Annotated in this window: 99 protein-coding genes and 4 pseudogenes (1 of these 103 running past the window's edge); 61 read left to right on the top strand and 42 right to left on the bottom strand. The window is 72.4% G+C overall.

Annotated elements, in window-relative coordinates; genetic code table 11:
* The 3 genes from AB0J04_RS04480 to AB0J04_RS04470 form a co-directional block, all read left to right on the top strand.
* Window positions 1-536: the 3' portion of an NADH:flavin oxidoreductase gene (locus tag AB0J04_RS04480; RefSeq protein ID WP_363166879.1), read on the top strand. Its footprint begins 604 nt before the window's first position; only the last 536 of its 1,140 coding nucleotides appear in the window; the start codon falls outside the window, past its left edge; it ends in the stop codon at window positions 534-536.
* A 28-nt stretch (window positions 537-564) separates the two neighbouring features.
* Window positions 565-1,419, top strand: a complete 855-nt coding sequence (locus AB0J04_RS04475) for a metallophosphoesterase (protein ID WP_363166878.1) — start codon at window positions 565-567, stop codon at window positions 1,417-1,419.
* A gap of 146 nt (window positions 1,420-1,565) precedes the next feature.
* The gene (locus AB0J04_RS04470; protein ID WP_363166877.1) at window positions 1,566-3,041 is read left to right on the top strand and encodes an MFS transporter; all 1,476 of its coding nucleotides are present in this window, start codon (window positions 1,566-1,568) and stop codon (window positions 3,039-3,041) included.
* Window positions 3,042-3,143: 102 nt separating this feature from the next.
* Here AB0J04_RS04470 and AB0J04_RS04465 read toward each other — a convergent pair whose 3' ends face one another.
* The 4 genes from AB0J04_RS04465 to AB0J04_RS04450 all read right to left on the bottom strand — a co-directional run bounded on the left by AB0J04_RS04465 (window position 3,144) and on the right by AB0J04_RS04450 (window position 7,091).
* Entirely contained in the window at window positions 3,144-3,719 is a 576-nt protein-coding gene (locus AB0J04_RS04465; protein ID WP_363166876.1) for a hypothetical protein, read from the bottom strand.
* Window positions 3,720-3,810: 91 nt separating this feature from the next.
* On the bottom strand, window positions 3,811-5,205 hold the full coding sequence (locus AB0J04_RS04460) for a PTS transporter subunit EIIC (RefSeq protein WP_363166875.1): 1,395 nt from the start codon (window positions 5,203-5,205) through the stop codon (window positions 3,811-3,813).
* A 16-nt stretch (window positions 5,206-5,221) separates the two neighbouring features.
* Window positions 5,222-6,145 carry an N-acetylmuramic acid 6-phosphate etherase gene (murQ, locus tag AB0J04_RS04455; protein WP_363166874.1) on the bottom strand — a complete coding sequence of 308 codons (924 nt, stop codon included), beginning with the start codon at window positions 6,143-6,145 and terminating at the stop codon, window positions 5,222-5,224.
* A 40-nt stretch (window positions 6,146-6,185) separates the two neighbouring features.
* A complete protein-coding gene (locus AB0J04_RS04450; RefSeq protein WP_363166873.1) occupies window positions 6,186-7,091 on the bottom strand; it encodes a MurR/RpiR family transcriptional regulator in 906 nt (301 codons plus the stop codon).
* Between the two features lie 55 nt (window positions 7,092-7,146).
* Here AB0J04_RS04450 and AB0J04_RS04445 point away from each other — a divergent pair, with 55 nt between their 5' ends.
* Both AB0J04_RS04445 and AB0J04_RS04440 read left to right on the top strand, forming a co-directional pair.
* Window positions 7,147-7,530: a hypothetical protein gene (locus tag AB0J04_RS04445; RefSeq protein ID WP_363166872.1), complete on the top strand. Its 384-nt coding sequence runs from the start codon at window positions 7,147-7,149 to the stop codon at window positions 7,528-7,530.
* Window positions 7,527-7,832: a DUF4031 domain-containing protein gene (locus AB0J04_RS04440; RefSeq protein ID WP_363166871.1), complete on the top strand. Its 306-nt coding sequence runs from the start codon at window positions 7,527-7,529 to the stop codon at window positions 7,830-7,832. The genes AB0J04_RS04445 and AB0J04_RS04440 overlap by 4 nt, the downstream gene beginning before the upstream one ends.
* On the opposite strand, the pseudogene AB0J04_RS04435 reads toward AB0J04_RS04440, so the two are convergent.
* Together AB0J04_RS04435 and AB0J04_RS04430 are read right to left on the bottom strand one after the other, a co-directional pair.
* Window positions 7,825-8,340, bottom strand: a pseudogene (locus AB0J04_RS04435) (GNAT family N-acetyltransferase); the annotation flags it as partial. The gene AB0J04_RS04440 and the pseudogene AB0J04_RS04435 sit on opposite strands and share 8 nt — an antisense overlap.
* A gap of 17 nt (window positions 8,341-8,357) precedes the next feature.
* On the bottom strand, window positions 8,358-9,002 hold the full coding sequence (locus AB0J04_RS04430; protein ID WP_363166870.1) for a hypothetical protein: 645 nt from the start codon (window positions 9,000-9,002) through the stop codon (window positions 8,358-8,360).
* 100 nt (window positions 9,003-9,102) lie between these two features.
* Here AB0J04_RS04430 and AB0J04_RS04425 point away from each other — a divergent pair, with 100 nt between their 5' ends.
* A complete protein-coding gene (locus AB0J04_RS04425) occupies window positions 9,103-9,819 on the top strand; it encodes a copper homeostasis protein CutC (RefSeq protein WP_363166869.1) in 717 nt (238 codons plus the stop codon).
* Between the two features lie 18 nt (window positions 9,820-9,837).
* On the opposite strand, the gene AB0J04_RS04420 is transcribed toward AB0J04_RS04425, so the two are convergent.
* Window positions 9,838-11,898, bottom strand: a complete 2,061-nt coding sequence (locus AB0J04_RS04420; protein WP_363166868.1) for a UvrD-helicase domain-containing protein — start codon at window positions 11,896-11,898, stop codon at window positions 9,838-9,840.
* 256 nt (window positions 11,899-12,154) lie between these two features.
* Between AB0J04_RS04420 and AB0J04_RS04415 the strand changes: the two genes are divergently transcribed.
* Complete coding sequence (locus AB0J04_RS04415) at window positions 12,155-12,343, top strand: hypothetical protein (RefSeq protein WP_363166867.1); 189 nt, start codon at window positions 12,155-12,157, stop codon at window positions 12,341-12,343.
* 11 nt (window positions 12,344-12,354) lie between these two features.
* Here AB0J04_RS04415 and AB0J04_RS04410 read toward each other — a convergent pair whose 3' ends face one another.
* The gene (locus AB0J04_RS04410; RefSeq protein ID WP_363166866.1) at window positions 12,355-14,001 is read right to left on the bottom strand and encodes a DNA repair helicase XPB; all 1,647 of its coding nucleotides are present in this window, start codon (window positions 13,999-14,001) and stop codon (window positions 12,355-12,357) included.
* Window positions 14,002-14,176: 175 nt separating this feature from the next.
* Between AB0J04_RS04410 and AB0J04_RS04405 the strand changes: the two genes are divergently transcribed.
* Window positions 14,177-14,731 (top strand): hypothetical protein, encoded by a 555-nt coding sequence (locus tag AB0J04_RS04405; RefSeq protein ID WP_363166865.1) that lies wholly within the window; start codon window positions 14,177-14,179, stop codon window positions 14,729-14,731.
* A gap of 83 nt (window positions 14,732-14,814) precedes the next feature.
* Here the strand turns inward: AB0J04_RS04405 and AB0J04_RS04400 are convergent, their stop codons facing one another.
* On the bottom strand, window positions 14,815-17,397 hold the full coding sequence (locus AB0J04_RS04400) for a helicase C-terminal domain-containing protein (protein WP_363166864.1): 2,583 nt from the start codon (window positions 17,395-17,397) through the stop codon (window positions 14,815-14,817).
* A 185-nt stretch (window positions 17,398-17,582) separates the two neighbouring features.
* Between AB0J04_RS04400 and AB0J04_RS04395 the strand changes: the two genes are divergently transcribed.
* Both AB0J04_RS04395 and AB0J04_RS04390 read left to right on the top strand, forming a co-directional pair.
* Complete coding sequence (locus AB0J04_RS04395; protein ID WP_363166863.1) at window positions 17,583-18,602, top strand: hypothetical protein; 1,020 nt, start codon at window positions 17,583-17,585, stop codon at window positions 18,600-18,602.
* Between the two features lie 71 nt (window positions 18,603-18,673).
* Window positions 18,674-19,324: a haloacid dehalogenase-like hydrolase gene (locus AB0J04_RS04390; RefSeq protein WP_363166862.1), complete on the top strand. Its 651-nt coding sequence runs from the start codon at window positions 18,674-18,676 to the stop codon at window positions 19,322-19,324.
* Here AB0J04_RS04390 and AB0J04_RS04385 read toward each other — a convergent pair.
* Entirely contained in the window at window positions 19,300-19,551 is a 252-nt protein-coding gene (locus AB0J04_RS04385; RefSeq protein ID WP_057579097.1) for a hypothetical protein, read from the bottom strand. The genes AB0J04_RS04390 and AB0J04_RS04385 overlap by 25 nt on opposite strands.
* Window positions 19,552-19,920: 369 nt before the next feature.
* Here AB0J04_RS04385 and AB0J04_RS04380 point away from each other — a divergent pair, with 369 nt between their 5' ends.
* On the top strand, window positions 19,921-20,304 hold the full coding sequence (locus AB0J04_RS04380) for a cold-shock protein (protein ID WP_363166861.1): 384 nt from the start codon (window positions 19,921-19,923) through the stop codon (window positions 20,302-20,304).
* A gap of 55 nt (window positions 20,305-20,359) precedes the next feature.
* Here AB0J04_RS04380 and AB0J04_RS04375 read toward each other — a convergent pair whose 3' ends face one another.
* From AB0J04_RS04375 to AB0J04_RS04360, 4 genes are all read right to left on the bottom strand, one after another.
* A complete protein-coding gene (locus tag AB0J04_RS04375) occupies window positions 20,360-21,208 on the bottom strand; it encodes a 1,4-dihydroxy-6-naphthoate synthase (RefSeq protein ID WP_363166860.1) in 849 nt (282 codons plus the stop codon).
* Window positions 21,198-21,905, bottom strand: a complete 708-nt coding sequence (locus AB0J04_RS04370; RefSeq protein ID WP_363166859.1) for a futalosine hydrolase — start codon at window positions 21,903-21,905, stop codon at window positions 21,198-21,200. The genes AB0J04_RS04375 and AB0J04_RS04370 overlap by 11 nt, the downstream gene beginning before the upstream one ends.
* 32 nt (window positions 21,906-21,937) lie before the next feature.
* A complete protein-coding gene (locus AB0J04_RS04365; RefSeq protein WP_351904539.1) occupies window positions 21,938-22,453 on the bottom strand; it encodes a DUF2771 domain-containing protein in 516 nt (171 codons plus the stop codon).
* Between the two features lie 86 nt (window positions 22,454-22,539).
* Window positions 22,540-23,973, bottom strand: a complete 1,434-nt coding sequence (locus AB0J04_RS04360) for an MFS transporter (protein WP_363166858.1) — start codon at window positions 23,971-23,973, stop codon at window positions 22,540-22,542.
* Window positions 23,974-24,385: 412 nt separating this feature from the next.
* Here AB0J04_RS04360 and AB0J04_RS04355 point away from each other — a divergent pair, with 412 nt between their 5' ends.
* The 4 genes from AB0J04_RS04355 to AB0J04_RS04340 all read left to right on the top strand — a co-directional run bounded on the left by AB0J04_RS04355 (window position 24,386) and on the right by AB0J04_RS04340 (window position 30,649).
* Window positions 24,386-25,312 (top strand): DUF3027 domain-containing protein, encoded by a 927-nt coding sequence (locus AB0J04_RS04355; RefSeq protein ID WP_363166857.1) that lies wholly within the window; start codon window positions 24,386-24,388, stop codon window positions 25,310-25,312.
* A gap of 146 nt (window positions 25,313-25,458) precedes the next feature.
* Window positions 25,459-28,608, top strand: coding sequence for a molecular chaperone Hsp90 (locus tag AB0J04_RS04350; RefSeq protein ID WP_363166856.1), 3,150 nt, complete (start codon window positions 25,459-25,461; stop codon window positions 28,606-28,608).
* 175 nt (window positions 28,609-28,783) lie between these two features.
* Window positions 28,784-29,701, top strand: coding sequence for a hypothetical protein (locus AB0J04_RS04345; protein WP_363166855.1), 918 nt, complete (start codon window positions 28,784-28,786; stop codon window positions 29,699-29,701).
* A gap of 135 nt (window positions 29,702-29,836) precedes the next feature.
* Window positions 29,837-30,649: a hypothetical protein gene (locus AB0J04_RS04340; RefSeq protein ID WP_363166854.1), complete on the top strand. Its 813-nt coding sequence runs from the start codon at window positions 29,837-29,839 to the stop codon at window positions 30,647-30,649.
* Window positions 30,650-30,710: 61 nt separating this feature from the next.
* Here the strand turns inward: AB0J04_RS04340 and AB0J04_RS04335 are convergent, their stop codons facing one another.
* Together AB0J04_RS04335 and AB0J04_RS04330 are read right to left on the bottom strand one after the other, a co-directional pair.
* The gene (locus AB0J04_RS04335) at window positions 30,711-33,077 is read right to left on the bottom strand and encodes an HAD-IC family P-type ATPase (RefSeq protein WP_363166853.1); all 2,367 of its coding nucleotides are present in this window, start codon (window positions 33,075-33,077) and stop codon (window positions 30,711-30,713) included.
* A 94-nt stretch (window positions 33,078-33,171) separates the two neighbouring features.
* Window positions 33,172-33,453, bottom strand: coding sequence for a DUF2530 domain-containing protein (locus tag AB0J04_RS04330; protein WP_363166852.1), 282 nt, complete (start codon window positions 33,451-33,453; stop codon window positions 33,172-33,174).
* A gap of 156 nt (window positions 33,454-33,609) precedes the next feature.
* Here AB0J04_RS04330 and AB0J04_RS04325 point away from each other — a divergent pair, with 156 nt between their 5' ends.
* Window positions 33,610-34,995: an NCS2 family permease gene (locus AB0J04_RS04325; protein WP_363166851.1), complete on the top strand. Its 1,386-nt coding sequence runs from the start codon at window positions 33,610-33,612 to the stop codon at window positions 34,993-34,995.
* Between the two features lie 22 nt (window positions 34,996-35,017).
* Here the strand turns inward: AB0J04_RS04325 and AB0J04_RS04320 are convergent, their stop codons facing one another.
* Window positions 35,018-35,200: a ribbon-helix-helix protein, CopG family gene (locus AB0J04_RS04320; protein ID WP_057600791.1), complete on the bottom strand. Its 183-nt coding sequence runs from the start codon at window positions 35,198-35,200 to the stop codon at window positions 35,018-35,020.
* A gap of 151 nt (window positions 35,201-35,351) precedes the next feature.
* Between AB0J04_RS04320 and AB0J04_RS04315 the strand changes: the two genes are divergently transcribed.
* The 3 genes from AB0J04_RS04315 to AB0J04_RS04305 all read left to right on the top strand — a co-directional run bounded on the left by AB0J04_RS04315 (window position 35,352) and on the right by AB0J04_RS04305 (window position 37,584).
* On the top strand, window positions 35,352-35,789 hold the full coding sequence (locus AB0J04_RS04315) for a MarR family transcriptional regulator (RefSeq protein WP_363166850.1): 438 nt from the start codon (window positions 35,352-35,354) through the stop codon (window positions 35,787-35,789).
* A gap of 103 nt (window positions 35,790-35,892) precedes the next feature.
* Window positions 35,893-37,164 (top strand): MFS transporter, encoded by a 1,272-nt coding sequence (locus AB0J04_RS04310; RefSeq protein ID WP_363166849.1) that lies wholly within the window; start codon window positions 35,893-35,895, stop codon window positions 37,162-37,164.
* Between the two features lie 138 nt (window positions 37,165-37,302).
* Complete coding sequence (locus AB0J04_RS04305) at window positions 37,303-37,584, top strand: hypothetical protein (RefSeq protein ID WP_363166848.1); 282 nt, start codon at window positions 37,303-37,305, stop codon at window positions 37,582-37,584.
* An 82-nt stretch (window positions 37,585-37,666) separates the two neighbouring features.
* On the opposite strand, the gene AB0J04_RS04300 is transcribed toward AB0J04_RS04305, so the two are convergent.
* The gene (locus AB0J04_RS04300) at window positions 37,667-38,188 is read right to left on the bottom strand and encodes a GNAT family N-acetyltransferase (RefSeq protein WP_363166847.1); all 522 of its coding nucleotides are present in this window, start codon (window positions 38,186-38,188) and stop codon (window positions 37,667-37,669) included.
* Window positions 38,189-38,238: 50 nt separating this feature from the next.
* Here AB0J04_RS04300 and thpR point away from each other — a divergent pair, with 50 nt between their 5' ends.
* Entirely contained in the window at window positions 38,239-38,811 is a 573-nt protein-coding gene (thpR, locus tag AB0J04_RS04295) for an RNA 2',3'-cyclic phosphodiesterase (protein ID WP_363166846.1), read from the top strand.
* 177 nt (window positions 38,812-38,988) lie between these two features.
* Here the strand turns inward: thpR and AB0J04_RS04290 are convergent, their stop codons facing one another.
* From AB0J04_RS04290 to AB0J04_RS04280, 3 genes are all read right to left on the bottom strand, one after another.
* On the bottom strand, window positions 38,989-39,981 hold the full coding sequence (locus AB0J04_RS04290; RefSeq protein WP_363166845.1) for an aldo/keto reductase: 993 nt from the start codon (window positions 39,979-39,981) through the stop codon (window positions 38,989-38,991).
* Between the two features lie 48 nt (window positions 39,982-40,029).
* On the bottom strand, window positions 40,030-40,617 hold the full coding sequence (locus AB0J04_RS04285; protein ID WP_363166844.1) for a Uma2 family endonuclease: 588 nt from the start codon (window positions 40,615-40,617) through the stop codon (window positions 40,030-40,032).
* Window positions 40,618-40,700: 83 nt separating this feature from the next.
* Window positions 40,701-41,381 carry an SGNH/GDSL hydrolase family protein gene (locus AB0J04_RS04280; protein WP_363166843.1) on the bottom strand — a complete coding sequence of 227 codons (681 nt, stop codon included), beginning with the start codon at window positions 41,379-41,381 and terminating at the stop codon, window positions 40,701-40,703.
* Window positions 41,382-41,479: 98 nt separating this feature from the next.
* Here AB0J04_RS04280 and AB0J04_RS04275 point away from each other — a divergent pair, with 98 nt between their 5' ends.
* Complete coding sequence (locus AB0J04_RS04275; RefSeq protein ID WP_363166842.1) at window positions 41,480-42,469, top strand: WD40 repeat domain-containing protein; 990 nt, start codon at window positions 41,480-41,482, stop codon at window positions 42,467-42,469.
* A 49-nt stretch (window positions 42,470-42,518) separates the two neighbouring features.
* Here the strand turns inward: AB0J04_RS04275 and AB0J04_RS04270 are convergent, their stop codons facing one another.
* Entirely contained in the window at window positions 42,519-43,274 is a 756-nt protein-coding gene (locus AB0J04_RS04270; RefSeq protein WP_363166841.1) for a TetR/AcrR family transcriptional regulator, read from the bottom strand.
* A gap of 119 nt (window positions 43,275-43,393) precedes the next feature.
* On the opposite strand from AB0J04_RS04270, the pseudogene AB0J04_RS04265 reads away from it, so the two are divergent.
* Both AB0J04_RS04265 and AB0J04_RS04260 read left to right on the top strand, forming a co-directional pair.
* Window positions 43,394-43,666: pseudogene (locus AB0J04_RS04265) on the top strand (ATP-binding cassette domain-containing protein); the annotation flags it as partial.
* A gap of 1 nt (window position 43,667) precedes the next feature.
* Window positions 43,668-44,768 (top strand): annotated as a pseudogene (locus AB0J04_RS04260) (cellulase family glycosylhydrolase); the annotation flags it as partial.
* Window positions 44,769-44,866: 98 nt separating this feature from the next.
* Here the strand turns inward: AB0J04_RS04260 and serC are convergent.
* Entirely contained in the window at window positions 44,867-45,985 is a 1,119-nt protein-coding gene (gene serC / locus AB0J04_RS04255; RefSeq protein ID WP_363166840.1) for a phosphoserine transaminase, read from the bottom strand.
* 81 nt (window positions 45,986-46,066) lie between these two features.
* On the opposite strand from serC, the gene AB0J04_RS04250 reads away from it, so the two are divergent.
* The 12 genes from AB0J04_RS04250 (at window position 46,067) to AB0J04_RS04195 (ending at window position 62,543) form a co-directional block, all read left to right on the top strand.
* Window positions 46,067-49,078, top strand: a complete 3,012-nt coding sequence (locus AB0J04_RS04250; protein ID WP_363166839.1) for an FAD-binding and (Fe-S)-binding domain-containing protein — start codon at window positions 46,067-46,069, stop codon at window positions 49,076-49,078.
* A 303-nt stretch (window positions 49,079-49,381) separates the two neighbouring features.
* Window positions 49,382-50,521 (top strand): peptidoglycan bridge formation glycyltransferase FemA/FemB family protein, encoded by a 1,140-nt coding sequence (locus tag AB0J04_RS04245; protein WP_363166838.1) that lies wholly within the window; start codon window positions 49,382-49,384, stop codon window positions 50,519-50,521.
* Between the two features lie 168 nt (window positions 50,522-50,689).
* Window positions 50,690-51,691, top strand: coding sequence for an EamA family transporter (locus AB0J04_RS04240; protein ID WP_363166837.1), 1,002 nt, complete (start codon window positions 50,690-50,692; stop codon window positions 51,689-51,691).
* A 162-nt stretch (window positions 51,692-51,853) separates the two neighbouring features.
* Window positions 51,854-52,648: a TIGR03084 family metal-binding protein gene (locus AB0J04_RS04235; protein WP_363166836.1), complete on the top strand. Its 795-nt coding sequence runs from the start codon at window positions 51,854-51,856 to the stop codon at window positions 52,646-52,648.
* Entirely contained in the window at window positions 52,645-54,354 is a 1,710-nt protein-coding gene (locus tag AB0J04_RS04230; protein ID WP_363166835.1) for an acyclic terpene utilization AtuA family protein, read from the top strand. The genes AB0J04_RS04235 and AB0J04_RS04230 overlap by 4 nt, the downstream gene beginning before the upstream one ends.
* Window positions 54,351-55,949 (top strand): carboxyl transferase domain-containing protein, encoded by a 1,599-nt coding sequence (locus tag AB0J04_RS04225; protein ID WP_363166834.1) that lies wholly within the window; start codon window positions 54,351-54,353, stop codon window positions 55,947-55,949. Before AB0J04_RS04230 ends, AB0J04_RS04225 begins: the two co-directional genes overlap by 4 nt.
* Before the next feature lie 5 nt (window positions 55,950-55,954).
* Window positions 55,955-57,856, top strand: a complete 1,902-nt coding sequence (locus AB0J04_RS04220) for a biotin carboxylase N-terminal domain-containing protein (protein ID WP_363166833.1) — start codon at window positions 55,955-55,957, stop codon at window positions 57,854-57,856.
* 42 nt (window positions 57,857-57,898) lie between these two features.
* Complete coding sequence (locus tag AB0J04_RS04215) at window positions 57,899-59,029, top strand: acyl-CoA dehydrogenase family protein (RefSeq protein WP_363166832.1); 1,131 nt, start codon at window positions 57,899-57,901, stop codon at window positions 59,027-59,029.
* A 17-nt stretch (window positions 59,030-59,046) separates the two neighbouring features.
* Window positions 59,047-60,615: a 4-coumarate--CoA ligase family protein gene (locus tag AB0J04_RS04210; RefSeq protein WP_363166831.1), complete on the top strand. Its 1,569-nt coding sequence runs from the start codon at window positions 59,047-59,049 to the stop codon at window positions 60,613-60,615.
* Window positions 60,612-61,352, top strand: a complete 741-nt coding sequence (locus tag AB0J04_RS04205; RefSeq protein ID WP_363166830.1) for an enoyl-CoA hydratase family protein — start codon at window positions 60,612-60,614, stop codon at window positions 61,350-61,352. Before AB0J04_RS04210 ends, AB0J04_RS04205 begins: the two co-directional genes overlap by 4 nt.
* Window positions 61,340-61,960, top strand: coding sequence for a TetR/AcrR family transcriptional regulator (locus tag AB0J04_RS04200; RefSeq protein WP_363166829.1), 621 nt, complete (start codon window positions 61,340-61,342; stop codon window positions 61,958-61,960). The genes AB0J04_RS04205 and AB0J04_RS04200 overlap by 13 nt, the downstream gene beginning before the upstream one ends.
* A gap of 34 nt (window positions 61,961-61,994) precedes the next feature.
* Window positions 61,995-62,543, top strand: a complete 549-nt coding sequence (locus AB0J04_RS04195) for a hypothetical protein (protein ID WP_363166828.1) — start codon at window positions 61,995-61,997, stop codon at window positions 62,541-62,543.
* 24 nt (window positions 62,544-62,567) lie between these two features.
* Here the strand turns inward: AB0J04_RS04195 and pdxH are convergent, their stop codons facing one another.
* Window positions 62,568-63,266, bottom strand: coding sequence for a pyridoxamine 5'-phosphate oxidase (gene pdxH / locus AB0J04_RS04190; protein WP_363166827.1), 699 nt, complete (start codon window positions 63,264-63,266; stop codon window positions 62,568-62,570).
* 227 nt (window positions 63,267-63,493) lie between these two features.
* Here pdxH and AB0J04_RS04185 point away from each other — a divergent pair, with 227 nt between their 5' ends.
* The gene (locus AB0J04_RS04185; RefSeq protein WP_363166826.1) at window positions 63,494-64,594 is read left to right on the top strand and encodes a citrate synthase 2; all 1,101 of its coding nucleotides are present in this window, start codon (window positions 63,494-63,496) and stop codon (window positions 64,592-64,594) included.
* Between the two features lie 34 nt (window positions 64,595-64,628).
* Here AB0J04_RS04185 and AB0J04_RS04180 read toward each other — a convergent pair whose 3' ends face one another.
* On the bottom strand, window positions 64,629-65,678 hold the full coding sequence (locus tag AB0J04_RS04180; RefSeq protein WP_363166825.1) for a 2-oxoglutarate and iron-dependent oxygenase domain-containing protein: 1,050 nt from the start codon (window positions 65,676-65,678) through the stop codon (window positions 64,629-64,631).
* Between the two features lie 590 nt (window positions 65,679-66,268).
* Here AB0J04_RS04180 and AB0J04_RS04175 point away from each other — a divergent pair.
* Both AB0J04_RS04175 and AB0J04_RS04170 read left to right on the top strand, forming a co-directional pair.
* Window positions 66,269-66,721, top strand: a complete 453-nt coding sequence (locus AB0J04_RS04175) for a GNAT family N-acetyltransferase (RefSeq protein WP_363166824.1) — start codon at window positions 66,269-66,271, stop codon at window positions 66,719-66,721.
* Between the two features lie 103 nt (window positions 66,722-66,824).
* A complete protein-coding gene (locus AB0J04_RS04170; RefSeq protein ID WP_363166823.1) occupies window positions 66,825-68,267 on the top strand; it encodes a PAS domain-containing protein in 1,443 nt (480 codons plus the stop codon).
* 33 nt (window positions 68,268-68,300) lie between these two features.
* Here the strand turns inward: AB0J04_RS04170 and AB0J04_RS04165 are convergent, their stop codons facing one another.
* Window positions 68,301-69,056, bottom strand: a complete 756-nt coding sequence (locus tag AB0J04_RS04165) for an SIS domain-containing protein (RefSeq protein WP_363166822.1) — start codon at window positions 69,054-69,056, stop codon at window positions 68,301-68,303.
* A gap of 300 nt (window positions 69,057-69,356) precedes the next feature.
* Here AB0J04_RS04165 and AB0J04_RS04160 point away from each other — a divergent pair, with 300 nt between their 5' ends.
* Both AB0J04_RS04160 and AB0J04_RS04155 read left to right on the top strand, forming a co-directional pair.
* A complete protein-coding gene (locus AB0J04_RS04160; RefSeq protein ID WP_020130217.1) occupies window positions 69,357-70,049 on the top strand; it encodes a metal-dependent transcriptional regulator in 693 nt (230 codons plus the stop codon).
* Between the two features lie 541 nt (window positions 70,050-70,590).
* Window positions 70,591-71,562, top strand: a complete 972-nt coding sequence (locus AB0J04_RS04155; protein WP_363166821.1) for an alpha/beta hydrolase — start codon at window positions 70,591-70,593, stop codon at window positions 71,560-71,562.
* 9 nt (window positions 71,563-71,571) lie between these two features.
* Here AB0J04_RS04155 and AB0J04_RS04150 read toward each other — a convergent pair whose 3' ends face one another.
* The 3 genes from AB0J04_RS04150 to AB0J04_RS04140 all read right to left on the bottom strand — a co-directional run bounded on the left by AB0J04_RS04150 (window position 71,572) and on the right by AB0J04_RS04140 (window position 74,780).
* A complete protein-coding gene (locus AB0J04_RS04150; RefSeq protein ID WP_363166820.1) occupies window positions 71,572-73,200 on the bottom strand; it encodes a transporter in 1,629 nt (542 codons plus the stop codon).
* Window positions 73,197-73,973 (bottom strand): ABC transporter ATP-binding protein, encoded by a 777-nt coding sequence (locus AB0J04_RS04145; protein WP_363166819.1) that lies wholly within the window; start codon window positions 73,971-73,973, stop codon window positions 73,197-73,199. Before AB0J04_RS04145 ends, AB0J04_RS04150 begins: the two co-directional genes overlap by 4 nt.
* 144 nt (window positions 73,974-74,117) lie before the next feature.
* Complete coding sequence (locus tag AB0J04_RS04140) at window positions 74,118-74,780, bottom strand: bifunctional DNA primase/polymerase (protein WP_363166818.1); 663 nt, start codon at window positions 74,778-74,780, stop codon at window positions 74,118-74,120.
* A gap of 373 nt (window positions 74,781-75,153) precedes the next feature.
* On the opposite strand from AB0J04_RS04140, the gene AB0J04_RS04135 reads away from it, so the two are divergent.
* Both AB0J04_RS04135 and AB0J04_RS04130 read left to right on the top strand, forming a co-directional pair.
* Window positions 75,154-76,539 carry a transcriptional regulator gene (locus tag AB0J04_RS04135; protein ID WP_363166817.1) on the top strand — a complete coding sequence of 462 codons (1,386 nt, stop codon included), beginning with the start codon at window positions 75,154-75,156 and terminating at the stop codon, window positions 76,537-76,539.
* 186 nt (window positions 76,540-76,725) lie between these two features.
* Entirely contained in the window at window positions 76,726-78,495 is a 1,770-nt protein-coding gene (locus AB0J04_RS04130) for a hypothetical protein (protein ID WP_363166816.1), read from the top strand.
* 29 nt (window positions 78,496-78,524) lie between these two features.
* Here AB0J04_RS04130 and AB0J04_RS04125 read toward each other — a convergent pair whose 3' ends face one another.
* Window positions 78,525-79,868, bottom strand: a complete 1,344-nt coding sequence (locus AB0J04_RS04125) for an ABC transporter substrate-binding protein (RefSeq protein ID WP_363166815.1) — start codon at window positions 79,866-79,868, stop codon at window positions 78,525-78,527.
* A 118-nt stretch (window positions 79,869-79,986) separates the two neighbouring features.
* Here AB0J04_RS04125 and AB0J04_RS04120 point away from each other — a divergent pair, with 118 nt between their 5' ends.
* Together AB0J04_RS04120 and purU are read left to right on the top strand one after the other, a co-directional pair.
* Window positions 79,987-80,487: a hypothetical protein gene (locus AB0J04_RS04120; RefSeq protein ID WP_363166814.1), complete on the top strand. Its 501-nt coding sequence runs from the start codon at window positions 79,987-79,989 to the stop codon at window positions 80,485-80,487.
* A gap of 105 nt (window positions 80,488-80,592) precedes the next feature.
* Window positions 80,593-81,477: a formyltetrahydrofolate deformylase gene (gene purU / locus AB0J04_RS04115; protein ID WP_363166813.1), complete on the top strand. Its 885-nt coding sequence runs from the start codon at window positions 80,593-80,595 to the stop codon at window positions 81,475-81,477.
* Window positions 81,478-81,626: 149 nt separating this feature from the next.
* Here the strand turns inward: purU and AB0J04_RS04110 are convergent, their stop codons facing one another.
* Both AB0J04_RS04110 and AB0J04_RS04105 read right to left on the bottom strand, forming a co-directional pair.
* The gene (locus tag AB0J04_RS04110; protein ID WP_363166904.1) at window positions 81,627-82,916 is read right to left on the bottom strand and encodes a maleylpyruvate isomerase N-terminal domain-containing protein; all 1,290 of its coding nucleotides are present in this window, start codon (window positions 82,914-82,916) and stop codon (window positions 81,627-81,629) included.
* Between the two features lie 5 nt (window positions 82,917-82,921).
* Window positions 82,922-83,512, bottom strand: coding sequence for a sigma-70 family RNA polymerase sigma factor (locus AB0J04_RS04105; RefSeq protein WP_363166812.1), 591 nt, complete (start codon window positions 83,510-83,512; stop codon window positions 82,922-82,924).
* Between the two features lie 345 nt (window positions 83,513-83,857).
* On the opposite strand from AB0J04_RS04105, the gene AB0J04_RS04100 reads away from it, so the two are divergent.
* A complete protein-coding gene (locus tag AB0J04_RS04100; protein WP_363166811.1) occupies window positions 83,858-84,238 on the top strand; it encodes an STAS domain-containing protein in 381 nt (126 codons plus the stop codon).
* A 160-nt stretch (window positions 84,239-84,398) separates the two neighbouring features.
* On the top strand, window positions 84,399-84,911 hold the full coding sequence (locus tag AB0J04_RS04095; RefSeq protein WP_363166810.1) for an EF-hand domain-containing protein: 513 nt from the start codon (window positions 84,399-84,401) through the stop codon (window positions 84,909-84,911).
* A gap of 16 nt (window positions 84,912-84,927) precedes the next feature.
* Here AB0J04_RS04095 and AB0J04_RS04090 read toward each other — a convergent pair whose 3' ends face one another.
* Window positions 84,928-86,436 carry an AMP-binding protein gene (locus AB0J04_RS04090; RefSeq protein ID WP_363166809.1) on the bottom strand — a complete coding sequence of 503 codons (1,509 nt, stop codon included), beginning with the start codon at window positions 86,434-86,436 and terminating at the stop codon, window positions 84,928-84,930.
* Window positions 86,437-86,606: 170 nt separating this feature from the next.
* Here AB0J04_RS04090 and AB0J04_RS04085 point away from each other — a divergent pair, with 170 nt between their 5' ends.
* The 4 genes from AB0J04_RS04085 (at window position 86,607) to AB0J04_RS04070 (ending at window position 90,924) form a co-directional block, all read left to right on the top strand.
* Window positions 86,607-87,803: an amidohydrolase family protein gene (locus AB0J04_RS04085; RefSeq protein WP_363166808.1), complete on the top strand. Its 1,197-nt coding sequence runs from the start codon at window positions 86,607-86,609 to the stop codon at window positions 87,801-87,803.
* A gap of 8 nt (window positions 87,804-87,811) precedes the next feature.
* On the top strand, window positions 87,812-88,945 hold the full coding sequence (locus AB0J04_RS04080; RefSeq protein WP_363166807.1) for an acyl-CoA dehydrogenase family protein: 1,134 nt from the start codon (window positions 87,812-87,814) through the stop codon (window positions 88,943-88,945).
* Window positions 88,946-88,955: 10 nt separating this feature from the next.
* On the top strand, window positions 88,956-89,849 hold the full coding sequence (locus tag AB0J04_RS04075) for an acyl-CoA dehydrogenase family protein (protein WP_363166806.1): 894 nt from the start codon (window positions 88,956-88,958) through the stop codon (window positions 89,847-89,849).
* A gap of 562 nt (window positions 89,850-90,411) precedes the next feature.
* A complete protein-coding gene (locus AB0J04_RS04070; RefSeq protein WP_363166903.1) occupies window positions 90,412-90,924 on the top strand; it encodes an ATP-binding protein in 513 nt (170 codons plus the stop codon).
* 405 nt (window positions 90,925-91,329) lie between these two features.
* Here the strand turns inward: AB0J04_RS04070 and AB0J04_RS04065 are convergent, their stop codons facing one another.
* Window positions 91,330-92,256, bottom strand: a complete 927-nt coding sequence (locus AB0J04_RS04065) for a cyclase family protein (RefSeq protein ID WP_363166805.1) — start codon at window positions 92,254-92,256, stop codon at window positions 91,330-91,332.
* Between the two features lie 86 nt (window positions 92,257-92,342).
* On the opposite strand from AB0J04_RS04065, the gene AB0J04_RS04060 reads away from it, so the two are divergent.
* From AB0J04_RS04060 to AB0J04_RS04045, 4 genes and pseudogenes are all read left to right on the top strand, one after another.
* Window positions 92,343-93,248 (top strand): SDR family NAD(P)-dependent oxidoreductase, encoded by a 906-nt coding sequence (locus AB0J04_RS04060; protein WP_363166804.1) that lies wholly within the window; start codon window positions 92,343-92,345, stop codon window positions 93,246-93,248.
* Between the two features lie 109 nt (window positions 93,249-93,357).
* Window positions 93,358-94,509 (top strand): acyl-CoA dehydrogenase family protein, encoded by a 1,152-nt coding sequence (locus AB0J04_RS04055; protein WP_363166803.1) that lies wholly within the window; start codon window positions 93,358-93,360, stop codon window positions 94,507-94,509.
* On the top strand, window positions 94,509-95,558 hold the full coding sequence (locus AB0J04_RS04050; protein WP_363166802.1) for a Zn-dependent alcohol dehydrogenase: 1,050 nt from the start codon (window positions 94,509-94,511) through the stop codon (window positions 95,556-95,558). Before AB0J04_RS04055 ends, AB0J04_RS04050 begins: the two co-directional genes overlap by 1 nt.
* 345 nt (window positions 95,559-95,903) lie before the next feature.
* Window positions 95,904-97,073, top strand: a pseudogene (locus tag AB0J04_RS04045) (MFS transporter); the annotation flags it as partial.
* On the opposite strand, the gene AB0J04_RS04040 reads toward AB0J04_RS04045, so the two are convergent.
* Window positions 97,074-98,165 (bottom strand): helix-turn-helix domain-containing protein, encoded by a 1,092-nt coding sequence (locus tag AB0J04_RS04040; RefSeq protein WP_363166801.1) that lies wholly within the window; start codon window positions 98,163-98,165, stop codon window positions 97,074-97,076.
* A gap of 71 nt (window positions 98,166-98,236) precedes the next feature.
* Between AB0J04_RS04040 and AB0J04_RS04035 the strand changes: the two genes are divergently transcribed.
* From AB0J04_RS04035 to AB0J04_RS04025, 3 genes are all read left to right on the top strand, one after another.
* On the top strand, window positions 98,237-99,550 hold the full coding sequence (locus AB0J04_RS04035) for an MFS transporter (RefSeq protein WP_363166800.1): 1,314 nt from the start codon (window positions 98,237-98,239) through the stop codon (window positions 99,548-99,550).
* Window positions 99,551-99,916: 366 nt separating this feature from the next.
* Window positions 99,917-100,375 (top strand): multicopper oxidase domain-containing protein, encoded by a 459-nt coding sequence (locus AB0J04_RS04030; RefSeq protein WP_363166799.1) that lies wholly within the window; start codon window positions 99,917-99,919, stop codon window positions 100,373-100,375.
* Window positions 100,372-101,214: a multicopper oxidase domain-containing protein gene (locus tag AB0J04_RS04025; protein WP_363166902.1), complete on the top strand. Its 843-nt coding sequence runs from the start codon at window positions 100,372-100,374 to the stop codon at window positions 101,212-101,214. The genes AB0J04_RS04030 and AB0J04_RS04025 overlap by 4 nt, the downstream gene beginning before the upstream one ends.
* Window positions 101,215-101,240: 26 nt before the next feature.
* On the opposite strand, the gene AB0J04_RS04020 is transcribed toward AB0J04_RS04025, so the two are convergent.
* The gene (locus AB0J04_RS04020) at window positions 101,241-101,837 is read right to left on the bottom strand and encodes a flavin reductase family protein (RefSeq protein WP_363166901.1); all 597 of its coding nucleotides are present in this window, start codon (window positions 101,835-101,837) and stop codon (window positions 101,241-101,243) included.
* 94 nt (window positions 101,838-101,931) lie between these two features.
* Between AB0J04_RS04020 and AB0J04_RS04015 the strand changes: the two genes are divergently transcribed.
* Window positions 101,932-102,864, top strand: coding sequence for a hypothetical protein (locus tag AB0J04_RS04015; protein ID WP_363166798.1), 933 nt, complete (start codon window positions 101,932-101,934; stop codon window positions 102,862-102,864).
* Window positions 102,865-102,867: 3 nt separating this feature from the next.
* Here AB0J04_RS04015 and AB0J04_RS04010 read toward each other — a convergent pair whose 3' ends face one another.
* The 4 genes from AB0J04_RS04010 to AB0J04_RS03995 all read right to left on the bottom strand — a co-directional run bounded on the left by AB0J04_RS04010 (window position 102,868) and on the right by AB0J04_RS03995 (window position 108,913).
* Complete coding sequence (locus AB0J04_RS04010; RefSeq protein ID WP_363166797.1) at window positions 102,868-103,668, bottom strand: enoyl-CoA hydratase-related protein; 801 nt, start codon at window positions 103,666-103,668, stop codon at window positions 102,868-102,870.
* A 26-nt stretch (window positions 103,669-103,694) separates the two neighbouring features.
* Window positions 103,695-105,920, bottom strand: a complete 2,226-nt coding sequence (locus AB0J04_RS04005) for an acetate--CoA ligase family protein (protein ID WP_363166796.1) — start codon at window positions 105,918-105,920, stop codon at window positions 103,695-103,697.
* Window positions 105,921-106,071: 151 nt separating this feature from the next.
* Window positions 106,072-107,565, bottom strand: coding sequence for an FAD-dependent oxidoreductase (locus AB0J04_RS04000; RefSeq protein WP_363166795.1), 1,494 nt, complete (start codon window positions 107,563-107,565; stop codon window positions 106,072-106,074).
* Between the two features lie 145 nt (window positions 107,566-107,710).
* Window positions 107,711-108,913: an NAD(P)/FAD-dependent oxidoreductase gene (locus AB0J04_RS03995; RefSeq protein ID WP_363166794.1), complete on the bottom strand. Its 1,203-nt coding sequence runs from the start codon at window positions 108,911-108,913 to the stop codon at window positions 107,711-107,713.
* A 442-nt stretch (window positions 108,914-109,355) separates the two neighbouring features.
* On the opposite strand from AB0J04_RS03995, the gene AB0J04_RS03990 reads away from it, so the two are divergent.
* The 3 genes from AB0J04_RS03990 to AB0J04_RS03980 all read left to right on the top strand — a co-directional run bounded on the left by AB0J04_RS03990 (window position 109,356) and on the right by AB0J04_RS03980 (window position 111,575).
* Window positions 109,356-109,775, top strand: coding sequence for an OB-fold domain-containing protein (locus AB0J04_RS03990; protein WP_363166793.1), 420 nt, complete (start codon window positions 109,356-109,358; stop codon window positions 109,773-109,775).
* 225 nt (window positions 109,776-110,000) lie between these two features.
* Complete coding sequence (locus AB0J04_RS03985) at window positions 110,001-110,621, top strand: GNAT family protein (RefSeq protein ID WP_363166792.1); 621 nt, start codon at window positions 110,001-110,003, stop codon at window positions 110,619-110,621.
* Between the two features lie 42 nt (window positions 110,622-110,663).
* On the top strand, window positions 110,664-111,575 hold the full coding sequence (locus tag AB0J04_RS03980) for a GNAT family N-acetyltransferase (RefSeq protein WP_363166791.1): 912 nt from the start codon (window positions 110,664-110,666) through the stop codon (window positions 111,573-111,575).
* Window position 111,576: 1 nt separating this feature from the next.
* On the opposite strand, the gene AB0J04_RS03975 is transcribed toward AB0J04_RS03980, so the two are convergent.
* Window positions 111,577-112,269, bottom strand: a complete 693-nt coding sequence (locus tag AB0J04_RS03975; RefSeq protein WP_363166790.1) for a pyridoxal 5'-phosphate synthase — start codon at window positions 112,267-112,269, stop codon at window positions 111,577-111,579.
* A 24-nt stretch (window positions 112,270-112,293) separates the two neighbouring features.
* Window positions 112,294-113,106 carry an expansin EXLX1 family cellulose-binding protein gene (locus tag AB0J04_RS03970; protein WP_363166789.1) on the bottom strand — a complete coding sequence of 271 codons (813 nt, stop codon included), beginning with the start codon at window positions 113,104-113,106 and terminating at the stop codon, window positions 112,294-112,296.
* Between the last annotated feature and the right edge of the window lie 55 nt (window positions 113,107-113,161).

Raw genomic sequence — 113,161 nt, 5'->3', positions numbered from 1 at the left:
CCGACGCCTACGGCGGCGACCACGTGGACCGTACGAAGTTCGCCGCCGAGATCGTCGCCGCCGTGCGCGAGACCGTCTCGGCCGAGTTCCCGATCATCTTCCGCTACTCGCAGTGGAAGTCGGAGGCCTACGACGCGCGGCTCGCCGAGACCCCCGAGGAGCTGGAGGCCGTCCTCGCCCCGCTTGCCGCGGCCGGCGTCGACGCCTTCCACGCCTCCACCCGTCGCTACTGGCTTCCGGAGTTCGACGACTCCGACCTCAACCTCGCGGGCTGGACGAAGAAGCTCACCGGCCGCCCGGCCATCACCGTGGGCTCGGTCGGCCTCGACGGCGACTTCATCAAGGGCTTCGCGGGCGAGGGGTCCCCGGTCAAGGGCATCGACGACCTCCTCGACCGGTTGGAGCGCGACGAGTTCGACATGGTGGCCGTCGGGCGTGCGCTGCTCCAGGACCCGGAGTGGGCGGCCAAGGTCCTCGGCGGCCGGGTCGACGAGCTGAAGCCGTATGACGCGGCCGCGCTGAAGACCCTCAGCTGACCGCCAACTCCCGGGTATGGTCCGGGAGATGAGGATCATCCATCTCTCGGACACCCATATCGGACGGCTCGACGGCCCCGACGGCCGACGCGTCGACGCCACCGACTCCCTGCGGCTCGTCCTCGACGAACTCCGCCACCAGCGGGACGTGGACGCGGTCGTCGTCACCGGCGACCTGGCCGACGCCGGCGCGGTGGAGGAGTACGGAATCGTGCGCGAGCTCGTCGGCGGGTTCGCGCGCTCGCTGGACGCGCCCGTCCTCTACACCACCGGCAACCACGACGAGCGGTCCGCCTTCACGAAGGTGCTGGGCAACGGGCACGCGGACGCCGTGCTGGAGTACCCCGGCGCCGAGCGGGCCGCCGTCAGCACCGTCGACGGCTGGCGGCTGGTCACCCTCGACTCGCTGGTGCCGGGGAAGATGTACGGCCGGCTCGGCGCGGGCCAACTGGACTGGCTGCGGGACGTGCTGAGCACGCCGGCCGAGCACGGCACCGTCCTCGCCTTCCACCATCCGCCGATCGGCCTCGGCGTCTCGGCCACCCAGCAGGTCTTCGGGCTCAGGGACCCGGAGGAACTGGCGGAGGCGATCCGGGGGAGTGACGTACGGGCCGTCCTGACCGGGCACTTCCACCTTCAGCTGTGCGGCTTCCTGGCGGCTGTGCCGGTGTGGGTGACGCCCGGGGTCGTCAACCGCATCGATCTGACCACCGCGCCCGGCACCGAGCGGGCGGTGCGGGGCGCGTCCGCTTCCCTGGTGGAGCTGGGCGGGGCGACGGGTCCGGTCTTCCACACCCTCCACGCGCGGGATCCGCGGGCTCACGAGACCGTCTACGAACTGGACGAGGAGCGGACTCGGGAGATCGTCGCGCGTCATGGCTGAACGCGGCTGAGCGCGGCCGAGTCCTTCGTGTGGCAGCGGTGCGGCAGCGGTGTGGGAGATTTAGCTTGCTTAACTCAATCAATCTGCATAAGCTTGCTTGAGTCAAGCAGTTCAACCCCTCTCGCGCATCCGACGGAGGCCCTGTCATGTCCGACGCCCTTGCCCGACCCGCTGCGGCGGGAGCATCCGCCCCGCCGAGGTCGAACGCCGTGGTGGCGGTGCTGGCCCTGGCCGGGATCGTCGTCTCGCTGATGCAGACGCTGGTCATCCCGATCGTCCCCGAGCTGCCCAAGCTGTTGGACGCGCCCGCTTCCGACACCGCCTGGGCGGTCACCGCCACCCTGCTCGCCGCCGCTGTGGCCACCCCGGTCGTGGGACGCCTCGGCGACATGGTCGGCAAGCGGCGGATGCTGCTGGTCAGCATCGTGCTGCTGGTGACCGGCTCGGTGGTCTGCGCCCTCGCCGACTCGCTCGTCCCGATGATCGTCGGCCGCGCGCTGCAGGGCCTGTCGGCCGCCGTGGTGCCCCTGGGCATCAGCATCCTGCGGGACACGGTCTCCGCCGAGAAGCTCGCCGGTTCGACGGCCGTGATGAGCGCCTCCCTCGGAGTCGGCGGCGCGCTCGGACTGCCTACCGCCGCGTTCATCGCGGACCGCTGGGACTGGCACATCCTCTTCTGGACCTCCGCCGCCCTCGGCGTCGTCGCCCTCCTGCTCGTCCTGATGTTCGTCCCGGAGTCGAAGAACCGGGTCGGCGGACGCTTCGACCTCGTCGGCTCGCTCGGCCTCTCGGCCGGTCTGGTCACGCTGCTGCTGGCCGTGTCCAAGGGCGCCGACTGGGGCTGGACCTCCGGTACGACGCTGGGCCTGGGCACCGCCGCCGTCGTGATCCTGGGAGCCTGGGGCGTCTGGGAGCTGAAGTCCGAGCAGCCGCTGGTCGACCTGCGCACCACCGCCAAGACCCAGGTCCTGTTCACCAACCTCGCCTCGATCGCCCTCGGCTTCTCGATGTTCGCGATGTCCCTGGTCCTGCCGCAGCTGCTCCAGCTGCCCGAGCAGACCGGCTACGGCCTCGGCAGGTCGATGATGACCGTCGGTCTGGTGCTCGCCCCGCAGGGCTTCGTGATGATGGTGATGTCCGCGGTCTCCGCCAAGATCACCAAGGCCAAGGGGCCGAAGGTGACCCTGATGATCGGCGCGCTGATCGTCGCCGCCGGCTACGCCCTGAACATCGCCTTGATGAGCGAGGTCTGGCACCTGGTCCTGGTGTCCTGCATCATCGGCGCCGGCGTCGGCTTCACCTACGGTGCGATGCCCGCCCTGATCATGGGCGCCGTCGACCCCTCCCAGACCGGTGCGGCCAACAGCCTCAACACCCTGATGCGGTCCCTGGGCACGTCGTTCGCCAGCGCCATCGCCGGCGTCGTCCTCGCCCAGATGACCACCGACTTCGGCGGGTACGCGCTGCCCTCCGAGAACGGCTTCAAGGTCGTCATGGCCATCGGCGCGGGAGCGGCCCTGCTGGCCTTCCTGCTCGCCACGTTCATCCCGAAGCGGAAGGCCGTCCCGGCCGAGCCCGCGGCGGCGGACGAGGCCGAGGAGGCCACGCCGGTACGGGCGTGACCGACCGGCCTGCCGGCGGCGGCCGTCACCCACACGAGGGGTGGCGGCCGCTTCCGGCACTCTCGCCGGCCGCGGCCCGTTCCACGAGCAGCCGCCCGTTTCTCAGAGGTTGCCGAGCGGCTCGATGTCGACCTTCACCGGGGTGCCCCAGATCCGCAGCACCTCGTAGTCGGTGAACTCGTGCACGAGCCGGTAGGCCATCGCGGGGCGGGAGCCGCGGCGCAGGGCGTTGATGTACTGCTCGGCCTCGCGCCGGTCCCTCCTGGGCGTCCCGCACAGGTGCCACTCCTGGCCGTTCCACAGCTCCGGGAGCCAGCGCTGCTGGGGCTGCGGGCGGTCGGCGCGGGTGCCGTAACGGGAGACGGAGGGGGTGGGGGCGGTGTACGGCGCCTGCGGGGCGGGGCCGTTGAACTCGGCGCGGCGGGCCGACCGGCGGCGCGTCTCGCACAGCAGGCACAGATCGGGGGCCGCCTCGTCGACCGGACCGTAGGGATGCTCGGCGCAGCGGGTGGTGGGCGCGGCGCCGACGACGCTCTCGTCCAGCAGCTCCAGCGCCCGCCGCAGATCGGCCTTGACCTCGTGCAGCTTGGCGTCCGGGGTGTCGCCGGTGAGCGCGTCGCCGTGCTCGCCGAGAACACGGAGGGCACGGCCGAGCGCGGTGAGCTGGGCGTGGTTCATGGCATCCAGGGTAGGGCGGCGCGGCGGTGCCCTGTTCCGGGTGGGCTGAGCCCGAGTTCTGGGGTGGGTCACCCGTACCGGCATCCACCGCTCAGGAGCTGTGGGCGGTCGCGGCCGCCGCCCTCACCCCGCCGAAGGCGTACGTGGCGGCGAAGCCGACCGCGTAGCCCGTCAGCAGGCCGCCCGCGTAGATCGCCGCCGTCGTGCCCAGTCCCCGGTTCCCGGCCAGCAGCGGGAACAGGGCCCAGCCGGACGGGCCGATCGCCGTCGCGCCCACCTTGTCGCCGAGCATCGCGAAGAAGCCGACGAAGGCCCCGCCCGCCGCTCCGCCCGCGCAGGCCGTGAGGAAGGGCCGGCCCAGCGGGAGCGACACCCCGTAGATCAGGGGTTCGCCGACGCCCAGGAGCCCGGCGGGGAGCGCCGACCTGATCGTCGTCCGGATGGAGGCTCCCAGCCCGCTGTGGCGCAGCCGGACGTACACCGCGACCGCCGCGCCGACCTGGCCCGCGCCGGCCATCGCCAGGATCGGCAGCAGAGCCGTGTGGCCCTGCTGCTCGATGAGGGTGGTGTGGATGGGGATGAGGGCCTGGTGGAGGCCGAGCATCACCAGCGGCAGGAAGAGGCCGCCGAGCACGAGGCCCGCGAACGGGCCCGTCGTCGCGAGCAGCCAGTTCGCCGCCGTGCCGATGGCCGAGGAGACCGCGCCGGCCGCGTACATCAGGCCGTAGAGCGTGCCGAGGCCGGCGACGAGGACGGTCACGGTGGGGGTGAGGAGGACGTCCAGGGTCGCCGGGACCCGGCCGCGGCACCACCGTTCCACGCACGTCGCCAGCAGGGCGGCCGCCAGCGCGCCGAGGACCCCGCCCTGGCCGGGGGCGAGCGTCACCCCGAACGCCGTCACCTTCGCGACGCCCGGATGGACGACGATCGCCGCGACCGCGCCGCCCAGGATCGGGGTGCCGCCGAACTCCTTCGCCGTGTTGTAGCCGACGAAGACGGCGATCAGCGCCATGAAGGCGGAGGCGACGGCGGCCAGGGCGGGGGTGAGCCCCGGCAGCCAACCGGCGTTGAGGAGAAGCCCGCCCAGGCCGGCGAGGATCCCGCAGCCGATCAGCGCCGGGATGAGCGGCACGAAGACGGCGGCGAGACGGCGCAGGGCGCGCTTCAGCGGGGTCGCGTCGCTCCGGCGCCGCGCCGCCTTCGGCTCGGCGCCGCGGGAGGGCGGTTCATCGACGGTCGTCAGCTTCTCGAACTCGGCGGTCACCCGCGTCACCACGCCCGGTCCGAGGACGACCTGGTAGCTGTCGCCGTCCACGACGACCCCCAGCACCCCGGGCACCGCCCGCAGCGCCGCCTCGTCCGCCCGGGACGGATCGGCGAGGCCCAGCCGCAGGCGGGTCATGCAGTGGGCGACGGACGTGACGTTCGCGGGGCCGCCGACCAGGGGCAGGATCGCGGCGGCTGTGGAGGAGGAGTCGATACGCACCCCCCGAGCGTGCGGCTCAGCCGCTCGTCGCGGCGAGCGCGGCGCGCAGATGTCCCCCGGACTCCTCCAGAAGGCGGGCGGCCGTCGGCCCGTCCACCCCGGCCAGCAGGACGAGGATCGCGTGCTTCACCTCGCCGTCGGCGGCCGCGAGGGCGGCCTCGATCTCGTCGTCCGCCGCGCCCGTGGCCAGCGCGACGATCCGCCGCGAACGCGCGCGCAGCTTCTCGTTCGAGGCCCGGACGTCGACCATCAGGTTCCCGTAGGTCTTGCCCAGCCGGATCATCGTGATCGTCGAGACCATGTTCAGCACCAGTTTCTGCGCCGTGCCGGCCTTCAGCCGGGTGGAGCCGGTGAGCAGCTCGGGCCCCACGACCACCTCGATCCCGTGCTCGGCGGCCGCGGCCAGCGCGCTGCCCGGGTTGCAGGCCAGCCCGACGGTCAGCGCACCCCGCGAGCGGGCGTACTCCACCGCTCCGACGGCGTACGGGGTGCGGCCGGAGGCGGACACCCCGATCACGGTGTCGGCGGAGGTGAGGGAGAGGGCGGCGAGGTCCCTCTCGGCCAGCTCCCGGGAGTCCTCGGCGCCCTCGACGGACGTGATCACGGCCTCCGGCCCGCCCGCGATCAGCCCGACGACCTGCTCGGGCGCGGTGTTGAAGGTCGGCGGACACTCGGAGGCGTCGAGCACGCCGAGCCGCCCGGCGGTACCGGCCCCGGCATAGACCAGCCGCCCCCCGCGAGCCATCCGCTCGGCCACGGCGTCGATGACGACGGCGATGAGCGGCAGCTGCGCGGCCACGGCGGCAGGGACCCCGGCGTCCTCCCCGTTCATCAGCCGGGCGATGTCGAGGGTGGGCAGCCGGTCGATCTCGGCGAGCTCGGCCCGAAACGCTTCGGTGGGCAGGGAGTCCAGCTGGTCACGGAGGTCAGGGGAGTTCATCGGGGGTGCTCTTTCCAACGAGGGTCCGGTGCGACTACCTCTACCGGCGCCGGTGGGCCAGCGCCTCATAACTCGCCGCCAACGCGGGCGCGGCCGTCGGATACGTCCGCTGGGCCACCCCCACGAACAGACAGTCGACCACCAGCAACTGACTCGTCCGGGAGGACATCGCCGCAGGCCGCAGCTCACTCTCCCGGGCGGTGGACGTGGTCAGCACATGATCCGCGTACTGCGTGACCGCGCTCTGCGGCCGCCCGGTGATGGCGACGGTCGTCGCCCCCCGCTCGAAGGCCACCCGCAGCGGCTCGACGACGTCCCGAGTCGACCCCGAGTGCGTGATGGCGACCGCGACATCGCCGGCGGCGAGCTGCACCGCGTTCGTCACCGCGAGGTGGGTGTCGCTGTGCGCGTGGGCGATGCGCCCTATCCGCAGCAGCTTCTGGACGAGGTCCTGGGCGACCAGCCCGGACGCCCCGACCCCGTACACGTCGATGCGCCGCGCGCCCGCCGCCGCGCTGACCGCCGCTTCGAGCTGGCCGGTGTCGAGGGCGGCGGCGGTGTCGGCGAGGGTCTGCTGCTCGTCGTGGGCGAGCTTGGCGACGACGTCCGCCAGGGTGTCGTCGACCGCGATGTCGGTGGTGAGGGCGGGCGACCGGCCGGACTGCAGCTGGGCCGCGAGCCCGGCGAGGGCGAGGCGCAGGTCGCGGTAGCCGGCGTAACCGAGGAGGCGGGCGGTGCGCACGACGGTCGCCTCGCTGGTGCCGGTGCGTTCGGCGAGGTCGGTGACGGTCAGGACGGCACAGCCCGCGGGGTCGCCCGCGACGGCTTCGGCGACGCGCAGCATGGAGCGGGTCATGGTGGGCGCGAGCGTGCGGACCTTGGCGGCGAGGGCGGCCGGAGTGGCATGAGTGGGGAGGCTGAAAGTTTCCTTCGCGTCCTGGGGCACGCAACGAAAGATATTTTTGGCCAAGACGGCGGTCAAGAGTGCGCACAATGGGTGCATGGAACCCGTGAGCCCCCTGGAGCAGGCGTTGCACGCCGCGCGCGCCCTCGTGCTCGCCGATCTGGCCGCCGGCCAGGTCGCCGCGGCGGACGTGGTGTCCATGGTGGAGGACTCCGTCGCGCAGCGGCGCTGGTGGGTCGAGCAGTGGCCGGAAGGCGCGGCGTACGTGGCGGGGCTGGTGGCGCAGGACGTGCAGGACGCGCTGCTGGAGCGGTACGGGCGCTGGCCGTTGTGCCCGGTCTGCGGCTCCGGCGACCCGCACGCCCTGGAGGTCGAGCCCGAGCTGGGACCCGATCCGCACTGGGTGTGCCACCAGGCGGGCGTGAAGGTCGCGGCGGTGGGGACGCTGGGCTCGGCGACCGGGGGAGCGGCCTCGTCGTGACGGTCTACATCGACCCGCCGAACTGGCCGGGGCACGGCCGGATGTGGTCGCACCTCGTCAGCGACGTGTCGTACGCAGAGCTGCACGCCTTCGCCGACCGGCTGGGCGTCCCGCGCCGCGCGTTCGAGCGCGATCACTACGACATCCCGTCGCATCGCTACGCCGAGATGGTGGCGGGCGGCGCGGTCGAGGTGGGCAGCCGCGAGGTGGTGCGGCTGCTGACGGAGTCCGGCCTGCGCAGACGCAAGGGCGGCCAGGCCGACCAGGTCGGCAGGAGCGGCCAGGTCGGCGAGGTCAGCTGAGGCAGGGGGCTCGCAGCTCGTACGCGTACTCCCCGTCCTCCTCGCCCTCCGCCTCCCCGTCCCTCTCGCTGACCCTGATGAATCCGGCCCGTTCGAGCACGGCCTGTGAGGGCGCGTTGGCGTGTGCGACGACCGCGAACAGGCGCTGTACGTCGTCCCGGGCCAGCGCCCAGTCGGCCAGTGCGCGCAGTGCCTCGGTGGCGTAGCCGTGGCCGCGGGCGTCCTCGACGAGGTCGTAGCCGATCTCCGTGCGGCCGTCCTCGTCCGGAGCCGAGTGGAAGCCCATGCTGCCGACGGCCCGGCCGTCCGCCCGGCGGACGAGGACGTAGAGGCCGAACTCGGGCCGGAGCACGCCGGCCACGTACGCCTTCGCCACCATCCCGGCGGCGTCCCGCGTCCCCTCGAACGGCCCGCCGCCGAGCCAGACGAAGCCTCCGCCGCCGCCCGCGCGCAGTCCGGCGGCGGAGGCGGGGCTGACGGCTTCGAGGGTGAGGCGGTCGGCGGGGATGCTCGGGGCGCGGGTCGTCATGAGGTCAGCAGCTCCAGCTCGCCCCGCAGGTTGTGCCGGGCCGTCTCCTCCCAGTGTTCGGCACCGTACGGGGTCGTGAACAGCCGGGGCAGGTCCAGGAGTTGGCGCAGGATGTCGGCCCGGCCGGCGCGGAAGGCCTCGTTCGGGACGAAGTGGTACTCCTCGCGGACGGCGAGGGTGTAGGCGGCGTACGCGGAGGGCGGCGCGGCGAGGATCGCGAGGTCGGCGTCGCACAGGACCTGGCCGTCGGGGTCGTCGTCGGCCGGGTCGTGGGTCATGGTGAGCCGGACGAGCCGCGCGACCTCGGCGGTCTTCGTCGGCGACACCCCGGCCTCGGGCAGGGCGCGCTCGACGAGCCGGGCCGAGCGCTCCTCGTTCTCGGAGCGGTCGGGCAGGTAGACGGCGTCGTGGAACCAGGCGGCCAGCCGGACGACGTCCGGGTCGGCGGCGTGCGCCTGGAGGACGTCGACGCGGTCGAGGACATCGGCGAGGTGCGTGAGCGTGTGGTAGCGGCGCTGCGGCTCCTGCCAGCGGGCGAGGAGATCGTCGGCGTACGGCGTCGGGTCGGGGCCGTCGGCGGGGGGCCGGGCTCTCTCCAGGGCGTGGCTGAAACGGGTGCGCAGGGCGTCGAGATCGGCCATGGCCTCATTGTCGCGCGTGCGGCCGGGTTCTCCGGGCGTATTCTTGAATTGGACTAGACCTGTAGTCCGACGAAGCTGATGTGCCGATGAATGGGGTCCCATGAGCAAGCGTGCAGTTCTGGAGGTGATCGCCCTCGACGTCGAGGACGCGGTCGCCGCCCAGGCCGGAGGCGCGGACCGCCTCGAGCTGGTCACCGACATGGCCGCCGACGGGCTCACCCCGCCGGTCGCGGTCTTCGGCGGGATCCGGGCCGCCGTCGATCTCTCCCTGCGCGTCATGCTGAGACTCACCGACGGCTTCGCGGCGGGGGACGTCGACCGCCTCGTGCGCGTCGCCGACGAGCTGCGGGCGGCCGGCGCGGACGAGTTCGTGCTCGGGTTCCTGGACGCGCAGGGCGGGGTCGACGTGGCCGCCGTGGAGCGGGTCGTCGCCGAGTTGGACGGCTGCCGCTGGACCTTCCACCGCGCCCTGGACCACGTCGGCGACCGCGACGCCCTGCGCAAGCAGCTCGACGGCCTGCCCGGCCTCGACACCTACCTCACCGCCGGTTCCCCGGACGGCGTCGACGCCGGCCTCCCCACCCTCCTCGCGGAGGCGGCCCGCCACGGCGAGCAGGGCTACGAGCAGCAGCTCCTCGTCGGCGGCGGCCTGCGCCTCGACCATGTGCCGCTGCTGCGCTCCGCCGGCCTCGACGCCTTCCACATCGGCGGCGCGGCCCGCCCACAGGGCTGGACCGCGCCGGTGTCGGCGCAGGCGGTGGCCGAGTGGCGGCGGGCGGTGGACGGGATCCCCGACCTCACGGGTCGATACATCTAGGGCAGGTTCTGGGTCGCGTCAGCCGAGCTGGGGCGGGAGCGGGGCCGTGTGGGTCACGATCAGGCCCGACACGGCCCGGGTCAGCGCCACGTACAGACGGCGCAGGCCCGTTCGCTCGTCCGGTTCGCCGTCGACCACGGCCTGGGGTTCGTCCAGGACGACGTAGTCGTACTCCAGGCCCTTGGCGAGGGACGCCGGGACCAGGGTGAGGCGGGTCTCGGCCGTCGTCTCCTCGCCGGGGGACAGATGGCCGATCCCGGCGGCCGTCAGCGCCTCGGCCAGGGCCGGGATCCGGGCGTCGGCCGCGATCAGACCCGTCGAGCCCTCGTTGCGCAGCGACTCCTCGCAGGCGGCGAGGACTTCGCCGTCCCCGGAGACCGGGCGCAGGTCGAAGAAGCCGGGGTTCTCGCGGACCGACGCGACGGGCGTGAGGCCCGGTGCGATGTCCGGGAGCAGCCGGGAGGCGTAGGTGATGACGTCCGTCGGGACGCGGAAACCGGCCGTCAGCTCCTCGATCACCGCGTCCGCCTTGCCGAGGTGGGTGAGGGCCTCCTGCCAGCTCCGGGTCGCCCACGGGGTGGTGCCCTGCGCGAGGTCGCCCAGCACGGTCGCCGAACCCGTCGTGCAGCGGCGGCCGACCGCCCGGTACTGCATGGGGGACAGGTCCTGCGCCTCGTCCAGGACGACGTGACCGAGCGAGTGCGTGCGCTCGACGAGGTCGGTCGCCTCGTCGATGAGCACCGCGTCCGCCGCCGACCACCTGGCCGACTTCACGGAGCGGACGGGCTTCTGCCACAGGATCGTCTTCTGCTCGTCCTCGTCGAGCACGCCCTCCGCGTGCGCGGCGAGGAACTCCGGGTCGGTGAGCAGCCGCAGCACGAGTTTCGCCGGCTCGACGACCGGCCAGACGGCCTTCACGGCCGCCTTCACCGCGCTGCCCCGGGCGACGGCGTCCTGCACCCGGTCGTCCGGGGCCTCGCCCGAGCGCTCCATCTGGACGAGCACGGCGTGCGCGATGCGCTGCGGCAGGGCCTCGCGGGCGGCGCCGTAGCGGATGTCCCGGTCGAGCAACTCCCGGACCATGTTCTCGAGTTCGTACGCCGGAACCCGCCAGCGGCGGGAGCCGCGCACGACGACGATCGGCTCGCTCGGGGGCCGGACGTGCGAGTAGACGGCCCGCCGCAGCACCTCCGCCATGCGCGCGTCGCCCTTGACGATCGCCGCCGCCGCGTCGTCCGCGCCCCGGACCTCCACATGGGCCACCAGGTCGTCGACCGTGCCCTGGCGGACCGTCAACTCGCCGAGTGCGGGCAGCACTTGCTCGATGTAGTTCAGGAACGACCGGTTCGGCCCGATGACCAGCGTGCCGGTTCGGGCGAGCCGCTCGCGGTGGGCGTACAGCAGATACGCCACCCGGTGCAGACCGACGGCTGTCTTCCCGGTCCCCGGCCCGCCCTGGACGCAGACCGTCCCGCCCAGCCCGCTGCGCACGATCTCGTCCTGCTCGGGCTGGATGGTCGCGACGATGTCGCGCATCGGACCGACACGCGGCCGCTCGATCTCCTGCTGGAGCAGCTTGCTGGTGCCGGCGGCCTCGGCGGGGTCGCAGAGGTGCTCGTCCTCGTAGGCCGTGAGGTCGCCGCCGGTGTAGCCGAAGCGGCGACGCAGCCCGACGTCCATCGGGTCCTTCTTGGAAGCCCGGTAGAACGGCTGCGAGACCGGCGCCCGCCAGTCGATGACCATGGGATCGCCGCCGCCGTCGTGCACATGCCGACGTCCGATGTAGAAGCGCTCCCCCTCGGCCCCTTCCGCCTGGTCGGCGCCGGGGGCGTGCAGGTAGTCGAGGCGGCCGAAGAAGAGCGGGGTGTGGCTGAGGTCGGCGAGCGCCTTGATGCGCTCGCCGATCTGGCGCTCGAGGATCTGGGCGTTGACCCAGTTCGCGGTGACGTCGCTGATGTCGAGCGCCTCGACGTCCTCACGCATCGCGCGCAGGGCCGCGCGGGAGGAGGTGAGATGGGCGCGCTCGCGGGCGAGAGGGTCGTCGTCGACGGGCGTGGACGGCGTGGACGTCGCGGACAAGGGGGTGCCTCCGGGCCGGGTCAGAAGGTGCTGCGGTGGGGCCGTCCGGTTTCCGTCCGGACGGCGGCACTCCGGGAAGGGAGGCGGGCAAGAGCGGAGATTCTAGGTGAACGGGAGAGGCGGGTGCCAATGGTTTTGGGGGACGGGCTCTGCGTCCCTTAGGGGACGCTCCACCCTCCGGGTGTACTCAAGTAGCACACGGACCGGGGACCTGAGACCGATGCCCCCTTTATGCCTCTGTATCCATCATGGAGACATGAGTGCAGCGACCATCAGCCCCGCCCCCGGTCCGGCCGGCGCCACCCCGCTGACCGGCACCCACACCCACCGTCACCAGCACCGCGTCGGCGACGCCCTGCGCGCCATGAAGGTCTTCGCCCGTGCCGCCTTCGACGTCGTACTCCTCGGCGAGTACGCGGAGGAAGCGGGCGTGCGCCGCAGGTGACCTGAGTCGGCTCAGGTCTCCTCGGCCAGCAGTTCGTCCGCGTCCATGATCCGGTAGGCGTAGCCCTGTTCCGCCAGGAAGCGCTGGCGGTGCGCCGCGAAGTCCTGGTCGATGGTGTCCCGGGCGACCACGGAGTAGAAGTGGGCCTGGTGGCCGTCCGACTTGGGGCGCAGGACCCGCCCGAGGCGCTGGGCCTCCTCCTGGCGGGAGCCGAAGGTGCCGGAGACCTGGATGGCGACGGTCGCCTCGGGCAGGTCGATCGAGAAGTTCGCGACCTTCGACACGACCAGCACGCTGATCTCGCCCTGCCGGAAGGCGTCGAAGAGCTTCTCGCGCTGGGCGTTGGAGGTCTCGCCCTTGATGACAGGCGCGTCGAGATGCTCGCCGAGCTCGTCCAGCTGGTCGATGTACTGCCCGATGACGAGGATCTGCTGCCCGGCGAACCGCCGCACGATCGCCTCGGTCACCTTCCGCTTCGTCGCGGTCGTCGCACAGAAGCGGTACTTCTCCTCGGCCTCGGCGGTGGCGTAGGCGAGCCGCTCGGAGTCGGTGAGGTTGACGCGCACCTCGACACAGTCGGCGGGCGCGATGTAGCCCTGCGCCTCGATCTCCTTCCAGGGGGCGTCGAAGCGCTTGGGCCCGATGAGGGAGAAGACGTCCGACTCGCGGCCGTCCTCGCGCACGAGGGTCGCGGTCAGCCCGAGCCGTCGGCGGGCCTGGAGGTCGGCGGTGAACTTGAAGACGGGCGCCGGCAGCAGGTGCACCTCGTCGTAGAGGATCAGCCCCCAGTCCCGGGAGTCGAACAGTTCGAGGTGCGGGTAGACGCCCTTGCGCCGGGTCGTCAGCACCTGGTAGGTGGCGATGGTGACGGGCCGGATCTCCTTCCGCGTCCCGCTGTACTCGCCGATCTCCTCCTCGGTCAGCGACGTCCGCTTCACCAGCTCGTGCTTCCACTGCCGGGCGGAGACGGTGTTCGTGACGAGGATCAGGGTCGTGGACTTCGCCTGAGCCATGGCCCCGGCGCCCACCAGTGTCTTCCCGGCCCCACAAGGCAGCACGACGACGCCACTGCCGCCGTGCCAGAAGTTCTCCACGGCCTGCTTCTGGTAGGGCCGCAGCGCCCAGCCGTGCTCGTCCAGCTCGATCGCGTGCGCCTCGCCGTCGACGTACCCCGCGAGGTCCTCGGCCGGCCAGCCCAGCTTCAGCAGGGTCTGCTTGATCTGCCCGCGCTCGGAGGGGTGCACGGCCACGGTGTCGGGGTCGATCCGGTTGCCGACCAGCGGGGCGACCCGCTTCGACCGCAGGATCTCCTCCAGCACCGGCCGGTCGGTCGTGGTGAGCACCAGCCCGTGCGCCGGATGCTTGCTGAGCGTCAGCCGGCCGTAGCGGTCCATCGTCTCGGCGATGTCGACGAGCAGCGCGTGCGGCACGGGGTAGCGGCTGTACTGCACCAGCGCGTCCACGACCTGTTCGGCGTCGTGCCCGGCGGCCCGCGCGTTCCACAGACCCAGCGGGGTCAGCCGGTAGGTGTGGATGTGCTCCGGCGCCCGCTCCAGCTCGGCGAACGGCGCGATGGCCCGACGGCAGTCGTCGGCCTGCTCGTGGTCGACCTCCAGGAGCAGGGTCTTGTCAGATTGGACGATGAGTGGACCGTTCACGTACGCGCACATCCCTTCCGCACGGCCAAACCTCCAGTGTGCCGTACGGCGTCCCTGAACGGGGGGTCCCCTTCCTCGCGGCCGACGTGGGCAACGTCTCGCGCAACCCTGCGCGTCCTCCGGGTGTCTGACCGGGCGAGCAGCGCGGTGGGCGCGGGGCGGTGGGGGGTTCGGTATGGCTGTGCTGTCGTTCCGTCGAGGGGCGGTCGGGGTCGGGGCCGCCGCGGTGCTGGCGGCCACGGGGACCTGGGTGATGTGGCCCGGGGAGGTCGACGCGGGGCTGTGGGCCGAGGTGCGGCCCGTTATCGAGGCGCGGATCGCCGCGGAGGCCGAAGGCAGCGGTTTCGGCGAGAGCCTGCCCGCGCTCAAGGCCCGCTGGTTCTGTCATGCGGAGGCGCTCGAACTGGAGGAGCACGAGGGCGAGGTGCGCGCCGGGGTCAACACGCTGTGCGTCGAGTACGGGGTGCAGGAGGACAGCCTGGTGGAGTGCGGCGCCGGGCAGTATCCCCAGGTGGTGCGGCTGGAGCGGGACGCGGCGGCCGGCGGGGGGTTTCGGGTCGTCTCCCGGGAGGAGCCGCCCGACGGCGCCGGGTACGCGCGCTGGACCGCATCGCACTTCGGCGTCCTCGTCCGGCCCTCGCTCCGGAATCCGATGTCGTCCGCCGAAGTGGAAAGCGAAGCCCGCGCCCACTTCGGGCTGGGCACGGACGCCTCCGTAGGGCAGTGCTGACGCCTCCGTCGGGGAGTGCTGACGCCTCCGTCGGGGAGTGCTGACGCCTCCGTCGGGGAGTGCTGACGGGCAGAGCGCGGACTTCAGTCGTCCGCCAGTTCCGCCACTCCCGTGATCCGGTGCAGCGGGTAGGTGCGGACCTCGTCCGCCGTGTGGTCGTACGCCGTCACGAAGCCGCCCTCCACCCGGACCGGGGCGATGACCCGCTGGCTGGCGGTGCCCTCCGCGTTGACGTAGCCGATCCACAGGGCCTCGCCGGTGAGGACCGCGGCCTGCATGGTGGCGAGGGTCTCGGCGGAGCTGGTGCGGGGGAGTTCGCCGGCGGCGAGCGGGGCCGCGTCCTCGGCCGGTTTGCGGGGGGTCGTGGCGGCCAGGTCGCCGGCCCGGATCGCCCGGATCGCCGCCGTGAGGAGCGTGCCGTCGGGCATCGGCGGGCCGTCCGGCACCGGCTCGGGGGCCGTGCGGAGCGGGGTGCGGTGGGCGTGGGCGCGGGTGATCAGGACATCGCCCTCGGCGGACTCGGCGGCCGGTGCGAAGCCCATCGAGCGCAGGCCCTCCAGGAGGGTCGCCGGATCGGCCTGCGCCGCGAGCACCGTCGGGGCCAGCCGGCGCAGGCGCAGGGCGACGGCCCGCTTGTCGGCGAGGATCTCGTTCAGCAGGGCGTCGTCGTCGCAGCGGACGTAGGCCGAGGCCGCGCCCACCCGCAGATGACCGTGGCGTCGGGACACGTCGTCGATCAGATACGTCAGCGGCTGCGGCACCGGCGTCCGCGAGTGCTCGGCGAGGAACGCGTGCAGGTCGGAGGCGCTGCGGCCGGCGTCCAGAGCGCGCCGCACCGAGCCGGGCGTGAAGCGGTAGACGGTCGCGCCGCCCTTGGACTCGACGTCCGCGAGCACGCTCAGCACATCGGCGAGCGGACGCCGCAGCGGGCCGGGCGCGACCGCGGTCAGGTCTGCCTGGAGCAGGACGTGGTCCAGCGGCTCCGGGAGAAGAGGCGTGAGGAGACGGGCGGCGGCCGCCGTGGCCACGGCCTGTTCGGGCGCGGAAAGGGGCGCCGCCACGGCGGTCGTGACGTGGGAGCGGTGGTGAGGGTGATGGTGCGTGGGCAGCTTGTCGCCGGGGCCGACGGGAGCGGCCGCGGCGGCGGGTGCGGGTGCGGCCGGGGCCGGTGGCGCGCCCAGGAGCGCCCGGCCGTGGGCCGACAGCGCGCCTCGCCCGGTCACGCCCAGCAGCTCGGCCTCCGTCAGGGTCCAGCGGGCGAGCCGGGTGCGCAGATCGCCGTCCGCCTGAGCGTCCTGGGGGTTCTGCGGTCCGCGCAGCGGACGCTCCCAGCGCAGCCGGGCCAGCACCGCCTCCGCGTCCGGCGCGGCGCCCTCGGGCAGCGCGGCCAGCAGCGTCAGCACCCGGTGACGGACCTCGGGCGCGGCGGACCGGTCCAGGCCCGGACCCAGCGCCGACAGCGCCCGCTCCTTCAGGTCCCGGCCGCCGACCACCCCGGACGTCCGGGTCGCCGCCAGCCACGCCCGCGCGAGCTGCGCCCACCGCTCGGCGGGCGGCCGCTCCAGCCACTCGTCGTACTCCGGGGTCGCCGCGTACCGTTCGTCGGCCTCCCCGTCGGAGGAGAGCAGCCCCGACGCGTACGCCAGCTCGACCCAGAACGCGGCGAGCGGCTCGGACACGTCCAGCGCCACGGCCGTCCGCTTGAGGTCGCGCACGCTCAGCCCGCCCGCCCGCAGGACGGCCGGGCCGCCCTCGTGCCAGTCCTTCAGCAGCTCCTCGACGGTCGTCAGCGCGGTGTACGCCTGCCCGGCCGCCGTCGCGTCCACCACCTGTGGACGATGCACGGCGAGCGGCTCGACGCCCGGCGGCAGCGGTTCCGGCGTGCGGTGCGCGAGGCCCCCGCGCAGATGCAGGGCCACCTCGCGGGGGAGCGCGACCGTCCCGGGCGTCGTCGGCAGCAGGAGTCCGCGGTCGAGCAGCCAGCGCAGCCGCGCCGCCGGATCGGCCGTGACCTGCCCGTACGGCGGCCCCCACACGAGCCGGTCCAGGACGTCGAGGGAGTCGGCGGACGCCCCCGCGAGCAGCGCGGCCATCTTCTTGCGGTGGGTGAAGAGGGAGGTCAGCGCGCCGACGGCGGACACCGAGTCGTGCGTGGACGGCAGCCCGGCCGTCGCCACGATCTCCTGGATCCGGCCCGGCGACATGCCCGCCGTCGCCTCCCGCACGCTCGGCCCGAGCCCCGTCGGGGACGGGTGCTGCGGCGACGGCGTGAGCAGTTCGCGGGCAGTGCGGACGAGCCGGAGACGGTCGTCCGCGCCCCACACCAGCGCCTGTTCGCGCAGCGCCGCCAGCGCGCCGGGGAGCGCCTCGACGACGGCCGGCTCGCGCGCGTCGCCCGCCATCAGGCCGAGCAGCTCGTCGTACGTCGCCGGTTCGCCGGCCACGGCCAGCGCCTCCGCGGTCTGCAGGGCGAAGCGGTCCAGCCGCTCCAGCGCGCGGACGACGGAGGCACGGGTGCCGGCGCGGGTGGCGAGCTGGGTGAGGTCGGTGGGGACCGGGGTGATGAGGTCGGGGCGGGCGCGCAGGAGCGCGGCCAGGGAAGCGTCGTCCCGGGCGCGGAGCGCTTCCGCGAGGGACCGGGGGGCCTGGTGGTCCTCGGTGCTCATCTTGCCCACGGTATCGGTTGCCGTCCCTGGGGGCTGCGCCCCCAGACCCCCCGCCGGCCCCTGAGGGGCCTTGTCCTCAAACGCCGGACGGGCTGAATTGTCCTGACCGGTCCTTGAAGGCGACGCCGGACGGGCCGGGTCGCCGGGACCGGTGCCGGCTGTGGAAGAAGCGATAGCGTCTTCTCGTGGGGATCGAGAGCGACCAAGTCGTCTACGAGTATCTGAGCCGGGTCGGGGATGTCGCGCAGCAGCGGCAGTTGTCGTCGGCGACGCGGATGCGGCTCGTGTCCGAGCTGCGCAACGAGATCGACCGGCGCCGGGCGAAGGCCGCCGTCGACTCGCCCGCCGCCGTCCGCCGCATCATCGACCGTCTCGGCAGTCCCGACGACATCGTCGCCGCCGCGGCCGAGCGGGGCAGCGGCGCTCCGGACGCGCCGGCGTCCTCCGTGCCCGTGCAGCGGGACCGGGAGGAGGAGCCGAAGCGGCCGAAGGGGATCCGGCGGGTCGTGCCGCGCCCCCGCTCCGGGACACCGCCCCCCGCCGCCGCCCCCTTTGACGCGGCGTCCTCGCCGCACCGCGCCCCCGCCCACGAGCTGGGCGACTCCCGGGAGTCGCCGGACTGGTGGCTGAACGAGCCGATCCCGTTCGGCCCCGGCGAGGACGTCCACGGCTTCGTCGGCGGCGTGGAGATCGCGGACCTCCTCAAGCCTCCGCCGCGCAGAAAGCCCGAGGACGAGGAAGAGGAACAAGAGGAAGAGCAGGAAGAACAGGCACAGGCAGACGGGGATGACGGGGACGAGGACGAAGGCCGCCCCCGTCGTCGGTTCCGGCTGCTGCGGGGCTCCGGGGCGTCCGGCGGCGAAGGGCGCGGCTGGAGCAACCCGCTTCTTCTGCTCGCCGCCGGCTGTCTCGTCTTCGGCGCGGTGTTCGGGAACTGGTACGGGCTGATCCTGGGGTGGCTCATCGCCTACGCCTCGCGCCGGCTGACCGAGCGGGAGACGAAGCTGGCCGTCATGTGGCTGCCGGGGCTCTCGCTCACCGCCGGGCTCGTCTGGCTGTGGGGGCGGTCCGACGGGCGCTGGGGCGACCCCATCGCCGAGGGGCAGATGAACGACGCGGTCGCCCAGACCTGGCCGTGGGTGATCCGGGGCGCGGCCGTGGCGTCGGCGCTGTTCCTGGTCTGGCGCTCGCAGAAGCAGCGATAGGGAGCCGGGGCAGCGGGTCACCGGGCACCGGGTCGGCGGATCACCGGATCAGCCGCGGGCAGAATGGGTGCATGACGTCACCCGTGCTCACCGTCGGCTTCGACCTCGACATGACCCTGATCGACTCCCGGCCCGGCATCCGCGCCACGTATGTGGCGCTCGCCGAGCGGACGGGGACGTACATCGACGCCGATGCGGTCGTCACCCGGCTCGGCCCGCCGCCGGAGACCGAGCTGGCGTACTGGTATCCGGCGGACCGGGTGGCGGCCATGGCCGACCTCTACCGCTCGCTGTACCCGGAGCACGGGGTCACCGGCGCGACCGCGCTGCCCGGCGCCCGGGAGGCGATCGAGGCCGTGCGGGCGGCCGGCGGGCGGGCGATCGTCGTCACCGCCAAGCACCAGCCCAACGCGGAGCTCCAGGTGGAGCACGTGCGCCTCGGCCCCGACGCGGTCATCGGCGACCTGTGGGCCGAGCAGAAGGCGCTGGCGCTGCGCGAGCACGCCGCGAGCGTCTACGTCGGCGACCACGTGGGGGACATCCGTGGAGCGCGGGCCGCCGGGGCGCTGTCGGTCACCGTGCCGACCGGGCCGTGCGACGCGGAGGAACTGCGGACGGAAGGTGCGGATGTCGTGCTCACCGGCCTCACCGAATTCCCCGCCTGGCTCGCCCGCCACCTCGAGGGCCGCCCCGCCGGCTACCCCGCGGCGCCCCGCGCCTGACGCCGTCCTGCGGCGACCGAGCGCAGGACGCCCGCGCCCGCGATCAGGAAGCCGACGCCCATGAGCATGCTCAATCCGAACATGTACGTCGGAAAAGGCGTCGTACCGAGGAACAGCGGGGCGACCGTGACGAGTGTGGCCACGGCGCCGACGAAGAAGACGATGGCACCGGCACGGATCAGTCGGTCACCGGGAGCGGCGGAATTCGTTTGGGTTTTGTCACGCACCCGACCAGGGTAGTTCCCAGCGCGAAGGAACAACCGGGGGACATCTTGTCACCGGCTCGAAGACCATTGGCCTTGGTACCGGCGGGTCATGGACGACCCGCCCAAGTGCTGTCAACAGCCGTTCCAGCGCTGTTTCGAAGCGCCGAAGCAGCAACGGTCTTCCGTATCAAGGGAGAAGCCGAGGAAGCCCAGAGCTGAGCGCACACACGTCCCACACTCTCCGAGCCTTTGTCGCGCCACTCCAGGTGCATGGGGGCTCAGACCCGTTTTAAGGCGTGTTCGGCTGGAGAGACCCCCGGTAAGGTTGCACGACGGCTTGTTCAACGGCGTCCGGGTGTCAGTCCAGGACGGATCGAGGGAGTGTGTGCTTTGCCGACTGGCAAGGTCAAGTGGTTCAACAGCGAGAAGGGCTTCGGCTTTCTCTCCCGCGACGACGGCGGTGACGTCTTCGTACATTCCTCGGTCCTCCCTGCCGGAGTCGAGGTACTGAAGCCGGGCCAGCGGGTGGAGTTCGGCGTCGTCGCCGGACAGCGCGGTGACCAGGCGCTCTCCGTCGTCATTCTGGACCCGACCCCGTCGGTCGCCGCCGCGCAGCGCAAGAAGCCCGACGAACTGGCCTCCATCGTCCAGGATCTGACCACCCTCCTCGAGAACATCACGCCGATGCTCGAGAAGGGCCGCTACCCGGAGAAGAACTCCGGCAAGAAGATCGCCGGTCTACTGCGCGCGGTCGCCGACCAGTTGGACGTCTGAGCCGGAAATCGGTGAACGATCAGGCGATCGATCAGACGGCCGATCAGGCCGTCAATCACGGGAAATCGAGTGCGCCGGGGCCGAGGGGCGGCAACAGTCCCTCGGCCGCCGCGCGTGTGAGCAGTCCGCGAACGGCCGCATAGCCGTCCTCGCCGAGGTCGGCCGTGAACTCGTTGACGTACAGGCCGATGTGCTGGTCGGCGACGGCCGGGTCCATTTCCTGGGCGTGCGCCATGACGTACGGGCGGGACGCCCCGGGGTCGTCCCAGGCGGCGCGCACCGAGGCGCGGATCGAGTCGGCGAGCCGGGTCAGGGACTGCGTGCCCAGGGAGCGCTTCGCGATGATCGCGCCCAGCGGGATCGGCAGGCCGGTCGTGGACTCCCAGTGTTCGCCCATGTCCGCGAGCTTGTGCAGCCCGTAGCCGCCGTAGGTGAAGCGGGCCTCGTGGATGACCAGCCCCGCGTCGACCTTTCCGTCCCGCACGGCGGGCATGATCTCGTGGAACGGCATGACGACGATCTCGCCGACGCCCCCCGGGACCGTCTCCGCCGCCCAGAGGCGGAACAGCAGGTACGCCGTCGACTTCTCGCTCGGCACGGCGACCGTGCGGCCGGTGAGGTCCAGCCCGGCCTCCCGGGTCAGCACCAGCGGGCCGCAGCCCCGGCCCAGCGCGCCCCCGCACGGCAGCAGCGCGTACTCGTCGAGGACGTACGGCAGCACGGCGTACGACACCTTCAGCGCGTCGGACTCGCCTCGCTCGGCCATGCCGTTGGTGACGTCGATGTCCGCGAAGGTCACGTCCAGCGCGGGCGCGTCCGGTACGCGGCCGTGGGCGAGGGCGTCGAAGACGAAGGTGTCGTTCGGGCAGGGGGAGTACGCGATCTGCACGGTCTCAGCGCTCATGTGGGTCATGTGGGTTCCAACTCGTGAGGACGGGCGTGAGCTTCCCGAAGCCTGCCGTCAGGGCCGTCAGCGCCTCCCCGATGCGCCAGGCGGCGCGGTCGCGCGGGCCGACGGGGTTGGAGACCGCTCGGATCTCCAGCACGGGCACACCGTGCGCGGCGGCCGCCTCGGCGACCCCGAAGCCCTCCATCGCCTCGGCCAGGGCCCGCGGATGCCGCTCGCGCAGGGCGGCGGCCCGGGCGGCGGTGCCGGTGACCGTCGACACGGTCAGGACGGCCCCGGCGCGGGCCCCGGCGGCGGCCGCGGACTCCCGTACGAGGGACTCGGGCGGACGATGGGTGACGGCGCCGAAGCCCAGCTCGGTGACCGGGAGGAAGCCGTCGGCGGTCTCGGCGCCCAGGTCGGCGGCGGTGATCTCGTCGGCCACGACCAGGGAGCCGACGGGGGCGTCGGGCGCGAAGCCGCCCGCGATGCCCGCCGAGACGACGAGGTCGTAGGGGGCGCCCGCCAGCGCGGCGGCGGTGAGCGCGGCGGAGACGGAGGCGGCGGCCAGGGCGGGGCCGACTCCGGCGGCGAGCAGGTCGCAGGTCTCCCCGGCGCGGTACAGCGTCACGCCCGGGAGCCGGGTCTGCGCAACCGGTTCCCGCGGCCACGCCCGGGCCACCGCGTCCCGCTCGGCGGGGACCGCGGTGGCCACGAGGACGCGGGTCGGGCGGATGCGGGACGTGGTCAGTCGTCCTTCTTGAGCTTGAAGGACCACAGGCCGGTCGCCGCCTGGCTGTCCTTCTTGCCGTCGCCCGCCTTGATGGTGACGAGCGTGGAGTCGCCCTGCGCGCCGTACTGGGCGTTGAAGAAGACGCTGCCCGGGATCGTCCGGTACGTCTTGTCGCTGTCCTCGGTGAGCGGCTGACCGTTCATCAGGATCGTCCAGCGCTTGTCGGCCACGTCGGGGTCGACGCCGAAGCGGACGGTCTCGTCCGGGTCGACGCTGATGGACTTGATGTCCTTGTCCGCGAGGCACTTGGTCAGCGCCGCGGCCTGGAGCGCGTCGCCCTCGCCGCCGCAGGTGGCCTCGGAGCTGACCGAGGAGCGGCCGACGGTGATCGTGGACAGGGGGGTCGGCTTGTCGCAGGCCGACAGGACGAGCAGGCCGGCGGAGACGGCGCCGGCGGCGGCGACGGCGCGGCGGCGTCGTACAACGCCGTGTACATCGGCGGCTCCGCCGCGGGGCAGCATCGAGGTCATGGCCGAAGGCTATCGGGCACCTGCGGTCGGCTCTTTACGTGGGGTGCGGCGTGGCTGTGTGATCCGCCACGTGTCGCGCCGGGCGCTTACGCCACACGGGGCTTCGCGCCGCCCCCGTGCCGCACCGAGGACAGCAGGCCGCGGACCGTGCACAGCCAGCCCACCGCGACCATCACGGCGGCCACCGACAGGCCCAGCGTGCCGTTCAGCGGCATGACGATGCCGACCGCGCCGCCGAACACCCAGCACACCTGGAGAATCGTCTCCGAGCGGGCGAACGCCGAGGTGCGCACCAGTTCCGGCACGTCCCGCTGGATCAGCGCGTCCAGGGACAGCTTGGCCAGCGCCTGCGAGAACCCGGCGACGGCCGCCATGCACGCCACCAGGAACGCCCCGAAGAAGACGGCGGTGACGAGCACGGCGCCCAGCACGACGGCCACCACCGTCACGATGATCAGCTCCGGGGCCCTGGAGCGCAGCCAGGCGCCCACCGCGGTGCCCAGCGCGTTGCCCACGCCCGCCGAGACGGCCACCATGCCCAGTGAGACCGCCGCGCTCTGCCCGGTCAGCGGGTGCTCGCGCAGCAGGAACGCCAGGAAGAAGGTCAGGAACCCGGAGAGCCAGCGCAGGGCCGCGTTGGCGCCCAGCGCGTGGGTGACGGCGATGCCGACGGTCCGCAGGCCCGGCCGCTTCACCGGCCGGCGGTGCGGGCCGTGCAGATGCTGTTCGTCGGCGGCGAGCAGCGCCACGTCCTCGCCCTTGGCGGAGTCGACCTTGCCCGGCAGCGAGAACGACAGGAACGCACCGGCCATGAAGATCACGAAGGCGCCGTAGAGCGGATAGCGCGGGCCGAGCGCCTGGAGCCCGGCCCCGATGGGCGCGGCGACGCCGGTGGCGAGGAGGCCGCCGAGCGTGACCCGTGAGTTGGCCTTGACCAGGGAGAACCCGGGCGGCAGCAGCCGGGGCACGACGGCGCTTCTGACCACCCCGTACGCCTTCGACGCGACGAGGACGCCCAGCGCGGCCGGATACAGCTCGATGCTGCCGGTGGCGACCGCGCCGGACAGGATCAGCGCCAGCAGCGCCCGGGCGAGCATCGACCCGGCCATCGCGGCGCGCCGCCCGTGCGGGATCCGGTCGAGCAGGGGCCCGATCACGGGGGCGAGGACGGTGAAGGGGGCCATGGTGATGGCGAGGTAGAGCGCGACGCGGCCGCGGGCCTCGTCGGTCGGCACGGAGAAGAACACCGTCGAGGCGAGGGCGACCGTGATCATCACATCGCCGGCGCCGTTCACACCGTGTAGTTCGATCAGCTTGCCGAGCCCGGACTCGCCGGCGCCGTGCGCGTGCGTGGCCTTGCGGATCCCGCGGGCGGTGCCGGTGAACGGAAGATGCAGGGCACGCCCGACCGCGCGGACGGACCCGCTCATCCGGCCCGAACCGCTCACCCGGCTCCTCCCCTTGTTCCCCTTCGTCGCACCGATCCCGGTGGCGCCTTGGGGTGTTCGCGCGGCTGCCACCCCGTCATAGTGCCCCGAGAAAGCTGTGCATAGTGCGGTTACCGCGCGTCTGGCCGTGTGATCGTCGGCTCGCCGGAGCGGTTCGGCGAGAGTTCGGGGGGCCTCGCGGCAGGCTTTCCCGGGCTCCGACGGGCTGCTCGAGGGCTGCTCGCGGGCGTCTCGCGCACTTCTGGTGGGCGGTAAACGTCCCGTCGGTGTAGGCCGAGCGTCCGCGAGCAGGTAGCGTGCGTAGCGCGCCGTGGCGATCGTTCTCGGCCGCGCGCCTCCCGGCCATCCCGCAGAATGGATGACAGCAGGTGCGCCCGAGCGCGATCGGGCGCGGACGTCGACGCGGCCCAGTGGTCCGCTCCGTCCGCACCCGCCGCCTTCAGGCAGGCGCATCGAGAGACGGCGTAGGAGAGAAGCGATACCTGTGAGCGCAGCGACCACGCGAAGCCGCACCCCCGACCGCCTGTGCGCCGAGGCCGTCGACCTCGCACGTGCCGCCGCCGAGGAGGCAGCCGCCCCCGGCGTGGTCGGCGAGCACGTAGGCATGCTCTCCGAGGGCGACCGCGTGGTCACCCACTACTTCGAGTGCAAGGAGCTGGGCTACCGGGGCTGGCGCTGGGCGGCGACGGTGGCGCGGGCCTCCCGCGCGAAGATCGTCACGCTGGACGAGGTGGTCCTGCTCCCCGGCCCCGACGCGGTCCTGGCGCCCGAGTGGGTCCCGTGGAGCGAGCGGCTGCGCCCCGGCGACATGGGCCCGGGCGACCTGCTCCCCACGGACGCGGAGGACCTGCGCCTGGAGCCCGGCTACACCGGCGAGGACGAGCCGCCGCCGAACTCGCTCGTCTCCGAGGAGATGGCCGAGCTGGCGGAGGCGGAGGACGCGGAGGTGACCCCGGCGGCGCCGGCCAAGCTGCCGGCCGCGCCGGTCCGCGGCACGATCGCCGCGGTGGCCCAGGAACTGGGTCTGCGCAGAGCCCGGGTGCTGTCCCGCTACGGCCTGCACACCGCCGCCGACCGCTGGGAGGAGGGCTTCGGCTCCCAGACGCCCATGGCCCAGGCGGCCCCGGCGTCCTGCGTGAGCTGCGGCTTCCTCACCCCCATCGGCGGCTCCCTGGGCCAGGCCTTCGGCGTCTGCGCCAACGAGTTCTCACCGGCCGACGGCCGCGTGGTCTCGCTGTCGTACGGCTGCGGCGGCCACTCGGAGGCGGCGATCATGCCGACGCCTCCGCGCCCCGCCCTGCCGGTGGTGGACGAGACCCGCGTCGACCCGTTCCCGCTCCGCCCGGCCCCGGACTCGGGCTCGGTCCCGACGACGACGGACGAGGACACGGCGGAGCTGGGCCACTCCTAGTGCCGTGACCGGCGCGGTGCCGGCCGTCGTCCGGCCGTCGTCCGGCCGCGTTCGTCGGCCAGGTGTCGGGGGCCCGACCCCTTGCTGGAACACAGCGCTCTCCCGTGGGCGGTACCTTCGTCCTCACGCCGATGAGGAGAGTGAACGTGAGCAAGTTCGTGCGGCCGGCGCCCGAGGGCGCGGATCCTTTCGGCACGGCCCGGCTGCGCCGCGGGGTCCTGGACGCCTGGGCCACGAGCCCGGCCCGGTTCCGGGAGGACGCCAACGCCGAGGAGGACCTGGTCCTCGGCGGGTACCGGGACCGTCTCGTCGTCGAGCTCGCGCAGAACGCCGCCGACGCCGCGGCCCGGGGCGGGGTGCCGGGGCGGCTGCGGCTCACCCTCCGCGACGGAGTCCTGGTCGCCGCGAACACCGGCGCGCCGCTGGACGCCGCCGGCGTCGAGTCCCTCGCCACGCTCCGCGCCTCCGCCAAGCGGGAGAGCCGGCAGTCGGAGGTGGCCGTCGGGCGGTTCGGCGTCGGGTTCGCCGCCGTCATCGCCGTCACCGACGAGCCGGCCGTCGTCGGACGGCACGGCGGTGTCCGCTGGGACCTGGCGGAGGCCCGCGTTCTCGCCTCCGACACCGCCCGGCACAGCCCCGGCCTCGGCGACGAGATCCGGCGGCGCGACGGGCATGTGCCCCTGCTCCGGCTGCCCTTCGCCGCCCAGGGCACCGCCCCCGACCCGTACGACACGGCCGTCATCCTGCCCTTGCGCGACGCCGCCGCCGCCGACCTCGCGGAACGGCTCCTCGGCGCCGTGGACGACGCCCTGCTCCTCGCCCTGCCGGGCCTGGAAGAGGTCGTGATCGAGATCGGCGACGGCGCGCCCCGCACCCTGAGCCGGTTCGCCGACGGCCCGCTGACCGTCGTCGCGGACACCCGGGACGGGACCACCCGCTGGCGCACGGTCGCCGCCACCGGGCCCCTCGCCCCCGAGCTGCTGGCCGACCGGCCGGTGGAGGAGCGGCTGCGACCGCACTGGTCGGTGACCTGGGCCGTGCCGGTCGACGAGGAGGGTGCGCCCGTCCGGCCCCGCACCACGCCCGTCGTGCACGCGCCCACGCCCAGCGACGAGCCGCTCGGCGTGCCCGCCCTGCTCATCGGCTCCTTCCCGCTCGACACCACCCGTCGCCACGCCGCCCCCGGACCGCTGACCGACCATCTGGTGCAGCGGGCGGCGGACTCCTACGCCCGGCTCCTGGCCGACTGGCGGCCGGTGGGCCCCGGCATCATCGACCTGGTGCCCGGACCGCTGGGGAAGGGCGAGCTGGACGGGTCGCTGCGGCAGGCGATCCTGGAGCGGCTGCCGCGCACCGCGTTCCTGCCGCCCGCCGTCGCGCCCGTCAAGGACGAGGACGCGGGCGACGAGGGCGTCGAGCTGCCCGAGGCGCTCCGGCCGCGGGACGCCGAGGTCGTCGAGGGCGCCGGCGTCGACACCGTGCGGGTGCTGGCCGAGGTGCTGCCGACGCTGCTGCCCGCAGGGCTGGAGCGCCGCGTCGAGCTGCGCACGCTGGGCGTCGCCCGGATCCCGCTCGCGGACGCCGTGGACCGGCTGGCCGGTCTGGAGAAGGACCCGCACTGGTGGTACCGGCTCTACGACAGCCTCTCCGGGGTCGACCTCGACCGGCTGTCCGGACTGCCCGTGCCGCTCGCCGACGGCCGGACCACCATCGGCCCGCGCCAGGTGCTGCTGCCCACCCAGGACGCGGCCGGTATCGACCCGGAGATCCTGGCCCGCCTCGGCCTCAAGGTCGCCCACCAGGACGCCGCGCACCCCTTGCTGGAGAAGCTCGGCGCGCTGCCCGCGACCCCTCGCGCCGTCCTGACCACCCCGCAGGTGCGGGCCGCCGTCGCGGCCTCCCTGGACGACGACGGCGGGGCCTGGGACGACCGGGACGCGCCGGACGCCGAGGAGCTCGCCGACACCGTGCTCGCGCTGGTCCGCGGCGCGGGTCTGGAGCCCGGCGACGAGCCGTGGCTGGGCGCGCTCGTCCTGCCCGACGAGGAGGGCGAGCTGGTCCCCGCCGGGGAGCTGGTCCTGCCCGGCAGCCCGTTCGCCTCCGTCATCCGGGAAGACGAACTCGCCTTCGTCGACGCCGAGTTGGCGGACAAATGGGGCGAACAGCCGCTCGCCGCCTGCGGTGTTCTCGCCAACTTCGCGCTGGTCCGCGCCACGGACGTCGTCCTCGACCCGGACGAACTGGAGCCGCGGGACGGGGACTTCGCCGAGCCCGACGACGCGGGGCTGCTGGACGCCGTCGACGTGTGGTGCGAGGACATCCTCGACCGCTTCCCCGACAGCCCGGTGCCGCCCGTCGCCACCGAGCTGGTCGCCGTCCGCGATCTCGACCTCGTCGACGAGGACCGCTGGCCCCAAGCGCTCGCCCTGCTCGCCCAGCCGCCGCTGCGCGACGCCCTCACCCAGCCCGTCCGCATCCTCCTCCCCGACGGCACGCACGAGATCGTCCGGCCGTACACGGCCTGGTGGCTGCGCGGGAACCCGGTCCTCGACGGCCGGCGGCCCGCCGGCCTGCTGGCCGCCGCCGGCGACCCGCTGCTGCACGGCCTGTACGAGGAGGCCGACGCGACCGGCTTCGACGACGAGCAGGTGCTGCGCGCCCTCGGCGTGCGGACCTCCGTGGCCGCGCTCCTCGAGGAGCCCGGCGGCGCCGCCGAACTCCTCGACCGGCTCGCCGACCCGGAGCGTCCCGTCGGCTCCGCCCAGCTGCACGGCCTCTACGGAGCGCTGGCCGAGCTGGACCCCGAGCAGGTGACCCTGCCGGACGAGCTGCGGGCCGTCGTCGACGGGCGGGTCGAGGTCGTGGACGCGGCCGACGCCGTCGTCGTCGACTCGCCCGACCTGCTGCCGTTCACGGACGGCGTCCCGCTGCTGCCCGTGCGGCCGTCCCGGGCCGCCGAACTGGCCGAGCTGTTCCAGGTGCGGCGGCTGAGCGAGTCCGTGACGGGGGGCGTCGACTCCGAGGGCACCGAGCACGACGTGCCCGAGTCGGTGCGGGTGCTGCTCGGCCCGCGCACGCCCGGCACCTATGTCGAGCACGACGAGCTCGTCGTCGACGGCGTGGAGATCGACTGGCGACTGACCGGCGACGGCGTCCTGCACGCGGCCACCCTGGAAGGGGTCGCCGCCGGGCTCGCCTGGGCGGCACGGCAGTGGCCGCGCCGGTTCGAGGTCGCGGCCCTGCTGGAGGACCCGTCACGGACCGGGGAACTGGCCCGCGACCGCTGGTTCGACTGACTCCCCACGGAAACCTCTGCACAAATTTCTCACCGGACGTACAACCATCCACCCCCATCGGTCATCTGATGGGGTGAGTCAACAGACTCCATGATCACTTTGGGCCCCGGATGTGAAGCGAGCCGTGCGAACGGCAACCGTTCGGGCCCCTCTCCTCAGGGGGAAACGAATGCGCATGCGCGCCACTGTGGTCGCCGTCACCGGTGCCGTGGTTCTGTCCGCTTTCGCCGTTCCGGCCGCGCAGGCCACCGGCAGCGACACCCGCAACCCCATCGACACGCTGAAGGCCCTGCACGCGGCCTCCTCCGGCAAGAGCGCCTACGTCGGCGAGACCACCGCCGTCACCGGCACGCCCTACGCGCTGGACGCCAAGTTCACCGACGTGAAGGTCAACAACGGCAAGCCGATCGTGGCGGGCACGACCGGCAAGGTCTCCGTACCGGTCGCCTTCAAGGTCACGCACGGCGCGGGCGTCGACGTCACCGCGGACGACACCGAGCTGGACCTGTTCATCTACCGCGGTTCGTTCGCCGACCCGGCCAACTTCCTCCTCGGCGACGACTGGCCGTCCTGCACCAACACCACGGCCACCGTCGCCACCTGCAAGGGCACCATCGACGTCCGCCCGAGCGAGGAGCTCTACAACGCCGACGCCACGGCGTGGAAAGTGGGCGGCTACGTCGTCGACTTCAACGACCAGCTGGGCGCGGACGACGTCGATCTGACCAAGGTCGGCTACGTCGAGTCCGGCGCCCTGGGCACCGTCAAGCTCCAGCGTCTGGCCAAGATGACGGTCAACGCCGCGCCGGAGCCGGTGAAGAAGGGCAAGACCCTCACCGTCACGGGCAAGCTGAGCCGCGCCAACTGGGACACCGGCGTGTACAGCGGTTACTCCACCCAGTCGGTGAAGCTCCAGTTCAAGAAGAAGGGCAGCACGGTCTACACCACGCTCAAGACCGTCAAGACCAGCAGCACCGGCGCCCTGAAGACGACGGTGAAGGCGGGCGTGGACGGCACCTACCGCTACCTCTTCGCCGGCACCTCGACGACCCCGGCGGCCAGCTCCTCGGGCGACTTCGTCGACGTGAAGTAAGCGGCACACGGCACGCGGCGTGCAGAGACGGTCGGCTCCGGAATCCGGAGCCGACCGTCTGCCGCTCGGCAACTCCTTTTCACCGCACTCCTCGCACTCCTCACCGTCTTTCACTCCTCCATCTGGGGAACGCACATGCGCATACGCGCCATCGTGGTCGCCGCTTCCGGCGCCCTCGCTCTCTCCGCCCTCGCCGTCCCGGCCGCGCAGGCCGCGCCGACGGGGGCGCCGGCCGTGACCTTCTCCAACATGAAGGTCAACGCGGGCAAGGCCGTCGTGGTCGGCCCCTCGGCCATGGTCACCGTCACCGCGACCTACACCGTGACGAAGCCCGCGAGCCTCAGCGCGAGCACCTTCGAGACCGGCCCGCTGCTCTACCGGGGCGCCAAGCTCGGCATCGACTCCGAGATGCTCGGCGGCGACGACGCGGGCACCTGCAAGGCGGCCTCGACGACGGTCCTGAACTGCGCGGCCAAGATCCAGTTCCGGCCTGCCGCCTCCGCCGAATTCGACGACCTGGCCAACAGCCAGGCCGGCGCCTGGAAGGTGGGCGCGCTCGCCCTCCCCAAGGACATCACCGGTGTCGACGACTTCAAGTGGCAGGGCAACCTGGGCGCCGTCGACGTGCAGCGCAAGTCGGCCCTGACGGTCAACGCCGCGCCGGAGCCGGTGAAGAAGGGCAAGACCCTCACCGTCACGGGCAAGCTGAGCCGCGCGAACTGGGACACCCACAAGTCGGGCGGCTACGCGGCCCAGTCGGTGAAGCTCCAGTTCAAGAAGAAGGGCAGCACGGTCTACACCACGGTCAAGACCGTCAAGACCAGCTCGACCGGCACGCTGACGACCACGGTCAAGGCCTCCGTCGACGGCACCTACCGCTACCTCTTCGCCGGCAACACGACGACCCCGGCGAGCAGCGCGGCGGGCGACTTCGTCGACGTGAAGTAAGCCCCCGTGAAGTAAGCCCCTGCGAAGCAAGCGGCGGGCAGCGTACGCAGTAACGGTTCAGCTATGCCGGGAAGCGGCGGTCGACCCATTTCCACGAGAACTCCAGGGCGGCCGCCGCCACCGCCGCGACGGCCACGGCGATCCACGGCATCGTCATCCCGACCAGCTTCAGCGCGAAGAAGTGCTGGAGCCACGGGACCACCAGCACGAGCAGGAACGCCGCGCCCATCGAGGCCACCAGCAGCAGCCGCCAGAAGGTGTACGGGCGGGCGATGATCGCCAGCACCCACATCGAGATCAGAAACAGCGTGAGGGTCGCCGCGCTGGTCTCGGCCTCCAACGAGCCCTCGCCGGTGTAGTGGTGACGGGCGATCAGGTAGGTCACGAAGGTCGCGACGCCCGCCACGAGCCCGCCCGGGACCGAGTAGCGCATCACGCGTCTGACGAAGTGCGGGCGGGCCCGTTCCGTGTTGGGGGCGAGGGCCAGGAAGAAGGCCGGGATGCCGATCGTGAGGGTGGAGAGCAGCGTCAGGTGCCGTGGCAGGAAGGGGTACTCGACCTGCCAGCAGACCACCAGCAGGGCCAGCAGCACGGAGTAGACCGTCTTCACCAGGAAGAGGGTCGCCACCCGGGTGATGTTGCCGATGACCCGTCGGCCCTCCGCCACCACCGACGGCAGCGTCGCGAAGCTGTTGTTCAGCAGCACGATCTGCGCGACCGCGCGGGTGGCCTCGGAGCCCGATCCCATCGCGACGCCGATGTCCGCGTCCTTGAGCGCGAGGACGTCGTTGACGCCGTCTCCGGTCATCGCGACCGTGTGCCCGCGTGACTGGAGCGCGCCGACCATGTCCCGCTTCTGCTGCGGGGTGACCCGGCCGAACACCGTGCCCCGGTCCAGCTCCTGCCCCATGCCGGCCTGGTCGGCGGGCAGCCGGCGGGCGTCCACCGTGCCGCCGTCGAGCCCGAGCTTGGCGGCCACCGCTCCCACCGACACCGCGTTGTCGCCGGAGATCACCTTGGCGTGGACGTTCTGTTCGGCGAAGTAGCGCAGCGTGTCGGCGGCGTCCGGCCGCAGCCGCTGTTCGAGGACGACGAGGGCGGCGGGCCGGGCCCCGTGCGCGGGCTCGGGGGCGTCGAGGTCGCGGGCGGCGCGGGCCAGCAGCAGCACCCGCAGGCCCTGCTCGTTGAGCCGCTCGGTCTCGGCGAGGGCGGGATCGGCGTCGGCCAGCAGCACGTCCGGGGCGCCCAGGAGCCAGGTGCTGCTCTCCCCGTTGCCCTCGCTGAAGCTGGCGCCGCTGTACTTGCGCGCGGAGGAAAAGGGCAGGGACTCGGTGCAGCGCCAGTCCTCGGCGTCCGGGTAGGCGTCGATGATCGCCTGGAGGGAGGCGTTCGGGCGCGGGTCGGACTCCCCGAGGGCGCCGAGGACCCGCCGTACGTAACTCTCGTCGCCGCCGTCGAGGGTGCGCAGCTCGCTGACGTCCATGCCGCCCTCGGTGAGGGTCCCGGTCTTGTCCAGGCAGACGGTGTCGACGCGGGCGAGGCCCTCGATGGCCGGGAGCTCCTGCACCAGGCACTGTTGCCGGCCGAGCCGGATGACGCCGATCGCGAAGGCGACCGAGGTGAGCAGGACGAGCCCCTCCGGGACCATCGGGACGATGCCGCCGACGGTACGGGCGACGGAGTCCGAGAGGTCGTTCTCCTTGACGACGAGCTGGGTGACGACCAGCCCGAGCGCGGCCGGGACCATCATCCACGTCACGTACTTGAGGATCGTGGAGATGCCGGAGCGCAGCTCGGAGTGGACGAGCGTGAAGCGGGAGGCCTCCTCGGCGAGCTGGGCGGCGTAGGCCTCGCGGCCGACCTTGGTGGCCTGGAAGGCGCCCCCGCCGGCCACCACGAAGCTGCCCGACAGCACCGCGTCGCCCGGTCGCTTCACGACGGGGTCCGCCTCGCCGGTGAGCAGCGACTCGTCGATCTCCAGCCCGTCGGCCTCGACGCACACCCCGTCCACGGCGACCTTGTCGCCGGGCCCGATCTCGATGAGGTCGTCCAGGACGAGGTCGGAGGTGGAGACCTCGGTCGCGATCCCGTCGCGGCGGACGGTGGGCCGGGCCTCGCCGACGACCGCGAGGGAGTCGAGGGTCTTCTTCGCCCGCCACTCCTGGAGGATGCCGATCCCGGTGTTGGCGAGGATCACGAACCCGAACAGGCTGTCCTGGATGGGCGCGACGGCGAGCATGATCACCCACAGCACGCCGATGATCGCGTTGAAGCGGGTGAAGACGTTCGCCCGGACGATCTCGCCGACCGAACGGCTGCTGCGGACGGGCACGTCGTTGACCTGACCGAGCGCGACGCGCTCCGCGACTTCGGCGGCGGTGAGACCGGTCGCCGTCGACAGGGCGGCGGGTGCGTCGATATGGGTCATGGAATCGACGGTACGTGCGGATTTGGGGGTTCACCCCCCGAAGATGCCGAAGATCCGACCTGGGGAGGACGGCGGTAGTACGCCGGTTGTACGGCTACTCGGCAGAACCCTGAGGGGCCGGCTGCTCGGCTGTCGTCGCCCCGCGCCTGATCGCCGCGTCCCGCTTGCGGACGTACCAGATGCCGATGAGCCCGAGCCCGGCGCCGGCCAGGCACGTCCACAGCCACCACAGATGGCCGTGGTCGTCGAACCAGCCGTAGAAGGGGAGCTGGACGAGGAAGAGGACGAACCAGAGGATCGTGCCGCCGGTGATGGTGGCGACCACGGGGCCCTCAAGGGGCTCCGGCGCCTCGTGCGTAGGGGTCCACTTCGCCATGGGCTCAGCTTACGAGAGGAAGACATCTACGCGCGGAGATAGCATCGTCGGCTTTATATGTTCATACTGAATCCGTTTTGCATCGCCCCCTGCCTTGCCCTCATCTTGTCCGTATCTTGCCCATATCCTGGCTACTTCTGATCGTAGGAACCTCTGATGATCGACCGCTACTTCAAGATCTCTGAGCGGGGCAGCACCCTGTCCCGGGAGATCCGTGGCGGTTTCGCCACCTTCTTCGCGATGGCGTACATCATCGTGCTCAACCCGATCATCCTCGGCAGCGCGAAGGACATGTACGGGCATCAGCTCGACAACGGTCAGCTGGTCACCGCCACCTGTGTGACGGCGGCCTTCACCACGCTCCTCATGGGCGTGATCGGCAACGTTCCCATCGCGCTGGCCGCCGGCCTCGGCGTGAACTCGGTGGTCGCGCTCCAGCTCGCGCCCCGGATGTCCTGGCCGGACGCGATGGGCATGGTGGTCCTCGCGGGCTTCGTCGTCATGCTGCTGGTCGCCACCGGTCTGCGCGAGCGCGTCATGAACGCGGTCCCCTTCGGGCTGCGCAAGGCGATCAGCATCGGTATCGGCCTGTTCATCATGCTGATCGGGCTCGTCGACTCCGGCTTCGTCAGCCGCATCCCGGACGCCGCCCAGACCACCGTCCCGCTCCAGCTCGGCGGTGACGGCCATCTGAACGGCTGGCCGGTTCTCGTCTTCATCCTGGGCGCGCTGCTCACGCTGGCCCTGATCACCCGCAAGGTGCCCGGCGCGATCCTGATCTCGATCGTCGCGATGACCCTCCTCGCGCTGATCATCGACGCCGTCGCGACGATCCCGTCCTGGGGCCTCACCACGCCCGAATGGCCCGGCAACCCCGTCGCAAGCCCCGACTTCGGGCTGATCGGCGAGGTCAGTCTGTTCGGCGGCTTCGACAAGGTCGGCGTCCTGACGGGCATCCTCTTCGTCTTCACGGTCCTGCTGTCGTGCTTCTTCGACGCGATGGGCACGATCATGGGCGTCAGCGACGAGGCCAAGCTGACCAACGCCCAGGGCGAGATGCCCGGCATCAACAAGGTCCTCTTCGTGGACGGCCTCGCGGTCGCCGCGGGCGGCGCCAGCTCCTCCTCCGCCACCACCGCCTTCGTGGAGTCCACGGCCGGCGTCGGCGAGGGCGCGCGCACCGGCTTCGCGAACCTCGTCACCGGCGGCCTCTTCACGGTCGCGCTGTTCCTCACGCCGGTCGCCACGATGGTTCCGTCCCAGGCCGCGACGCCCGCCCTGCTCGCGGTCGGCTATCTGATCCTGGCCGGCTCGATCAAGGAGATCGACTGGGCCGACCACACCATCGCCGTCCCGGCCTTCATCACCATGGTGATGATGCCGTTCACCTACTCGATCACCAACGGCATCGGCATGGGCTTCATCGCCTTCGTCCTGCTCCGGCTGGCGGCCGGGCGCGGCAAGGACGTGCCGGTCCCGATGTACGTGGTCTCGGCCGTGTTCGTCTTCTACTACCTGATGCCGGCCCTCGACCTCGTGTGAGCCCCGACGGCGGACGGCGGTCCTACGTGAGCCCGTAGAACTTCTCCGTCTCCTCGACGGCGGTCTGGAACCGCTCGTCGAAGTCGTCGCGAATGAGCGTCTGGACTACGTAGTCCTGGACGCTCATTCCCCTTTTGGCGGCATGCTGCCGGAGCCGTTCGAGCAGCTCCCCGTCTATCCGCAGGCTGAGCACACTGGTCCCCATGAGACGAGGGTCGCGGGCGCGTACCGCATTTCGGTCACTTTCCGCTGCCGACTCACTCGTTCGAGTGATGAAGGGGTTTCCGTGGCCGGTGTCACGGGAATCCCGGCGCGCCCCAGCTTGTTTAGCCAGGGTAATGAGTTACCCTAAAGAGATGTCTGACCTCACCCATGGCGACGACGCTGCCGCCGTGAACTCCCTGCGCTCCGCCGTGATGCGACTGTCCCGCCGGCTCAAGCACCAGCGGGTCGACGAGTCGCTGAGCCCCACCGAGATGTCGGTGCTCGGCACCCTCTCCCTCTACGGCAGTGCCACCCCGGGCGAACTCGCCCGCAAGGAGCATGTCCAGCCGCCCTCGATGACCCGCATCGTGGCGCTTCTGGAGGCCAAGGGACTGGTCCGGCTCGAGCCGCATCCCGACGACCGGCGTCAGAAGGTCGTCACGAAGACCGAGCAGGCCGAGGCCATGCTCGAGGAGAGCCGCGCCAAGCGGAACGCCTTCCTCGCCACCCTGGTCGACGGTCTCGACGAGGACGAGTGGGCGAAGCTGCGCGAGGCCGCCCCGGTCCTGGAGAAGCTCGCGCACCTGTGACTTGCGCATCGGTGACTCGCGTACCTGTCGGCAGCATTCGAGGAGGCGAACCCTTTTGAGTACGGGATCCGGAGCAGACTCCGCCCCCGCTCGCACGTCGTCGATGTTCAGCTCCCTGAGGATCAGGAACTACCGCCTGTTCTTCATGGGCCAGGTCGTCTCGAACATCGGCACCTGGATGCAGCGCATCGCCCAGGACTGGCTGGTCCTCAGCCTCACCGGCTCCGCGACGGCCGTCGGCTTCACGACGGCCCTGCAGTTCCTGCCGATGCTTCTCTTCGGCCTCTACGGCGGCGTTCTCGTCGACCGCCTGCCCAAGCGCCGCGCGCTGCTGTTCACCCAGTCCGCGCTGGCCCTCACCGGCATCGCGCTGGCCCTGCTCACCCTCTCCGGACACGTCGAGGTCTGGCACGTCTACGTGGCCGCCTTCGCCGTCGGACTCGCGACCGTCGTCGACAACCCGGCCCGCCAGTCCTTCGTCTCCGAGATGGTCGGCCCCGACCAGCTGCAGAACGCGGTCAGTCTCAACTCCGCGAACTTCCAGTCCGCCCGCCTCGTCGGCCCCGCCGTCGCCGGTCTGCTGATCACCGGCGTGGGCACCGGCTGGGCGTTCCTCGCCAACGGCCTGTCCTTCGTCGCGCCCATCACCGGCCTGCTGCTGATGCGGGCGCGCGAACTGCACGCCGTCGAGCGCGCACCGCGCGCCAAGGGCCAGCTGCGCGAGGGCCTGCACTACGTGGCCGGCCGCCCCGACCTCATCTGGACCATCACCCTGGTCGGGTTCATCGGCACCTTCGGCTTCAACTTCCCCGTCTACCTCTCCGCCTTCGCCGACGACGTCTTCCACGCGGGCGCCGGCGCCTACAGCCTCTTCAACACCCTGATGGCGGTCGGCTCCCTGGCCGGCGCCCTCCTCGCCGCCCGGCGCGGCACGGCCAGGATGCGGGTGATGATCGCGGCGGCGGTCGCCTTCGGCGTGATGGAGACGGTCGCCGCCGGCGCCCCCTCCCTCTGGCTGTTCGCCCTGCTCATGGCCCCGATCGGAATGTTCGGCATGACGGTCAACGTCACCGCGAACACCAGCATCCAGATGGGCACCGACCCGGCCATGCGGGGCCGTGTCATGGCCCTCTACATGATGGTCTTCCTGGGCGGCTCACCCGTCGGAGCGCCGATAGCGGGCTGGATCACGGACGCGTACGGCGTACGGGCCGGCCTGGCGGTCGGCGGCGCGATCGCAGCGACCGCGGCCCTCACCGTCGGCGTGGTCCTGGCCCGAGTGGGCAACCTACGCCTCTCGGTCGGCTGGGCCGCGGGTCACCCGACGGTACGACTGGTACCGAGGAAGAACCGGGAGCTCAGCTCGGTGGCGTGACAGCCGCCTCCAGCGGTTCGGCGGCTGGCCCCCGGTGGTGCGGCACCGGCCGGTGTCCGGTGCCACCGAAGGCCGAGCGCGCACGCCGGGCGGGCTCAGGCAAGCCACTGGGCGCGTTGCGCTCAGTACGATGAGCCGGTGATCCCGCACAGAGCCGGCAGCACGCGGCGGTTGCTCGTCATCGCCGGGACGGTCGTTGCCCTGGCCGCTGTGACCCTGGGGCGGTATGCGGCCCAAACGGTGCGCCCCGACTGCGTCGTCGGCGTCTCCCGACTCACCGACGGCAGCGGACGCACTCTCCCCGACTCCGACGCCCGGGTGTGGTCGGACACGGAACTCGCCGATCGCGCCTACCGGCTAGCCGTCGACTCAGGCCGCTGTGATCCGCCCCGCGCCCGCTGGAGGCAGTGGCTCGGCTGACTGCCCTGCCGCGCCGTGCCGTTTCCGGCGGGACATCGGCCCTGCGCGGGGCCCCGCGAGCGTGCCCGCGGGGCCGGTGAGGCTACACGCGTCTGGCCAACAGCTGCCCCGGCCAGTCTTTGTCGCCGACGGTGAAGGCCTGCGTCGCTGTGAAGCCGTTGCGTTCGTAGTAGGCGACGAGGGCTCTGTCGTCGCCGGCGTAGCAGTCCACCCGCAGGAGGGCGACGCCGGCCCGGCGGGTGGTCTCGGCGGCGTGGGCGAGGAGTGCGCTGCCCACGCCGTGGCCCTTGAAGCGGCGGTCGGAGGCCAGCCAGTGGATGTAGCGCTCGGGCTCGCCGGGCGGCGGGAGGTGGGCGAGGTAGGCGCCGGGTGCGTCGGTGAGGGTGACGGTGGCGGCCGGCACCCCGTCGGCCTCGGCGATGAACACCTCGCCGTCGTCCATGTACCGGACGATCGACTCCAGCACGCTCTGACTCTCCGACAGGGGCTTCGTCCCCCACTGACCGGTGCGCCCCTGTGAGACCAGCCACTCCACACTGCTGTCGAGCATGCCGAGTATCACGGGGACGTCGTCGGGGCCGCCTTCTCTGATGGTGATCTCCATGACGTCCATGATGCCCGGCGCATGCTCCCGGCAGCCGGGACAATCGGCGTATGAGACTCTTCGCCGCAGTGCTGCCCCCGGAGGACGTCGCCGACGAACTCGCCGCCGAGGTCGCCCGGTTGCGCGCGCTGCCCGGTGCGGAGGGCCTGCGCTGGACGGGCCGCCCCGGCTGGCACTTCACCCTCGCCTTCTACGGCGAGGTCGACGACGATCTCGTCCCGGACCTGTCGGCACGGCTGGAGCGGGCCGCGCACCGCAGCGCGCCCTTTGCGCTGGCGGTGCGCGGCGGCGGACAGTTCGGGCGCGGGCGGGCCCTGTGGGCGGGCGCGGCCGAGGACGTGCCGGCGCTGCGACTGCTGGCCGGGCGGGCGGAGGCCGCGGCCCGCAAGGCGGGCGTGGAGATGGACGAACACCGCCGCTACAAGGCCCACCTGACGCTGGCCCGCAGCCGGGACGCGCTGGACGTCCGGCCGTACGTCGAGGAACTGGACGCCTTCGTGGGCCGCACCTGGACGGTCGGGGAGCTGGTGCTGGTGCGCAGCAACCTGCCGAAGTCCGGCGTTCCCGGGGAGCAGCCCCGTTACGAGCCGGTCGGGCGCTGGGCGCTCGGCGGGGCCGGTTAGGCTCGACGCGTGGACCCGAAGACCCGGAACCGGATCATGGCCGGTGCGCTCGTGCTGATGTTCGTCGTGGTGGCGGTGGCGGCGGCCGTCGGAAAGTAGCCGACGCGACCGACGTGACCGACGTGATCGAAACGACGGCCGCCGCCATGCCCTGCCCAGGGGCCGCTGTCAGCGGCCTTACCAGGCGAAGGCCTCCGGGGACGGGCCCGGGCCCGGGAAGATCTCGTCGAGACCCGTCAGCAGTTCCTCGCTCAGCTCCAGCTCGACCGCGCGCAGTGCCGAGTCGAGCTGCTCGGCGGTGCGCGGACCGACGATCGGGCCGGTCACGCCGGGACGGGTGAGCAGCCAGGCCAGCGCGGCCTCGCCGGGCTCGAGCCCGTGCTTGTCGAGGAGGTCCTCGTACGCCTGGACCTGGGCGCGTGAGGTCGGGTCGGCGAGGGTGTCGGCGGCCCGTCCGGAGGCGCGGCGACCGCCCTCGATCTCCTTCTTGATGACCCCGCCCAGCAGACCGCCGTGCAGCGGCGACCACGGGATGACCCCGAGCCCGTACTCCTGCGCGGCCGGGATGACCTCCATCTCGGCGCGCCGCTCGGCCAGGTTGTACAGGCACTGCTCGCTGACCAGCCCGATGGTGCCGCCGCGCCGGGCGGCGAGCTCGTTGGCCTGGGCGATCTTGTAACCGGGGAAGTTGGACGACCCGGCGTAGAGGATCTTGCCCTGCTGCACCAGCACGTCGATCGCCTGCCAGATCTCCTCGAAGGGAGTGCTGCGGTCGATGTGGTGGAACTGGTAGAGATCGATGTAGTCGGTCTGCAGCCGCTTCAGCGACGCGTCGACGGCCCGCCGGATGTTCAGGGCGGACAGCTTGTCGTGGTTCGGCCAGGCATCGCCGTCGGCGGCCATGTTGCCGTACACCTTGGTGGCGAGGACTACCTGGTCGCGGCGCTCGCCGCCCTTCGCGAACCAGTTGCCGATGATCTCCTCGGTACGGCCCTTGTTCTCACCCCAGCCGTACACGTTCGCGGTGTCGAAGAAGTTGATGCCCGCGCCGAGCGCCGCGTCCATGATCTCGTGGCTGTCGGCTTCGTCCGTCTGCGGGCCGAAGTTCATGGTGCCGAGGACGAGGCGGCTGACCTTGAGTCCGGTGCGTCCGAGCTGCGTGTACTTCATGGAACTCAACCCAACGGCTTCGAGTGCGCTCGATGCAAGGGGAATCGGTCAGTCGCGGGGGAAGTCGTCGGTCTTGAGGGTGAGGCCGACCGCCGTGCCGGTGAGGTCGACGTCGTCGCCGAAGTCGATCTTCGTCTCGGTGATGTACTCACCGTTCTTGGGCTGGGTGTAGAGGTGGCAGCGGCGCTGGTAGGGGTCGGCGATCAGGTAGACGGGGACTTCGGCGGTGGCGTAGGCCGCCTTCTTCGGGCCGTAGTCGTTGGCGGCGGTGCCCTTGGAGATGACCTCGGCGACGAACTCGACGTCCTCGTGGCTCCAGCGGCCTTCCTCCGACTTGGCGGCGCTCTCGGCCATCACCGTCACATCGCTCGCGAATCCGTTGAGGTGCCCCGGGTAGTCGATGCGCACGTCGGACTTCACGCGCTTGCGGGGGTACTTGGTCCGCAGCTGTTCGACGATGTCCAGGATGATCTCCCAGTGGGTGTCGCGCTGCGGTGACATGTAGACGAACCCCTCGACGATCTCGACCTTGTATCCCTCGGGGACGGGCATCGTCTCGAGCCGCTCGAACATCTCGTCGAGCGTGTTCGTGTTGTCGCTCTCGGCCATCGCGATCCTGTCTTCAAGGACGGTCATCGTGGCGATCCTCCCCGGCCGCCCTCGCTCAGGTGCGGCCGCGCAGTACAACGATACGCACGGTGACAAGGTCACGGACGGCGTCACGCCGAGCGCTCGTACGCCCCGCCCAGCTCCCAGCCCTGGTACATCGCCTCCGCGAAGGCCTCCGCGATCTTGTGCTCGCCGCTCGCGTTGGGGTGGGTGCCGTCGTAGGTGTCGAGGTGCGTCTCGTATCCGGGCGGGGGTGACGCCAGCAGGAGCGGGGAGCGGGGCTCGTCCAGGTCGGTGAGGGCCTTGGCGAGGAGTTCGTTGAAGGCGGCGACCTCGGCGGCGAAGTCGGGCTCCGTCTGCGCGCGGACGTTCGGGATCACCGGCAGTGCGACGATCCCCACCCGGGGGTTGGCCGCCCGTGCCTCGGCCACGAACGTCCGTACGTTGGCGGCGGTTTGCCCCGCGTTCGTGTAGAAGCCCAGGTCGATGAGGCCGAGGGCGACCAGCAGCACATCGGCCCGGTGCGCGCGGACCGCCCCGCCGATCAGCGGGGCCATGTGCAGCCAGCCCTCGCCCCAGCCGGCCAGGTGGGCGCGGGGGAAGTCCGGATCGGCGTACTCGTAGGAGGTGGGCGCGTCCGTCGCCTTGTCGTACAGCGTCTCGCGCGGTCCGACGACCGCGAACGGGCCGCCGTACGTCGTGCGCAGGTGCTGCCACATCCGATAACGCCATGTGTGTTCGCCGGCGCTTCCGATCGTCTGGGAATCACCGACGGGCATGAACCTGAGCATCCGCTCATCATCGGGGATCAGCGGGAGGCAGGGGACGGGCCGGGGTGTGAGACGGGCCACGCGCCGTGAAACCTCGGCCGGGATGGCAGGCTTGGGGCATGCGTCGCTTGCCTGCGTTCCTCGCCGCGGTCCTCCTCACGGGGGTGTTCGCCGCGCCCGCGACCGCCGCCGACGGCGACAAGGGTTTCACCGTCACCGACCCCCGGATCACCGAGTCCAGCGGCCTGGCGGCGTCCCGTCAGCACCCGGGCGTCTACTGGACGCACAACGACCAGGACACCTGCGCCTGCCTCTACGCCGTGGACAGCGGCACCGGCAAGACCGTCGCCACGATCACCCTGACCGGCGTGGGCACCCCGCGTGACGTCGAGGCCATCGCCATGGGTCCCGACAACCAGCTCTGGGTCGGCGACATCGGCGACAACGACGGGGTGACCTGGCCCTACGTCTGGATCTATCAGCTCCCCGAGCCCAAGGAGCTCAAGGACCAGAGCATCCGGGCCAAGCAGTACGTCGTGAAGTACACGGACGGCTCCCGCGACGCCGAGTCCCTGATCGTCCACCCCAAGACCGGCCGCGTGTACATCATCGACAAGCACGAGGACGGGGGGCATCTGTACGAGGGGCCAGCGAAGCTCTCCACGTCCGGCGCGAACGTCTTCAAGCCCACCGTCCCCGTCGACCTGTGGGCCACCGACGCCGCCTTCTCCCCGGACGGCACGCAGCTCGCCGTCCGCGGCTACTTCGGCGGCGTCTACTACGACTGGAACGGCGGGAAGATCAAGCGCGAGGGGCGGCTCGACGTGCCGCTGCAGCGGCAGGGGGAGTCCGTCAGCTACTCCGCCGACGGCACCAAGCTCATGTACGGGACCGAGGGGTCCGGGAGCGAGGTGGAGGCGGAGGACGCTCCCGACGGCGCGACCGCCTCCGGTTCCGAGTCCCCGTCGGGGGGCGGCGGTTCGAGCGCCGCGGGCGACGGCGGCGGCGACGGCTCCTCGGCCTCCGGCAGCGTCAAGTTCGGCGCGCTGGCCGTCGCCGTGGTCTGCGCCGCCTTCTTCGGCCTGCGCCGGCTGCGGCGCCGCGACTGAGCGCGCTGTGCGCATTGCGCGCACTGACTGCGCGCACTGAGGGTCGCGCTCACGACTCCCGCTGGGCGACGAGGAGTTCCAGCCCGTCCAGGATCTGTTGCAGGCCGAACCCGAAGTGGTCGAAAGTGACGCTCCAGGTGTCCTCGGCCAGGGAGGCGAGGACCGGGTAGCGGCCGGTGGCCATGACCCGTTCCAGGAACGGGGCCTGGGCCGAGTAGAAGTCGGCGGTCGTCATGCCCGACGTGCGCTCGGCAGCCTCCTGGTAGACCTGTGTGCGCGCGGCCCCGACGACGTAGGCGTCGACCATGATGACCGTCGAGACGAGTTCGGGGTCGGTCAGGCCCATCGGCCGGATGAGGGTGAGCACCTTCTCCATGCCGTCCAGCGCGCTCGGGCCCAGCAGCGGGCGCGTCTGGTTGACCTCCAGCAGCCAGGGGCGGCGGCGGTAGAGGGCGAGGGTGGCGTGGGCCATGGCCTCCAGGGCGGAGCGCCAGGTGCCGTCGCCGAGGTCGGCCGGGTTCTCGGAGGGGCGCTGGACGCGGTCCAGCATCAGGTCGAGCAGCTCGGCCTTGCCGGGAACGTAGCGGTAGAGGGACATCGCGCCCGTCCCCAGTTCCGTGGCGATGCGGCGCATCGAGACCCCGGGGAGTCCGTCCCGGTCCGCGATCTCCACGGCTCGCTCCACGATCTGGTCCAGCGTCAGGCTCGGCTTGGGTCCGCGGCTCGGGCGCTTGCCGGTGTCCCACAGCAGCTCGAGGGTGCGGTTGATGTCGCCGCTGCCGCTGGTCTCCGTACTGCTCGTCATGGGCGCAGCTTAGTTTGCCGTCGAAAAACCGAGTACGGTGTACGCGTAATCGGGTACGGTGTACCCAGTTAACCGGAGGGCTCGGGGAAGACCGAGGGAAGAGAGAAGAGGGGGACCCGATGAGCGACGGACACGCCGTGCTCGCCGAGGGGCTGGAGAAGCGCTACGGCGACAAACGCGCCCTCGACGGCTTCGACCTGGCCGTCCGGGAGGGCACCGTGCACGGACTGCTCGGGCCGAACGGGGCCGGCAAGACCACCGCCGTGCGCATCCTGGCCACGCTCGTCCGGCTGGACGGCGGCCGGGCGACGGTGGCCGGGCTGGACGTGGGCCGGCAGCCGCGCGAGGTGCGGGCGCGGATCGGCCTCACCGGGCAGTACGCGGCCGTGGACGGGTCAGGACGGCCTGAAGGTCATCCTCGACCGCCACCGCCCGGACGCCGGCGGCCAGTCAGCGCTCTGGTACACGGCCGCGGTTCCCGAGTCGACGTGGATCGCCAACCTCAAGTCCCTCGCGACCCGCTATCTGGGCCAGGACACGGTCGTCGGCATCGACCTGCACAACGAGCCCCACGATCCCGCCTGTTGGGGCTGCGGCGACACGGCGACGGACTGGCGACTGGCCGCACAACGCGCCGGCAACGCCGTTCTGTCGGTCAACCCCGACCTGTTGATCTTCGTGGAGGGCGTGCAGACCTTCAACGGCGTGTCGGGCTGGTGGGGCGGCAACCTGATGGGCGTCGCGCAGTACCCGGTGCAGCTGAACGTGGCGAACCGGGTGGTCTACTCGGCCCACGACTACGCGACGAGCGTCGCTCAGCAGAGCTGGTTCAGCGATCCCACGTTCCCCGCGAACATGCCGGGGATCTGGGACAAGTACTGGGGCTACATCTTCAAGCAGAACATCGCGCCCGTGTGGGTGGGCGAGTTCGGCACGACGCTCGCCGCGACGGTGGACCAGAAGTGGCTGGCGGCGCTGGTGAGTTACCTCCGGCCGACCTCGACGTACGGCGCCGACTCCGTCCACTGGACCTTCTGGTCCTGGAACCCCAACTCCGGTGACACGGGCGGCATTCTGAAGGACGACTGGACGACCGTCGACACGGTGAAGGACGGCTACCTGGCCAGTGTGAAGGCTCCGGGCTTCCCGAGCACGGGCGGCGGCGGTGGCGGGGGCGGCGGCGGGGGGACCACGGCGTCCTGCGCCGCCGCCTACGTCGTCAGCAGCGACTGGGGCGGCGGCTTCAACGCCGACGTGAAGGTCACCAACACCGGGACGACGGCCCTCTCGTCCTGGAAGGTCACCTGGACCTGGGCCGGCTCACAACAGGTGACGAGCATGTGGAACGCCTCGTACACCCAGAGCGGCGCGACGGTGACGGCGGTGAACGCCTCCCACAACGGGGCGGTACCGGTGGGCGCTTCGACGAGCTTCGGCTTCGGGGGCGCGCCGGGCGGCGGGGGCGCGCCGAGCGTGAGCTGCACGGCGGCGTGAGCGGTGTGCACGACGAGGGCGCCCGGCGCGGGTGTCGCGCCGGGCGCCCTTCGGAGCCGTACAAAGGAGCCGTACGAAAGAACCGTACGAAAGAACTGCTAGAGCTTTTCGATCACGTAGTCGATGCACTCCGTCAGCGCCTCGACGTCCGCCGGGTCGATCGCCGGGAACATCGCCACGCGGAGCTGGTTGCGGCCGAGCTTGCGGTAGGGCTCGGTGTCGACGATGCCGTTGGCGCGCAGGACCTTGGCGATCGCGGCGGCGTCGATCTCGTCCGCGAAGTCGATCGTGCCGATGACCTGGGAGCGCTTGGCCGGGTCCGTGACGAACGGGGTCGCGTGCTTCGACTCCTCCGCCCACGTGTACAGGCGCGTCGAGGAGTCCTTCGTGCGGGCCGACGACCACGCCAGGCCGCCCTGGCCGTTGATCCACTCCAGCTGCTCGTTGAGGAGGAACAGAGTGCTCAGGGCCGGGGTGTTGTACGTCTGGTTCTTGCGGGAGTTGTCGATCGCCGTGGGGAGGCTGAAGAACTCCGGAATGTGGCGGCCGGACGCGTGGACGCGTTCCGCGCGCTCGATCGCCGCCGGGGAGAACACGCCGATCCACAGGCCGCCGTCGGAGGCGAAGGACTTCTGCGGGGCGAAGTAGTAGACGTCCGTCTCGGCGATGTCGACCGGGAGGCCGCCCGCGCCGGAGGTGGCGTCCACCAGGACCAGGGAGCCGGCGTCTGCGCCCGCGACCCGCTTCAGCGGGGCGGCGACACCCGTCGAGGTCTCGTTGTGGGTGAACGCGTAGACGTCGACGCCTGCCTCGGCCGCCGCCTCGGGGTGCGTGCCCGGGTCGGAGGAGATCACGGTCGGCTCGGCCAGCCAGGGCGCGAGCTTGGCCGCCTTCGCGAACTTCGAGCTGAACTCACCGAACGTGAGGTGCTGCGACTTGTTCTCGATCAGGCCGTGCGTCGCGACGTCCCAGAAGGCCGTCGACCCGCCGTTGCCGAGGACGACCTCGTAGCCCTCGGGGAGGGAGAACAGCTCGGAGACGCCCTCGCGCACCTTGCCGACCAGGTTCTTGACCGGGGCCTGGCGGTGGGAGGTGCCGAGGAGGGACGTGCCGGTGGCGGCCAGGGCGTCCAGCGCCTCCACCCGCACCTTGGAGGGGCCCGCGCCGAAACGACCGTCGGCGGGCTTGATGTCAGCAGGAATCTGGATCTCAGCCACGAGGGGAGGGTATCCGGTGGGGGAAACCTGGCCGCAACATCGTCCGTCGGGTGAGACGAGGTTTTTGGTTTGCTGGGACGTATGACGCATCTGGCGGACACCGAGGGCAATGCGGGCGACGAGGGTGACGAGGGCAATGCGGGCGACGAGGGTGACGAGGGCAATGCCGGCGACGACGGCTCTGACGGTCTTGAACGTGCGCTGCGGCTCGTCGTCCGGGGGGACGTCGGGTTCGGGGTGACCGACCGGGCGCTGGTGACCATGGACGCGTCCAACTACCGGCGGGTTCCCCTAGGGGTCGTCGCGCCTCGGGACGGCGACGACGTCGCGGCCGTCCTGGAGGTGTGTCGGGGGCGCGGGGTGCCGGTGGTGGCGCGCGGCGGGGGGACCTCGATCGCGGGGCAGGCGACCGGGACGGGGGTCGTGCTCGACTTCACCCGGTACATGAACCGGGTGGTCTCCCTCGATCCCGTCGCGCGGACCGCCGTCGTGCAGCCGGGGCTCGTGCTCGACCGGCTCCAGGAGGCCGCCGCCCCCTACGGGCTGCGTTTCGGGCCGGATCCGTCCACGCACAGCCGGTGCACGCTCGGCGGGATGATCGGCAACAACTCGTGCGGCTCCCACTCGGTGGCGTGGGGGACGACGGCGGACAGCGTGCGCGAGCTGGACGTCGTCACCGCGCGCGGGCGGCGGCTGCGGGTCGGGCAGGGGTGGGCCGGCGCGCCGGACGGGCTGCGGGAACTCGTGGAGGGCGAGCTGGCCCGGCTGCGGACCGGGTTTCCCGAGCTGCCCCGCCGTATCTCCGGGTATGCGCTGGACGCGCTGCTGCCGGAGAACGGCGCCGACGTCGCCCGCTCGTTCTGCGGCAGCGAAGGCACCCTGGGCGTGGTGACGGAGGCCGTCGTCAGGCTCGTCGAGGCTCCACGCGCGCGTGCGCTCGCCGTCCTCGGCTACCCGGACGAGGGCGCCGCCGCCGAGGCCGCGGCCGGGCTGCTGAGGTACGGGCCGCTGACGGTGGAGGGCATGGCGGCCGACCTGGTTCCGGCGAGGGATCGGGAGGGGTTGCCGCGGGGCGGGGCCTGGCTGTTCGTCGAGACGGGCGGCGAGTCGGCGGGCGAGGCACACGCGCGTGCGGAGACGATCGTCCGCGCGGCGGACGGGCTGGACGCGCGGATCGTGCGCGACCTTGCCGGGCAGCGGGCGCTGTGGCGGATCCGGGAGGACGCGAGCGGCACGGCGACCCGGATGCCGGACGGCTCCGAGGCCTGGCCCGGCTGGGAGGACTGCGCGGTGCCGCCGGCCCGGCTCGGCGCCTACCTGCGCGACTTCCGCGGGCTGCTCGCGCAGCACGGCCTGCGGGGCACCCCCTACGGGCATTTCGGGGACGGCTGCATCCATGTGCGGATCGACTTCGATCTGCTGACGGAGACCGGGGTCGCCCGCTTCCGGCGGTTCTCGGAGGAGCTGGCCGAGCTGGTGGTCGCCCATGGGGGCTCGCTGTCCGGGGAGCACGGCGACGGGCAGGCCAGGGCCGAACTGCTGCCCAGGATGTACGGGTCCGACATGGTCGCGCTGTTCGAGCGGGCGAAGGGGGTCTGGGACCCGGACGACCTGCTCAACCCGGGGATGCTGGTCCGTCCCGCGCCGCTGGACGGCAATCTCCGCTTCGCCGTCCTCCCGCGCGAGCCGGTCGACGTGGCCTTCGGGTACCCGTCCGACGGCGGCGACTTCTCGGCGGCGGTGCGCCGTTGCGTGGGCGTCGCCAAGTGCCGGACGACGACGCCCGTCGACGGGGCGGGGGCGGGGGTGATGTGTCCGTCGTTCCGCGCCACCGGGCGGGAGGAGCACTCCACGCGCGGGCGTGCCCGTCTGCTGCACGAGATGCTGGCCGGTGAGCTGGTGACCGACGGCTGGCGCTCCCCGGAGGTCCGGGACGCGCTCGACCTGTGCCTGTCCTGCAAGGGCTGCCGCTCCGACTGCCCCGTAGAGGTCGACATGGCCACCTACAAGGCGGAGTTCCTGCACCACCACTACGCGGGGCGTCGGCGCCCGGCCGCGCACTACAGCATGGGGTGGCTGCCGGTCTGGCTGCGCTGGGCGAGCCGGGTACGGGCGGCTCCGCTGCTCAACGCGCTCGCCTCCGTCGGCCTGCTCGCGGGTGCCGCCAGGCGGCTGGGCGGGATCGCGCCGGAGCGGGCGATCCCGCGACTGGCGACGGAGACGTTCAGCGCGTGGTGGCGGCGGCGAAAGCCCATGGGGGACGGGGGTGAGCTGGTCGTCCTGTGGCCCGACACCTTCACCGAGCACCTCTCGCCGTCCGTGGGCCGGGCCGCCGTCCGGGTGCTGGAGGCGGCGGGGCTGCGGGTGGCGCTGCCGCCGACCCTGCGGATGCGGGGACGGCCGGTGGGCGACGGCCGGTCGAGGAGCGCGGCCGCGCTGCCGACGGCCCGCCGGGGCCGGGTCTGCTGTGGGCTGACCTATGTCTCCACCGGCCAGCTCGACCACGCGCGCGTGGTGCTGCGCCGCACGCTCGACCTGATGGAACCGGTGCTGGAGACCGGCGCACCGGTCGTCGTCCTGGAGCCGAGCTGTGCGGCCGCCCTGCGCACCGATCTGCCCGAGCTGCTGCACGACGACCCGCGCGCGGCCCGTCTCGCCGCCCGCGTCCTCACCTTCGCGGAGACCCTGGAGCGGCACGCACCGGGCTGGACCCCGCCCCGCCTGGACCGCCCGACGGTCGGCCAGACCCACTGCCACCAGCATGCGGTCCTGGGCGACGAGGCCGAGAGGCGGCTCCGCGAGGCCGCGGGGCTCGGCGGTGCGCTGAGTGGGGGGTGCTGCGGCCTCGCCGGCAACTTCGGCTTCGAGAAAGGACACTTCGAGGTGTCCACGGCGTGCGCGGAGGAGCAGTTGCTGCCGGCCGTGCGGGACGCCCCGGAGGGGGCCGTGATCCTCGCGGACGGGTTCTCCTGCCGGACACAGCTGGAGCAGCTGGCGGGGGTGCGGGGCCGGCATCTCGCGGAGGTGCTGGCGGAGGGGTTGGATGAGGCGGCGGAAGGGACTCACGGGACGGGTGACGCGCGGGGCGGGTGACTCGGGGGACGGGTGGCGCGCGGGGTGGGTGACTGACGGGACGGGTGGCGCGCGGGGCGGGTGACTGACGGGATGGGTGGCGCGCGGGGCGGGTGACTGACGGGACGGGTGGCGCGCGGGGCGGGTGACTCGGGGGATGGGTGGCGCGCGGGGTGGGTGACTGACGGGACGGGGGACGCGTGTCGGCCATCTGCACGCGCGTGTGGCCGACACGGCGGCGGTCGACGCGCTCGGTCCCGGGGATGACCGTGATCGACTCCTAGGCTGGCTCGTCTGCACAACCGTTCGAAGGAGCCCTTGCGGATGAGCCGTACCAGCCTGCGTGTCCAGTCCATCAGTCGCGCCGAGCACCTGGCGTTCATCGCGGCCCGTCCCTCCGCCAGCCATATGCAGATCCCCTCGTGGGGGGACGTCAAGCCGGACTGGCGGGCGGAGAGCCTGGGGTGGATCGACGAGGCCGGCGTGCTCGTGGGGGCCGGGCTGGCGCTGCTGCGGCCGCTGCCCAAGCTGAAGCTGAAGAAGTACCTGGCCTATCTCCCCGAGGGGCCGGTGATCGACTGGTACGCGCCCGATCTGGTCGAGCGCTGGCTGGACCCGATGCTCGCCCATCTGAGGGCGCTGGGCGCGTTCTCGGTGAAGCTGGGCCCGCCCGTCGCCGTACGACGCTGGAGCGCCGACGCCGTCAAGGCGGCCATCGCCGACCCCGGCGCCCACCGGCTGCGGGACGCGGAGCCGAGCTCGTACGATCCGCGCGCCTTCGAGGTCGCCGACCGGCTGCGCGGCTCCGGCTGGCAGCAGACCGAGCCGGACGGGGAGGAGGGTTTCGCGGCCGGCCAGCCGCGCTACGTCTTTCAGATCCCGTTCGCCGGACGGTCCCTGGAGGAGGTGCACGGCGGCCTCAACCAGCAGTGGCGGCGCAACATCAAGAAGGCGGAGAAGGCGGGCGTGAAGGTCGTCCGGGGCGGCTACGAGGACCTGCCGGCGTTCTACGGCCTCTACACCGAGACCGCCGAGCGCGACCGGTTCATCCCGCGCCCGCTGCCGTACTTCCAGCGCATGTGGAGCGCGCTGAACGCCGAACATCCGGACCGCATGCGGCTCTACCTCGCCCACCACGACGGCGAGATCCTCGCCGCCGCCACCATGCTGACCGTCGGCGAGCACGTCTGGTACTCCTACGGCGCCTCCACGAGCCGCAAACGCGAGGTTCAGCCCAACAACGCCATGCAGTGGCGCATGATGGCCGACGCGCACGAACTCGGCGCCGCCGTCTACGACCTGCGGGGCATCACGGACACCCTGGAGGAGTCCAACCACCTGCTCGGCCTGCTGCGCTTCAAGGTCGGAACGGGCGGAGAGGCCGTGGAGTACGTCGGCGAGTGGGACTTTCCGCTCAACCGGGTGCTGCAGAAGGCCCTGGACCTGTACATGGCTCGCCGATAGCTCTTTCCCGTCTGCGCCGCCCGACGCCCCGGCCCGGGATCTGAGAGCGTCGGGCATCTCACAGCCCGAGACAGCGGCAAAAACGGTTCACACGCCTGACGAGGTCCATTAACCTGGACTCGGTAGTACATCGTGATGAACGAACCGAGCCGAGCACCTGGACCGCCCGTGACACCCCCCGACACAGCAGCCGCGACTGCGACTGCGACTGCGACCGTCACCGCCGCTGTCGCCTCGCCGCAGCTCTCGGCGGCCCCGGGCCGGTTCGGCTCCCTCGGTCCGGTCGGTCTGGTGCTGGCCGGCGGGATCTCGGTGCAGTTCGGCGGCGCGCTGGCGGTGACGCTGATGCCGAGGGCCGGCGCGCTCGGCGTGGTGGCGCTGCGGCTGCTGGTGGCGGCGGTGGTGCTGCTGGTGATCTGCCGGCCGCGGCTGCGCGGACACTCGCGCACGGACTGGGGGACGGTCGTCGTCTTCGGCGTCACGATGGCCGCGATGAACGGCCTCTTCTACCAGGCCGTGGACCGCATCCCGCTGGGCGTGGCGGTGACGCTGGAGGTGCTGGGCCCGCTGGCGCTCTCGGTCTTCGTCTCGCGCCGCGCGCTGAACCTGGTCTGGGCCGGTCTGGCCCTCGCGGGCGTCTTCCTGCTCAGCGCCGGAGGGGGCGGCGAGGGGCGCGGGGGCGACGGAGGCGGGGGCTTCGGCGCCCTCGATCCGACGGGCGTGGCGTTCGCGCTGGGGGCGGGGGCCATGTGGGCCGCGTACATCGTCTTCAGCGCCCGCACCGGCCGCCGTTTCCCGCAGGCGGACGGTCTGGCCCTGGCGATGGCGGTGGGCGCGCTGGCGTTCCTCCCGCTGGGCCTCGCGGAGTCGGGCGCCAAGCTGGCCGACCCGGTGACGCTGGGCCTCGGCGCGGCGGTGGCCGTCCTGTCCTCGGTGCTTCCGTACACGCTCGAACTCCTCGCCCTGCGCCGCCTGCCCGCCTCCACCTTCGCGATCCTGATGAGCCTGGAACCGGCTGTCGCGGCGACCGCGGGCTTCCTCGTCCTCGACCAGTCCCTGACCACCACCCAGGCGGCGGCCGTCGCCCTGGTCATCGGGGCGAGCATGGGCGCGGTGCGCACGCAGGTGGGGCGCGGGAAGCGCGCGAAGGCGGCGGTTCCGGAAGTCTGACGGGGGCGGCCGGCGGCCGCCGAGGCCGCCGGGACCCCGTGTGCCGTCCTGCTCTGACGGGGATGAGCGGCTCGGCCGGGGAACGCCTGGGTCGATGAGCGGCTTGGCCAAATTAATGCAAGCATGCTTGATTGTTTCTGGGGTCGGTGCCAAGCTCGCCGCATGGCCGACCCGACCCCTGTGCTCGATGATCTCCGTGCCGAAAGCGACGAACTGGACCGGCTTGTCGCCGAGTTGGGGCCGGAGCAGTGGGCGCTCCCCACCCCGGCCGCCGGCTGGACCGTCGCGCACCAGATCGCGCATCTCACCTGGACCGACCACTCCTCCCTGCTGGCCGTGACCGACCAGGAAGCCTTCGCCCGTGAGGTCGAGAAGGCGCTGGCCGAGCCCGGCGACTTCGTGGACAACGGGGCCGAGCAGGGCGCCGCGAAGCCGCCCGTGCGGCTGCTCGGCGGCTGGCGGGCCGGACGCGAGGCCCTCCAGGGCGCCCTGCGGGCGGCGCCCGAGGGAGCGCGTTTCCCCTGGTACGGCCCACCCATGTCCACCGCCTCGATGGCCACCGCCCGCCTCATGGAGACCTGGGCCCACGGCCTGGACGTCGCGGACGCGCTGGGCGCCGCGCCCGCGCCCACCGACCGGCTGCGGCACATCGCCCGGCTCGGCGTCCGCACCCGCGACTACGCCTTCGGCGTGCACGGACAGCCCGTGCCGTTCGAGGAGTTCCGGGTCGAACTGACCAGCCCCTCAGGTGAGGTGTGGGGGTACGGGCCCGAGGACGCCGACGACCGCGTCACCGGCCCCGCCCTCGACTTCTGCCTCCTCGTCACCCGGCGCGCCCACCGCGCCGACCTCGCCCTGCACGCCGAAGGCCCCGACGCCGACCGCTGGCTGGACGTCGCCCAGGCCTTCGCGGGCCCGCCCGGCGCCGACCGCCCGCCGAAGGGAACCGCCCGGTGACCGCGCCGGCTGCCCCTCGCGCGGCGACGGCCGTGCGCATCGGCAACGCCTCCGGCTTCTACGGCGACCGCTTCGACGCGGTCCGCGAGATGCTCACCGGCGGCGAACTCGACGTCCTCACCGGCGACTACCTCGCCGAACTCACCATGCTGATCCTGGGACGGGACCGCCTCAAGGACCCGTCCGCCGGGTACGCCCGCACCTTCCTGCGCCAGTTGGAGGAGTCCCTCGGCCTCGCCCACGACCGCCGCGTCCGGATCGTCACCAACGCCGGCGGCCTCAATCCGGCCGGACTCGCCGACGCCGTACGGCAGTCGGCGGACCGGCTCGGCATCCCCGTACGCGTCGCGCACGTCGAAGGCGACGACCTCGGTCCCGGCCACCCCGACAGCCTCACCGCCCACGCCTACCTCGGCGGCTTCGGCATCGCGGCCTGTCTGCGGGAGGGCGCGGACATCGTCGTCACGGGACGCGTCACCGACGCGGCGCTGGTCATGGGGCCGGCCGCCGCGCACTTCGGCTGGGCGCCGGGGGAGTACGACCGGCTCGCGGGAGCGGTCGTCGCCGGACACGTCCTGGAGTGCGGGACACAGGCCACCGGCGGCAACTACGCGTTCTTCCGCGAGGGACCCGCGCTGCGGCCCGGCTTCCCCCTCGCCGAGATCCACGAGGACGGCAGCAGCGTCATCACCAAGCACCCCGGCACCGGCGGCTTCGTCGACGTCGGCACGGTGACCGCCCAGCTCCTGTACGAGACGACCGGCGCCCGGTACGCGGGCCCCGACGTCACCGCCCGGCTGGACACCGTACGGCTCACCCAGGACGGCCCGGACCGCGTCCGGGTCGACGGTGTGCGCGGCGAGGCCCCGCCGCCGACCCTCAAGGTGGGCCGCACCCGCGTCGGCGGGTTCCGCAACGAGGTCGTCTTCGTGCTCACCGGGCTCGACATCGAGGCCAAGGCGGCGCTCGTGCGCGAGCAGATGGCGGACGCGTTCGCCAAGTCCCGCCCGCAGGAGGTGCGCTGGGAGCTGGTCCGCACCGATCGCCCCGACGCCGACACCGAGGAGACGGCGAGCGCGCTGCTCCGCCTCGTCGTACGGGACCCGGAACAGGCCGTCGTGGGACGGGCGTTGAGCGGTGCCGCCGTCGAGCTGGCTCTTGGGAGCTACCCCGGCTTCCATGTGCTCGCGCCACCCGGGAAGGGTTCCCCCTACGGGGTGTTCGAGGCCGCGTACATCCCCCAGGACGACGTCGAGCACATCGCCGTCCTCGACGACGGGCGCCGCGAGCCCGTCCCCGCGCCCCCGGCCGCCGACACCCTCGTTCTCGAAGCGGCGGCGGAACCGGAGCTGCCGGATCCGCTGCCGCCGGGTCCCGTGCGGCGCGCGGCCCTCGGGCTCGTCGCCGGCGCCCGCAGCGGCGACAAGGGCGGGGACGCCAACGTGGGGGTGTGGGCCCGCACGGACGAGGCCTGGCGCTGGCTCGCCCACGAGCTGACGGCCGACAGGTTCCAGCAGCTCATACCTGAGAGCCAGGGGCTGACCGTGACCCGCCACGTCCTGCCGAACCTCCGCGCCCTGAACTTCGTCGTCGAGGGCGTCCTCGGCGCCGGCGTCGCCGCCCGGCACCGCTTCGACCCGCAGGCCAAGGCGCTCGGCGAATGGCTGCGCTCCCGCCGCCTGGACATCCCGGAGGCCCTCCTTTGACGGTCATCACGTCCACCCTGGACGCCCACGGCCCCGACCACCGCGCGCACCGCGAGGCCATGCTCGCCAAGCTCGCCGACCTCGACACCGAGCACGCGAAGGCGCTGGCCGGCGGCGGCGAGAAGTACGTCGCCCGGCACCGCGCACGCGGCAAGCTGCTCGCCCGCGAGCGCATCGAGCTGCTCCTCGACCCCGACACGCCGTTCCTGGAGCTGTCGCCGCTGGCGGCCTGGGGGAGCGAGTACGCGGTGGGCGCGTCCCTCGTCACCGGCATCGGGGTCGTCGAGGGCGTCGAGTGTCTGATCACCGCCAACGACCCGACCGTGCGCGGCGGCGCCAGCAACCCCTGGTCCCTGAAGAAGGCCCTGCGCGCCAACGACATCGCCCTCGCCAACCGGCTGCCCCTCATCAGCCTGGTGGAGTCGGGCGGCGCGGACCTGCCCTCCCAGAAGGAGATCTTCATCCCGGGCGGCGCGATCTTCCGCGACCTGACCCGGCTCTCCGCCGCCGGCATCCCGACCGTCGCCGTCGTCTTCGGCAACTCCACCGCCGGCGGCGCGTACATCCCCGGCATGTCCGACCACGTGATCATGGTCAAGGACCGGGCGAAGGTGTTCCTCGGCGGACCGCCGCTGGTGAAGATGGCCACGGGCGAGGAGAGCGACGACGAGTCGCTGGGCGGTGCGGAGATGCACGCGCGCGTGTCGGGCCTCGCCGACCACTTCGCCGTCGACGAGCGGGACGCGCTGCGGCAGGCCCGGCGGGTCGTGGCCCGCCTCAACCACCGCAAGGCGTACCGGGATCCCGGCCCGGCCGTAGCTCCCAAGTATGACGAGGAGGAGCTTCTGGGGATCGTCCCCGGGGATCTGCGCACTCCGTTCGACCCGCGCGAGGTCATCGCCCGGATCGTCGACGCCTCCGACTTCGACGAGTTCAAGCCGCTGTACGGCAGCAGCCTGGTGACCGGCTGGGCGGCCCTGCACGGATATCCGGTCGGCATCCTGGCGAACGCCCAGGGAGTCCTCTTCTCCGAGGAGTCCCAGAAGGCGGCCCAGTTCATCCAGCTCGCCAACCAGCGCGACATCCCCCTGCTCTTCCTGCACAACACCACCGGCTACATGGTCGGCCGGGAGTACGAGCAGGGCGGCATCATCAAGCACGGCGCGATGATGATCAACGCGGTCGGCAACAGCCGGGTGCCCCACCTGTCGGTGCTCATGGGCGCCTCGTACGGCGCCGGTCACTACGGCATGTGCGGACGCGCCTACGACCCCCGCTTCCTCTTCGCCTGGCCGAGCGCCAAGTCGGCCGTGATGGGCCCGCAGCAGCTCGCCGGCGTCCTGTCGATCGTCGCCCGCCAGTCGGCGACCGGGAAGGGACAGCCCTACGACGAGGACGCCGACGCCGCCCTGCGCGCCCTGGTGGAGGAGCAGATCGAGTCCGAGTCGCTGCCGATGTTCCTTTCGGGACGGCTCTACGACGACGGCGTCATCGACCCGCGCGACACCCGCACGGTCCTGGGACTGTGCCTGTCAGCCATCCACACGGCGCCGTACGAGGGTGCGCGCGGCGGCTTCGGCGTCTTCCGGATGTGAGGCACATGACTACTTCGGTTACTTCGGCTACTTCTGTTGCTTCTGTTGCTTCCGTTACGTCGGTTCTGGTGGCGAATCGCGGCGAGATCGCCTGCCGCATCTTCCGCACCTGCGGCGAGTCGGGAATCCGGACGGTCGCCGTGCACTCGGACGCGGACGAGAACGCGCTCCACGCGCGCGTGGCCGACACGGCGGTACGACTCCCGGGGGCTGCCCCCGCCGACACCTACCTGCGCGGCGACCTCATCGTGAAGGCGGCCGTCGCGGCGGGCGCGGACGCCGTGCACCCCGGCTACGGCTTCCTCTCCGAGAACGCCGAGTTCGCGCGCGCCGTCCTGGACGCGGGACTGGTCTGGATCGGCCCGCCGCCTGCGGCGATCGAGGCGATGGCGTCCAAGACGCGCGCGAAGGAGCTGATGGGCCTCGCGCCCCTGGCCTCGGACGCGGTGACGGAGGCCGACCTGCCGGTCCTGGTGAAGGCGGCGGCGGGCGGCGGCGGGCGCGGCATGCGCGTCGTACGCCGGCTGGAGGACCTGGCCGACGCCCTGGAGGCCGCCCGCGCGGAGGCGGCGAGCGCCTTCGGCGACGGCGAGGTGTTCGTCGAGCCGTACGTCGAGAACGGCCGCCATGTCGAGGTCCAGATCCTCGCCGACGCCCACGGCACGGTGTGGGCCCTGGGCACCCGCGACTGCTCCCTGCAGCGCCGCCACCAGAAGGTGATCGAGGAGGCCCCGGCGCCCGGCCTGACGCCGGAACTGGACGCCGAACTGCGCACGCTGGCCGTACGAGCCGCCCGTGCCGTGGACTACGTCGGCGCGGGCACGGTCGAGTTCCTGGTCGCCGACGGCCGCGCGCACTTCCTGGAGATGAACACCCGCCTCCAGGTCGAACACCCCGTCACGGAGGCGGTCTTCGGCCTGGACCTGGTGGCCGAGCAGATCCGCGTGGCGGAGGGCGGGGCGCTCGACGCCGAACCCCCACGCGCGCGTGGCCATGCGGTCGAGGCCCGCCTCTACGCGGAGGACCCGGCGAAGGACTGGACCCCCCAGACCGGCACCCTGCACCGCCTGACCGTCCCGAGCAGCGTCCGCCTGGACACGGGCTTCGAGGACGGCGACCCGATCGGCGTCCACTACGACCCCATGCTCGCCAAGGTCGTCGCCCACGCCCCCACGCGCGCGGAGGCGATCCGCAGGCTCGCGGGCGCGCTGGAACAGGCGACGATCCACGGCCCGACCACCAACCGAGACCTCCTCGTCCGCTCCCTGCGCCACGAGGAGTTCGCGTCGGCCCGCATGGACACGGGCTTCTACGACCGCCACCTGCCCGAGCTGACCGCACCGGCCGCCGATCCGCACGTCCCCCTGGCCGCGGCCCTCGCGGACGCGGCACGCACCGGCTCCCGCTGGGGAGGCTGGCGCAACCTGCCCTCCCGGCCGCAGACGAAGCGGTACGCGGTGGACGGCGAGGAGATCGAGGTCGGGTACGCGCACGGGCGGACCGGACCGACGGCCGAGGGAGTCCAGGTCGTGCGGGCCGACGCGCACCTGGTCGTCCTGGAAGTGGACGGCGTCCGGCGGCGGTTCGAGGTGGCCCGACACGGCGACGAGGTCTACGTCAACACCACCCGCCTCACCGCCCTGCCCCGCTTCCCCGCCCCGCAGACCCAGCACACCCCCGGCTCCCTGCTGGCCCCGATGCCCGGCACGGTCGTCAAGCTGGCGGACGGTCTCATCACCGGATCGAGTGTCCAGGCGGGAGAACCGCTGGTGTGGCTCGAAGCGATGAAGATGCAGCACGTCATTTCCGCCCCGGCGGCAGGGACGGTAACGGCGTTGCAGGTGACGGCAGGACAGCAAGTGGAGCTCGGCACCCTCTTGGCAGTCGTGGAGAGCGACCGCCCCTAGGGGCGCGACCAGCCACGACGAACCCGCACCCAAGGAGTCACATTGACCACCCTCATCGAATCCGAAGAGCACAAGGCCCTACGTGAAGCGGTCGCGTCCTTCGCCAAGAGCCACCCGGAAACACAGGGCCTCTGGCAAGCCGCGGCCAAGCTCGGCTACATCGGCGTCAACCTCCCGGAGGCCTACGGAGGAGGAGGCGGCGGCATCACCGAACTCTGCCTCGTCCTCGAAGAGCTCGGCGCCGCGGGCAACCCGCTCCTCATGATGATCGTCTCCCCGGCGATCTGCGGCACGGTGATCACCCGCTTCGGCACGGAGGCCCAGAAGCAGGAGTGGCTCCCCGCCCTCGCGGACGGCAGCCGCCTCATGGCCTTCGGCATCACCGAGCCCGACGCGGGCTCCAACAGCCACCGCATCACCACCACCGCCCGCCGCGACAGCGCCACCGGCGACTGGCTGCTGACCGGCCGCAAGGTCTTCGTCTCCGGCGTGGACATCGCGGACGCGACCCTCATCGTCGGCCGCACGGAAGACGCCCGCACGGGCAGCCTCAAGCCCAGCCTCTTCATCGTCCCGCGCGATGCGCCCGGCTTCACCCACCGCCGCATCAACATGGAACTGCACAGCGTGGAGAAGCAGTTCGAGCTGGTCCTGGACGACGTACGACTCCCGGCCGAGGCGCTCGTCGGCGACGAGGACGCGGGTCTGCTCCAGCTCTTCGCCGGCCTCAACCCCGAGCGGATCATGACGGCCGCGTTCGCGATCGGCATGGGCCGCTACGCGCTGTCCCGCGCGGTCGAGTACGCCCGTGACCGCAGCGTCTGGAAGACCCCGATCGGCGCCCACCAGGCCATCGCGCACCCCCTCGCGCAGGCGCACATCGAGCTCGAACTGGCCCGCCTGATGATGCAGAAGGCAGCCCACCTGTACGACGCGGGGGACGACACGGGCGCGGGCGAGGCCGCCAACATGGCGAAGTACGCGGCGGGGGAGGCCTGTGTGAAGGCCGTCGACCAGGCGGTGCACACCCTCGGGGGCAACGGCCTCACGACCGAGTTCAAGATCGCCAAGCTGATCACGGCGTCGCGCGTGGCTCGTATCGCCCCGGTGAGCCGGGAGATGATTCTGAACTACGTCTCCCACCAGACCCTGGGCCTGCCCAAGTCGTACTGACCCGCCTTGGAGGAACGATGTTCCGCAGCGAGTACGCAGACGTCCCGCCAGTCGAACTCCCCATCCACGAGGCCGTGCTGGGCCGTGCCGCGGAGTTCGGCGAGCTGCCCGCGCTCGTCGACGGCACGGACGGCACCACCCTCACGTACGCCCAGGTGGACCGGTTCCACCGGCGGGTCGCCGCCGCGCTCGCCGAAGCCGGGGTCCGCGAGGGCGACGTCCTGGCCCTGCACAGCCCCAACACCGTCGCGTTCCCGATCGCGTTCTACGCGGCCACGCGCGCGGGGGCCACCGTCACCACCGTGCATCCGCTGGCCACGCCCGAGGAGTTCGCCAAGCAGCTCGCCGACTCGGCCGCGCGCTGGATCGTCACCGTCTCCCCGCTGCTCCAGACGGCCCGGCGGGCCGCCGAACTCGCGGGCGGCATCGAGGAGATCTTCGTCTGCGACAGCGCGGCCGGGCACCGCTCGCTGATCGACATGCTCGCCTCGGCGGCCCCCGAGCCCCGGGTGGACATCGACCCGGTGACCGATGTGGCCGCCCTGCCGTACTCCTCCGGCACCACCGGCGTGCCCAAGGGCGTCATGCTCACGCACCGGCAGATCGCCACCAACCTCGACCAGCTCCGCTCGGTGATGCGGGCGGGCCCCGGCGACCGCATCCTCGCCGTGCTGCCGTTCTTCCACATCTACGGCCTGACCGCGCTGATGAACGCGCCGCTGCGGCAGGGCGCCACGGTCGTCGTGCTGCCCCGCTTCGACCTGGAGACGTTCCTCGCGGCCATCCAGAACCACCGCATCACCGGCTTGTACGTGGCCCCGCCGATCGTCCTCGCCCTCGCCAAGCACCCGGCGGTCGCCCTCTACGACCTGTCGTCCCTCCGGTACGTCATCAGCGCGGCCGCTCCATTGGACGCCGATCTCGCCGCGGCCTGCGCGAAGCGCCTGAAGCTGCCGCCCGTCGGCCAGGCCTACGGCATGACGGAACTGTCCCCGGGCACGCACGTCGTCCCGCTCGACGCCATGCGCGAGGCCCCCGCCGGCACCGTCGGCAAGCTCATCGCCGGCACCGAGATGCGGATCGTGTCCCTCGACGACCCCGACAAGGACCTCGAGGCCGGCGAGGCCGGCGAGATCCTCATCCGGGGCCCGCAGATCATGAAGGGCTACCTGGGCCGCCCCGACGCGACCGCCGACATGATCGACGGCGCCGGCTGGCTGCACACCGGCGACGTCGGGCGGGTCGACGAGGACGGCTGGCTGTTCGTCGTCGACCGCGTCAAGGAGCTCATCAAGTACAAGGGCTTCCAGGTGGCCCCGGCCGAACTGGAAGCCCTGCTGCTCACCCACCCCGGCATAGCGGACGCGGCCGTCATCGGCGTCTACAACGACGACGGCAACGAAGTCCCGCACGCGTACGTGGTCCGTCAGCCCGCCGCACCCGATCTCTCCGAAGGAGAGATCGCGATGTACGTCGCCGAACGCGTCGCCCCCTACAAGCGTGTCCGCGAGGTCACCTTCATCACCGCCGTACCACGCGCGGCCAGCGGAAAGATCCTGCGCCGCGAACTGAGGGAGCGCACATGACGACAGCCCTGGTCGGACGCACCCGCGCACGCGGCGTCGAGACGCTCGGCCTCGACTCGCCCGACACCCGCAACGCCCTGTCGGCGGCCCTCGTCGGCGCCCTGGCCGACGCCCTCACCGAGTGCGGCAAGGACCCCGAGGTCCGGGCCGTCGTCCTCACCCACACCGGCGCCACCTTCTGCGCGGGCGCCGATCTGCGCGACCCTCCCGCCCCGGAGGCGTTCGTCGGCCTGCTGCGGCAGATCGTGGAACTGCCCAAGCCGGTCGTCGCGCGGGTCGCCGGACACGTCCGGGCCGGCGGCCTGGGCCTGCTGGCCGCCTGCGACATCGCGGCCGCCTCCACCGCCTCGACCTTCGCGTTCACCGAGGTCCGCATCGGCGTGGCGCCGGCGGTGATCTCCCTGCCGCTGCTGCCGCGCGCCGACCCCCGGGCCCTCTCCCGGTACTACCTCACCGGCGAGCGCTTCGACGCCCCCGAGGCCGTCCGCACCGGCCTGCTCACCGCGGCGGGGGACGACGTCGACGCCGTCCTCGAACCCGTCCTCGACGGTCTGCGCAGATCCGCGCCCCAGGGCCTGGCCGAGACGAAACGGCTGCTCACGGCTAGGGTGCTGGAGGCCTTCGACCGAGACGCGGCCGACCTCAGCGCGCTCTCGGCCCGGCTGTTCGCCTCCCCGCAGGCCCGCGAGGGGATGACGGCCTTCCTCGAACGACGGGATCCCCCATGGGTGCTGTGAGCGCAGTCGACCGAGACCGCGCCCCCAAGCAGGACCGCAGCCGGGCCACCCGGCAGCGGCTCCTGGCGGCCGCCGTGGCCTGCCTCGCCGAACACGGCTGGGCGGGCTCCACGGTCTCCGTCGTCGCCGAACGCGCGGGCGTCTCCCGCGGCGCCGCCCAGCACCACTTCCCCACCCGCGAGGATCTGTTCACCGCGGCCGTCGAGTACGTCACCGAGGAACGCTCGGGCGCGTTGCGCGCGTTGTTCCCGCAGGGCGCGGCGGGCGACCGGCGCGCGGTCGTCACCGCTCTCGTCGACCTCTACACGGGCCCGCTGTTCCGCGCCGCCCTCCACCTCTGGGTCGCCGCCTCCAACGAGGAGCAGCTGCGCCCGCGCGTGACGGAGCTGGAGGCCCGCGTCGGCCGCGAGACCCACCGGATAGCCGTCGAACTCCTCGACGCCGACGAGTCCGTGCCCGGCGTCCGCGAAACGGTCCAGGGACTGCTGGACATGGCCCGCGGCCTGGGCCTCGCCAACCTCCTCACCGACGACGGCGGGCGCCGGGACCGGGTGGTGGCCCAGTGGGCGGGACTGCTGGAGGACAAGCTCGACGGACAGCCGGGCTGAGGGCGTTGTCAGTGCCGGGACCTACGGTTGCGGCATGGGAGACACGTTCCAGACGATCGTCGACCGCGACGCGACCGGCGAGGACGCGCCGCGGCTCGCGCGGCTCGTGGTGGACCGGCTCGTCGCCGAGGGCATCGTCCTCGCCGAGGCGGAACCGGGCTGGGCCCTGAGCGACCATCCGGCCCATCCGCCCGGCCCGCACTGGGAGAAGGCGGTGGCGGACGCCCGCTGGGGTGCGCCGGAGGGTGTCGCCGTGTACACCGAGCACCACATCTTCTACAGCAACTTCAACGACCGGGCGGGTGCGGTGACCTGCCCGCGCTGCGGGACGGCCGCAGCCGACTCGTCGCTCTTCTCCGCCGCGATCGACCGGTGGTACGAGAGCGGCGAGGCCGACGTCGACTGCCCCGCCTGCGCCGATACCGTCCCGCTGCCCGCCTGGAACTGGGTCGGCGACCATCTGGCCTTCGTCCACCTCGGCTTCGAGTTCTGGAACTGGCCCCGGCTCAGCGAGGAGTTCCGCGCCCGGACAGCGGGGTTCCTGCCGGGCCACCGCACGGCGTTCCTCCCGGGCAAGATCTGAACCGCGGCCGCCCGCCCGGGCTCCTCACGGACTGAGCCGCTCCACCCGCCAGCTGCCGTCCGGCTCCGCCGCGTACCGCAGCCGGTCGTGCAGCCGGTTCAGGCGGCCCTGCCAGAACTCCACCGACTGCGGGGCCACCCGGAAACCACCCCAGTGCGGCGGCACCGGCACCTGCTCGCCCTCCGGGTAGCGGGCCGCCAGCTCGGCGTAGGAGGCGTCGAGGTCGGCGCGGGTGGCGATCACCGAGGACTGGGCGCTGGCCCACGCGCCGAGCTGGGAGCCGTGCGGCCGGGTCCGGAAGTACGCGGCGGTCTCGTCCCGCCCGGTGCGCCGGGCCACGCCCCGCACGATGACCTGCCGGGCCATCGGATGCCACGGGAAGAGCAGCGAGACGTACGGGTTCTCGGCGAGGTCGCGGGCCTTGCGGGAGCCGTAGTTGGTGTAGAAGACGAAGCCCTGCTCGTCGAACTGCTTCAGGAGCACCGTGCGGGAGCTGGGCCGGCCCTCGGCGTCCGCGGTGGAGACGACCATGGCGTTCGGCTCGAAGAGATGGGCCTCGACGGCCGCGTCCTTGAACCAGCGGGCGAACTGCTGCACGGGCGTGGCGGCGAGCTCGGCCTCGCCGAGACCCTCGGCCCGGTATTGCTTGCGCATGGCGGCGGGGTCGGGGACGGGGCCGGGGGAGACGGCGTCTGCGTCGGTCACGCAGTCATCTTGCCGCATGGCCCGCCGACGCAGACGACCCCACGAAAGGTGGCACTGAGTGCCGCGGGCACTCCCCAAAGGTGGCACTCGGGGATATGGTGCAGATGCCGTACCGGTTCATCCCGGCAGGGTGACCGTCAGCCGCACGGGGCATCACTGGGATGACCGCCCAGGACCGCGAGCCTTCCCCCGAGGCCGTGGAACCGCCGGAGTCATCTGTCGCACACATCACGAGGAGCCGCCTGATGTCCGACTTCGTACCCGGACTCGAAGGAGTCGTCGCGTTCGAGACGGAGATCGCCGAACCGGACAAGGAAGGCGGCGCCCTGCGATACCGGGGCGTCGACATCGAGGACCTGGTCGGCCATGTCTCCTTCGGCAACGTCTGGGGCCTGCTCGTCGACGGCGCCTTCAACCCCGGCCTGCCGCCCGCCGAGCCGTTCCCGATCCCCGTCCACTCCGGCGACATCCGCGTCGACGTCCAGTCCGCGCTCGCCATGCTCGCGCCCGTCTGGGGCCTCAAGCCCCTCCTCGACATCGACGCCGAGCAGGCCCGCGAGGACCTCGCCCGCGCCGCCGTGATGGCGCTCTCCTACGTCGCCCAGTCCGCGCGCGGCCAGGGCACGCCGATGGTCCCGCAGCGGGAGATCGACAAGGCCCGGTCCGTCGTCGAACGGTTCATGATCCGCTGGCGCGGTGAGCCCGACCCCAAGCACGTGGCCGCCGTCGACGCCTACTGGACGAGCGCGGCCGAACACGGCATGAACGCCTCCACCTTCACGGCCCGCGTCATCGCCTCCACCGGCGCGGACGTCGCCGCCGCCCTCTCCGGCGCCGTAGGGGCCATGTCCGGCCCGCTGCACGGCGGCGCGCCCTCCCGCGTCCTCGGCATGATCGAGGAGATCGAACGGACCGGGGACGCGGACGCCTACGTCCGGCAGGCCCTCGACAAGGGCGAGCGCCTCATGGGCTTCGGCCACCGCGTCTACCGCGCCGAGGACCCACGCGCGCGCGTGCTGCGCCGTACGGCCCGCGAACTGGGCGCGCCGCGTTTCGAGGTGGCCGAGGCCCTGGAGAAGGCGGCCCTCGCCGAGCTCCACGCCCGCCGCCCGGACCGGGTCCTGGCGACGAACGTCGAGTTCTGGGCGGCGATCGTCCTGGACTTCGCCGAGGTGCCGGCGCACATGTTCACCTCGATGTTCACCTGCGCCCGCACAGCGGGCTGGTCGGCGCACATCCTGGAGCAGAAGCGCACCGGCCGCCTGGTCCGCCCGTCCGCCCGCTACATCGGCCCCGGCACCCGCGACCCGCGCGAGATCGAGGGCTACGAAGACATCAGGGACTGAGCGGAGCCGCCCCCTGGCAGTAGGCGGGACGGCATCACGCGGGGCTGAGCAGCTCCGCGTGATGCCGCTCGGCCACCAGCGGGTGGGCGCGCAGCTTGCCCTTCAGCTCGTTGAAGCCGTACTCGGCGAAGAGCGGGTTGGCCGGGTCGTCGGTCACGCCGGGTGCGGCGGAGGCGTGCGGGAAGGGCAGCGGCTCCACCCGGGCGTCCAGCCGGGGGTTGTAGAAGAACGGCACGGAGAACCGCTCGACGGCGCTCGGCGGCGACACGACCCGGTGGTTGGTCGCGACGAGATACCCGTCGGTCGCCACCTCCAGCAGCTCCCCCAGGTTGACCACGAAAGCCCCGTCCAGCGGCGGGACGTCATGGAACAGCCCGTCCGCGCGCTGCACCTGGAGCCCGCCGACCCGGTCCTGGAGCAGCAGCGTCAGGAACCCGTAGTCCTTGTGCGCCCCCACGCCCTGACCGGCCCCGTCGCCCGCGCTGCCCGGATACCGCACGAGCTTCAGATGCGGATGCGCCCGCTCCCCGAAGGCCGTGTCGTAGAAGTCGACGGGCGCCCCGATCGCGGTGAGCAGCTCGTGCAGCAGCCGCTCGGCGACGGCGCTCAGCCGCTCGATCCACGCGAGCGCGGCGCTCCGCAGCGCGGGAAGCCCGGCGGGCCACTGGTTGGGCCCTTCCAGCCACCAGTACGCGGGTTCGCCCGGCCCCGGTATCCGCGCGGGCCGCTCCGCCCCGATGTCCAGCTGGTCCCGCCAGTCCTGCCGGCCGCCGGTCCGCTCGTCCCCGGTCCGCGTGTAGCCGCGGAAGTGGGGCGAGTTCATGTTGTCGATGGCGAGCCGCTCGGCCTCCGGCAGTGCGAAGAAAGCCCGCATGGCGGCCAGCAGAGCGCCGGTCTCCCGCTCGCCGACCCCATGCCCGACCAGCTGGAAGAACCCCACGTCGTGCGCGGCGCTGTGCAGCTGCGCGTGCAGCAGAGCCCGCGCCTGGGGCCCGCGGTCGGCGGCGGAGAGATCGATGATCGGCAGTTGCTGGTACGACGGGTTCGCCGACGGGTTCGCCGACAGGTTCGTCAAGTTCGTCATGGTGTGTCCGCGGGGTGTACGGGGCCCGGCTGCCGCCGTGGGATGGGACGGCGCACGGGTGCCAAGTGGGCAGAGGAGGAGACCGCAGGCGGTGGTGACCGCGAAGGAGGGCCGGACGGGGCTCAGACAGAGCCGGAGCGTCGACAGCCCATGCTCGTGACGCGGACGTAGTCCACGTGGCGGCGTCGAACGAGCGAAAGCATGGGCCCAGCGTACTGCTTGCGAAAAGCAGACGACCCGCGAGTCTGGTCCTCCCTGAGGGAGGGGCCGGCCGGACGTACCGGCGACTCGCGGGTCGGGTGACTGCGTTGGTTTGGCCGGCTGCGCGCGTCTCGCGCGCGCTGGTCCGGCACCGCACTAGATGTGGTGACGGGCCACTAGCCCGCAGCCACCTCTTCCGTCCGGTATGAATCCATCTGCCGAACCACCTCCTCTCCGAAGTGGTAGCCACACTAAGAAGCGCTCGCCGTCGGCTCAAGTGTTTTTTTGAGAACTTGACGCACGCGACGTCCCAGCGACGTCCCGGCGCCTTTGGCCGGGGAGCGCGGAATCGCGTTGACGCGCGCGTGGGGGCGCGATTCGCTGACCCGGTGACTGATCTTCGTATCGAGGCTGTCGCCCGGGAGAGGGCGTTCGAGGAGTGGCGGCACGTCCACGACGTGATCGCGCCGCCGGCCGCGATGTCCCTGGACGACGTGCGTGAGCGTGCCGGGCGGTACCGGCTGGAGAACGCCTACGTCGGTGACGTCCTGGTCGGCTGTTCCACGGTGCGGCCGCCGCAGGGCGAGGACGCGGTGGCGACCGTCATCGCGCGCGTGCTGCCCGAGTTCCGGCGGCGAGGGTACGGATCCGCGCTCTACGACAACGGGCTCGCCCACGCGCGCGTGCTCGGCGCGCGGACGGTCGAGACGTGCGTACTGGGCGTCAACGAGGACGGCCTGCGGTTTGCGCGGGCGCGTGGGTTCGTCGAGGTCGAGCGGTATGTGCTCGACGGCGAGACGGCGGAATGGGTGGACCTGCGGCTCCTGCCCCGCTGTGAGTAGGCGGCGGTACAACGATTCCTCTGCAATCTTGCGGGAACCATATGTGGGCTGCGTCACGTTCGAGTTGAATGAGGGCAAGTGAGCGAACCTGCAGGGGGTCCAGGTGAGTGCTTCCCGGCGTAGTGGGACCACCGACGAGCTGGGGCCGGACGAGCCCGAGCAGCCCGAGCGGTCGGACGACGACGGCCCGCAGACCGTGGGTCCGGTCGGCCCGGACGGCGCCGACCTGCTCGCCGCGCTGCTCGACGGCATGGACGCGGCCCTGTGCGCCTTCGACGGCGACGGGGTCGTCACCCACTGGAACCGCGAGGCCGAGCGCATCCTCGGCTGGAGCGCCGCCGAAGCCGTCGGCCGGCACGGCTTCGCCGGCTGGGCGGTGCGCGAGGCCGACGCCGAGGACATCGAGGGGCGGCTGATGGCCGCCATGCACGCGCAGGGCCGCCAGGTGCACGAGTTCGCGCTGGTGACGAAGGACGGCGGCCGGGTCCTCGTCCGCACCCAGTCCGCCGCCGTGCGCGGCCCCGACGGCAAGCCCGCCGGGCTGTACTGCGCCTTCAGCGAGGTGCACGCCCAGATCGACCTGGAGCGTTCCATCGCCCTCAGCGAGGCCCTCTTCGACGACGCCTCCTGGGGCGTCGTGCTGGTCGACGCCGACCTGCGCCCCGCCGTCGTCAACGCGCACGCCGCCCGCGCGCTCGGCACCGGCCGCACGGCCGTCCTGGGCCGCCCGCTGGGCGAACTGCTCACCCAAGGCGCCGAGGAGCTGGAGAACGCGCTGACGCACGTCCTGGCCGAGGGCGCCCCGCCCGCCCCCGCCGAGCTCTGGGTCGGGGTGCGCACCCCGGAGGGCGAGAAAAGGCGCTGCTGGCGCAGCGGCTTCCTGCGGCTCGCCTCGCCGCTCGCCGAGGAGCCGGTGCCGCTCGGGGTCGGCTGGCTCTTCCAGGACGTCACCGAGGCCAAACAGGGCGAGCAGGAGGCCTCGCTGCTGCGCTTCCGCGCCAACCAGTTGCACCGGGCCGCCCGTGCGGCCGCCGAGTGCGAGGACCCCGCCGAGGCGGCCACCGTCCACCTCGACTTCGCGCTCGCCGGGTTCGCCGACCACGCCCTGGTCGACCGGGTGATGGGCCGTGCGTCGGCGGACGCGGCCGGTCCGCTGCGGCTGATGCGGGTCGCGGCCACCCCGTCGGGCGGGCCGGGCCCCAGCGCGCTCACCGGACACGCGGGGCTGCCCGTCCGCTACGGCGAGACGCACCCGGCGTTGCAGTGCGTGGCGCGCAACGGCTCCGTGCGGGCCGGTGTCGGCTCCGTGGCGGCGGACGAGGCCCGGGAGTGGGCCCGGGCGCGCCAGTGGCCCGACGACACGGTGCACGCCCTGTGCGCGGTGCTGCGCAGCCGCGGCCGCACCCTGGGCGTCGTCACGTTCCTCCGCGGCGGCGGCCGTACGTCCTTCGAGCGCACAGACGCGTCGTACGCGGAGGACGTCGCCCTGCGGATAGCGACCGCCCTGGACCTGGCGGACCTGACCGAGGCTGCCGCCGAGGACTGAACACACGCGCGTGGCGCGTGTCAGCTGCTCGTCTCAGCGGCGGTAGAAGATCCGGTCCCCGTACTCGTCCATGATCCGCCCGTTCCAGTCGTGGCCGCCGTCCACGTTGCCGGAGCGCAGCAGCGGGGGCTCGATGCCGCGCTCGGCGAGGGCGCCGGCCGCGGTGGCCATGACGGCCTGGAGCAGGGCCGAGGTGACGACCGTGGAGGCGGGGGCGAACGGCGCGGGGACGGTGTCCAGGGTCAGCTCGGCGTCGCCGACCGCGATCTTCGAGTCCAGGACGACGTCGCAGTGGTCCCGCAGGAACGTCCCCGAGACATGGCGGGACGTCGTCTCCGAGGCGTAGGCAACCGACGTCACGCCGATGACCTTCACGCCCAGGGCGCGGGCGTTCAGGGCCATCTCCACGGGCAGGGCGTTGCGGCCGGAGAGCGAGATGATCACCAGGGCGTCGCCCGCGCGGACGGGCGAGGTGTCCAGGACGGCGCCCGCGAGGCCGCCGACGCGCTCCAGGGCCGAGCCGAGGGTGGCGGGTATGACGTCGACGCCGACGACGCCCGGCACCGCGAGCAGGTTCATCAGGGCGAGGCCGCCCGCGCGGTAGACGACGTCCTGGGCGGCGAGCGAGGAGTGCCCGGCGCCGAAGGCGAAGAGCCGGCCGCCCGCCGCCACGGTGTCCGCGAGGAGCGCGCCGGCGGCCTCGACGGCCTCGGCCTCCTCGTCGCGCGCCCGCTGCAGCAGGGCGATCGCGGCGTCGAAGAACTGGGCGGCGAGCTTGCTGTCGCTCATCCGAGGGGCCCCTTTGCCGTTTGCGGTGTCCGTGTCGCGGATCACCGTGCGGTCTGGACCAGTGCGCTGTCAATACGGCCGGTAACACCGGTGACGCCGGGGGCGGCGGGGGAGCGGAGGCGTCGCGCGGGCGTCGTGGAGGCCCGTTCCGTGGGCGCGCCCCCTGATCACCCCCGATGTAACCGCCTCGTTTCAACGGCGCGGCACGCTTGTCAGTGGTATCCGGCAGAATTGACTCCAGGGCCAGCGCACGCGCCGGAGAGCGGTCCAGCCTTCGGCAGAGCTAATCGAGGGGCACGAATGTCCGGACTGATCGACACCACGGAGATGTATCTCCGCACCATCCTCGAGCTGGAGGAGGAAGGGGTGGTCCCCATGCGTGCCCGGATCGCCGAGCGCCTCGACCAGAGCGGACCGACGGTCAGCCAGACGGTGGCGCGCATGGAGCGCGACGGCCTGGTCTCGGTGGCCAGCGACCGGCACCTCGAGCTCACCGACGAGGGCCGTCGGCTCGCCACGCGCGTGATGCGCAAGCACCGCCTCGCCGAGTGTCTCCTGGTCGACGTGATCGGCCTGGAGTGGGAGCAGGTGCACGCGGAGGCCTGTCGCTGGGAGCACGTGATGAGCGAGGCCGTCGAGCGGCGCGTGCTGGAGCTGCTGCGGCACCCGACCGAGTCGCCGTACGGCAACCCGATCCCGGGCCTGGAGGAGCTGGGCGAGAAGGACGGCGCCGACCCGTTCCTGGACGAGGGGATGGTCTCGTTGGCCGACCTCGACCCGGGGCTGGAGGGCAAGACGGTCGTCGTACGCCGCATCGGCGAGCCGATCCAGACGGACGCGCAGCTGATGTACACGCTGCGCCGCGCGGGCGTGCAGCCCGGTTCGGTCGTGAGCGTGACGGAGTCGGCGGGCGGTGTGCTGGTCGGCAGCGGAGGCGAGGCCGCCGAGCTGGAGTCGGACGTCGCGTCCCACGTCTTCGTCGCGAAGCGCTGAGCACAGGCCTGAGAACGGGCCCGAGCACAGGCCCGAGAACGGGCTGGACGAAGGGCTCGCGTACGGCCTGCTGTTGAAACGCTGAGCATTGTTCAACTCCCGGGGCCCATGGGGCAGTTGTGGCGTCCTGTCGATGTCGTCGAATCGGAGGTTCCCTGTGTCGAATCGCAGCGCTCCGCCGCTTCACGTGCCAGGCTGTCGCGTGAGGCATATGACCTGAGGGGGCGGGATGATGTGCCGCAGAGCAGTGGAAGGCCCCGGTGCCGTAAGGCACCGGGGCCTGTCCTCCCCTGTCATGACCTGGAGCCCCGAGCTCTCAAGGTCATTCCCCTCGGACCGGTTTCCCCGAGCGGTCCGCCTCCCGTTGAAGGTCTCCCCTCGGCGACGCCGATCATTCCTTGAGCGAGGTCACTCGAACGAGGGGTGTTGTGTGCGGAGAGTGTATTTCTCGAAAGGGCATTCGATAGCCTGCGGGTGATCGAAGGCGGTACGAAGGCATCGGCAGCGCAGCGGTACGACGGCTAGGGGGGTGCCAGGACCTATGGCGCGACGCATCGACGTGACCGGGGCGGGCGGCGTACGCCTGGCGGCCTGGGAGTTCGGCGACCCGCCGAAGGGCGACCCGGCGAAGGCCGGGCCGGGACCCGTGATTCCGGCGCAGTCGGCACATTCGCCGCACCCGCCGGAGGAGCGGGGACTCCCATCGGCCGACGGCGGCGAGGGAAGCAGGCCGAGCGTCCTGTTACTGCACGGTCTGATGGGCCGCGCCTCGCACTGGGCGTCCACCGCCCGCTGGCTCTCCGAGCGACATCGCGCGGTCGCCCTCGACCAGCGCGGCCACGGCCAGAGCGAGAAGCCGCCGCAGGCGGCCTTCACCCGCGAGGCCTACGTCGAGGACGCGGAAGCGGCCCTGGAACAGCTCGGCCTCGCCCCTGTCGTCCTCATCGGCCACGCCATGGGAGCGCTCACAGCGTGGCAGCTCGCCGCCAGGCGCCCCGACCTGGTGCGCGGCCTGGTCGTCTGCGACATGCGGGCCTCCGCGCTCGGCGCGGCCTCGCAGCGCGAGTGGGGCGACTGGTTCAAGTCCTGGCCCGCCCCCTTCGCCACGCTCGCCGAGGTCCGCAAGTGGTTCGGCGAGGACGACCCCTGGGTGGAACGCCCGAACCCCTCCCGGGGCGAGTTCTACGCCGAGGTGATGCAGGAGTCGCCCGACGGCTGGCGGCCCGTCTTCGAGCCCGAGCAGATGCTCAAGTCCCGCGAGACGTGGGTCTACGACGCGCACTGGGAGGAGCTCACCCAGGTCCGGTGCCCCGCCCTGGTCGTCCGCGGCCTCGACGGCGAGCTCGGCCGCGCCGAGGCCCAGGAAATGGTCCGCGTCCTGCCGCGCGGCGAGTACGCCGAGGTCGCCGACGCCGGCCACCTCGTCCACTACGACCAGCCGGAGGGCTGGCGCACGGCGATCGAACCCTTCCTGGAGGCCGTCCTCACCCCCGGAAGCCCCGGAACCCCCTGAGAGGCGCCGTCAGCCCTTGCTCACCGCCGCCAGGATCTCCGGCAGCCGTGTCGCCGTTCGCGGGGCGGCCAGCCGGAGCCCCAGCAGCGTGATCGCCGCCCCGTACACCGAGCCTCCCGGCAGCAGCAGCCAGGTCCACGCCTCCCCGCCCGAGCTGACGTGCAGCCAGATCGTCACCGCGATGACGGGGGCGCACAGCAGGGCCGCCGCGACCATCCCGCCGAAGACCGCGATCCAGGCGAGACCGGCCTGACCGGGGGCCACGTTCTTGTAGCCCTCCTGCGGGATCGAGTAGGGGAAGCGGGCCGAGGTCCAGGCGCCCGTCGCCAGCATCGCGCCGAGCAGCGCGAGGGACAGCCCCAGCGCCTCGGGCAGCTTCGCCCAGTCGCCGAGCAGCGCGGTCGTCAGCACGGTCACCAGCGTCGCGTACGGCAGGGTGATCAGCAGCAGGGCCAGCGCCCGCGCCCGCAACTCGTCGTAGGCGTCCCGCGTCGACGACACCGTCATCGCGACCATCCAGAACGCGGACGTGTCCTGCCCGAACTGGTTGTACATCTGGATGCCGAGCATTCCGGCGGCGAAGCAGGCGAAGTAGAGCGAGCCGACGCCCTGCAGCGCGTTGAAGACCGGCACGATCAGCCCGATGGCCAGCGAGGTCACCCAGGCCGCCTTCGTCTTCGGGTCACGCCAGACATAGCGCAGGCTGCGTTCCATCACGGTGCCGGTGCGCCCGCCCGGCAGCAGCCGTGACAGTCCCGCCGAGCGACGCCGGTCCCGCGCGGCCGGCTCGGCGGCCTGAAGCGTGGAACCGTCCGGCGAGGTCATCAGCCGCGTCATGGTCCGCGCCCACACCCCCATCACCAGCACCAACGCCGCCCCGCTGACGACGAGTTGCGCGACGGCGACCCCGTACGCCCCCTTGCTCACCGAGTCCACCGCGCCGACCGCCGAGGCGGGCGGCACCCAGCGCAGCACGCCCGCCAGCGGATCGAGCTCGCCCAGCCCGGCCGTTCCGAGCCGCTGCGCCCCGAAGTTGACGACCTGCGCCCCGACCGCGATCACGAGCCCGCTCAGCACCGCCAGATCGCGCCCCTTGCGGCTGGACAGCAGCCGGATGTTGGCGGCGGCCACGGCCCGCGCGAACGCCACGCACATCAGCAGCCCCAGGGCGAGGGCGAGCGCGCCCACCGCCCAGGCGGCCGCCCCGTGCGCCACGGAGATCACCGACCCCACCAGCATCAGCAGCGTGAACAGCGGCCCGATGCCCACCAGCGAGGCCGCCAGCAGCGCCCGCACCAGAGGCTGGGGCCGCAGCGGCAGCATCACCAGCCGGGTCGGGTCCAGGGTCTCGTCGCCGCTGGGGAAGAACAGCGGCATCACCGCCCACCCCAGCCCCAGCACCGCCACCAGGAGCACCACGACCGACACCGCGTGGTCGTTCCCCCGCAACGCGATCAGCCCGAGCAGTTGCAACGCGGCGAACAGCAGCGTGACGACGGCGGAGGCCACGTACGCGGCCCGCCGGCCGGCGGACTGCCGCAGCCCGTTGCGCAGCAGCGACAGCTTCAGCCGGACGACGGTGGAGACGAGGCCGGGCGAGGAGCCCACGGCGACCGGCCGGGGGGTCTGCCCGCTCACCGGCCCGCCCCGCCGCCCAGCCAGTCGAGTTCGGAGCCGGTGTCCCGGCCCTGCGCCCCGACGAGTTCGAGAAACGCCTGCTGCAACGAAGGGGCCGACCCCCGCACCTCCGCCAGCGTCCCGTGCGCCCGGATCCGCCCGGCGGCCATCACCGCCACCCAGTCGCACAGCGACTCGACGAGCTCCATGACATGGGAGGAGAAGACGACCGTCGCCCCGGACGCCGTGTACCGCTCCAGCACGCCCCGGATGATCTGCGCGGAGACGGGATCGACGCCTTCGAACGGCTCGTCGAGGAAGAGGACTTCGGGATTGTGCAGCAGCGCGGTCGCGAGTCCGATCTTCTTGCGCATGCCGGTCGAGTAGTCGACGACGAGCTTGTGCTGGGCGCCCGCCAGGTCGAGGACGTCGAGCAACTGCGTGGCCCGCTTGTCGACCTCGGCACCGGGCAGCCCCCGCAATCGCCCGCTGTAGCCGAGCAGTTCGCGCCCCGACAGCCGCTCGAACAGCCGCAGCCCCTCCGGCAGCACCCCGATCCGCGCCTTCACCTCGACGGGGTCCCGCCACACGTCGTGTCCGACGACCTCGACGGACCCCTGATCGGGCCGCAGCAGCCCGGTCACCATCGACAGGGTCGTGGTCTTCCCCGCCCCGTTCGGCCCGACGAGCCCGATGAACTTCCCGGCGGGCAACTCCAGATCGATCCCGGCAACAGCGACTTGCTGCCCGAACCGCTTCCAGAGCCCGTTCACACGTACGGCGGCAGACGTCATACATGCACCCTACGGTCAGGTGACCCACCTGAGGGGGCGCGGAGCTGTGCCCGATACGCGGCTCCGCCGCGATGGGGGTCCCCCCGCTCGAGCGAAGCCGAGAGTGGGGGAGCGACCAGCCACACACGGCCCGTACTCGCGAAACTACCGATCCCGCCCACACGCATACGCGAGCGGCGAGATCAACTCCTCCGCGTCCGGCAACCACCGATTGGCCGCGGTAGGTCGGCAGGCCCACTGCACAGCCCCCCGGGACCCGAACCGCGTAGGCGGCGCAGCCACGTACGTGCCCTCGCCGAGCGTCACCAGATCCAGCGCCCCCAGCGACCAGCCCAGCTTGCGCACCAGGTCCGGCACCTTCGCCGACGCCCCCGGCAGCACGAAGAACTGCATCCGGCGGTCCGGCGTCAACGTGACAGGACCGAGCGTCAACTCCATCCGCTCCATCCGCGCCAACGCGAGGAACCCGGCCGTCTCCGGCACGGAGATCGCGTCGAAGGTACGGCCGGTCGGCAGCAGGATCGAGGCGGTCGGCTGTTTCTGCCACATCCGGCGCGCGACCGTCGCGCTGCCGGTGGCCTGCGTCGCCCAGTCGGGGCGTGCGGGGTGCGCGCCCGGCGCGGTGCACGCGGCGTCGTCACAGGAGCAGCGTTGCACTCCGTCGACGGCTTTCAGCCAGGTGCCGGGGAACACGTCCCAATGACGTTCCTCGGCGTAGCGAACAGCGGTATCGAGCAGCGATTCCCCGCGCTGCTTCGGGATTTGAGTGGCGTCGGCGCCCGCGATGGTCTCTTCCACGATGAACACAACTCTAGCCGTCACCAGGGGTTACGCCCGCCACATTGCGCGGGGGAGGAGCATCGATTCCGCGTCCGGGGCGCATGGGTGCATGTGCGGGGGCGCGCGGGAGGAACGGGCGCGGGAGCGGGGTATCCAGGTAGGGGGCGGCTTCCGCCGGTAACCCGGCAATTCTCCGTATTGCTCGGCAATCACAGCAATCACCGGCAATGAGCAGTAATCATCAGGAATACTCTCATGCCTCGCATTTTCGGTATGTCCGTGGGGCATTGATCTTCTCGGCCGGAACTTTTCGGTGGAAGACACGGTGGAAGACACGTCAACTCGGTGTGTGGGCAGGCACCCGCCGCCCCGGTCACCGCAGCCACAGGGGGTAGTGCCCATGGCCGCAAGGCCGCTAGTCGCGCGGCAGCCGAACGAACGGCTGCAGGCGCTCATCCAGGAGGCGGGGTGCTCGAACGCCGGGCTCGCCCGCCGCGTCAACATGTGCGGCGCCGAGCACGGCCTCGACCTGCGCTACGACAAGACGTCCGTGGCCCGTTGGCTGCGCGGACAGCAGCCGCGCGGACGCGCTCCGGCGATCATCGCGGAGGCCCTGGGCCGCAAGCTCGGCCGTACGGTCACGATCGACGAGATCGGCATGGCCAACGGCAAGAACCTCGCCTCGGGCGTGGGTCTCCAGTTCTCGCCGACGGTACTGGGGGCCATCGAGCAGGTCTGCGAGCTGTGGCGCAGCGACGTGGGCCGGCGGGACTTCCTCTCCGGTTCGTCCGTTGCCGCCTCGGCGCTGGTCGAGCCGAGCCGCGACTGGCTGATCTCCTCGCCCGACGCGCAGGTGGCGCGCTCGGCGGGACCCCGGGTCGGGCTGTCCGACGTGGCGGCCGTCAAGGCGATGACGCAGGCGCTGGTGGACCTGGACCACCAGTACGGCAGCGGGCATGTGCGTCCGGTCGTCGTGCACTACCTCAACAGCGTCGTCTCGGGCCTGCTGGCCGGCTCCTACCGGGAAGCGGTGGGCCGTGAACTCTTCGCCTCCGTCGCCCGGTTGACGGAACTCGCCGGCTACATGGCCGTCGACACCGGCCAACCGGGCCTCGCCCAGCGCTACTACATCCAGGCCCTGCGACTCGCCCAGGCGGCGGGCGACCGCGGGTACGGCGGCTACGTCCTCGCCGCGTCCATGAGCCACCTCGCCGCGCAGCTCGGAAACCCGCGCGAGATCGCGCAGTTGGCGCGGGCGGCGCAGGAGGGAGCGCGGGGCCGGGTGACCCCGCGCGCGGAGGCGATGTTCCTCGCGGCCGAGGCGCGGGGGCACGCGCTGATGGGCGACGCCCGCGGGGCGCAGGCGGCGTCCGGCCGCGCGGTGTCGGCGCTGGAGGCGGCCGATCCGTCCTCCGGGGACGACCCGGCGTGGATCGCGCACTTCGACGAGGCCTATCTCGCCGACGAGTTGGCGCACTGCCACCGCGACCTGGGCCAGGCCGAGGCGGCGGCGCGCTGCGCCGAGGAGTCCCTCGCCGGGCACCCGGAGAGCCGTGCGCGCCGGCGCGCGATCGGGTACGTCCTGCTGGCCACGGCGCAGGTGCAGCAGCGCGAGATCGAGCAGGCCTGCACCACCGGTCTGCGGGCGGTCGAGCTCCTGGAGACGCTCCGTTCCAACCGGGGGGCCGAGTATCTCGAGGATCTTCAACAGCGGCTGGAACCGTTTCGGGACGAGTCGGTGGTACGGGAGTTCGGGGCGCGGCTGGAGTTGCAGACCGCGGCGTGAACGGACGGGGCGCCGCTGCGGCGGATACAGCGCACGGCGCTCCGGATCTGTTACCCAGGTCACTGCCGGACCGGGACAGGTCCTGGCTGGGAGGCAGATCACGCCCTGAGCTGCGTGGCACGGGGTTCCGGGTACCCGGTAGCGTGAGCCGACGATTCCGAAGGTCCCCCATTCGTAGGAGTCCCGGTGACGCAGAGTGGACAGGGCGAGGAGCCCTCGGCGCAGCCCGCGCGCGAAGGCATCGTGCTGCCCTCCGACGGTGGGGAACCCCTGCTGCCGGGACACTATTCCGGCCAGTACGGCGCTTCACAGCCCGGCCGCCCGGAGTACGGGCAGCCCGAGCGTGAGCAGTCGGCGTACGGGCAGCAGGACTACGGACGATCCGAGTACGGGCAACCGGGCCACGGGCAACCGGGCCACGGGCAGCAGGCGCCGGCCGGGGGACAGACCTGGGGGCAGACCTGGGGTCCCGACCAGCAGGCCCCCGCCTCGCAGCAGCCGGCCCAGGGCTGGCCGCTCCCCGCGGATCAGACATACCCGCAACACCAAGAACACCAGAACCAGCAGAACCAGCAGAACCAGAACCAGCAGCAGCCCCAGCAGCAGTGGAACGGCGGCGCCCAGGTCGGCGCCGGCCCGCTGCCGCCGGAGGGCGCACCCGCGCCGGCGAACCCGACGTACGGCCAGGGCACGCCGGGCGTCCCCCTGCCGCCGGTCGACGAGGGGGCGACCCAGTACATACCGCCCGTCCCGGCAGCCCCGGTCGACGAGGGCGTCACCCAGTACATACCGCCGGTCCCGGCAGCCCGGGCCGACGAGGGCGCCACCCAGTACCTGCCGCCCGTTCCCGCCGCCGCGCCCATGGACGAGGGGGCGACGCAGTACCTGCCGCCGGTCGCGCCGGGCGCTCTGCCGCCCGAGGCGCCGGCCGAGTCCACCCACTTCCTGGGCCGCACCCCGCAGCACGACCCGCAGCACACGCCGGGCCCGATGCCCGCGCCCGGCGCACAGCCGGCCGGCGCACACCCCGACGCCGAGGCGACGCAGTACATCCCGCCCGTCCCCGCGCACGACGGTGGGGACCGGCAGCCGCCCGCCGAGTTCGAGAACCTCTTCCGCAGCGGCCCGGGCAGCGAGAGCCCCGCCGGGTCCACCCAGCAGCTCCCGCGCTTCTCCGAGCCGCCCGGCCGGCCGGGCTACGGCGGCGGACCCGCCGCGCGTTCCCCGCAGCCCGCCTACACCCCGCCCTACGCCCAGCCGGGCGGTCCTTCGGCGGGCGGACGGCGCGGGGCGCGCGACGACGACGGGGGCGGCCGGGGCGGCCGTACCGGCTCACGGGTGCCGTTGTTCGCGGCGATCGGGGTGGCCCTCGCGGTGGTCGGCGTCGGCGCGGGCGCGATGCTCGCGGGCGGGGGCGGCGATCAGGGCGACGACAACAAGACCGTCGCCGCGTCGGCTCCCGCGGCCGACGGGTCTGCGTCGACGTCCGGCGGGGCGGCCGAGCAGCAGGCCGTCGCACTGGACAAGCTGCTGGCCGACAGCGGTGCCAGCCGGGCCAGTGTGATCAGCGCGGTGGCCGATGTGAAGGCGTGCGGCAACCTCGCCCAGGCCGCCACGGATCTGCGGGACGCGGCGGAGCAGCGCACCGGCCTGGTCACGAGTCTGGCCGCGCTGAAGGTCGACCAGCTTCCGGACCACGCGGCGCTGACGACCGCTCTCACCAAGGCCTGGCAGGCGTCGGCGTCCGCGGACAACCACTACGCGGCCTGGGCCGACCAGACCGCCGCCTCGAAGAAGAAGAGCTGCAAGAAGGGCACGGCCCGCGCGACCGCCGAGACGCAGGCCGCCAACCGGGACAGCGGCATCGCGAGCACCCAGAAGTCCCAGGCCGCGAAGTTGTGGAACGCGATCGCGAAGGAGTACGACCTGACGCAGCGCCAGCCCGTGCAGCTGTGACCGGCCGTGCGTCGGTCACCGGCCGTGCGTCAGCCGACGTCCGCCTTCTCCAGGGTCTGCGTCACGTCGACGAAGCCCTTCTTGGCGGGTGCGAGCACACCCTTCTGCACGTTCTGGAGCGTGACGTCGGCGTTGACCAGGCGGGGGAAGCCGATGGAGGCGAGGCGGTCGGTGAACTGCCAGCGCAGCGTCGGCGTGAGCCCGCCCGTGGTGACCTTCAGGCCGTCGTCCAGGGCGCCGCGTACGGCGTTGGCGGTCACGGCGTCGTCGCCCAGCGACTCCACGGCCCGGCGGAACACGGTGTAGGCGATCCAGGTGGTCTGCACGCCGGTGTCGGTGGGGTCGATCCGGGTGTCGGAGAACGCCTCTTCGCTGATCACCTTCTTCATCGGCGCCCAGGCCGCGTCGCTCGTCGCGGGGTACCAGCCGGTGACGTACGCCCCCTCGAAGGGGCCGGAGGCGGCGCCGGAGGCGTTGATCACCGTCTGGTCGACGCTGCCGAGGACGGTGGCGGTGCGCACCTCGGGGTAGTCCTCGCGGGTGCGGCGGAAGGAGTCCATGTAGGTGCTGGTGCGGTCGCCGAGGGCGGTCACCACGCACCCGTTCTCGCCGTCGGCGCCCTCGTCCTTCGTCCGGCCCGCGGTCGCGGCGCGCAGGGCGGACCTGGCCTGGGCCGAGTACTCGGTGGCGTCCTCCGGGGCCCGCAGGTCCTTTGACCCGGCGTGTCCGCCCGCCGTGAGCCCGGCGTCGAGCATCGGGGGCAGCGCGTCGCCCGCGATCGTGTCGGGGCGGACGAGAGAGACGGCACCGCAGGTCGCGGCCAACTCCTTGCCGAGGCCGGCCAGCAGCGCGGGCTGGCCGCCGTTGACCGGGTAGGACAGCGGGCTGGTGAACTCGGCGTTCGTGACGCCGTAGCCGCCTATGTACGGGATGCCGGCGCCTTCGAGGTACGGGAAGAACGCGTCGGAGTGCTGGCTGTAGGAGCCGATGACGGCGACCGCGCCCTCCTTGACGGCGCGCCGGGCGCACTTGGCCGTGGACACGGTGTCGTTACGGGCGTTGCAGGTCAGGACCTTGAGCTTGCGGCCGCCCAGACCGCCCTCCGCGTTGATCCAGCGGGCGTAGGCGAGGGCGAAGGCGGGCATGCCGGGCTTGTTGGTCGCGGACGTGCCCTCGGGCGCCCAGGTCATCACGATGATCGGGTCGCCCCCGGAACCCCCCGTGGTACCGGGGACGACACCGCATCCGACGGCGAGCGACGCACAGGCTGCCAGCGCGCCCGCCGCGAGGGCGGTCGCTCTGCCGGACCTGGTGCAGCGGAAGGACCTGGGGAGGAAGGTGCTTCGCGTGGAGGTGCGTCGCTTGCCGGTCATGTGCACGCACGATTCCGTCACATCGCTAACCTGGGAGTGACTCACGGTCAATGAAGGGTGACGTGCGGGTGAATTGCAGGGGCCCGTGAGGCTCCTGGGGCGGGGAAACGTACGATCGATGACCGTGCAAGGTTCGGAGAACTCTTCCCGTCGCGGCCGTCGCTCCTCCACCATGGGCGGCATGCCACTCAACGACATGCCGTGGTGGCGCTGGCGCAGCAATGTGCGCTCCGCGCTGCACATGCTCTCCGACCCGGTGTTCCAGCAGAACGTCTGGCTGGCCGGCGTCGAGGGGTACGGGGACGTCACCGACGCCGTGTACCGCCTCGTCGAGGACACCTGGCTCGACAACTGGTCCGCCGAGAAGTACGTGGGCACGATCTTCCGCGACTCGCAGGAGGCGGCCCTCGTCGACACCGCCGTGCTCCGCGTCCTGCGCATCATGCACCAGGTCGGACCGGACGCCCCGGTCTCCGCGTACGTCGACCACGAGGCGTGGCCGGACGCGCTGCGGGCGGCGCGGGACGCGCATGTGCGCATGGCGGCGGCCGACGGCGACGACCCCGACGCACCGCCCCGGACCCTCGAGGTGCTGCGGATCATGACGCGGACGGCGTAGGCGCGCGCACCCGGGAACCGGGAACCCGGGGCCGGTTCGGGGAGGCGGGTTCCGGCCTGCGGGACGGTTGCCCACGGTCGTGGGCGGTATGCGACCCTGTCGGGCATGAACGCGCAGCCCGCCCGAGCCGCGGCGACCCCCGCCGACCAGTACGTCCTCACGCTCTCCTGCCCCGACAAGCAGGGCATCGTGCACGCCGTGTCGAGCTATCTCTTCATGACCGGCTGCAACATCGAGGACAGTCAGCAGTTCGGCGACCACGACACGGGCCTGTTCTTCCTGCGCGTCCACTTCTCGGCCGAGCCCCCCGTCACCGTGGACAAGCTGCGGGCGAGCTTCGCGGCGATCGGCGACTCCTTCCACATGGACTGGCAGATCAACCGGGCCGACGAGAAGATGCGCATCGTCCTCATGGTCAGCAAGTTCGGGCACTGCCTGAACGACCTGCTGTTCCGCGCCAGCATCGGCGCGCTGCCGGTGGAGATCGCGGCCGTCGTGTCCAACCACACCGACTTCGCCGATCTCGTGGGCTCGTACCACGTTCCCTTCCTCCACATCCCGGTGACGAAGGAGAACAAGGCGCAGGCGGAGGCGCGGCTGCTCGAGCTGGTCCGGGAGCAGGACGTCGAGCTGGTCGTCCTGGCCCGCTATATGCAGGTCCTCTCCGACGACCTGTGCAAGCAGCTCAGCGGGCGCATCATCAACATCCACCACTCCTTCCTGCCGAGCTTCAAGGGCGCGAAGCCGTACCACCAGGCGCACGAGCGGGGCGTGAAGCTGATCGGTGCCACGGCGCACTATGTGACGGCGGATCTCGACGAGGGGCCGATCATCGAGCAGGAGGTCGAGCGCGTGGGGCACGGGGTCACGCCGGATCAGCTGGTCGCGGTCGGGCGGGATGTGGAGTGCCAGGCGCTGGCGCGGGCCGTGAAGTGGCATGCGGAGCGGCGGATTCTCCTCAACGGGCGACGGACGGTCGTCTTCGCCTAGGAACTTCCAGGCACGTCCAAGAACGATCCGGGAGCGCCCGGGGACCCGGCGGGTTCTGTTCGGGGCGGCTGCGGGCGGTCGTGGGCCGTTCGCGCGGTTCCCCGCGCCCCTGGGTGGGACACCCTCACGTCAGCTGCTCAGGTCCCGCCCTACATCCGGCTCAGGGCCGCCGCCGCGAACAGGACGTCCCTGATCGCCTCGCGGTCGCCGTCCTGGCCCGCGGCCGCTTCCGCGGGAGCGACATGGCCGGCGGCCAGGCGGCAGAACTCCACGTCGTCCAGGGCGACGTGGGCCACCTCGTGGTCGGCGGAGCCCACCGCGCCCGGTGAGTCCAGGGGGATCAGCCACTCGCCGCCGCCCGAGCCCTCGATCTCCAGCCGCAGGCTGCGGCCGGGGCGGCCGGCGGTCACCAGGTGGCGGGTGTGGGACCGGGAGGCGAGACCGGCGCGGCGGCGGGCGGCGAGCGTCTCCGGCAGCATCCGCGCGGCCAGGTCGATCATGCCGTGGAGGTGACGCGGGGCGGGCGGCGCGTACGGGTAGTCGACCGCCTCCGCGATGTCCTCGGCGTGCACCCAGCACTCGAAGGCCCGGTCCAGCATCGCGTCCCGCAGGGGCAGCTCGAAGCCGCCGTACGACACCGGCAGGCGGCCGAGGCCGCCGCCGGTGAAGGACACCGTGCGCACGAGGGCGTGGGTCTGTTCCCGCCAGGGGCCGCGCACGGAACGGGTGGGCGGGTAGTGCGAGCCCGCCCAGAACGCCTCCGTGCGGCGGGAGGGCGTGGCCGTCGGGGCGTGCGCTTCGTCCGGTTCGTCCTCCGGCTTGCCGCCGGTGCTGAGCGGGTCGTCCAGGCCCAGGGCGACGGCGACCAGGCCGTCCACCGCGAGCAGGTGGGTGATGACGCCGGCGACGGTGGTGCGGCGGCTGGTCGGCTCCTCGCCGCGGAACCAGCGCAGCCGCACGGGCGCGTGCCACTCGGCGTCCCCGAAGTCCTGGAGCAGCGCGTCCAGCCGCGCCGTCTCGGCGTCGTACGACGCCGCCCAGGAGGGTACCGGGATACGGGGCGGGCGGCGGTCCAGACAGCCGTCGAGGACGCGGGTGCGCAGGCCGGGGTCGAGGTCGAGGCTCTCCGGGCGCTGGAGGAGGCCGACGGCCTCGCGCAGTCGCCGTGCCTCGTCCGCGCAGGCTCCGCAGTCGCCGAGGTGCTCCTCGACGGCCGCCGTCTCCTGCGCGGAGCAGGCCGCCAGCGCCCACGCGCCCAGCAGGGACTTCAGCACCGGGTGTTCGAGCCTGAGCGGCTCCGGGCCGATCGGGTCGCCGGGCTCGGGCAGCGGCAGTCCGCCGTCCTCGACGGAGGCGCGGGGCAGGGGGATGGGCAGCGGGTCCTGCGGATCGAACCCGTCCGTGCCGTCCGTGCCGCCCGCGTCGCCCGCGCCGTCCATGCCGTTCACGCCGCACCTCCGTATCCGGGCGGCGCCCCCGGTGACGCGGCGTCGTGAGCCGTGGAGAGGAGTTGCAGGCCGAGGCGGAGCCGACGGCGGGCCTCGTCCTCGGTGACGCCGAGGTCGACCGCGGTCTGGCGGTAGTCGCGGCGCTGGAAGTAGGCCAGTTCCAGCGCCGCCCGCAGCGGGGCGGGCATGGCCTGGACGATGTAGTCGGCGCGGGCGGCGACGGACGCGTGCCGCACCCGCAGCTCCAGTTCCTCGGCCGCCTCGGCGGAGCCGTGGCGGGCCTCGGCCAGGGCGGCGGTCTCGGTGGCGCGCAGCCGCTGCACGGCCAGGCGGTGGGTCAGCGCGGCGACCCAGGTGCGCAGCGGGCCCTGCTTCGGGTCGTAGGAGTCGGGGTGCTCCCATACGTGGGCGAAGACCTCGCGGGTGATGCCGTCGGCCGCTCGTTCGTCTCCGAGCACGCGGTGGGCGAGACCGTGCACAAGCGAAGCGAACCGGTCGTAGAGCTCGCCGAGGGCGGCCGCCTCACCGCGCGCGAGTCGCTGCTGCATCTTGCGGTCCCAGCGGGGCGGTGCGTCCCTCTTCGCCATGCGGCCCCCTCACCCGTGCCCGTGCCCGTGCCTCGGGCCGTGCCCGTGTCCAGCGTGCGTCCACCGTCACCTCGAATGTAGTCGGCACGTCCGACAACGCACGCCCCTTTGTTTCAATGAGCGCCCCCTGAACGCGAGCGGGTGGTATGAGCCGCGCCTACCCGACTGACAAGGATCGAACCGGACTGGAACTGACTGAAACAAGCCTCTTTCGCTCTCATTCTCTTTGGATCTGTTTTCCCGTCGGTGTTTCGGGGCACGGCCGCTGGGCAGCCGCGCTGCAAGGAAGCGAAGGGACAGCTTCCGTTTTCGGCGGGCTGCGGCGCGCTACAGCGAGCGAAAGGCGTGGTGGTGGCCTTCAAAGTGACCGGCGGCGAGCAGGGCGGATGGGCCGTGCTCCATGTGTCGGGCGAGCTGGACCTGGTGACGTCGCCGGCGCTGCGGCAGCGGGTGCACGACGAGGTGGCCGAGGGCCGCCACGATCTCGTCCTGGACCTCTCCGAGGTGTACTTCTGCGACTCCAGCGGCGTCGGCGTCCTCATCGCCGCCCGCCGCCTCATCCGCTCCTGCCGGGGGCGGCTGCGGCTGATCCTGCCCGCGCGGGGCGCGGCCGAGGACTCCCACGTCAACCGGGTCCTGGGCGCGCTGGGCGTGCGCCGTCTCTTCGACGTCTACGGGGATCTCGCGGCCGCGGTGGACGAGGGGACGGAACCGCTTTCGGCGTAGTTTCCGGCCCGGGCGGTGCGGTCGCTCTGCCACATCCTCGTCCTGAAATTCCCCCGGTCTCGGCACAGGCCTCGCTTTCCCGCCGCCCGGACGTCTCCGGCGTCGTACGCTCCCTGCCGGAAGCATCCCCACGCGATGACGTTAGGCGGTCCGAGAAGACATGGTCAGCAGTGAGTACGAACGCAGGATCGCCGCGCGGTTCGCCACCTTCGACCAGGACGGCAACGGCTACATCGACCGGGAGGACTTCGGCGCGGCGGCCAAGGCGGTCCTCGCCGAATTCGGCGCGACGGCCCGCTCCGACAAGGGGCAGGCCCTCTACGCGGGCGCCGAGGCGTTCTGGCAGGGCATGGCCGGCATCGCCGACCGGGACGGCGACCAGCGCATCACCCGGGAGGAGTTCGTGAACGGCGCGGTCAAGCGCCTGCGGGACAACCCGGAGCGGTTCGCCGAGATCGCCCGCCCTTTCCTGCACGCGGCCCTGGACATCGCCGACGGCGACGGCGACGGCCGGGCGACGGTCGAGGACACCGTACGGGTGCTCACGGCCCTCGGAGCGCCCGTCGAGGTGGCCCGGGGGGCCGCCGCGGCTCTCGACGCCGACGCGGACGGCAGGGTCGGCGAGGCGGAGATCGTGCCCGCCTTCGCCCGCTACTTCACGGTCGCCGAGTAGTGACTCCCCGCGTGGTTCACTGAGCGAACCGCTCGCGCAGCTTGTACTTCAGCACCTTGCGCAGCGTCTCGTTGCGCGGAAGGGCCTCCACCACCTCCAGCCGCTCCGGCAGCTTGTGGACCGACAGCCCGCCCGCGCGCAGATACGACGTGACCGCCTCCAGGGTCAGCGCCTCCCCGCCCCCCGCGGCCCGCTCCACCACCGCGCACACCAGCTCTCCGCGCTCCGCGTCCGGCAGGCCGATCACCGCGACGTCCCCGACGGCCGGGTGGGCGGCCAACAGGTCCTCGATCTCCTTGGCGGACACGTTCTCCCCCTTGCGGATGATGACGTCCTTCAGCCGCCCGGTGAGGACCAGATGCCCGCTGCTCGTCACGTGCCCCAGGTCGCCGGTGCGCAGGAACCCGTCCGTGTCGAAGGCCTCGGCGCTCTGGCCGGGATCCAGATAGCCCCGGCACACGGCCTCCCCGCGCAGCCGCACCTCGCCGTCCACCACGCGGATCTCCATGCCCTCCGGCGGCCGCCCCTCCGTGGTAGCGAGGTTCTCCGCGGTGTCGTCCGGCGCGCCCATGGTGATCATCGGCACCTCGGTCATCCCGTAGCCGTGCGTCAGCTGCACCCCCATCTCGCGCACCACCGCGTGGTACACCTCGGGCGGCTTGGGCGCTCCGCCGCCCGCGAGCAGCCGTAGCGTGGGGATCACGCGCGTGTGCGGCTGTTTGCGCTGCTCGGCGAGGAACATCGAGTAGAAGGCCGTCGAGCCGCCCGCCACCGTCACGCCGTGCCGCCGGTACCCCTCCAGCGCGTCCGGCAGCGCGAAGTGCTCGAACATCACCGCCGGGAAGCCGTACAGCAGGAGCATGACGGTGTAGTCGGGGCCGGCGATGTGGGCGTAGGGGAACGCCATCGAGCCGACGTCGTCCGCCGTGAGGCGCAGCGCGTGGGCGAGGCAGGAGCCGCCGGCGATCAGCGAGCGGTCGGTGTGCAGCACGCCCTTGGGGTCGGAGGTGGTGCCGGAGGTCCAGTAGATCCAGCGCACCGAGGCGCCGTCGGCGGGCGGGGCGGGGAGCACGGCGGGATCGCCCTCGGGCAGGTCGTCGTAGGCCTCGAAGACGCCCTTCGCGCCCAGCCGCCGGGCCATCTCGGTGTGGTCGAAGCCCCGCCAGGCGCCCGGCACCGCGAAGAACTCCGCCTTCGACTCGCGCAGCGCGAAGCCGACCTCGCGGTCGCGGTAGAAGGGGATGACGGGCGACTGCACGGCTCCGAGGCGGGCCAGCGCGAAGGACAGGACGGCGGTCTCCAGGCGGGTCGGCAGCTGCCAGGCGACGACCGTGCCGGGGCGGACGCCCATGTCGTGCAGCCCGGCCGCGACCCGCTCGGCGCGGTCGCGCAGCTCGCCGAAGGTCAGCGCGCGGTCCTCCTGGAGGAGGACCCGGCGGTCGGGGGTGAGTGCGGCGCGGCGGGCGAGCAGGTCCCAGAGCGTGCGGGACGCGCTCAGCTCGTGGGCGGTGGCGGTGTCGTTCACGGTCGGCCCCCTGCCGTAGCTGACGGACAGTCAGATTTTGGGCAGAGCGTAAGCCCGGTCGCCTTGTCGGTCCAGGGGTCGCGGACTAGCCTGCTGGGCAGAGTGAATCTGACGGTCCATCAGATAGCTGCCATCGGATTACTGGCGTTCCGCCAGGCGGAGGGAAAGCCATGAGCACCGAACTGCCGCGCATCGTCAGCGTCGACGACCACGTGATCGAACCCGCGCACCTCTTCGCGACCTGGCTGCCGCGCAAGTACCGCGACCGGGGCCCGCAGCCCCTCACCGCCGGGATCGGCGAGCTCGCCTACGTCGCCGGGAAGTACCAGATCACGATGGATCCGGACGGCCAGCCCACCGACTGGTGGATCTACGAGGACCTGAAGTTCCCGTACAAGCGCAACATCGCCGCCGTCGGCTTCGACCGCGACGAGATGACGCTGGAGGGCATCACCCGCGAGGAGATGCGGCGCGGCTGCTGGGACCCGAAGGCCCGGCTGGCGGACATGGACCTCAACCACGTCGAGGCCTCGCTCTGCTTCCCGTCCTTTCCCCGCTTCTGCGGGCAGACCTTCGCCGAGGCCCACGACAAGGAGGTCGCACTGGCCTGCGTGCGCGCCTACAACGACTGGATGGTCGAGGAGTGGTGCGGGGGCAGCGGCGGCCGGCTGATCCCGCTGTGCCTGATCCCCCTGTGGGACGTCGACCTGGCGGTCGCGGAGATCCGGCGCAACGCGGCCCGCGGGGTGCGCGCGGTGACCTTCTCCGAGATCCCCAGCCACCTCGGGCTGCCGTCGATCCACTCGGGCTACTGGGACCCGTTCTTCGCGGTGTGCGAGGAGACCGGGACGGTCGTCAACATGCACATCGGCTCGTCGTCGCAGATGCCCGCCGCCTCGCCCGACGCGCCCCCGGCCGTCCAGGCGTCCCTCTCGTTCAACAACGCGATGGCCTCGATGATGGACTACCTGTTCAGCGGCGTCCTGGTGCGCTTCCCGCGCCTCAAACTCGCCTACTCCGAGGGCCAGATGGGCTGGATCCCGTACGCCCTGGAGCGCGCCGACGACGTCTGGGAGGAGCACCGCGCGTGGGGCGGCGTCCGGGATCTCGTCCCAGAGCCGCCGTCCACGTACTACTACCGGCAGATGTTCTGCTGCTTCTTCCGCGACAAGCACGGCGTCGCGTCCCTGGACGTGGTCGGGCGCGACAACGCGACCTTCGAGACCGACTACCCGCACGTCGACTCGACCTTCCCGCACACCAAGGAGGTCGCCCTCGACCATGTGAAGGGCCTCGACGACGAGACGGTCTACAAGCTGATGCGGGGCAACGCGATCCGCATGCTCGACCTGGACCTCGACAAGTAGGCCCGCCCATGGACCTCACGTACACCCCGGAGGAGGACGCGTTCCGGGCGCGGCTGCGGGAGTGGCTCGGCAAGGTGCTGCCGAGCCTGCCGCCGAAGCCGTCCCCGGACGACTGGCCGGCCCGCAGGGCGTACGACCTCGGCTGGCAGCGCATGCTCTACGACGCCGGATACGCCGACGTCCACTGGGACGCCTCCCCGACCGTCCGGCTGATCTTCCTGGAGGAGACGGAGCACGCGGGCGCGCCCTATGTGGGCGCGGGTTTCGTCGGACTGCTGCACGCCGGGCCGACGATCGCCGCCGAGGGCACGGCCGAGCAGCGGGCCCGCTGGCTGCCGCCCGTCCTGCGCGGCGAGGAGGTCTGGTGCCAGGGCTTCAGCGAGCCCGACGCGGGGTCCGACCTCGCGGCGCTGCGCACGCGCGCGTGGCGCGACGGCGACGACTACGTGGTGAGCGGCTCCAAGATCTGGACCTCGCACGCGGAAGTCGCCGACTGGTGCGAACTGTTGGTCCGCACGGACCCGGACGCGCCCAAGCACAAGGGCATCACCTGGCTCGCCATGCCCATGGACGCCCCCGGGATCACCGTCCGCCCGCTGCGCACCCTCGCCGGGTCCGCCGAGTTCGCCGAGATGTTCCTGGACGAGGTGCGGGTGCCGGCCGCGAACCGGGTGGGGGACGAGAACGACGGCTGGCGGGTGACGATGGTGACGCTGTCCTTCGAACGCGGCACCGCCTTCGTGGGCGAGGTGGTCGCCTGTCGGCGTGTGCTGGGCGAACTCGCCCACGAGGCACTGAGGAACGGCCGCTGGGACGATCCCGCCCTACGGCGGCGGCTGGGCCTGCTCAACGCCGAGTTCCGGGCGCTCTGGCGGCTCACCCAGTGGAACGTGAGCGAGGCCGAGGCCACGGGGGGCCTGCCCGGCGTCGGGGGCTCGGTCTTCAAGCTGAGGTATTCGCAGGCGCGCCAGGAGCTGTACGACGCCGCCGCCGACGTCCTGGGCGACGAGGCGCTCGACCTCGACCACCCCTGGACCCTCGACCGGCTCTCCTCGCTGTCGTACACCATCGCCGCCGGGACCTCGCAGATCCAGCGGAACATCGTGGCCGAGCGGATCCTGCGGCTGCCGAAGGGGAGGTGAACGGTCCGACATGCGCTTTCAGCTGACGGACGATCAACGGGCACTGCGGGACGGAGTGCGGCAACTGCTGGCGCGCCGCTTCGACCGGGAGGCGCTGCGGGCCGCCGTGGACCGGCCGGGAACGCTGGACCGCGCGCTGTGGCGGGAGCTCGGCGCGGCCGGGTTCTTCGCCCTGCGGCTGCCCGAGGCGGACGGCGGGGTCGGACTGGGGCTGCCCGAGGCGGTGTTGGCCTTCGAGGAGGCGGGCCGGGCCCTGCTGCCCGGGCCGCTGGTCGCCACCCACCTCGCGGCGGGACGCGTGCCCGGCGCGGCCGACGGCGAGACGGTCGTCGCGGCCGTCCACGGCGGCTCCCTGGTGGAGTGGCTGGCGGCGGCGGACGTCGTGTGCGGGGACGCCGAGGGGGCCGTGCCGCTGCGCTCGGTCGACCCGCTGACGCCGCTGCACCGGGTGCCGGGCGCGGCGCCGGGCGCGAACGCCGTGGATCCCGTCGCCGTCCTCCTCACCGCGGCCGAGCAACTCGGCACCGCCACACGCGCGTGCGAGCTGGCTGTGCAACACGCCCGGGCGCGTGAGCAGTTCGGGCAGCCGATCGGAGCCTTCCAGGCGGTCAAGCATCTGTGCGCGGAGCTGCTGGTGCGGGTCGAAGTGGCCCGCGCGGCGGTCTACGCGGCCGCCGTCACGGCCGACCCCGTCGACATCGCGGCCGCCCGGCTCCTCGCCGACGAGGCCGCCGTGCGCGGTGCGCGGGACTGCCTCCAGGTGCACGGCGGCATGGGGTTCACCTGGGAGGCGGACGTCCATCTCCTGCTGAAACGTGCCTGGGTGCGCACCCGACGTGCGGGCGTGACTACGGAGAGTGAGGAACTGTTGGCGGGCGACTTGGTGTCCGAGGCGGCCCGATAGCGACCGCCGGCGGCGTCTGCCTGCGGCGACGGCCGGCGATGGCGGGCGGACGGCCGTACGGATGTCGCGGATTGTGGCATACCGGAATCACGGAGCGTCGATATCGGGTTGTGTCCGATGCGTGACCCGTCACGGCCCGGAGTCGACGGGTCGCTCCGGTACCTTCTGTGGGATGCGAGTGGTTCCGAGCATGAGCCATGCCGGTGGTGCCCTTGGGGTAGTGCCGGATCCGGCGGTGCGCGCCGCCGCTCGCAGGGCGTACGGGCTTTTGTCCCCCGCCTGTTCGACTCCCCGGGGCGGGCGTCGCACAGTATGCCGCACGGGTAATCCTTCGCGCTGGAATATGCCCGAAGCGCTTGTTGGGGTGACTGTCCGTCAATCAAGCTGTCTCGTAAGGGATTCACGTTCCGTCACCCTGCCTCTGGCTGTTGTTCTGGCCATGCAGAAAATGGCTACGATCGTGGCCCTCGTCGTCATGGTGCACACGCGGCTCGCGTGGCTTGCGTGGCGCACGGCCATGTGTCCGCCGGTTCGGATGGTGTGAGCGGTGCAGGTGCTTCAAGTGCAGCTGGAGATCCGGCCCGACCCCGCTGAGGTGGGGCGCGCCCGGAGGTGGGCCCGTTCACGCCTGGTCGGGTCCGGGATAGGGGACGAGGAGCCACTCGCCGAGACGTTGATCCTGCTCGTTTCCGAACTGGTCACCAACGCCGTGGTGCACACCGGCTGTCCGGCCGTGCTGCGGCTCTCCCTGCCGGGCGGGTCGGCGGGTCCGGGCGGGGCGGGCGAGCCGTCCGTCGTCCGCCTGGAGGTGGCCGACACCAGCGACCGGGCCCCCGTGCCCCGGTGCGCCGGCGACGAGGCGACGGGCGGGCGCGGTCTGGCTCTCGTCGACGGTCTCGCGGACCGCTGGGGCTGGAGCGTCGAGGGCGCGGGCAAGCGCATCTGGTGCGAACTGGACCGCTGCGCGAGGCCGAGCGAGGGCGAGGCGGGTCGCGGGCGCGCGGCCGAGTGCGCGGCGGTGCGGCAGGAGGCCGTCGAGCCGGCCTACGGCGGGCTCGCGTACGAGGTCGTCTGACGGGCCGACAGGCCGACGGCGCACGGGCGCGGATGCCTCGCAGGGTGCGGGGCACGGGCGCAGAAAGCGCTGTCGGTTTCGGCCGGGCAGGGGGACGGTGCGCCTGGCTGTGCTTCCGTGCGCGCCCATAACAAAAAGGGCATAAGTAAAAAATCCCCATTCTGGTGTTGACGCCACGTGTCCGTTTGATCACGCTTGTGGTCAGCGATTCGCCGTGAGGGGACGGCGAGGGCTTCGGTGACGGGAGCCCTTGTCGAGTGTGGGTCGCGATTCGGCGTCGGTTCCCTCAGGGCCGAGGGGAGACGGGGCAGGGACGCCGGAGTCGGATGGCGGTGCGCGGTGCCGTGCTCGGGGCGGACAGCCGCGCGCCGCCAGCCGAGGTGGGTCGCCGGGGGCGCTCGGTGCCTACAGAACGGCCACGGGAGCCACCGGAGTTCCCGTGCCGCCGACGAACGGCTCGGGCATCGCCGACAGCCAGAACGCATAGCGGCCCTCTTGTCCACAGGCTGTGGACAACTCTTCGAGATTCCAGTTCTGGCCTTGCAGCATGCCCATCTCCACGAGATCGAGCGCGTGCACGGGCAGCCACAGGTCGTCGATCTCGGGCGGAAAGATCTCGAACGTGAGGGTGTCGTTGGCGACCGCCGCCACATCGTGCGCGTGGAACCACTGCGGAGTCCGGACCGACAGCCCGGGCGACGGATAGCCGTACGCGTGCTTGTCGCCCGACAGATAGACCTGGACCTGCCCGGTCCGTACGAGCACGATGTCGCCCGCACGCACACGCGTGCCGGCCAGTTCCTCCGCCGCCTCCAGGTCCTCCGGCGTGACGGCGTGTCCGCCCGCCAGGCGGTCGACGCCACGCGCGCGTGCCACGTCCAGGAGCACCCCGCGCGAGACGATGTGCCGCGCCTTGTCGATGCCGCTGAACTCGGCGCCGCCGTGCGGGGTGACGGTGGCGGCCGGACGGCCGTTGTAGAGCTTCCCCGAGTGCGAGACGTGTGTCAGCGCGTCCCAGTGGGTGCCTGCCTGGAGGCCCATGGTCACGGCGTCGTCGCTGCACGCCACCGTCCCCGGGCCGAAGATCTCCTGGTTGATCTGCACCATGGCGTGCAGCGGGTTCACCCGCCCCGGGATCATCCCGGTCTGCACGCCGTCCTCCCTGAGCGGCAGCGCGAGCGGGACGCGGCGGCCGGTGCGGATCTCGGCCGCCGCCGCGCGGACGACGTCGTCGGTGATGAGGTTGAGCGTGCCGATCTCGTCGTCGGCTCCCCACCGCCCCCAGTTGTTGACGCGCTTGGCGATGTCGTGGAACTCGGCCGGCAGTGACATCCGGTGCCTCCCCGGGGCTTGTCCTGGCCCAGTTGACGGGACATAAAATCTAACGGTCCGTCAGAAACCGTGGGAAGGGGCCGGGCGTGGGGAACTTCTTGGCAGGCAGGGTCGTCGCGGTGACGGGCGCCGGACGCGGGATCGGCCGGGCGGTCGCGCTGGCCGCGGCGGCCGAGGGCGCGCGGGTCGTCGTCAACGACTACGGCGTGGGCGTGGACGGGGCCGCGCCCACGAGCGAGATCGCCGAGACCGTCGTCAAGGAGATCGAGGCGGCGGGCGGCGAGGCCGTCGCCGTCGCCGACGACATCTCCACCATGGCGGGCGGGCAGCGGGTCGTCGACGTGGCGCTGGCCTCGTACGGACGGCTCGACGGGGTCGTGTGCGTGGCCGGGATCCTGCGCGAACGGATGCTGTTCAACATGTCCGAGGAGGAGTGGGACCCGGTCGTCGCCACCCATCTGAAGGGGACGTTCACCGTGTTCCGGGCCGCCGCCGCGGTGATGCGGCAGCAGCGGGCCGGGACCCTGATCGGGTTCACCAGCGGCAACCACCAGGGATCCGTCTCCCAGGCCAACTACAGCGCGGCGAAGGGCGGGATCATCTCGCTCGTGCGGAGCGCCGCTCTCGGCCTGCACAAGTACGGGGTCACCGCCAACGCGGTGGCGCCGGTCGCGCGTACCCGGATGTCCGCCGGCGTGCCCATGGAGCTGGCGGAGATCGGCGAGCCGGAGGACGTGGCCGCGTTCGTCGTCTATCTGCTGTCGGAGCAGGCGCGGGAGGCGGGGGTCACGGGGCAGGTCTACACGGTCGCCGGGCCGAAGATCGCGGTGTGGGCGCAGCCGAAGGAACTCCGTTCGGTCTACGCGGAGGGGGGGTCCTGGACGCCCGAGCGGATCGCGCAGGTGTTGCCGGGGGCGGTGGGGGTGGATCCGATGCCGATGCTTGCGCGGTTGTCGGAGATGGAGCGGGCCGCTCGGCTGAAGAAGGGTTAGGTCGGGTGCGGGGCCGTCGTGGCTGGTCGCGCCCACGCGGCGGTGCCGCATATCGACACAGCCCCGCGCCCTTTAGGTCGGACAGCGTGCCCCAACTCGAGGCGGTGCCGTGGATTTCGGATTTGCGCGTGAGGACGACGACTTTCGTGCCGAGGCGCGGGCCTGGCTGGCCGGGCAGGGGGTTTATCCGGCCGATCGTCGGGCCTGGGAACGCAGGCTTGGAGCGGCCGGGTGGATCGGGCTCGGGTGGGGAGAAGGCGGGTACGGGAATCGGACCGCCTCCCTCACTCAGCAGGTCGCCTGGGCCGAGGAGTACGCGGGGGCAGGGGCGCCGGCCCGGTCCGGGCACATAGGGGAGAACCTCCTCGCCCCCACTCTCCTGGCACACGGCGGCGATGAGCAGAAGAAGCGGTTTCTGCCGCCCGTCGCCGCAGGGGAGGAGCTCTGGTGCCAGGGGTACAGCGAGCCCGGGGCCGGGTCCGATCTCGCGGGGGTGCGTACCGCGGCCGTGCGGGAGTCGCCGGGGGGCTATCGGATCACGGGGCAGAAGATCTGGACGTCGCTCGCCCATGAGGCCGACTGGTGCTTCGTGCTCGCCCGTACCGACCCGGAGTCGAGGCGGCATCGCGGCCTGAGTTTTCTCCTCGTCCCGATGGATCAGCCGGGGCGGATCGAGGTGCGGCCGATCCGGCAGCTGACCGGCACCAGCGAGTTCAACGAGGTCTTCTTCGACGGGGCGCACGCGCGCGTGGAGCATCTCGTGGGCGCGGAGGGCGACGGCTGGCGGGTCGCGATGAGCCTCCTCGGCTTCGAACGCGGGGTGTCGACCCTCGCCCAGCAGATCGGCTTCGCGGCGGAGTTGGGGCGGGTGGTCCGTACCGCGGTGGAGACGGGCGCGGCGGACGACCCCGTCGTGCGCGAGCGGCTGGTGCGGCTGTGGGCCGAGTTGCGCACCATGCGGTGGAACGCGCTGCGGACGCTGGGCGGTTCGGGCGGGCCGGGCGCGCCCAGCGTGGCCAAGCTGCTGTGGGCGGGCTGGCACCAGCGGCTGGGGGAGGTGGCGGTGCAGGTGCGGGGCGCGGCGGCGAGCGTCGGACCGGCCGACTGGTCGCCCTCCTCGCCGTACGAACTCGACGACGCGCAACACCTGTTCCTGTTCTCCCGGGCCGACACGATCTACGGCGGCTCGGACCAGATCCAGCGCACGATCATCGCCGAGCGCGTGCTCGGCCTGCCCAGGGACCGCAAGGAGGTCGTCTGATGCGAGGCGTGGTGTTCGACGGGAAGCGGGTCGAGGTCGTCGACGATCTGGAGGTGCGCGGCCCCGCGCCGGGTGAGGTGCTCGTCGCGATCACGGCGGCCGGGCTGTGCCACAGCGACCTGTCGGTGGTCGACGGGACGATCCCCTTCCCGGCCCCTGTCGTCCTCGGACACGAGGGCGCGGGGGTGGTGGCGGAGGTCGGGGCGGGCGTCACGCATGTCGTGCCCGGGGACCATGTCGCGCTGTCCACGCTCGCCAACTGCGGTACCTGCGCGGAGTGCGACCGCGGGCGTCCGACGATGTGCCGGCAGGCCATCGGGCGGCCGCGGAAGCCGTTCACGCGCGCGGGGAGCGCGGTCCACCAGTTCGCGGCCAACTCGGCCTTCGCCGAGCGCACGGTGGTGAAGGCCGTGCAGGCGGTGCCGATACCGAAGGACATCCCGCTGACGTCCGCCGCGCTGATCGGGTGCGGGGTGCTGACCGGGGTCGGGGCCGTGCTCAACCGCGCGCGGGTGGGGTACGGGGAGAGCGTCGTCGTCATCGGGACGGGCGGGATCGGGCTCAACGTGCTGCAAGGGGCGCGGATCGCGGGCGCGTCGCGGATCGTGGCCGTCGACGCTAACCCGGCGAAGGAGGCGATGGCCCGGCAGTTCGGGGCGACCGACTTCCTGCCGTCGGCGGAGGGCGTGCGGGACGTCCTCCCGACGGGCGCGGACCATGTCTTCGAGTGCGTGGGGCGGGTCGAGCTGATCCGGGCCGCGATCGACCTCCTCGACCGGCACGGGCAGGCGGTGCTGCTCGGGGTCCCGCCGGCGACCGCCGAGGCGTCGTTCCGCGTCTCCTCCCTGTTCCTGGACAAGTCGATCCTGGGCTGCCGCTACGGGGCCTCCCGCCCCCAGCGGGACATCGCGCTGTACGCCGGGCTGTACCGCGAGGGCAGGCTGCTGCTCGACGAACTCGTCACGCAGGTCTATCCCGTCGAGGACTTCGAGAAGGCGGCGGCGGACGCGGAGGCGGGGCGGGTGGCGCGGGGAGTGCTGACGTTCTGAAGTTCCGGTGGTCTGGCGGTCTGGCGGTCCGGTGGTTCGGCGGTCCGGTGGTCCGGTGGTCCGGTGGTCTGGCGGTCCGGTGGTTCGGCGGTCCGGTGGTCCGGTGGTCCGGTGGTCTGGCGGTCCGGTGGTTCGGCGGTCCGGTGGTCTGGCGGTCCGGTGGTTCGGCGGCCCGGAGGCCCGGTGGTCTGGCGGTCCGGTGGTTCGGCGGTCCGGTGGTTCGGCGGTCCGGAGGCCCGGTGGTCTGGCGGTCCGGTGGTCTGGCGTCCGGTGGTCCGGCGGGAGTTATCCACAGGCCGGGGAAATATGTGGGGCGATGTCGGCGCCACCGCCTACGGTCGTGTCATGACCTACCGTGACGTCGCCACCAAACAGGTTCTGACCTGGACCTTAACCGCCGTCGGTGCCCGTATGCCGGTCGCCATGGCACCGCTGGCCGTGGTGTTCCTGGTGCGCGAGAGCCCCGGCGGCTACTCGCTGGGCGCGATGCTCGCGGCGGTCTACGTCATCGGCGAGATCGTGGGCGCTCCCGTCCTCGGGCTGCGGCTGCGCCACGAGCGCGCCCGGCTGCACCTGGCCGTCGGGCTCGCCGTCGGAGCCGTCGGCTTCGCGGGGCTGGGGGGACTTCCGGGGGCGCATCCGGTCGTGCTCGCCGTGTTCGCGCTCGTGGCCGGCGCCGCCCCGGCCGCCGCCACCGGGGGGCTGCGCACGCTGCTCACCACGCTGGTGCCGGAGCGTGCGGCGACGCAGGCGCTGTCGGTGGAGTCGATGCTGATGGCGGGCGTGTGGGCCGTCTCCCCGGCCGCGGTCGCCGGCCTGGCCCTCGGCGTCGCGCCGCGCGTGCCGCTGCTGCTGGCCGCCGCGCTGATGGCGTCGTCGGTCGCGGGCCTGTGGTTTCTGCCGGCCGCCTGGGGCGCGGGCGACACCGGCGGTGGGGGCGGTGGCGGCGGGGCGCGGCTGCGGGTGCTGGCCGGCGCCTGGCCGGTGTATGTCACGGGCGCGGCCAGTCTGACGTTGCTCGGGCTGGCCGAACTCGTCCTGCCGGCGCTGCTCGAACAGCGGGGCGTCGGGGTCGGCTGGTCCGGGCCGCTGCTGACCGGGATGGCGGTGGGCGGCGGGCTCGGCGCGTTCGCCTACGGCCTGCGGAGCTGGCCGGGGCGGCTGCGCACCCGCAGCGTGGTGCTGATGGCCGGGCTGTCGGTCTGCGTGTCGATCGCCGCGCTGATACCGCACGCGGCGGTGATCGCGTCGGCGCTGGCCCTGGGCGGGATCCTCCAGTCCGCGGCGATCCTCACCCGCAACCTGTCCCTGCGCGAGGCGCTCCCGCCGAACGCCCTGGCCGCGGGCTACTCCGTCATGTACGCGGCGGCGGGCGCGGGTTACGCGGCGACGGGGTCGCTGGCCGGGGCCCTGCTCCGGGTAGTGGCGCCGTCGACCGCGATCGTGGCCGGGGTGGGCCTGGCGCTGGCGCTGACCGCGTTCGGCTGGTGGGGCGAAGCACGGCACGCCGCCCGGTCAGAGCAGGGTGCCGACATCGCCGGGGCGTCCGGTCCGGCCGATCGGAGCCTCGCCGGTTTCCAATTCCGCGCCGTCCCCGGTTCGGAAGGTTCGGAAGGTTCGGCGGTAGGCGGTCGGGGTGACTCCGAGGGCCGTCTGTAGGTGTTGGCGCATGGACTGGGCGGTGCCGAATCCGGCGTCCCGGGCGATCTGGTCGACGGACAGGTCGCTGGACTCCAGCAGGTGCCGGGCCCGCTCGACGCGCTGCTGGGTGAGCCACTGGCCGGGGCTGATGCCGACCTCCTCGCGGAAGCGGCGGGTGAACGTCCGTACCGACATGGCCTCCTGCTCGGCCATGTCGCGCAGTTGGATCGGCTCGTGGAGGCGGCCCAGCGCCCACGCGCGGGCGGCCGTCGTGGTCGCCTGCTGCGGATCCGGCACCGGCCGCTCGATGTACTGCGCCTGGCCGCCGTCGCGGTGCGGCGGCACGACGGTGCGCCGGGCGACGTCGTTGGCGACGGCGGTGCCGTGGTCACGGCGGACCATGTGCAGGCACAGGTCGATGCCGGCGGCGACGCCGGCCGAGGTCAGGACGTCGCCGTCGTCGATGAACAGAACCTCCGGGTCGACCTCGATCTGCGGGAACAGCCGCTGGAGCCGGTCGGCGTCGGCCCAGTGCGTCGTGGCGGGACGGCCGTCCAGGAAGCCGGCGGCGGCCAGGACGTACACGCCGGTGCAGATGGAGGCGAGGCGGGTGCCGGGCCGGACGTGGGCGAGGGCGGCGGCGAGGTCCTCGGTCAGGACGCCGTCCTCGAAGACGGGCCCGAGCTCGTACGACGCCGGGACGATCACGGTGTCGGCGGTGGCCAGCGTCTCCGGGCCGTGCTCGACCATGATCGCGAAGTCGGCGTCCGTCTCGACGGGCCCCGGCGGCCGGACGGAGCAGGTGACGACCTCGTACAGGCGCCGTCCCGCGGCGTCCTTGGGGCGGCCGAAGATGCGGTGCGGGATGCCCAGTTCGAAGGGGAGCAGGCCGTCGAGGGCGAGGACGGCGACGCGGTGCGGCACGGGGGCGGCGGTTGGAGGGGGTTCCTGGCCACGGAGGCGCATGGCCCGATCCTAGCGAATGCTGTCCTTCGGGCCACTCGTTGTGAGGAGACGGACACCGCACCCTTAATGTCGTGACCCAGACAAGCGAGGCTCCCGCAGCCAAAGAGGATCAGAAGCCCCCTACCCGTCCTCGCCTTCGCATCCACCGCGCCTGGTTCGTCGCGGCCGTCACCTTCGTCACGATCATCGGCGCGGCGGCCTTCCGGTCCGTTCCCGGACTGCTCATCGAACCGTTGCGCGAGGAGTTCGGCTGGTCGCGCGGCACCATCGGCGCGGCGGTCTCGATCAACCTGGCGCTCTACGGCCTCACCGCCCCGTTCGCGGCGGCCCTGATGGACCGCTTCGGCATCCGACGCGTCGTCGCCGTGGCCCTGACCGTGATCTCGGCCGGATCGCTGCTGACGGTGTGGATGACGGCCGCCTGGCAACTGCTGCTGTACTGGGGCCTGCTGGTCGGCCTCGGCTCCGGCTCGATGGCGCTCGCCTTCGCCGCGACGGTCACCAACCGCTGGTTCACCGAGCGCCGGGGCCTGGTCAGCGGCATCCTGACCGCGGCCTCCGCCTCCGGCCAACTGATCTTCCTGCCGCTGCTGTCCTGGATCGTCACGCGCTACGACTGGCGTCCGGCGGCGGTGACGGTGGCGCTGGCCGCCCTGGTCGTCGTCCCCTTCGTCTGGCTGCTGCTGCGCGACCACCCGGCGGACGTGGGCCAGAAGCCGTACGGGGCGAAGGAGTTCGTGCCGAAGCCGGCGCCGGTGCCGGGGGCCGCGCGCCGGACGGTCGGGGTCCTGCTGAAGGCCGTGCGAACCGGACCCTTCTGGCTGCTGGCCGGCACCTTCGCGATCTGCGGCGCCTCGACGAACGGCCTGGTCCAGACCCACTTCGTGCCCGCGGCCCACGACCACGGCATGCCGGCCACCGCCGCGGCCTCGCTCCTCGCGGTCATCGGCGTCTTCGACGTCGTCGGCACGATCGCCTCCGGCTGGTTCACCGACCGCTTCGACGCGCGCCGGCTGCTGGCGGTGTACTACGCGCTGCGCGGCATCTCGCTCCTCTTCCTCCCCATGCTGCTCGCCCCGACCGTCCACCCCCCGATGATCTTCTTCATCGTCTTCTACGGCCTCGACTGGGTCGCCACCGTCCCGCCCACCCTGGCCCTGTGCCGCGAGCACTACGGCGAGGACAGCGCCATCGTCTTCGGCTGGGTCCTGGCCTCCCACCAGGTCGGCGCGGCCCTGATCGCCTTCCTCGGCGGCTTCGCCCGCGACACCTTCGGCTCCTACGACCTGGTCTGGTACGCCTCGGGCGCGCTGTGCGCGGCGGCGGCGCTGATGGCACTGGTGATCCGCCGAACCCCGGCTGCTCCTGGGCCGGCGGTGGCCTGAGGGCGGCGCCCCTGTTCGACCCGTCTCCGGCGGCACACGTTGTGGGCATCCGTTTTAGACCTACTTGTGACTGCTCCGCGTACTGTATTGCTACATAGCGTGATGAGGCTGGCGGTCCGAAGAGGTGGTTCATGACGTCGCTGGGTCGTCGTGGTGTGCTGAAGTGTCTGCCGGTTGTCGCCGGGGCGGCTGTCGTCGGTGTCGGGGCGGGGGCGCGTGCCGTGGCGGGGGTGCGGGGTGACGGTGGGTTTCCGCAGCCGGAGGTTCGGCGGGCGTCCGGGGAGGCCGGGCGGCTGGTCACCCGGTTGAGCGTTCGGTTGGGCTGCCCGGGGTGGGCAGTGTCGTCACACGGGCCTACGAAGGGCGGTGCCCGGGCCCACCTTGCGGGTCCGGGCCGGGGACTCTCTGGAGATCACGCAGGTCAACGCGCTGCCGCCGAACACCGCGGGGATGCACGCGGACGTCAACGTGCCGCATCACTTCAACACCTTCAACCTGCACACGCACGGTATGCACGGCGATCCCACGGGGGACGCGGACAACGTCTACCGTGCCTTCGAGCCCGCCGCGGCGGGCGGGGCGGGCTCGGAGGGCGGGGAGACCGCCGCCTATCTCAGCAGCGTCGCCGTGCCCGCCGATCATCCGGCCGGGACCTTCTGGTACCACCCGCATCAGCACGGGTCCACCACGACCCAGCTGCTGAGCGGCATGGCCGGGGTCGTCATCGTCGAGGGCGACGTCGACCAGGTGCCCGAGATCGCCGCCGCCAAGGACGTCGTCTGCATCAATGAGTTGAAGCTGCCGCCGGGCGGGTACCGGATCTGACGTCGGAGGGCACTTACGACGCCCTCCCCTCGACGTTCCTGGTCAACGGCGCGAAGAACCCCGTGCTGACCATCGCCCCGGGGGAGGTCCAGCGCTGGCGGGTCGTCAACGCCGGGCCGGTCACCGCTCACTTCCTCAGCCTGGGCGGGCACGAGATGCACCAGATCGCCTGCGACGGCATCACCTTCATGAGCCCCGTCGCCGTCACCGGACTGACCCTCCCGATGGGCGGACGTGCCGACCTGCTCGTCCGCGGCGGCGAGCCCGGCACCTACAGGTTGATCGCCGGGGACGTCACTCAGCCCCTGCTGACGATGGTCGTCACCGGCGCCGCCCGCTCTATGTCGCTGCCGACCGGACTGCCCGGCCGGCCCACCAGTCTGCCCGCGCCCACGCGCACCCGCGCGCTGACCTTCCGCAGCTACCAGAACGTCCTGTCAGGCGCCTTTCTGAACGCCCACCGCATCCTCGGCGACGGCGAGACCCCGCCCGCCGACCCCCGCGCCGGCCGCAGCGATCTCGCCTGGGGCCGCTTCGCACCCGACTTCGTCAACCAGCGCATCCGGCTGGGCGAGGTCGAGGAGTGGACGGTCGCCAACGACTCCCGCAGTCACAGCCATCACCCTTTCCACCTGCACACCAACCACTTCCTGCTCACCGCCGTCGACAACCGCCCGCTGGCCACGCCCGTCTGGCACGACACCGTCAGCATCCCGCCCCACGGCACGATCGCCTTCCGGCTGCGCGCCGAGGACTTCACCGGCCGCTCGATGCTGCACTGCCACCAGCTTCAGCACGGCGACGAAGGCATGATGCAGGTCGTCGAATACGTGAGGTGACTCGGTGACTCGGTGGGCGAGGTCCGTCAGAGGAACCTTCCCTTGTGGAAGAGGAGCGGGAGGGCGTCGTCCTCGTCCGGGCTCGTCCCCAGGGCGTCCACCCTGCCTACGACGATGAGGTGGTCGCCGCCCGTGTGGACCGCGTGGATCGTGCAGTCGATCCACGCGAGCGTGCCCGCGAGGCGGGGCGCGCCCGACACCGGGGCCGGGTTGTGGTCGACGCCCGCGAACTTGTCCGTGCCGCTCGCCGCGAAGGCGCGGCAGAGCGGGCCTTGGGCCGCGCTCAGGACGTTCACGCAGAACGCGCCCGCGCGGGCGATGCGCGGCCAGGTCGTCGATGTGCGGCCGACCATGAAGGCGACCAGGGGCGGGTCGAGGGAGAGGGAGGAGAAGGACTGGCAGGCGAAGCCGGCGGGACCGCGATCCTCACCCGCGACAGCGGGAGCCGTCACGATCGTCACCCCCGACGCGAAACTGCCCAGCACCCGCCGGAACTCGCCCTGGTCGACGGGGGCCCGCTCGTCCTCACGGACGCAGCGCAGTTCGGGGCGGGGCAGCGGTTCGACCGGGCGGTCCGTCCTGAGGTAACGGACGGCCGCGGCCGCCATCCCTGCGTGTCCCATCATGTCCTCATTGAAGCTGACGGTATGTCAGAAAGGAAGGGGTGCGAGGGGCTCCGACGTGCACACGTACGCTGCCGCCATGGGGTGGGGTGACATGTGCACGCGAATGGGCCAGCGGGCCGGCACCGACGTGATCGCGGCCGTCGCGGTGGGAGCGGCACAGCTCCCCTCGGCCTGGCTGCTCTGGTGGATCGGGGACTTGTCCGACGACCGGTACGGCCGTGGCTGCAACGCCCTGGGAATGATCTTCGTGGTCCTCGTCGCGCCCGTGTGCCTGCCGGTCCTCGGGTTGCTGCAGGCCTGGGCGCAGACCCTGCCCGCCGCCGCCCTCGCCGAGCTCACGCACGGCCGGATCCCGTGGCCGCGCTGGGTCCGGCACCTGACCGCCGCCGTGCTGATCGCCGTCGTATGGGCCGCCGTGGGCACCGCCGCATGGGGCTGGCCGTTCGTCACCCCGGCCCTCGTCCTCGCGGCGCTCGGTGTCCTGCCGGTCCTCGCGATGGCGTACACGCGCGGACGCGAGTGGGGCGCCTGGGGTGTATGGCTGGGCGCGGGGGCGGGCTCCATCGTCCTGTTCGTGCTCGCCTTCCTGGGCGGGCTGCTGGCCTCGGCCACGGGCCTTGTCGAGGAGTACGAGCCTCCCCGGCTGTCCGCTGCCCAGGTCGCCGGCGTCTGGCGCGGCGCGGGCGGGGCGGAGCTGAGGCTGTTCCCGGGTGGGCGCGCCGAGCTGACGAACATGCCCGCCGAGGGCGACGGCGACGGCGACGCCGAGTTCGAGTACGGGGCGGGCGAGGCCGAGGCCGTGTGCGAGGGGACCGGGACCTGGGTCTTCGGCGCGGACCGTGAGTCCGACAGGCGGGACAAGGTCCTGGTGCGGCTCGGCGACGGCAGCGGCACTGCCAGTCGCTGCGGGGACGAGGTGTCCTGGCGGATCGGTGGGGCGGACCGTGCGCCCGAGCTGTTCGTGATCTTCGGGGATCCGGACGTCGGGGAGTTGTGGATTCTGACCCCGGCTGTCGAGTTGTGAGGGTCACCGGCCCCGGAAGTGGGCCTCGCGGCGTTCCACGAAGCTTGCCACGCCCTCCCTCGCGTCCGCCGTCGTCATGTTGATCTCCTGGGCGGCGGCCTCGGCGGCGAAGGCGGTGGAGCGGTCGGTGTCCAGGGAGGCGTTGACCAGGTGTTTGGTGAGGGCCAGGGCTCGGGTGGGGCCTGCGGCGAGGCGGGTCGCCCACTCGTGGGTCACCTTCGTCAACTCCCCGTCCGGGACGACCCGGTTGACCAGGCCCAGGCGTTCGGCGTCCGGTGCGGTCAGCGCGTCGCCGAAGAACATCAGCTCCTTGGCGCGGTGCGGGCCGATCAGGCGGGGGAGGAGGTAGGCGCCACCGCCGTCCGGGACCAGGCCGCGGCGGACGAACACCTCGAAGAAGCGGGCCGATTCGGCGGCCAGGACGAGGTCGCAGGCGAGGGCGAGATGCGCGCCGAGGCCGGCCGCCGTGCCGTTCACGGCGGCTATGACCGGTTTCTCGCAGTCGAGGACGGCGGCGATCAGGCGCTGGGCGCCTTCGCGGAGGGTGCGGGACACGTCTCCGGCGATTCGTTCGCCCGTCGCGCCGCCCGAGCCCCGCAGGTCCGCGCCCGCGCAGAAACCGCGGCCGGTGCCGGTCAGGATCACCGCGCGTACGTCCGGGTCGGCGGAGGCCGCGGTGAGGAGGTCGATCAGGCGGTCGCGGGCCTCGGGCGTGAGGGCGTTGAGGGTCTCGGGGCGGTTGAGGGCGAGGTGCGTGACGTGGTGGTCGGTCGTGATCTCTATGGAGGGCGAGGGCGAGGGCACGGTCGGGCTCCCTTCCGAGGCGATCGTCACCGGCACACCGCCAGCGCGTCCAGCGCCACCGCCCCCTGGCCCCAGGGCAGTACCACCAGCGGGTTGATGTCCAGCTCGGCGAGGGTGTCGTCCAGTTCCAGGGCCATGCGCTGGACGCGCAGGACGACCTCGACCAGGGCGTCCACATCGGCCGGAGGGCGGCCGCGGACGCCGTCCAGCAGGGCGTGGCCGCGGAGCTCGGCGAGCATGTCGCGGGCCTGGTCCTCGCCGAAGGGGGGCACCCGCACGGCCGCGTCCCGCAGGACCTCCACCAGGACTCCGCCGAGGCCGACCGTGACCGTCGGCCCGAAGAGGTCGTCGTGCGTGACGCCGACGACCATCTCCACGCCCCGCTCCACCATCTGGCAGACCAGGACGCCGTCCAGGTCCACGCCCTCGTAGCGGGCGATGTCGGTCAACTCGCGGTAGGCGTCGCGGACCTGGCTGGCCGAGGTCAGGCCGATCTTCACCAGGCCCAGTTCGGTCTTGTGGGCGATCTGCGCGCCGGACGCCTTCATCACCACCGGGTAGCCGACCAGCCCCGCCGCCCGGACGGCCGCCGCCGCGCTGGTCACCAGCTGCTCGCGCGGGACCCGGATGCCGTACGCGCGCAGTAGTTGCTTCGCCGCGTGCTCGCTCAGCTGCTGTCCGGGCCGCATCAGGAGCTGCGCCTTGCGGAAGGACGGGGAGAGCGTGCGCGGGGCCTCGTCGAAGGGGGAGCGGTAGTCGCTGACGAAGCGGTGGTGGTCGAGGTGGGCGCGGACGGCCGTGATGCAGTTGGCGAGGGTGCGGAAGGTGACCACCCGGGAGGAGCCCAACAGCACGTCCCGGTAGGCGGGTTCGGTGCCCACCGGGGAGCCCCAGATCACGCACACCAGCTTGTCCGTCTGCTCCGCCGCGTCCACCAGGTCCTGGACGAGACGGTCGCTGAGGGGCGGGAACGGGCCGGTGATCGGGCAGATCAGGACGCCGACGGCCGGGTCGTCGAGGATCGCGTCGATGATCTTGCGACCGCGCCGGTCGCCGACCGGGTGGCCTCCGTTGTCGACCGGGTTGGCCACGTTCAGGTACTCGGGGATCCACTGGTGCAGTTCGGCCTGTTTGGCCGTCGACAGGACCGGCAGACGCAGGCCCGCCGTCGTCGCCAGGTCGGCCGCGTGGGCGCCGGTGCCGCCGGAGATCGAGTAGACGACGACGCCGTCCGCCTGCGGGGGCCGGGCCCGCGCCAACAGGGTCGCCGTGTCCTGGAGCTCGTCCAGGCCGTCGACGCGGATCACGCCGTACTGGCGCATCGCGGCGTCGACGACCTCGTCCGCGCCGGTCAGCTTGCCGGTGTGGGAGGCGGCGGTGCGGGCGCCGGTCTCGGTGCGGCCCACCTTGACCGCGACGACCGGCACCCCGCGGCGGGCGGCCCGGTCGGCGGCGAGGAGGAAGGAGCGGCCGTCCTTGAGGCCCTCCACATAGCAGGCGATCGCGCCGACCTCGGGGCGTTCGGCGAAGTAGGAGAGGAAGTCGGCGGTCTCCAGGTCGGCCTCGTTGCCGGTCGGCGCCCAGTGGGAGAGGCGGACGCCGAGCTCCTGGAGGGCGAAGACCGGGCGGCCCTGGTGGCCGGACTGGGTGATCAGCGCGATCGACGGGCCGGTGAGGTCGTCGCGGAACCTCTCGAACGCGTTGAGGTTGGTGTTGGGGCCGAGGAGGCGGACGCCCGAGCGCGCCACGGCCGCCGCGAGCCGGGCCTGCGCGGCCGCGCCCTCCTCGCCGGTCTCCGCGAACCCGGAGGCGAAGACGACCGCGAACTTCACCTTGGTCTCGGCGAGTTGCTCGATCACGGGCAGTGGGTCCGCCACCAACAGGACGGCCAGGTCCACCTGTTCGGGCAGGTCGCCGACGGCAGGGAAGCAGGGGAGGCCGAAAACGGTCTCGCGGGTGGGGTGCACGGGGTGCAGCCGTGCCCCCACCCGCTCGGCCCAGCTCACCAGTTGCCGGGTGACACCGGTGTTCGGGCGTCCTTCGGCGTCCGAGGCGCCGACGACCGCGACCGACTCGGGGCGGAAGAACCGGTCCAGGTCGGGGACGTCCGCGTAGAGCGGACGTCCGCCGACGTCGAGGTCGTCCGCCTCGGCCGGCCGGCCGTGGACGGCGGGGCCGGGCTGCTCGCCGCACGCGATGACGCGGGCCCGGCGGGAGTCGGTGGTGAGGGTGCCGTGGGTTGATCCAAGCATCGGTCCGCCCGCTCCTGTGTGACTGCCGTGTGGGACTGCCATGCATGACCGTCAGGTGTGACCGCCAAGTAACTGACGCTCTGTCAGATTACATAGCTGACGGGATGTCAGGAATGGGCGTGCAGCGAGAAATGAGCGACTGAATGAACGGTTACAGGACCGCGAGGACCTCCTTCGCCACCCGCTCGCCCGACCGCACCGCTCCGTCCATGAAGCCCATCCAGTAGACGGACGTCTCCGTCCCCGCCCAGTGGATGCCGCCGACGGGCGTGCGCAGGGCCGGTCCGTACTGGGTCAGGACGCCGGGTGCGGCGATGGAGACCGGGCCGCCGCGGCTGTAGGCCTCGTTGTTCCAGCGTTGCAGGACGAAGGACGTGGGGGAGGCCGCTTTCTCGCCGAAGTACGTCACGTAGTCCTTCAGGACGGCCCGCTTGACCTCCGCCTCGCTCGCCGCGTCGTACGCCCGGGCCTCGTCGGCCTCGATGAAGCCCATCAGCGCGCCGTAGGAGGCGTCCGGCGGGGAGTTGTCGAACGTGGAGCTGACCACGCCGGTGTCGCTGACGACCTGCCCGTTGAGGCCGTCGGCCCGCCAGAACGGGGTGTCGTAGATCGCGATCGCCTTGCCGACCGACGCCATCGGCAGACGCTGGGTGAGCTGGTCGCGGGCGGCGGGCAGCAGCGGGTCGTACGTGATGCGGGCGGCGAGCGGCGGCGGTACGGCGACGACGACCCGCTTGGCGGTGACGGTGACGCCGTCGGCCGTCACGACGTACTTGCTGCCGGACTTGGCGATCGTGCGCACCGGCGCGTTCAGCACCACCCGGTCGCCGAGCGTGGCGGCGAGCTTGATCGGGACCAGCTGCGAGCCGCCGACGAAGCGCAGTTCCTGGGCGCCGTTCGCGGTCTCGGTGAGGCGTTCCAGGGTGCCGGGCGTCGACGCGTTGCCGGCGGCGGCGATGTAGAACAGCACGAAGAGCAGGGAGAGTTCGCGCGGTTCGGCCGAGAAGATCGAGGTGCAGGCCACGTCGAGGAGGAACTTCGCCGACGGGACCACCGCGTTGGCGTTCAGCCAGGTCTCGAAGGTCTGCTTGTCCCACTCGGCCGCCTTGGGGGCGGTCCAGGGCGCGTCGACCGGCACCGTCTTGGCCATGTCGTCCAGCGAGGCCTGCACGATCGCGGCGTTGGCCAGCCCGGCCACGTCGATGGGCGGGACGGAGCCGAGCAGGCCGTCGGTGGCGTACGGGGTTTTCTTGCCGTCCTTGTAGAGGAGGTTCTTGCCGGTGTTGTAGGTGGCGAAGGTGGCCACCCCGAGGGAGTCGGCGAGCGCCTTCATCCGGTCCTGGGTGGGGCCGATGAACTCGCCGCCGCCCTCCGTGACCCCGCCGTTCGCCAGCGCCAGGTTCACCACCCGGCCGCCCACGCGGTCGCGGGCCTCCAGGACGGCGACCGTCCGGCCGGCGGCGACCAGGTCGCGGGCCGCGGTGAGGCCGGCGAGTCCGGCGCCCACGACGGCGACGTCCACGTCCCGGGTGGCGGCCGCGGCGGCCGGGCCGGCGGCGGTCGCGGTGAGGGCGGTCGCGCCGGCGGCCACGGCCGCGCCGCGGCCGAGCAGGGAGCGGCGGGAGAGCTGACTTTCACTTGCCACGTGCGTCCTCCTGGAGAGGGGGCGGAGCGGGAAAGGTGAACAGGGCTCACATTCTGGCTCCGTGCGAGGGTGCACGACAACGCTCTCGTGACATCTCCCGTCACTTCTCTCGTCACATCTGACACGCGTGTAACAGGCAGCGGAATTACCGCAGTTGACGGTCCGAAGCCTTGCGGACCGCCTTCGCGATCTTCTCCGCGTCGATCGCCAGCTCGCGGAGCGTGCCGCTGATCGGGGTGGTGAAGCCGGTGAAGTACAGGCCGGGGGCGTCCTTCGGGGCGCGGGCGCCGTGCGCGACGGGTCTGCCCCGGTCGTCGAGCACGCCGAGATCGCCGACCAGGCCCTCCAGGGCGCGGACGTATCCGGTGGCGGCGACGACGGCGTCCGGCGAGATCCGGGAGCCGTCGGCGAGGACGACCTTCCCGCCGTCCTCGAAGCCCTCCACGGCGGCGACGATCTCCACCTTGCCCTTGCGCACGGCGTCGATGAGGCCGACGTCCTGCACCGGGATCGCGCCCTCCTTCACCCGGGAGCAGAGGCCGCTGTCGGGGCGGGGCAGGCCGTGCGCCGACAGGTCCGGCACGCTCAGCTTGGCCATCGGCCGCGCGAGCCGGTCGACGAGGCGCACCGGCAGCCGCCGGACCAGGACGGCCGTGTACTGGGCGGCCCACCCGGCCGTCGAACGGCGCACGATGTGCGGGGCCGTGCGCACGGACAGCCGCACCCGGGCCGCACCGCTCTCCACCAGGTCGACGGCGATCTCGGCGCCGGTGTTGCCGACGCCGACGACGAGGACGTCCCGGCCGGCGTAGTCCTTGCCCGTCCGGTAACCGGAGGCGTGCGTGAACTCACCCGTGAACGTCTCGCGGCCGGGCCAGTCCGGCAGGTACGGGGTGTGGTTGCAGCCGGTGGCGACGACCACCGCCGAGCCGGTGAGCTCGCGGCCGCCGGTGGCGTGCAGCAGCCAGCCGACGCCGTCGGGGCCGCGCTCGATCCGGGACACCTCGACGCCGGTGACGAGCTCCAGCTCGTGCACCTCGGCGTACTTCTCCAGGTAGCGCACCATGTTGTCGCGGGCCACCCACCGCCCGAAGCGGCGCGGCATCTTCAGCCCCGGGAGGGCGGAGAGCCGACGGGTGGTGTGCAGATGCAGCCGGTCGTAGTGGCCCCGCCAGGACGCGCCGACCCCGTCGGCCTTCTCCACGACGACCGCGCGAACGCCCTGGGCACGCAGCGCGTACGCGGTGGCGAGACCGCCGGGGCCGCCGCCGATGACGTAGACGGGGCGGTCGGCGGGGTTCGCGGTGGTGATCGCCTGAGGGGTGGGGCGCGGTGCGGAGTCTTCCATGCGCGCGAGCGTAATCACGCGGACGGTTGATGGGTCTCGGTCAAGAGGGGAATTGGTTGCGGATCGATCACGCGTGGGGGAGATGTGGGTGGGACCGGTGACGTACCTCACCTGGTTGTGCGGAAGACGTCGCGTAGTCGGTCCGGCGGAAAAGGCGGAAAAGGCGGAAGGGCGGACAGGCGCAAAGGCGGACAGGCGGAAAGGGTGCGACGCCTGGCCCAGGTGCGCTCGGGCCAGGCGTCGCGTGCGGACGGCGTCGGTGACGATATGCGGGACATTCACGGGCGACGCACACCTTCATGGCGAACGCAAAGGAATCCCTCATGCGAAATACCTGGAGTTCCCGGATTCGGTCCCTGGATCCGGGTTCCCGGAACGGCGGTATCTGACGTACCGTCAGATGCATGGATGCCAGCCGGCTGGACGCGGGGCGGTCGATCTGATGGGCGCGGACGCGCGTTTCGACCTCCCCGAGGTGGACGCCTTCACCCGTACGTACTGGGACGCGGCCGCCGAGGGCCGCCTGCTGATCCGCCGCTGCGGCGCCTGCGCCCGGCCCCACCACTACCCCCGGGAGTTCTGCCCGCACTGCTGGAGCGAGGACGTCACCTGGGAGGAGGCGAGCGGCCGGGCCACCCTCTACACCTGGTCCGTCGTCCACCGCAACGACCTCCCGCCCTTCGGCGAGCGGACGCCGTACATCGCGGCGGTCGTCGACCTGGCGGAGGGCCCGCGGATGTCCACGGAGCTGATCGGCGCGCTCGGCACAGGACAGGGCGACCTACGGGCGGGAATGGAGCTGACGGTCGCTTTCCGGGAGGGGGCGCCGGTGTTCCGGGCGGACGAAGTCTCTTTCGGGTGAGCGCGGCGACGGATCGTGGCGGTGGGCTGACTTTCGACGTCATGGCCACACGTTTCCGCGACACCTGCTGGATCACGTTCGCGGGGACGGCGCGCCCTCGCGTCACAGATCGTCCCTGACTCCGTTGGCCACGTGGCCTTTCGCGTCCCGGTGTGACGTTTCGCATGCCGGTCTCGCGAACGGGTGTGCGGGGCGTGTGGGTGTGTGCGGGTGTTGAATGTTCGGATGACGGGCATCCACGAGTCCTCTTCCGCACGGCCCGGTACGGGCTTCGACGGCTCTCACGTTCTCGACGGGCATGGCCTCCGTCTTCGTTTCTGGGATCCGGAGTCCGCCGAGGACGTCGACGCGTGGCTGCGGGCGCACGTCGAGCCGGAGTTTCTGCGCTGGAACACACCGCTGAGGACGATCACGGACGCCGAGGGCGCGCGGGAGTCGCTGCGGGCGAAGGCGATGGACGTGGCCGCGGGCGGCAGCGCGCCCTTCTGCGTGACCGACGCGGCGGACGGCACGATCCTCGGCTCGGTGGCCGTGAACGCCATCGACCGGATCCGGAGGTCGGGCGTCGTCGGCTACTGGGTGCTGCCCGAGGCCCGTGGCGGGCGGGTGGCCACCCGGTCCCTGCTGCTCGCGGCGCGCTGGGCGTTCGACGAAGTCGGACTGCACCGGCTGGAGTTGGGCCACGCCCTGGGGCACGAGGCCTCGTGCCGGATCGCCGAGCGGTGCGGTTTCCCGTACGAGGGCACGCTGCGGGGCGCGATGTGGGAGGCGGGCCGCAGGGACGCGTACCGCGACGTCCACAGCCATGCACGCCTGGCGGCGGACCCGGAGCCGGAGGCGCCGTAATTCAGCGGCGGCCGGGGCGGGCCCTGCGTGAGCATGAGGGGCATGAGCCCTGAAGATCCTCAAGACTCCCACGGCCCTGACGGCACCGACGGCTGGCAGCTCACTCAGGACCTCGACGGCTTCCTCGACCGGGCAGGCGGCTTCCTGGCCTCCCGCCCGGATCTGCACACGGTCGCGCTGACGGTGACGGCGGGCCTGCGGCGAAGGGGGCTGCGGCTGTACGGAGACGAGGCCCCGTTCTTCGGCACGCTGACGGGGGCGGACGGCTCCGTGCGGGCCGCCTTCTTCCGTACACCGCCCTACCCGATCAACGTCACGCCGCTCACCGAGGAAGACGCCGAGGCGCTCGCCGCGCGGCTGGTGTCCGCGGGCCACCGGCTGTCGGGAGTCGCGGCGGAGAGCGACACCGCGAGCGCCTTCGCGGCTGCCTGGCGGCGGCGGACGGGCGCCGAGACCGTCGGCGACCCTGAGCGTCAACGCCTCTACCGACTGGACCAGTTGGTGTTCCCGACTCCGCGGCCCCCGGGCGCCCCGCGTATCGCGACCGACGCCGACCGCGCCCAACTGGTGCGCTGGTACCGGGAGTTCTGCGTGAGCGTCGGCGAGGACGGGCTCCAGGACGCCGGCGCCTGGGCCGCCGACCGCATCGCCTACGGCGGAATCACCCTCTGGGAGACCCCGGACGGCACCCCCGTCTCCATGGCCGGCGTCACCCCGGAGGTGGTCGGCCAGGTGCGGGTGTTCCCCGTCTACACCCCGGCCGAGCTGCGCGGCCACGGCTATGCGGGCGCGGCGACAGCCGAGGTGAGCCGTGCCGCGCCGGCCGCCGGGGCGACGGAGGTCCTCCTCTTCACCGACCTGGCGAACCCGACGAGCAACGCCCTCTACCAGCGGATCGGCTACCGCCCGGTGGCGGACTTCGCGGTGTACGAGTTCGTCATGCGAGACCTGTGACTCACGGCCACAGCAGCTCCGTCGACCATCCGCCGACCCCTTCCCCCGCCCCTTCCCCGTCCCCCCGCCTGCGGTAGTTCAGCCGTACGTGCCGTCGCAGCGCGTCTCCCTGGAAGAACTCGACCGCGTCCGGGCGCAGCCGGTACAGCGTCCAGGAGGAGGCCTCCGCCTCCGGTTCGCGGGCCGCCCGCTCCCACGCCTCCTCCGATGCGCTCGCCAACTCCTCGACCGAGTCGAGCACTTCACTCTGGCGGCCGGTCAGCGCGGCCGCGAGCGCGCCGGTCGAGCGGACGCGCAGGTCCCGCCGCGCCTCCTCGGCGGAAGCCACGCTCACCGGGCCGCGGACGCGGATCTGGCGGCCCTGCACCGGCCAGTAGAAGGTGAGCGCCGCGTGGGGGCGGGCGGCGAGCTGGCGGCCCTTGCGGCTGGTGGTGTGGGTCGCGAAGGACCAGCCGTCGGCGTCGGCGCCGTGCAGCATGACGATCCGGGCGTCCGGCAGACCGTCCGCGTCCGAGGTCGCCAGCGTCATCGTGTGCGGCTCGGCCTGCCCGGCCGCCACCGCCTGCGCGAACCACTGCGTGAAGAGCGTCAGGGGGTCGTCGGGGGCCGACGCCGGGTCGAAGGACGGCAGCTCGGTGACCTCGGGGGCCCATACCCGCAGCGACCTCAGCAGCTCATGAAGATCCGTAGCCATGGTCCGAGTATGGTCCGACCACGGTCAGTGCCGGGCGAACTGCACCTTCGTCGCCTGCACGGTCTCCGGCCGGACGGCGATCCCCTCGATCGTCAGCCGCTCCCCGTAGATGTCCGTGAGCCGGATCGGGCCGCCGCACCCGCTGCCCTGCTCGGACAGGAAGTAGTTGTACTCGGTGCGGGCGAGCCGGATCCAGGCGCCGCCGCTGCGGACCTCCAGTCGGGCCAGCGGATTGCGGTGACCGATGGCCTGGATGCCGCACCAGTACTGGGTGGAGCCGGTCTTGTAGCGGATCGAGACCGGGTCGGACGCGGCCGGGCTCAGCAGGCTCCAGGTGATCGGGATCCGTCCGGCCGAGAGGGGCGCGAGCTTGGCGAAGGCCTGCCGGCTGAGGTCGATCTGGCCGGCCTCGCAGGGCGCCGGGCACTCGTTGGTGATCCGGACGGTGACGGACGCCCCGCCGGCCGCACGGACGGACACATACGCGCCGCACGCCTTCGACGTCTCGTAGTCGGCGGTGTTCATCGCCGCGGTCATGACGTCGGAGGTCGGCCCGTACGAGCAGGCGCCGTCGCCGTTGCCGACGTCGTAGGAGGTCGCGACCCCCTTGTAGGCGGTCCCGGGCCGGATCCGCCCGGCCGACGACGCCGATCCGGACGCCGCCCGGGCGACGGGCTCGGCCGGGGCCGGCGTCGAGGGCGAGGGCGCGGCCGAGGGCCGTGCGGAGGTGGCGGCGGGGGTGGCCGTCGAGGTCCGGGACGGGGACGGGGACGCCGTGGCGGGGGGGGGCGGCGCCGCTGTGTGCCGGCGCCCCCCCCACCCGGGACCGCTCCCCACCCCCCCCCCCGCCGCCCGCCCCCAAACGCCCCCCCCCCCCCCCCCCCCCCGGGAG

It is taken from the genome of Streptomyces sp. NPDC050263, from assembly GCF_040655955.1.
Taxonomy (GTDB): Bacteria; Actinomycetota; Actinomycetes; order Streptomycetales; family Streptomycetaceae; genus Streptomyces.
Note: the sequence above shows the minus strand (reverse complement) of the source record. Positions and strands in the feature narration are given on the sequence as shown.

Excerpts from the sequence above, each read along its gene's own strand:
- thpR (WP_363166846.1), top strand. The coding sequence starts at position 38,239 with ATGAGACTCTTCGCCGCAGTGCTGCCCCCGGAGGACGTCGCCGACGAA.
- AB0J04_RS04105 (WP_363166812.1), bottom strand. The coding sequence starts at position 83,512 with ATGGCGAAGAGGGACGCACCGCCCCGCTGGGACCGCAAGATGCAGCAG.
- AB0J04_RS04065 (WP_363166805.1), bottom strand. The coding sequence starts at position 92,256 with ATGTCACTGCCGGCCGAGTTCCACGACATCGCCAAGCGCGTCAACAAC.
- AB0J04_RS04475 (WP_363166878.1), top strand. The coding sequence starts at position 565 with ATGAGGATCATCCATCTCTCGGACACCCATATCGGACGGCTCGACGGC.
- AB0J04_RS04335 (WP_363166853.1), bottom strand. The coding sequence starts at position 33,077 with ATGACCCATATCGACGCACCCGCCGCCCTGTCGACGGCGACCGGTCTC.
- AB0J04_RS03990 (WP_363166793.1), top strand. The coding sequence starts at position 109,356 with ATGGGCGCGGACGCGCGTTTCGACCTCCCCGAGGTGGACGCCTTCACC.
- AB0J04_RS04425 (WP_363166869.1), top strand. The coding sequence starts at position 9,103 with ATGAGCAAGCGTGCAGTTCTGGAGGTGATCGCCCTCGACGTCGAGGAC.
- AB0J04_RS04155 (WP_363166821.1), top strand. The coding sequence starts at position 70,591 with ATGGCGCGACGCATCGACGTGACCGGGGCGGGCGGCGTACGCCTGGCG.
- AB0J04_RS04345 (WP_363166855.1), top strand. The coding sequence starts at position 28,784 with ATGCGCGCCACTGTGGTCGCCGTCACCGGTGCCGTGGTTCTGTCCGCT.
- AB0J04_RS04075 (WP_363166806.1), top strand. The coding sequence starts at position 88,956 with ATGCGCTTTCAGCTGACGGACGATCAACGGGCACTGCGGGACGGAGTG.
- AB0J04_RS04015 (WP_363166798.1), top strand. The coding sequence starts at position 101,932 with ATGTGCACGCGAATGGGCCAGCGGGCCGGCACCGACGTGATCGCGGCC.
- AB0J04_RS04165 (WP_363166822.1), bottom strand. The coding sequence starts at position 69,056 with ATGAGCGACAGCAAGCTCGCCGCCCAGTTCTTCGACGCCGCGATCGCC.
- AB0J04_RS04315 (WP_363166850.1), top strand. The coding sequence starts at position 35,352 with ATGTCTGACCTCACCCATGGCGACGACGCTGCCGCCGTGAACTCCCTG.
- purU (WP_363166813.1), top strand. The coding sequence starts at position 80,593 with ATGAACGCGCAGCCCGCCCGAGCCGCGGCGACCCCCGCCGACCAGTAC.
- AB0J04_RS04430 (WP_363166870.1), bottom strand. The coding sequence starts at position 9,002 with ATGGCCGATCTCGACGCCCTGCGCACCCGTTTCAGCCACGCCCTGGAG.
- AB0J04_RS04120 (WP_363166814.1), top strand. The coding sequence starts at position 79,987 with ATGACCGTGCAAGGTTCGGAGAACTCTTCCCGTCGCGGCCGTCGCTCC.
- AB0J04_RS04205 (WP_363166830.1), top strand. The coding sequence starts at position 60,612 with ATGACGACAGCCCTGGTCGGACGCACCCGCGCACGCGGCGTCGAGACG.
- AB0J04_RS04220 (WP_363166833.1), top strand. The coding sequence starts at position 55,955 with ATGACTACTTCGGTTACTTCGGCTACTTCTGTTGCTTCTGTTGCTTCC.
- AB0J04_RS03985 (WP_363166792.1), top strand. The coding sequence starts at position 110,001 with ATGACGGGCATCCACGAGTCCTCTTCCGCACGGCCCGGTACGGGCTTC.
- AB0J04_RS04340 (WP_363166854.1), top strand. The coding sequence starts at position 29,837 with ATGCGCATACGCGCCATCGTGGTCGCCGCTTCCGGCGCCCTCGCTCTC.
- AB0J04_RS04180 (WP_363166825.1), bottom strand. The coding sequence starts at position 65,678 with ATGACGAACTTGACGAACCTGTCGGCGAACCCGTCGGCGAACCCGTCG.
- AB0J04_RS04325 (WP_363166851.1), top strand. The coding sequence starts at position 33,610 with ATGATCGACCGCTACTTCAAGATCTCTGAGCGGGGCAGCACCCTGTCC.
- AB0J04_RS04145 (WP_363166819.1), bottom strand. The coding sequence starts at position 73,973 with ATGACGTCTGCCGCCGTACGTGTGAACGGGCTCTGGAAGCGGTTCGGG.
- AB0J04_RS04085 (WP_363166808.1), top strand. The coding sequence starts at position 86,607 with ATGAGCACCGAACTGCCGCGCATCGTCAGCGTCGACGACCACGTGATC.
- AB0J04_RS04080 (WP_363166807.1), top strand. The coding sequence starts at position 87,812 with ATGGACCTCACGTACACCCCGGAGGAGGACGCGTTCCGGGCGCGGCTG.
- AB0J04_RS04095 (WP_363166810.1), top strand. The coding sequence starts at position 84,399 with ATGGTCAGCAGTGAGTACGAACGCAGGATCGCCGCGCGGTTCGCCACC.
- AB0J04_RS04020 (WP_363166901.1), bottom strand. The coding sequence starts at position 101,837 with ATGGGACACGCAGGGATGGCGGCCGCGGCCGTCCGTTACCTCAGGACG.
- AB0J04_RS04375 (WP_363166860.1), bottom strand. The coding sequence starts at position 21,208 with ATGAGCGCTGAGACCGTGCAGATCGCGTACTCCCCCTGCCCGAACGAC.
- AB0J04_RS04275 (WP_363166842.1), top strand. The coding sequence starts at position 41,480 with ATGCGTCGCTTGCCTGCGTTCCTCGCCGCGGTCCTCCTCACGGGGGTG.
- AB0J04_RS04330 (WP_363166852.1), bottom strand. The coding sequence starts at position 33,453 with ATGGCGAAGTGGACCCCTACGCACGAGGCGCCGGAGCCCCTTGAGGGC.
- AB0J04_RS04415 (WP_363166867.1), top strand. The coding sequence starts at position 12,155 with ATGAGTGCAGCGACCATCAGCCCCGCCCCCGGTCCGGCCGGCGCCACC.
- murQ (WP_363166874.1), bottom strand. The coding sequence starts at position 6,145 with ATGAACTCCCCTGACCTCCGTGACCAGCTGGACTCCCTGCCCACCGAA.
- AB0J04_RS04470 (WP_363166877.1), top strand. The coding sequence starts at position 1,566 with ATGTCCGACGCCCTTGCCCGACCCGCTGCGGCGGGAGCATCCGCCCCG.
- AB0J04_RS04285 (WP_363166844.1), bottom strand. The coding sequence starts at position 40,617 with ATGACCGTCCTTGAAGACAGGATCGCGATGGCCGAGAGCGACAACACG.
- AB0J04_RS04320 (WP_057600791.1), bottom strand. The coding sequence starts at position 35,200 with ATGGGGACCAGTGTGCTCAGCCTGCGGATAGACGGGGAGCTGCTCGAA.
- AB0J04_RS04365 (WP_351904539.1), bottom strand. The coding sequence starts at position 22,453 with ATGACCTCGATGCTGCCCCGCGGCGGAGCCGCCGATGTACACGGCGTT.
- AB0J04_RS04195 (WP_363166828.1), top strand. The coding sequence starts at position 61,995 with ATGGGAGACACGTTCCAGACGATCGTCGACCGCGACGCGACCGGCGAG.
- AB0J04_RS04310 (WP_363166849.1), top strand. The coding sequence starts at position 35,893 with ATGTTCAGCTCCCTGAGGATCAGGAACTACCGCCTGTTCTTCATGGGC.
- AB0J04_RS04135 (WP_363166817.1), top strand. The coding sequence starts at position 75,154 with ATGGCCGCAAGGCCGCTAGTCGCGCGGCAGCCGAACGAACGGCTGCAG.
- AB0J04_RS04160 (WP_020130217.1), top strand. The coding sequence starts at position 69,357 with ATGTCCGGACTGATCGACACCACGGAGATGTATCTCCGCACCATCCTC.
- AB0J04_RS04300 (WP_363166847.1), bottom strand. The coding sequence starts at position 38,188 with ATGGAGATCACCATCAGAGAAGGCGGCCCCGACGACGTCCCCGTGATA.
- AB0J04_RS04405 (WP_363166865.1), top strand. The coding sequence starts at position 14,177 with ATGGCTGTGCTGTCGTTCCGTCGAGGGGCGGTCGGGGTCGGGGCCGCC.
- AB0J04_RS04005 (WP_363166796.1), bottom strand. The coding sequence starts at position 105,920 with ATGCTTGGATCAACCCACGGCACCCTCACCACCGACTCCCGCCGGGCC.
- AB0J04_RS04125 (WP_363166815.1), bottom strand. The coding sequence starts at position 79,868 with ATGACCGGCAAGCGACGCACCTCCACGCGAAGCACCTTCCTCCCCAGG.
- AB0J04_RS04200 (WP_363166829.1), top strand. The coding sequence starts at position 61,340 with ATGGGTGCTGTGAGCGCAGTCGACCGAGACCGCGCCCCCAAGCAGGAC.
- AB0J04_RS03980 (WP_363166791.1), top strand. The coding sequence starts at position 110,664 with ATGAGCCCTGAAGATCCTCAAGACTCCCACGGCCCTGACGGCACCGAC.
- AB0J04_RS04465 (WP_363166876.1), bottom strand. The coding sequence starts at position 3,719 with ATGAACCACGCCCAGCTCACCGCGCTCGGCCGTGCCCTCCGTGTTCTC.
- AB0J04_RS04250 (WP_363166839.1), top strand. The coding sequence starts at position 46,067 with ATGACGCATCTGGCGGACACCGAGGGCAATGCGGGCGACGAGGGTGAC.
- AB0J04_RS04185 (WP_363166826.1), top strand. The coding sequence starts at position 63,494 with ATGTCCGACTTCGTACCCGGACTCGAAGGAGTCGTCGCGTTCGAGACG.
- pdxH (WP_363166827.1), bottom strand. The coding sequence starts at position 63,266 with ATGCGGCAAGATGACTGCGTGACCGACGCAGACGCCGTCTCCCCCGGC.
- AB0J04_RS03975 (WP_363166790.1), bottom strand. The coding sequence starts at position 112,269 with ATGGCTACGGATCTTCATGAGCTGCTGAGGTCGCTGCGGGTATGGGCC.
- AB0J04_RS04390 (WP_363166862.1), top strand. The coding sequence starts at position 18,674 with ATGACGTCACCCGTGCTCACCGTCGGCTTCGACCTCGACATGACCCTG.
- AB0J04_RS04280 (WP_363166843.1), bottom strand. The coding sequence starts at position 41,381 with ATGCTCAGGTTCATGCCCGTCGGTGATTCCCAGACGATCGGAAGCGCC.
- AB0J04_RS04290 (WP_363166845.1), bottom strand. The coding sequence starts at position 39,981 with ATGAAGTACACGCAGCTCGGACGCACCGGACTCAAGGTCAGCCGCCTC.
- AB0J04_RS04210 (WP_363166831.1), top strand. The coding sequence starts at position 59,047 with ATGTTCCGCAGCGAGTACGCAGACGTCCCGCCAGTCGAACTCCCCATC.
- AB0J04_RS04110 (WP_363166904.1), bottom strand. The coding sequence starts at position 82,916 with ATGGACGGCGCGGGCGACGCGGGCGGCACGGACGGCACGGACGGGTTC.
- AB0J04_RS04245 (WP_363166838.1), top strand. The coding sequence starts at position 49,382 with ATGAGCCGTACCAGCCTGCGTGTCCAGTCCATCAGTCGCGCCGAGCAC.
- AB0J04_RS04040 (WP_363166801.1), bottom strand. The coding sequence starts at position 98,165 with ATGCGCCTCCGTGGCCAGGAACCCCCTCCAACCGCCGCCCCCGTGCCG.
- AB0J04_RS03995 (WP_363166794.1), bottom strand. The coding sequence starts at position 108,913 with ATGGAAGACTCCGCACCGCGCCCCACCCCTCAGGCGATCACCACCGCG.
- AB0J04_RS04445 (WP_363166872.1), top strand. The coding sequence starts at position 7,147 with ATGGAACCCGTGAGCCCCCTGGAGCAGGCGTTGCACGCCGCGCGCGCC.
- AB0J04_RS04270 (WP_363166841.1), bottom strand. The coding sequence starts at position 43,274 with ATGACGAGCAGTACGGAGACCAGCGGCAGCGGCGACATCAACCGCACC.
- AB0J04_RS04400 (WP_363166864.1), bottom strand. The coding sequence starts at position 17,397 with ATGAGCACCGAGGACCACCAGGCCCCCCGGTCCCTCGCGGAAGCGCTC.
- AB0J04_RS04050 (WP_363166802.1), top strand. The coding sequence starts at position 94,509 with ATGCGAGGCGTGGTGTTCGACGGGAAGCGGGTCGAGGTCGTCGACGAT.
- AB0J04_RS04235 (WP_363166836.1), top strand. The coding sequence starts at position 51,854 with ATGGCCGACCCGACCCCTGTGCTCGATGATCTCCGTGCCGAAAGCGAC.